Below are 115,343 nucleotides of genomic sequence, written 5' to 3' on the forward strand. Positions count from 1 at the left end.
TCCGCGGCTTTTGTGCGGTCAGCCATCTACGCGCCGCGCTGGATTGGCGAAACCGCCAACCGTGTTGGCCTGCCGCTCTGGGCATTGCCGCCACTGGGCGGTGTGCTGATCGGCGGGCTGGCCTTGATCGCGCCGGAAATCCTCGGCGTCGGATACGAGGCGACGTCCAACGCGGTTTCCGGCGGATATTCCATTGCCGTCCTGATCTTCCTGGTGGTCCTGAAACTTCTGGCCACAGCGATCACGCTGGGGTTCCGCTTCGGTGGCGGTGTATTCTCGCCGTCGCTCTATCTCGGGGCCATGCTGGGCGCGGCGTTTGGCGGATTGCTGGCGCTGACCGGCGCCGAGACGGCCGGCATGTCCTTTTATGCCGTCGTTGGCATGGGTGCGGTCGCCGGCGCCGCCCTCGGCGCGCCCTTGTCGACAACGCTGATCGTGTTCGAACTGACCGCCAGCTACGAAGCCTCGGTTGCGGTGCTGATCGCTGTCTCTCTGGCCACCGTCCTCAGCCAGTCGATTGCCGGCGGCAGCATCTTCCACAAACAGGTCCTGCGGCGCGGCTATGATCTGTCGCGCGGCCAGGCACGTGTGCTTTTGCAGACGATCCGCGTCCGCGAGATCATGAGCCCGATGCAGGAAGACGAAGCCGGAGCCGATGTCGACAAGGAAGCCCCCTGCCTCTTTGACGACGACTATCTGGGCAAGGCGATCGGATTTCTGTCAGCGGAAGCTCTGGATGGAACCGTGGTCCGGTCACGAACGGGGGATCAGCCGATTATCGGCTATATCACCCGCACCGAAGCGCACGCTGCCTATGCCAAGGCCCTCGCCGAGGCGCATGAGGAAGAGCACAGCTAGCGCGGCCGCGCCATATTGATTGCCTGGCTCATGGCCAGACCACCGATCAGGCCAACAAATCGTTCCTCGCTGATCAGTTCGACAAGGGCTGTTCTGGCCTTGCCTATGGCGTCGAAGCGGTCCCGTATTTGTCGACCACCGGGATCGAAGCCGTATTCTTCGCACCAGTCTTCATAACCCTCGCTGTTCTCATATTCCGCGAGGATCACCAGCGCCTGATGGAAAAGGTTTTCCGGCGTGGGATCATCCATAGGCCGCCCCCAGACCGGGATCAGCGCAATGGTCGCTGCGCGCGCGATGCGTGTTCCGTCCTGCGTTTGCCGGATATTCAATCCGCGCCGGGCGATGGTTTCGCGGATCAGTGGCTGCAGGCTCATGCTGACGCCGGTCTATTCTCCGACAGGCCGGCCATAGCGCTCCACAGCCATTTCACCGGCCCGGCGGCCGATCTCGTCAGCATGATCATTCGACGTACGATAGTGCACACCGCCATAGAGGCGCGACATCGACATGCGCTGCGAGAACTCCCAGAGATTGGTGATGGTCTGGACTTCGTCCGGATTCTCAAACGCATACACGTCGAGGGTCTCACCCGGCTCCAGTGTCACCAGCGCCGACAGCGTTGACGATACTGCTGAGCCATAAGAGCAGTGCGCGCAAGGGTATTCCGGGTGGCGCGGCGTTTCCAGCAAGGGCTCCCAACCGGCCTCGATTCCCGTGTCCTCGCGATCATCGAGATCGGCATTGCGGATCGCTGTGATCGGCCGCCAGAACTGGAAATGGTCTTTCGCCCAGCCGGTTGTCAGGCCGGCATCCGACGTCGCCATCGCAACCAGTGAATAGACGCGCACCGCTTCCAGCATCGACCAGTTGCGGCGCTCTGCCAGCTGCATGACCAGTGGCTCCCAGTCCTTGGCGATCCAGAAATTGGCCTCGTAGGCCTGCGCCTCGGTACGAAGCGTGCTGTTCTCACCGCCCAGTTCCCGGACCTCGTTGAAGTCTGCCGCCCATTGATCGCTGTCTAGAGCCGGCGGCCCCGGAGGTGCCAGGTCTTCCGGCGCATCATAAAGGAAGGGGCGGTGCCCCAGCCCATTGCGGAATGCCGGCGGCGTGGTGGGCACCCAGCGTCCGGCAATCGTGTAGGGCCGGTAGGGCATGACATCCCGGAAAGTTGCATTCGCGGCCTCGAACGCCAGTGCGGCGGCCTGCGCGCCGGTCGCTTCGGAGGCTACAACAGTGTCGGCGTCCAGACCTTCGGCAGCTGCCGCGATCGCGGCGTTGACGGCATCCATGTCGGCCGAAGGATAGGCCAGACCGATGAAGGCGGCGGCGGCATAGTGCCCGCTCATCTCGGCATCCGCGCCGGGCGCTGCGGCGAGGTCTTCGAAATAGGGCTGATAGCGGCCATCGACGGCGTTCATGGCCGAAAACATTGCGAGGTAGAGACCCGTCGAGCTGCGAAGATGGGCCGGTATGAAATCACCACCGGCTGCCCGGTTCGAACTCGATGCGGCAGAGCGCAACGAATCCCATTCGCCCACACTGCGCCAGTCGGATGCCGAAGCCGGTGTGCCGGCAAGAACCAAAAGCCCGATCAATGAAACGATCGGACGGATCCAAACAGAAGTCATGGAAATCTCCCCCGTATTCCCCAAAACGCTATTCTTTTTTCCCGGGTCCAACAAGCGGATTGGAGCCAGCCGCGGGAATAGGATGCCATCGCCGAAAGGGGCTTGCCGTCCCGGCCAGCCTGTCCTGCTCAATCCCTGCCGAGGCGGGACAATAACCAGATCGCTGCTTCTTCTGGCGCCATATTCGCTGGGATCGCCTCGGCAAGACCAGAACGAATTGCGTCGCCCGTGCCGTTGCGCATTGGCGTACCGCCACTATGCGCAAAAACGCGCTTGCCCTGGATCGGGGCGCGCCTGGCCATGTCAATCGTCGCGCTGGACGGGCTGCACTCGAAAATCACCAGCGCGGCACTCAGGCCCGTTACAACACGGTTGCGCTGCTGCAGCCGCTTGCGGAAGGCATCGCTGTTGACCGGCACCGGCTCGACCTGTTCGGACAGGAACAGGCCGCGTTGGCAAATCATCCGGTCCAGCATTCGTATTTCATGCGGCAGGCCGGCGCTGGCCATCTCGACCGGATTGGCGAGCGCGCAGAGCGACACACCACCCTCAACGTCAAATGCGCCGAGATGGGCGGCTAGATCAATGCCCGGCATACCACCGGCGCAAACAGCAGCACCGCGCTCTGCAAGGGCCCGCCCGAATTCCCAGGCGAAGCCGAAGCTGGCGGCGGTTGGAGATCGTGATCCGGCCAAGGCGATGACGGTTTCCGGCCAGGCCGGCAAGCCACCACTGGCATGAATGGGCCGGTCCAACAGGATCTGCCCCGGCTTGTAGTCTGACAATTCGAGCGAATACTTCTCCTGATGGAGATAATTCTCCATCCGGGCCTCCCAACCCGGAGCCACCAGTGTGGCCTGCACTACATCGACGTCAGCGAGGGAGAAAACCCGCACTTCTGCTACCGGTTCCGCCGGGCTGCTGTGGCAATACCAGCGCTGCTTCCTGCGGAAGCGGGCCACCGGCTCGCACGGGGCAATGACGCAGCCTTGATCAATTCCGACATCTCCTGCTTCCATGCCCTGCCGCCTCGTGTGGGCGGCGCGATTATTTACACTTTTAACGCGAGTTCAAGGAGATAGGCTCAACCAATAGGAGAAGTGTGGGTGCGGGCGAGGCATAGCAGCCAGTCTGAACAATGGCGGTGACACGGCTGGCCCTGCAGCACCGATGTGCCATATTTGTTCTCATTGTCCGAGTCGCCGTGTTAGACATTTTCCATGAGCTCAACCTCGCTTTCCCAGCAAGCCCGACCGCAGCCGCCACGGCGCGAGGCCGGCTATCTGGATGGTCTCAATCCGGAACAGCGCGAGGCCGTCGAGGCGATTGACGGCCCCGTGCTGGTGCTGGCCGGCGCGGGTACGGGCAAGACGCGGGTTCTGACGACGCGGCTGGCGCACATATTGGCGACCGGACATGCGCGGCCCTGGGAAATCCTGTCGGTGACCTTTACCAACAAAGCCGCGCGCGAGATGAAGGAGCGCGTCGGCAAGCTGATCGGCGAAGCGGTCGAGGGCCTGCCCTGGCTGGGCACCTTCCACTCCATCGCCGCACAGATATTGCGCCGGCATGCCGAGCTGGTGGAGCTGAAATCCTCCTTCACCATTCTCGACACGGACGACCAGCTGCGGCTTCTGAAACAGCTGATCCAGGCCGAGGGCATTGACGAGAAGCGCTGGACGCCACGTTATCTCGGCGCGCTGATCGATGGCTGGAAGAATCGCGGCCTGACGCCGGACAAGCTGCCCGAAGATGCGAAATACCAGTTCGCCGATGGCGCCGGGAAAAAGCTGTATGAGGCCTATCAGGCCCGCCTGCAGATCCTGAATGCCTGCGATTTCGGCGATCTTCTGCTGCACAATCTGACGATCTTCATGAACCATCCGGATGTGCTGAAGGAGTATCACCGGAAGTTCCGCTATCTTCTGGTGGACGAGTACCAGGACACCAATGTCTGCCAGTATCTCTGGCTGCGTCTTCTGGCGCAAGGCTCGCACAATCTGTGCTGTGTCGGCGATGATGATCAGTCCATCTATGGCTGGCGCGGCGCGGAGGTGGACAACATCCTGCGCTTCGAGACCGATTTCCCGGGCGCGAAAGTCGTCCGTCTGGAGCGCAATTACCGCTCGACCGGACATATCCTCGGCGCAGCTTCCGGCCTGATCACCGCCAACCGCTCGCGCCTCGGCAAGACGCTCTGGACCGATGATGCCGAGGGCGAAAAGGTCCAGGTGCGTGGCATCTGGGATGGCGAGGCCGAGGCCCGCTTCGTCGGCGACGAGATCGAGAGCTGGGTGAAGGGCGGGCGCAATCATTCCGACATTGCCGTTCTGGTGCGCGCCTCCTGGCAGATGCGGGCGTTTGAAGATCGGTTTTTGATGCTGGGCCTGCCCTACAAGGTGGTCGGCGGACCGCGCTTCTTCGAGCGCCAGGAAATCCGCGACGCGCATGCCTATTTCCGGCTGGTGCGCTCGATCGATGATGATCTCGCCTTCGAGCGGGTGGTGAATGTGCCCAAGCGCGGCATTGGCGCGACGAGTGTCCAGAAGCTGCAGCAGGTGGCACGGGCGAACGGCGTTTCCATGGCCGAGGCCGCGCAGCTGATGACCGAGACCGACGAGATCCGCGGGCCGGCCAAGACCGGGCTGAAGACCTTCCTGCGAGATATCGCCCGCTGGCACCAGATGGCGGACACGATGCGCCATGACGAGCTGGCCGAGATCATCCTCGATGAAAGCGGCTACACCGCCATGTGGCGCGAGGACAAATCCCCGCAGGCCGCCGGAAGGCTGGACAATCTCAAGGAACTGGTCCGCTCGATGGGCGAGTTCGACACGCTGGAAGCCTATCTCGAACACGTCTCGCTGGTGGCGGATATCGATACAGCCTCGGATGGTGACGAGGTCTCGCTGATGACGCTGCACGCCGCCAAGGGGCTGGAGTTTCCGCTGGTCTTCCTGCCCGGCTGGGAAGAGACGGTTTTCCCGTCCCAGCGCGCGCTGGATGAAGGCGGCACGGCCAGCCTCGAGGAGGAGCGGCGCCTCGCCTATGTCGGCCTGACGCGGGCGCGCGAGCGGGCGATCATTTCCTTTACCGCCAACCGGATGATTTTCGGGCGCTGGCAATCCGTCCTGCCCTCTCGCTTTGTCGACGAATTGCCCGCCGACCATGCCGAGGCGATCTCGGACACGGGCTATTATGATTCAGGGCCCGGCTTCGAAAGCGTCAAGGAAACGCCCGATCCGTTTGTCTCCAGCTACACTTCGCCCGGCTGGAAACGCTATCAGCAGGCCCATGGCGGGGGTCGCAAGGGCAGTCCGGCCGTCATCGAGGGCAAGGCGAATTTCGTCGAGACCAGCTCGGCCGGTTCCGGCAAGTGGAAGCCGGGCGATAGGTGTTTCCACGACAAGTTCGGCTATGGCACGATCAAGCGCGCCGATGGCGCCAAGCTGACCGTTTCCTTCGACAAGGCCGGCGAGAAAAAGGTCGTCGAAAGCTTTGTGAGGGCGGAGCCATGATCCTCTGGAAACTTGTCTTCTCCGGGCCGATGACGCCGCTGTATGACGCCGCCGAGCGGCTGGGCAATTCCGGCGATGATGCCCTTTCCGTGTCGGTATTCGAGAACGACGAGGACGAGACCGAAGGCTGGCTGGAAGCGCTCTATGCCGAACAACCGGACGAGGCGGAGGTACGCCGGATCTCCGGTCTGGGCGCGGATTATTCTGCTACCTGCGAGCCCCTGCCCGAGGAAGACTGGGTGACGCTGTCTCAGAAGGGCCTGCCACCGGTGATCGCCGGGCGCTTTGCCTTGCATGGCAGCCATGACGCAGCGCCGGAGGGCAAGATCGCGCTTCTGATTGAGGCCGGACCGGCCTTCGGCACCGGCCATCACGGCACGACGCGCGGCTGTTTGATCGCCTTCGACAAGCTGCTGGACGCGGGTTTTACGCCGGAAAGCGTGCTGGATGTCGGCACCGGCACGGGCGCGCTGGCGATTGCCGCGCGCAAGGCCCTGCCCGATGCGGATGTGCTGGCCAGCGATATCGATCCGGATGCGGTGGAAGAAAGTGTGCGGAATGCCGTGAAGAATGAGGCCGACGGCATCGACTTTTTCACCGCCGACGGGTTCGAACACATCAAGCTGACCGCGCGGACCTTTGACCTGGTGTTTGCCAACATTCTCGCCCGGCCGCTGATCGAGCTGGCGCCGCGCATTTCGATGGCCATGCATGAGGGCTCGGTGGCGATCCTCTCCGGCCTGATGGAGCATCAGGAAGACCAGGTCGCCGCGGCCTATCTGGCGCTGGGCCTCGTGGTCGAACGGCAAGATCCTCTGGACGGCTGGTCGACGCTGGTCGTGCGGAAGGTTTAGCCAAAAATTCTTCGTCATCCCGGACGAAACGCAGTGACGATCCGGGACCCATTCCGGAACATCAATTTCTCGGCATGGGTTCCGGGTTCAGGCTGACGCCTGACCCGGAATGACGAATTAGGAAATTACCGCTTGCGGCCCTTGATGCCCGACGAGTCGAGATAAGCATTCACGTCAGTGGTCGAAGCGCGGCGGCGGATGCCCGTGCGACTGCGGGTGCGGTCGAGATGATGGCTCATGGCGTCGGCGCCATTGAGTGCGAAAAGCCAGTTGGTGGAAGACATTTGAATTACTCCTGTGTTGGAGTCGCAAATGCGCCTGCGCGCGACCAATTTGAAGTGCGAAAAATTCAATCCAGTCATTCGCTTTTGCATAGCTGACAGGCGCATTGAAAGCCGCCCCGCCGCGGCGTAGTTTCCGCGCCATGACACATTACAGACCCCAATCTTTCGAGGTGAAGGGCGGCCCGCAATGGGGCCGGGACCACCTGCCGCTACTCCGTGCAAAACTGGCCGAGGCCGGGCTCGACGGTTTCCTCATCCCGCACGAGGACGAGTATAATAATGAATACCTGCCCGACCGGGCCGAGCGTCTGGCCTGGGCGACGGGCTTTACAGGTTCGGCCGGCGCCGCCGTGGTGTTTACCGACAAGGCCGCGGTCTTCGTCGATGGCCGCTATACCGTGCAATCGCGCGAGCAGGTGGATCAGAGCCTGTTCAGCCTGGAAGACCTGACCGGTGCCGGTGTTGCCGGCTGGCTGGCGAAGAATGCACCGTCGGGTGCGCGTATCGGCTATGACCCCAAGCTGCACAGCCCGGATGCGCTGGACCGGCTGAAAGCCGGTGCGCGCAAGGCCGGTGCCGAGCTGGTGCCGGTGTCCGTCAATCCGATTGACGCCGCCTGGGAGGGACAACCGGATGCGCCGATGGCGCCCATCGTGCCGCACCCGATCGAGTTCGCCGGTGAGGACCATGCGTCCAAACGCACACGCATCGGTCAGGCCATCGCCGAGGATGGCGCCGACGCCGCCGCGATCACAGCGCCGATGTCGATCGCCTGGCTGTTCAATATCCGCGGTGGCGATGTGATGCGCTCGCCGCTGCCGCTCGCCGCGGCCATCATCCGCAAGGACGGCACGGCCACACTGTTCGTCAATCCCGACAAGGTGACAGACGAGGTGCGCTCGCACCTGGGTAATGAGATTGCCCTGCGGCCGGAAAGCGAATTCGAGGCCGGGCTGAAAGAACTGGCCGGCTCGAAGGTGTCCGTCGACCCGTCCTCCGCCTCGGCCTGGGTCTTCGACACGCTGGACAGCGCCAAGGCCACAGTGGTGCGCCGCCGTGATCCGGTGGCCCTGCCCAAGGCAATGAAGAACGAGACCGAGCTGAAGGGCTCGGCCGCGGCGCATGTCCGCGATGGTGCGGCACTCGTGCGTTTCCTGCACTGGCTGGATACCGAGGCGCAGTCCGGCGAGGTCGACGAGATCACCGCCGCACAGAAACTCGCCAGCTTCCGTGGCCAGCTGGCCGAGCTGCGCGATCTGTCCTTTGACACGATTTCCGGCTTCGGCGCTAATGGCGCCCTGCCCCATTACCGCGTGTCGGAAGCCTCCAACCTGATGCTCAAACCCGGCTCGCTTTATCTGGTGGATAGCGGCGGCCAGTATCCGGACGGCACGACGGATGTGACCCGGACGGTGCCGATCGGTCAGCCAAGTGACGAGATGCGCCAGCGCTTCACCCTGGTCCTGAAGGGCCATATCGGCCTGGCGCTGGCCCGTTTCCCGAGAGGCACGACCGGCGGACAACTGGATATTCTGGCCCGCCTGCCGCTCTATATGGCCGGGCTAGATTACGGTCATGGCACCGGTCATGGCGTCGGCAGCTTTCTGGGCGTCCATGAAGGCCCGCAGCGCATCGCCAAGGCGGGCTCGGACGAGCCGCTGCAGCCGGGCATGATCTGCTCAAACGAGCCGGGCTTTTACAAGGAAGGCGAATACGGCATCCGCATCGAGAACCTCATCTATGTTACCGATCCGGCCCCGATCCCGGGTGGCGAGATCGACATGATGGGTTTCGAGAATCTGACCTGGGCGCCAATCCACAAGGGCCTGGTTGATGTCTCGCTTCTGACTGCGCAAGAGCTGGCCTGGCTGAATGATTATCATGCCGGTGTGCGCGAACACGTCCTGCCGCTGGTAGAGGGCACGCCCGCCGGTGACTGGCTGGCCAAAGCCTGCGAGCCGATTGCCGGCTGATGCGTTTCCTGGCCGTCATCGCAATCGCCCTCATGGCGGCCGGCTGCTTCTATTCGGAAGACGATCTGATCACCCGGCGTCTGGCCGGGGAACCGCTCGAAAGCGGCTATTTCCTGCATGCGCCGGTCGATCCGGAAACCGGCGAGGAATGGGGCGGCTCGACCTGGGAAGGCTATGTGCGGCGCGGGCGAGGCATGCGCTATTATTCCCGCGCCGACAATTTCCCGCACAATAATGCACGCTTCCGCTCGATGGGCGGGGATGTCTGGCTGGCGCAGATACCCGCGCGCGACGGGCCGGAAGCCTATTCCTTCGGCCTTTTATGGGTCTATGAGGGCGGCGTGATCGCCTATCACATTCCCGATTGCGTCGATCTGGAAGAAGCCGTGCGCGAGGAACTCGGTATCGAACCGGATGGCGAAGGCCTGTGCCGCGTCGATGATCTCGGCGTGCTGGAAAGCGCGATGAGCGCCTATCTCACGCAGTTTGCCGATGATATCCGGATCGACGGCATCTACCGGCGGGTGGGGGACTAACCCCCAATCAGTTCAAACCATTCATCCTCGGTGAGGGTCTGGATGCCCAGCTCGGTGGCTTTTTTCAGCTTCGAGCCCGCACCCGGACCGGCAACGAGGATATCCGTCTTGCCCGAGACCGAGCCTGACACTTTCGCGCCGAGGGATTGGGCGCGGGCCTTGGCCTCGTCGCGGGTCATGCGCTCCAGCGAACCGGTAAAAACGATGGTCTTGCCGGCGACCGGACTGTCGGAGGCGACTGCTTCTGCATCTTCAATCGTGATCTGGTCTTCCAGCCGCTGGAGGAGTTCGAGATTGTGGGGTTCGGCAAAATATCGCCCGATCGCATCGGTCGCCGTTTCGCCCACGCCATCAATGCCGAGTAGGCCCTCGCGGGCTTCCCCCGGTTCGGCCGCAGTCGTTGCCGCGGCCTTGAAAGCCTCCCAACTGGTATAGGCCCGCGCCAGCAGGCGGGCGGTGCCCTCACCGACATGACGGATGCCGAGTGCGTTGAGAAAGCGCGCCAGGCCGATGGTGCGGCGCTCCTCGATGGCGGCCAACAGATTGCGGACGGAGGTCTCGCCCCAGCCTTCACGTTCTTGCAGCGGCGGGGTCAGCTCGCCGGCCTCATTGCGCGCGGCGAGTGTGAAGATATCGGCCGGTTCGCGGATCTCGCCATCATCGAAGAAAGCCTCGATCTGCCTGGTGCCCAAGCCTTCAATGTCGAAGGCCTGACGCGAGACGAAATGCTTGAGGTGTTCCTTCTTCTGGAAGGGACAGGCGAGCTCGCCGGTGCAGCGGCGCACCGCGTCCATCTTGCCGGTGCGTTCATTGAATTCCCGCGCGGTGGGCGTTTCCAGCGGGCACGGGCAGACCGTCAGCGGGGTAAATTCCACCGCATCCGCCGGTCGCTTTTCTTTTAACACTTCAACGATCTGCGGAATGACATCGCCGGCGCGCTGGATCACAACCGTATCGCCAATGCGGATGTCCTTTCGGGCGATCTCGTCCTCATTGTGCAGGGTGGCATTGGAGACCACCACGCCGCCGACCGTGACCGGTTCCAGCTTGGCCACGGGGGTGAGCGCACCGGTGCGGCCGACCTGGATCTCGATATCGTTGAGGCGCGTTGTGGCCCGCTCGGCGGGGAATTTGTGCGCGATGGCCCAGCGCGGCGCGCGAGCGACCTGTCCCAGCCGCTCCTGATAATCCAGCCGATCGACCTTGTAGACGACGCCGTCAATGTCATAGCCGAGATCGGCGCGTTTCTTCTCGATCCCACGATAGGTTTCAAGAAGGCCTTCGACATCGGCCGAGCGGGTCATCTCCGGATTGACGGCAAATCCCAGCGCACCCAGACGCTGGACTGCTTCATACTGGGTTTCGGCCAGGGGTTGGCTCAGCTCGCCCCAGGCATAGGCAAAAAAGCGAAGATCTCGGGACGCCGTGACCGACGCATCGATCTGGCGCAGCGATCCGGCGGCGGCATTGCGGGGGTTCTTGTATTCGGGCTTGCCGATCTCGCGCTGGCGCTCGTTCAGCGCAGCAAAATCGGCATGGCTCATATAGACCTCGCCGCGCACCTCCAGCACATCGGGGACGTCGCCATTGAGCCGGTGGGGAACATCCTTCAGCGTCTTCAGATTGGCGGTGACATTCTCGCCCGTCTCGCCATCGCCGCGCGTGGCACCCAGCACCAGCTCGCCCTTTTCATAGCGGAGGCTGGCCGACAGTCCGTCAATCTTGGGCTCGGCGGTGAAATACACTTCATCGCCCTCGGCAAGCCCAAGGAAGCGGCGCACCCGCTGGATAAAATCGGCAACATCCTCGTCATTGAACGCATTGCCCAGCGACAGCATGGGCCGGGCATGACGGACCTCGCCGAACTTGCCGGACGGCGCGGCACCGACCTTGCGCGTCGGGCTGTCCTCGGTCTGCAGGTCGGGAAAGCGCGCCTCGATACCTTCCAGACGCTGACGCAGCGCGTCGTAGGCCGCATCGGAGATCTTCGGCGCATCGTCGTGATAGTAAGCCTTGTCGTGCTTGCGGATTTCACCGGCCAGCCGGTCATGCTCCGCCTTCGCCTCTTCCGGCGATAATTGCTCGACATCCTTCAATGCGCTCATTTGCGGCTCCGAAAAGAATCCGTTGGGTGAATTGTGGTGTGCCGCTAGGCTCGGGGCAAGTTGCTCATCATCGGGATGGAAGATCATGAAGACATGGATTGCATTGGCCGGCGCCACGCTGTTGACCGGAACGGCTCTGGGACAAACGGATGTTACGCAGGCCGCCCGCGAATTCCGCGAAGCCAACGAGGCCGCGATCCTGACCGAGACGCTGGACTTCCTGCGCCTGCCCAATGTCGCCGACAATCGCGAGGACATGCTGGCCAATGCCCGCCACATCATCGCACTGATGGAGGCGCGCGGCATTGAAGGCCGCATCCTGGAAGCTGGCGATGCCTCGCCGGCGGTCTATGGCGAGCTTACGGTGCCCGGTGCGACCCGGACACTGATGCTCTATACCCATTATGACGGCCAGCCGGTGGAACCAGAGAACTGGGCCAGCGATCCGTTCGATCCGGTCATCCGTGCCGGGCGGCTGGAAAACGGGGCGGAGATCATCGCGGACCCGCTGGCGGGTGAAATCGATCCGGACTGGCGTATCTATGGGCGCTCCTCCAGCGATGACAAATCCCCGCTGATTGCCATGTTCGCCGCGATCGATGCGCTGCGCGCCGCCGGGCAGGGCCCCAACGTCAATATCCGTTTCTTCCTGGAGGGCGAGGAAGAGGCCGGCTCCCCTCACCTGCGCGACTTGCTGGAAGCACATCGTGACCTCTTGCAGGCCGATCTCTGGCTTATTGCCGACGGCCCCATCGATACGCGCGGCGATCCCCGCGTATTGCTGGGGGTGCGCGGTGTCACCTCCATGCAGGTGACCATCCATGGCGCCGAGCGCGTCCTGCACAGTGGCCATTACGGCAATGTCGCTCCCAATCCGGCAGCCAGGCTGGCGCATCTGATTGCCTCCATGCGCGACGAGACCGGGCGTGTGCTGGTCGAGGGCTTCTATGATGACGTGCTGCCGATCTCGGAGACCGCGCGCGGGTATCTGGAAGCGGGAGCGTTCGATGAAGCCAGCCTTCTGGAAGAGCCCGGCATTGCCCGCACCGAATGGGGCCCGGGCGCGCTCTATGGTGAAGCCGTCATGGTGCCGGCGCTCAATATTCTCGGGCTGGATGCGGGCACGGTCGGACCGGGTACCCGCAACGCTATTCCGGACCGGGCCAGCGCGGCGATCGGCTTCCGCGTCGTGCCGGGCATGTCTCTGGAACGTCTGCGCGAACGCATGAATGCGCATATCGAGGCGCAAGGCTATGTCGTGCTGGATCGCGAGCCGACCGATGCCGAACGGCTGGAGCATACGCATATTGCCGAAGTTCACTGGGAGAGCGCTGGATATGAAGCCGCCAGCACCGAGGCCGGGCATCCGCTGATCGGTCACCTTGTCGAGCTTGTCGACGAGGCCAGCGAGCGCCCTGTCCGGGTGGTGCCGCTGCTGGGTGGCAGCCTGCCACTGGCGCCAATCTCTGATGTGACGAATACGCCGTTTGCCATTGTGCCGGTGGTCAATCCCGACAATTCCCAGCATGCGCCGAATGAAAATCTGCGCATCGGGCATCTCTGGGACGGGATCGAGCTATACGCCGCCATCCTCGCGGATGACTGGGAGACCGACTAGCCGGCCATCAGTTCGTCAGCCTGGGCACGGGCCGCATCGGTGACATTCTCGCCCGACAGCATGCGGGCGATCTCTTCGCGGCGTTCGGCGCCGGAGAGTGGACGCAGCGTGGTCCGCACGCGGCCCTCGCCATCCTCCGCCTTTTCGATCTTCCAGTGATGATCCGCCATAGCCGCGACTTGCGGCGAGTGGGTAACTACCAGTGTCTGTCCGGTTTCTGCCAGCCGTTTCAACCGCTTGCCGACCGCTGCAGCCACGGCACCACCCACGCCCTGGTCGACCTCGTCGAAGATCAGGGTCAAACCATCCTCGCCCGAGGACAAGCTAACCTTGATGGCCAGAGCGAAACGGGACAGCTCGCCGCCCGAGGCAATCTTGTCGAGCGGGCCAAAGGGCGTTCCCGGATTGGTCATCACTTCGAAGGCCACACGATCCCGGCCATTTGCTCCCGCGCGGTCCGGACCGCTTTCGATGGCGACGCGAAACTGCGCCTTTTCGAGCTTCAGCGGTGGCAGTTCAGCCATCACCGCCCTGGCCAGATCGCCAGCCGCCTTTTCCCGCGATTTCGTCAGCCTCACCGCAGCGGAGTCATATGCCGCCTCGGCGCCGGCAACGGCTTTTTCCGCCTCGCGCACACGATCATCCGCATGCTCGATCGCCTCCAGCTTGTCGGCCAGATTGCTTCTCAGTTCCGGCAAATCGTCGACCGTGACATCATGCTTTCGCGCTGCAGCCCGCAGACCAAACAGGCGCTCTTCCACCTCGTTCAACCGGCCCGGTTCAATCTCGAAGGTGGACGCCGCATCGGCCAGGGCCTCTTCCGCTTCGGTGAACTCGATCAGGGCCCGATCCAGCGCGCTGGTTGCCCGTTCCAGCGCAGTGCGAGCTGCACCGGCCGTACCCGCTTCACCTTCACCAAGTGAAGCGCGCACCTTTTCCATGCCGCGCAGGGCGGCATTCAACCGCGCCGACAGGCCGCCATCGGCATCCAGCGACTGACGTGCTTCCTCCAGCTCGGCCAGCGCCTGCTCGGCGTTCTGCAGGAATTTGCGCTCTTCGGCCAAGCCGGCTTCTTCGCCTTTTACGGGTTCAAGCGCATCCAGATCTTCCAGCGACTGGCGCAGATACGCCTCCTGCTCATTGGCGGAGGCCTGTGTTGCCCGTAGCGAGTCGAGACGGTCGCGAGCCGCGGCCAGCTGCTGCCAGGCGTCACCGACAGCCGCCCGCTCACTGTGATTCCCGGCAAAGGCGTCCAGCAGACCGCGATGCGTTTTCGGATCCAGCAGGCCGCGCCCGTCATGCTGACCATGCACCTCGACCAGGAGATCACCGATCTGGCGGACCAGACCGATACTGGCCGGCTGATCATTGATCCAGCCCTGGCTGCGGCCATCGGCGGTCACACGCCGGCGCAGAATCAGGGCTTCGCCCGGCTCGGCGGCAATTCCGGCTTCAGACAAAAGGCTGTGAAGGGAATGGTCGGGTGAAATGTCGAAGGTGGCGGCCGCCCGACCTTCATCGGAGAGATTGCCAACTTGCGCCCTGTCTGCGCGTTCGCCGGCCGCCAGACCAAGGGCTCCCAAGAGGATGGATTTACCGGCACCGGTTTCGCCGGTCAGCGCACAGAGGCCCGCCTCGAAACTCGCATCCAGCGCATCGATGAGAACAATGTTCCTGACCGAGAGGGCTGTCAGCATCCGGCTATCGCTCTAGCCGAACAGGCGGTCCATCAGACGCTGCCAATAGGTCGGATTATCGGGCTGGAGATCCGGGTTCGGGATGGCAATGCCTTCTTCCGTCAACAGGCGGTAAGTGTCTTCATACCATTCGCTGCCCGGGAAATTGTAGCCGAGTACCGACGCCACCTGCGTCGCTTCATTATCTACGCCGAGCGCGACATAGGATTCGACGATCCGGTGCAGCGCTTCAGGCACATGGGTCGTCGTCTCGTAATTTTCCAGCACATTCCGGAAACGGTTGATAGCTGCCAGATAGAAACCACGCCGCAGATACCAGCGGCCAATACTCATTTCCTTGCCGGCGAGATGGTCGCGCGTCATATCGATCTTCAGCCGGGCATCCTGTGCATAACGCGTGTTCGGATAGCGGCGGACGACCTGTTCCAGTGCATTGAGGGCATTCATCGTTGCCTGCTGATCGCGGCCGACATCAAGGATCTGCTCGAAATGGCTGATCGCCACGAGATAGTAGGCATAAGGCGCGCTTCGATTACCCGGGTGCAGAGCAATGAAACGCTCGGCATCAGAGATCGCTTCCTCGTAATTTCCGGCTTCGTAATTGGAATAAGCCGCCATCAGCATGGCGCGGCGGGCCCATTCCGAATACGGGTGCTGGCGTTCAACCTCGTCGAACTGATCGGCAGCGTTGCCATAGCTTCCGCGTTCCATCTGCTCGATAGCCGCTGCGTAGATCGTCTCGACCTCGCGCTCGACATAAACGGTTTCGGTTGAAATGCGGCGCGACTGACAACCCAGCAGCAGGGCTGCAGCCAGAAGCACAAAAATCACACGCGTCAGAAAATTCATGTCAGCTCCGCGCCAGGCCATCCGACCGGCTGGTAATTCAGATTCCGGGGGAGTTGTAACGCAAGCTGCTGGGTCTTGAAAGAACTGCTTCAGCCGTCAACTGAAGCTGCTTCGAGAGCCTCGTCGGCATCCGCGTAGGAAACCATCCTCCAGGCCGACGTGTCTGCCATCAACGCCCGTACCGCGGCGACATTCAACGCATGCCCGGGCTGGTGGGCGAAGTAGCGGCCGAAGATGGGCGCACCGGCCAGCGACAGATCGCCGAGCGCATCCAGGGCCTTGTGCCGGGCAAACTCGTCAGCAAAACGCAGGCCCTCCGGATTGGCGATACCACCATCGTCAATTACAACCGCATTATCCATCGATCCGCCAAGGGCCAGACCGGCAGCATGCATGGCCTCGACATCCTTGCGGAAGCCGAAGGTCCGGGCAGCCGCGACGTCCTCGGAGAAAATCTGGTCGGAAATGTCAAACGCATAGCGCTGGCGGCCGACAGTGGGATGCGGGAAGGAAATCTCGACATCAATGGCCGGCTTAATCGAGGGCAGGAAGGTCGCGGTCCGACCCTGCATTTCGATAGACACCGGTTTCAGGATACGCATGACGCGCAGCGGCGCAGCGCTTTCCTTCAGGCCGGCCTGACGGATCAGTTCCACGAAAGGCGCGGCAGAACCGTCCATCGCCGGTGTTTCCGGGCCATCAATCTCCACCACGGCATCATCGACACCCAGACCCGCAAGGGCCGACATCAGATGTTCGACGGTGGCGACGCTGGCGCCCGCCTCATTGGCGATCGTGGTGCCAAGACGAACCGTGGTGACGTTGGCGATACGGGCGGCAATCCGGTTGTCACCCGTCAGGTCGGTGCGCACGAAGTGAATGCCCGTGCCCGGTGAGGCCGGCTTGAGCACCATGCGAACGCGCTTTCCGGAATGCAGGCCAATGCCCGCGCAGACCGATACCGCTGCCAATGTTTTCCGGTTACTCACGCCCACACACCCTTAATCGCTTAACGAGCCCCAAATGGAGAATGCACAATTCGTGCAAACTCCTTCACGCTCTTCCTTAAAGCCTGTGTGCGCTGCCGCAATTAAAGCATTGTTGCGGATTGTTACGCAGTCGAAACAGATGAATCAGTTGGCCTGGCGACGCAGAAATGCCGGGATTTCGAGATCGGTGTCTTCACCGTCTCCTCCAAAGAGATCCCCGGTAGCAGGACGGGTTTCTCTAACCTCGTCTTCCATGCGATCTGTCCGGCGCGGCGCCGTCTTCGGGACAGGTGCCATCGGACGCTTGCGGCGGCCGAACAGGGAGAAGGACGGCTTGCGCTCTTCTTCCATTTCCTCGGCGGGCGCTTCGTCCTCAATCCGCGGAGCCGGCTCACGCTGGATACGATCTGCTTCGGCGGCAATCCGTTCCTGATCGCGAATGACCTGAGGCCGTTCATCTGCCTCCATATAAGGGTCATGCTCGATTTCCTCGGAGACCGGATCAGGCATGGAGTTAATCTCAGGCTCCAATTCGCGCTGTGCCTGAGGCGCCGGCTTGTATTCGGCTTTTTCCGGCTGCAGGCGCGCGACTAGTGGGCCATTGCGCGGTGCGGCGGCAGCGCCCGGGCGCTCACCCGCCCCTTCGCGCTTCCACGGCAGGATGCCGGCATGTGGGTCAACCGCAGGTGCGGCTGTACGTTGTTGGGCGCGGCGCGGGTCCATGGCCTGTTGGCGCTCGGCATCAATACCGGTCGCAACGACCGATACGCGCATCGTGCCGTCCAGCGCTTCATCAAAGGTCGAGCCGACAATGATATTCGCATCCGGGTCGACCTGGTTGCGGATCTCGTTGGCCGCTTCATCGACCTCGTAGAGGGTCATGTCATAGCCGCCGGTGATGTTGATCAGCACACCGGTTGCGCCATCCAGAGACACATCGTCCAGCAGCGGGTTGGCAATCGCCGCGTGCGCTGCTTCGGTCGCGCGTTTCTCGCCGGACGCCTCTCCGGTCCCCATCATGGCCTTGCCCATCTCGTTCATCACCGCACGGACGTCGGCAAAGTCGAGATTGATCAGGCCCGGCATGACCATCAGATCGGTAATGCCGCGAACGCCGGAGTGGAGAACATCATCCGCCATCTGGAAAGCTTCGGCGAACGTCGTCTTCTCGGTCGCGATCCGGAACAGATTCTGGTTGGGAATGACAATCAGCGTATCGACATGCTCCTGCAGTTGCTCGATGCCTGAGTCAGCGATGCGCATGCGGCGCGTGCCTTCAAAATGGAACGGCTTGGTGACCACGCCAACGGTCAGGATACCTTGCTCGCGCGCGGCCCGCGCGATCACGGGCGCTGCGCCGGTCCCGGTGCCTCCGCCCATGCCCGCCGTGATAAACACCATGTGGGCGCCGGCCAGGTGCTCCATGATTTCCGGAAGCGAATCCTCTGCAGACTGCGAACCGATTTCCGGCCGCGCACCCGCACCCAGTCCCTCGGTGATGGCAGCACCCATCTGGACCCGGCGCTCGGTCTTGGACCGGGTCAGCGCCTGGGCGTCAGTATTCGCGACCGCGAAGTCGACGCCTTCCAGCTGGGATTCGATCATGTTGTTGACGGCGTTGCCACCGGCACCACCCACGCCAAAAACAAGAATGCGTGGACGAAGTTCAGTCGTTTCGGGGACGGAAATATTCAGGGGCATGGCCGCTCCGTATACGAAGCCTAAAGGTTAATACTGGATTCGCGGACAATGTCCGCCCACAGCGCTTAATTGCGGGTTAAATCCACAGAATTCTTTGTGGAAAATGCCTAGAAACTTTCTGCCAGCCAGCGCCAGACGCTGGACGGCGCCGATGCCGAACGACGGCTCTTGCCCCGGACACGGCCTGCATTCAGCTTCGGCGGCCCATAGAAAGCCTCCGCGGCGCCTCGGGTTTCGCGCAGGATAATACCCGAGACAACAGAGAAGCCGGGACCGCTCACGGCATCCCCCATGCCCGATAGTCCGTGCGGAGCAGCCAGCCGCGCGGACCGTCCGAAAATCCTCGAGGCGAGCTCGCGGGCGCCAGGCAGCTGGGCGGCGGCGCCTGTCAGGACAACGCGGTGGTTCTGATCCAGCCGGCCATCAACATCCAGCTTGTCGCGAAGCAGTTCGAAGGTTTCTTCGAGCCTCGGCCGGATAATGGAATTGAGCATCGAGCGCGGCGCGGAATTCATACGGTCGCCCTCGCCTGTCACCGGCGGCACCTCGATCATCTGCCGATCATCGCTAGGGCTTTCCAGCGCGGAACCATAAAGGATCTTGATCCGCTCTGCCGAGGTCAAAGGTGTCTGAAGGCCTCGCGCCAGGTCACTGGTAACGTGCCGCCCGCCAACCGGCGCTGCGGTCAGGCGCGCCAGCGTGCCATGCGAGAAAACGGCCGCCGATGTGGTCTCGGCGCCCATGTCGATCAGTGTTGCGCCAAGTTCGATCTCGTCATCGGTCAGCGCAGCCAGTCCGGCAGCATAAGGCGACGCCACAACCGCGCGCAGATCGAGATGGCAGGCTTCAAGGCAGTTCAGCAGATTGCGCAATGGACCGACCGGTGAGGTCACGATGTGCATGTTGACGGCGAGATTGCGGCCATACATGCCACGCGGATCGCTGACTTCGTCGCGGCCATCAACGACCCAGGACACGACGATAGCGTGGAGGATCACTTCATCAGGCCGCTGGAATTCAGCGATGGCGGCATCCTGCAATCGGCGCATATCGCGCTCGGTGATCTCGCTGCGCGCAATGGGTGATTCCAGCGTGATGCCCTCACCCCGGGCCCGGGATGCCGTCAGGGCCACGCTGACCTGGCTGACGGCGACACCCGCCATCTTTTCGGCGCGCTGGACGGTTTCCCGGATATTCTTGCGGGCCAGCTCGAGGTCGGAAATCACCCCGCCTTTCATGCCGCGCGCCGACTGATGGCCGACACCGATAATACGCGGGCGCGGGCCCTCTGCAGTCTGCTCTGCCCTGGAGATGAAGCAGACCGTCTTGGAGGAGCCCAGATCAAGCGCGGCGCAAACGCCCGGGCGGTTGGGCGTCCCGCTTTGCACCTTGCTGTTACCGAACAGGTCGAACAAGCTCACGCGTCGCTCTCCCCACCGATACCCGCTTCGCGGGCGCGCTCCGGCAGAGCACGGACAATCATTTCGCCCGGCTGACGCAAATCAATACTTTCCGCATCCAGGCGCAGTACGCCGCGCTGCGAATGCATGGCCGAGAGCAGGGCCAGCGCCGCACCCACCTCGTCTTCCGGCAGTTTGATGTCGAGCCCGTTCGCGAGGCGCAGATTCCAGCGCCGGTCTCCGACCCGGACCATGGCGCTGACGCGGCTGGCAATCTCTTCATGGTGTTCCAGCATTTCGACCAGGGCTTCGGCTTCAGTATTGGCACCATAGCCGACGACAAGTGGCAAATCCGGCCAATCGCTTGCGCTGGCCTCGCCAAGCACCGACCCATCGCGATCGATCACATGGATCTCGCCCTCTACCTGCCAAAGCGCGAACTCAGATCGCGGCTGAATGACCACGCTGATCCGGTTCGGCCAGAGGCGGACGACGCTGGCTTCACGGACCCAGGCGAGCGCTTCGACATCGGCACGAGCAGCGTCGGGGTCAAACGCCAGCATGGGCTGGCCGCGATAGGCAGATATGGCAGCCGCAATCAGCGCGGTTTCGTCGGCCTCGACCCCGGTGATATCGATGGCGTCAATCGCCATGCCAAGGGAAGCCGTCTGTGTCTCGGCCACGCGGCGCAGCGAAGCACCGGCATCATCGAGACCACCGAAAATGAAGAGCCCGCCGACGATCAGGGCAGACAAGGCAAGGCCAAGGGTGGCGACCAGGCGTGCGGCATTGGCGGCGCTGTAACGGGCACCGCGCAACCGGGCTTCGACCCAGTTACGAAAACGCCGCGGCGCGGACGCTGCGGCGGTTTTCTTTCCGGGTGATTTGCGCCGCGTCGGCTTTCGCCGCGCAGGAGCGCGTTTCACCTTGGACATGACGCATCCTCCGCCATCCACTGAACGAGATCGTCAAATTCGATCCCGCTCCATGCTGCCTGCTCAGGCGCAAGGGATGTCGGAGTCATGCCCGGTTGGGTGTTAATTTCAAGTAACCATAGGCCGCCATTCGCTGATTCATCATAGCGGAAATCACTGCGCGTCAGGCCGCGGCAACCCATGGCTTCATGCGCGATGAGCGCCAGGCGTTTGGCCTCTTCCGCAACGTCATGAGGGATCTTTGCCGGAATCTCGTGGACCGATCCGCCCGCGGCGTATTTGGCTTCGTAATCATAGAAGCGGGTCTGCGGAATGATCTCGGTCACGGCCAGGGCCTTGTCGCCCATCACGGCAACTGTGAGCTCCCGGCCGGGAATGAATTTCTCGGCCAGCATTTCGTCACCCAGCGTCCAGTCATCCGCCGCCAGTTCCGCCGGCGGGCGGTTCGAGCCTTCGGGGATAATGAAGACGCCCACAGACGAGCCCTGAGCATTCGGCTTCAGGACATAGGGCGGTTCATACACGTGCTCGCGCGCCGCATCGAGGCGGTTGACCAGCTTGCCTTCCGGGCAGCGAACACCGAATAATTGCAGCACGGCCTTGGCGCGCTGCTTGTCCATGGCGAGCGCCGAGGCCAGCACGCCGGAATGGGTATAGGGCGCGCCATAATGCTCGAGGATGCCCTGGACCTTGCCGTCCTCGCCCCACTCACCGTGCAGCCCGTTGAAGACTACATCCGGCGCGGCTTCATCGAGCTGTTTCGCCAGTTCGCGGGTCGGGTCGATCTCGACCACGTCCCAGCCCTTCCGGCGCAACGCATCTGCGCAGGCCTTGCCGGAGACCAGCGAAACCGGGCGTTCGGCGGACATGCCGCCCAGAAGGACTGCGATACGCTTCGTCATGATGATGTCTCCACGCCGATACGGCGCACTTCCCAGTGCAAATCGATGCCGGTGGCGGCCTTGATGTCGGCGCGGGCGCCCTCGGCCACGGCTTCCAGATCCGCCGCGCTGGCCGTGCCGTCATTGATCAAAAAATTCGCGTGCTGCCTGGAAAAACAGGCGCCACCGATTTTCTTGCCGCGCCAGCCAGTCTGATCGATCAGTTTCCAGGCCTTGCGCTGGTCCGGGGTTCCAGGCGGATCGGGATTCTTGAAGGTCGAGCCGGATGTCTTTTCGCGGATCGGCTGGGTCTGTTCACGTCGTGCCGTGATCTGCGCCATGCGCGCTTCGATAGCGGCGGGATCGTCGGCTTTGCCCTCGAATGTCGCCTCGACGAAAATCCAGTCGTCCGGCGCTTCGGAATGGCGATAGGCATATCCCAGCTCTTCGGGCTGGATGATCAGGCGGCGTCCCATCCGGTCCAGCGCCACGGCCTCGACCAGCACGTCGCAGGTCTCGGTGCCGTAACAGCCGGCATTCATGCGGATCGCCCCGCCGATCGCGCCCGGCACGCCGGTGAAGAATTCCAGCCCCGCAATCCCGGCTTTCGCGGCGGCCTGCGCGACCTTCTTGTCCAGAGCAGCCGCCCCGGCTTTCAGGCGATTGCCGCCAATAGCCTCGACCTTGCCAAAGGGCGCGGTCACGCGGATCACGACGCCAGGCACACCGCCATCGCGGACCAGCGTATTCGAGCCTGCACCGAGGATGTGAACCGGAATATCGTCTGGCGTTTCAGCCAGGAAGTTGGCGAGGTCGGCCTCGTCGGCTGGCAGGAAGAGAACTTCTGCCGGGCCGCCCACCCGCAGCCAGGTCATGTCGGCCAGCGGCGCGTTTTCCAGATATTTGCCTCGGACGGGCGGGAGGCGGTCGGTGAGGCTCACCCCAACTTCTCCAGCTCGCCCGGCAAGGCATAAGCCCAGGCGGTGATATCGCCGGCACCGAGGCAGACAATGATGTCGCCCTCGCCGGCGCGTTCAGCCACGGCCGCCGCCACAGTGTCGCGGGTCGTCGTATGCGCATCGCGGTGACCGTGCGAACGCAAACCCTCGACCAGATGCCCGGCATTGGCGCCTTCGATCGGCGTTTCACCGGCTTCATAGACTGGCGCGATCAGTACGCTGTCGGCATCGTTGAAGCAGGTACAGAATTCCTCGAACAGATCGTGCAGGCGCGTGTAACGGTGCGGCTGGGCGACGGCGATGACCTTGCCGGTCGCCGCCTGACGGGCAGCCCTCAGGACGGCTGCAATCTCGACCGGGTGGTGGCCGTAATCATCAATGATCTCTGCCCCGTTCCAGCTGCCGGTATGGGTGAAGCGGCGCTTCACACCGCCAAAGCCTTTCAACGCCGACTTGGCCGCATCCTCGCCCGTGCCCAGTTCACGCGCGACCGCAATGGCTGACAGGGTATTGAGCACGTTGTGTTCGCCCATCATCGGCAGGAAAACACCGTCCCAGCGTTCGGAATGACCATTGTCGCGGAAGACGACGTCAAAGCGCGAGCCGGCCGGCGTCATTTCCAGGTTTTCGGCGCGGACATCAGCCTGCGGGTTGAAGCCATAGGTGATAACGCGCCGGTCCGTGACCTTGGCGGCCAGCGCCTGGACTTCCGGGTGGTCGGTGCACAACACGGCGAAGCCATAAAACGGCAGACCCTCTACGAACTGGCGGAAAGCAAAGCGCAGCGTGTCGAAATCGCCGTAATGCTCCATGTGTTCCGGGTCGATATTGGTAACGATACCGATGGTGGCGCGCAGTTTCAGGAAAGAGCCATCGCTTTCATCCGCTTCGACAGCCATCCAGTCGCCCTCACCCATCTTGGCGTTGGAGCCATAGGCGGAAATGATGCCGCCATTAATGACAGTCGGGTCCAGCCCGGCAGCATCCATCAGGGCGGAGACCAGCGAGGTGGTGGTGGTCTTGCCATGGGTGCCGGCAACGGCGACCGAGTATTTCAGGCGCATCAGCTCGGCCAGCATTTCCGCGCGGCGCACGACCGGAATTTTCTTCTCACGCGCGGCTTTCAGCTCGGGATTGTCCGGCTTGATCGCCGTCGAGACGACCAACGCCCCGGCGCCATTCACATTCCCGGCGGCATGGCCGATATGGACGGTCGCCCCCTTGTCGCGCAGCCGGGCGACATTCGGGTTCTCCTTGATGTCGGAGCCCTGCACCTCATAGCCGAGATTGATCATTACCTCGGCAATACCACTCATGCCGATGCCGCCAATGCCGACAAAATGGATGGGTCCGACGCGGATGGGCAGAACATTGGAAGGCATGTTGTGTGTCTTGTCCTCAGGCGAGTGCGATCAGGGCTTCGGCGAAGGCTTTTGCGGCGGCCGGCCGGCCCAGCGACCGGGATTTTGCCGCGCGTTCGGCCAGATCATCGGGATTGGCAAGGCGCACTTCAAGCAAGGCTGTCAGTGCTTCGGCATTGAACTGGCGTTCGGGAATGGAATCGGCAGCACCGGCCTCAACGAGGCCTTCCGCATTGGCGGTCTGGTGATCATCGGCGGCGATGGCCAGCGGCACAAAGATCGCCGGGCGTCCGACACAGGCGATCTCGGACACGCTGGACGCGCCCGCGCGGGCAATAACCAGATGACAGGCGGCCAGCCTGTCGGCCACATCGGTGAAGAAAGGCTCGCATACGGCGTCTATGCCGGCTTCGCTGTAAATGTCCCTGGCCATATCCAGGGATTCTTCGCGGGTCTGTTGGGCAACAAGAAGGCGGGAACGTAGCCATTCCGGGAGATCGGCCATGGCTTGTGGCACGGTTTCGGAAAGGATGCGCGCGCCCAGACTGCCGCCCAGAACGAAAACGCGGATCTTGTCATCCATGGACGGGAAAGGTTTTTCCCGCGCTTCGACCAGCGGCGTACGGACAGGATTGCCCAGCACTTTATGGACGGCGTTTACTGGCCGTCGATCCAGCCGATCAAACCCGGAAGCCACAAAGGCTGCATTCCCGGCAAAGACCCGGTTCACCCGGCCCAGCACCGCATTCTGCTCGTGGATGGCAAACGGCACATTCTTCTGTTTCGCTGCCAGCAAGGCCGGAAACGCCGGATAGCCGCCAAAACCGGCCACCATATCGGGCTTCCATTGCTTGATGATTTTGCGGCAGCTCATCAGGCCGGACAGCAATTGCATCCAGGCCGAGACCAGCTTGACCGGGTTTTTCGTGACCGGGCTGGCAGCCTTGATCGGATCAACAGACACGGCAGGGAAACCGTCCGTGTGTTTCATCCCGCGCGCGTCGGTAACGAGGCGGACCTCCCAGCCACGATCCACGAGTTCCTGCGCGGCAGCGCGTGCGGGGAACATATGGCCACCGGTTCCACCGGCAGCTATCAGGGCGCGTCTGGGCATTGTCATGCGCGCAGATACGCGCCGGGCCGCTTGCGGGTCAATGCCAGCATCAGCCCGGCACCCAGCGCCAGTGCCAGCATGGACGATCCGCCATAGGAGATGAATGGCAGGGTCATGCCCTTGGGCGGGATCAGGTCGAGATTGACGCCGATATTGATGACCGCCTGCAGACCGAATTGCAGGGCCAGTCCCGACACGGCCAGCTGCGCGAAATGATCGGTCAGACGCAGTGCGTTCATCCAGGCGCGCGCAACCAGAATGGCGAACAGGCCGATAATGGAAAGCGAGGCGATCAGCCCGAACTCCTCGGCGGCGACGGAGAAAATGAAATCGGTATGCGAGTCCGGCAAAAGGCGCTTGATCGTCCCCTCGCCCGGGCCGACCCCCATAATCCCGCCGCGGGAGATCGCCGCGATAGCGGTATCGGTCTGATAGGTCTCGCCAGCCCCGGGATTAAGGAAACGCTCCACGCGCGTCGCCACATAGGGCAGAAAGAGCCAGGCCGAAATGATGCCGGCCGTGGCCGTCGTGATCAGGCCCAGCATCCAGCGCAAATTGAGACCGGCAACGAAGAATATGCCGCCGAAGACAAGCGTGATCAGGATGGACTGGCCGAAATCCGGCTGCTGCATCAGCAGGACAACGCTGGTCAGGTAAAGACCGAAGGCAATCACGCGGCCCGGAATGGGGGCCCCGTTCCGGGCCTCGGCAAACAGCCAGGCGACCATTACGATCAGCGAGGGTTTGAGGAATTCGGACGGCTGGACCGAGAAGCCGGGGAAGCGCAGCCAGCGGGACGCGCCGCCGACTTCATGCCCCATGATAATTGTCACCCCGACCAGGAAGAGTGATCCCAGCAGGGTCAGCGCGCACAGCCGGCGGATATTCCGGTGATCCAGCGAAGAAACGAAGAGCAGAACACCCAGGCTCAAAAGCGCAAACACACTGTGCCGGTAGAGAAAATAGAAGGGATCGGAGATGTTTTCGCGGACCGTGGCGGCCGGGCTGGCGGCCAGCGAGAGGATCAGGCCGACGCTGATCAGCGCCAGTACGACGAATAGCAGGGTCCGGTCGATCGACTTCCACCAATCGCCAAAATGCCGTGCCTCTATGGCAATCATGCCTGCCCCTTACGCGTTCCCGATCCGGGATTTCACGAGCATGCGGAACACGTCTCCGCGATGCTCGAAATCCCTGAATTGATCAAAACTCGCGCAAGCAGGTGAAAGAAGAATGACCGGCGCTGAACGTCCGCCGGATCCGGCATCGCGCGCGGCGAGATCGAGTGCATTTTCCAGCGTGCCGGCCTCGACGCTGGCGACAGCGCTGGAGAGCGTTGCTGCAAACTCCCCTGCAGCCTCGCCGATCAGATAGGCCTTCTCGATGCGTGGAAAGAAAGGCGCCAGCGATCCGATCCCGCCCTCTTTCTTGCGGCCACCGGCGATCCAGTAAATGTGGTCAAAACTGGCCAGCGCCTTGGCCGTTGCCTCGGCATTGGTCGCTTTGGAATCATTGATGAAGCGAATGCCCTTGTGAGTGCCAACCAGTTCCAGGCGGTGCGCCAGGCCGGGGAAAGTTTCGATCGCGTCGGCGATCTCGTCAGACGGCACGCCCAGCCATCTGACGGCGGCGTAAGCAGCGGCAACATTCTGGGCGTTGTGGGCGCCGGGCAGCGTTACCAGACTGTCCAAATCCAGCACATCGCGGACCGGACCGGACACCGCATCGCGGAGCTTGCCGCCCAGCGCATAAACGCCGTGGCTGAGCGACCGGCCGGAGGAGATCGGGATCACGGTCTGAAGCCGGCCCGCCTTCAGCCGGTTCATGACCCCGGCAGAATGATCGTCATCAATGCCGATAATGGCGGCATCTTCGGCGGTCTGGTTATTGAAGATGCGGAATTTGGCTGCCTTGTAGCCGGCCATGTCGCCATGCCGGTCCAGATGATCCGGCGTGAGGTTAAGCCAGATGGCGACATTACAGCGAAGGCTGTGGACCAGATCGAGCTGGTAGGAGGACAATTCGATCACGAAGACGGTCGAGGCGCGCGGAGGCTCCAGCCCCAGGATGGCAACACCGATATTGCCGCCAACGCGGTAGTCCCGGCCGATCTTCTTCAGGATATGGCCGATCAGCGCCGTGGTAGTCGACTTGCCGTTCGTGCCGGTAATTCCGATGATTTTCGGACGCCTCTCTTCCGGCAGAGCTGCCATGGCCTGTGCGAACAGCTCCATGTCGCCGATCACCGGAACATCTTCTTCCGCGGCGCGTTTCACAAGCCGGTGCGGTTCGGGGTGGGTAAGCGGCACGCCGGGTGACAAAACCAGGGCCCGGATATCCGACCAGTCGGCACGGTCAAGATCCGTCAGGGTCAGCCCGTCGGCCTGGGCACGGGTGCGGGTTTCGGAATTGTCATCCCAGGCCAGCACTCTGGCGCCACCAGCCGCCAGCGCCGCACAAGTTGTCCGGCCGCTGCGTCCCAGACCGAAGACGGCAACGGCCTGATCTTCATATCCGGGAACCGGTATCATCAGGACCTAGCGAAGCTTGAGGGTAGCGAGGCCGATCATGGCGAGGATGACCGCTATGATCCAGAACCGGACGACGATGGTCGATTCCTGCCAGCCCAGTTTCTCGAAATGATGGTGTATCGGCGCCATCTTGAAGACACGCTTTCCGAACAGTTTGAACGAGGCAATCTGAACCATCACGGAGACCGCTTCGAGCACGAAGAGACCGCCAATGATCGCCAGGACGATCTCGTGCTTCACGGCGACAGCAATCGTACCCAGCGCACCGCCCAGAGACAGCGAACCGGTATCCCCCATGAACACCATGGCCGGAGGCGCATTATACCAGAGGAAACCCAGCGACGCGCCCAGCAGAGCGCCACAAAAGACGGCGAGCTCACCTGTGCCCGGCGTGAAATTCAGCTGGAGATAATCTGCGAAGACGTAATTGCCGACGAGATAGGCGATAAAGCCGAAGCTGGCGGCCGCGATCATCACCGGCACGATAGCCAGGCCATCCAGCCCGTCGGTCAGATTGACCGCGTTTGAGGACGCAGCGATCACAATCGTGCCAAAGGCAAGGAAGAGCGCAAAGCCCAACGGGATCAGCAAATCCTTGAAAAACGGCACGGCGACGGACGTCGCATAACCGTCGGGCAGGCCTTCATTCTGACCCAGCAAGTAGACCATCCACCATACGGCCAGTGCACCGATAATAAATTGCAGGAGAAGCTTGGCCTTGCCCGAAAGGCCGGCCGTGGATCGCTGTGTCACCTTGCGGTAATCGTCAATGAAGCCGATCCCGCCATAGCCGACCGTGACAAACAGAACGACCCAGAGATACTGGTTGGACAGATCACCCCACAAAAGCGTGCCGATCACAATGCCCAGAAGGATGAGGAAGCCGCCCATGGTCGGTGTGCCGGCTTTCTCGACAATGTGGCGTTCAGGCCCGTCCTCGCGGATCGGCTGGCCTTCACGCTGCTTCTTCTTCAGCCATCGGATGAAGGGGGCGCCACCGATCATCGCAATGATCAGCGCCGTCATCAGCGCTCCGCCCGTCCGGAAAGTAATATAGTTCAGCAGATTGAAGAGCGCGAAATCTTCAGCGTACGGCAGAAGCAGCCATTCCAGCATGTCGAATTATCCCTGTCCCCGAGCGCCCGGATCGTCTTCCATCAGCATTCGGGCGATTCTGTGAACGCCTGAAGCATTCGATCCCTTGATGAAAACCACATCACCCGGACCGATATAGCGAGCCAGGGACGGCATGAGGTCGTCAGCCGTATCTGCACAGCTGATCAGACGGTCTCCGGCAATTTGTTCTGCCAGTGGCGTCATGCCTTTTCCGGAAAGGAAAATCGCATCTGCACGGGCCTCTTCCAGAGGCCCTGCGAGTGAACGATGAAGGTCCGGTGAATCCGGGCCCAGTTCCAACATTTCGCCGAGAACAGCGATGCGGCGGCCACCGTCCGGCACGGTTGCGCCAAGAATGGAAAGGCCCGATGCCATGGAGGCCGGGTTGGCATTGTAGCTGTCATCGATCAGCGTGAAATAACCACCGTCGATGGCAATCCTGCGTGTTGCTCCGCGGCCGGATGCCGCCTCGATTCCGGCCAAAGCGTCGGCCACCGCTCCGGCATCGACACCGGCAGCAATGGCGGTTGCGAATATCGCGGCTGCATTCCACGCCCAGTGGGCGCCAGTCGCAGGGACACGGAAGTCCACCTCCTTGCCGAGCACACAGATCCGCCCTTTGCCTCCGGCCGGGCCGGTCTCGAAATCACAGATCCGGACAGCAGCATTCGTCTCGCGTCCGAATTCAAGCATGAAGGCCGCCTTGCTGACCTGAGCATGAGCCCGCAGGCGCGGCGCGAATTCATCATCGGACGGAAAAATTGCCACCCCGTCCGGATGCAAACCTTCGAAGATCTCGGCCTTGGCATCCGCGATGGCTTCCATGCTGCCAAGGTTTTCCAGATGAGCCGGCGCGATTTTCGTGATCAGCGCCACATGCGGCTGAACAAGGCCGGAAAGCGCACGGATTTCGCCAGCATGATTCATGCCCATCTCATAGACAGCGCGGTCGACATGGGCGGGCGTCAGGGACAGGGTGAGCGGCACACCCCAATGATTATTATAGGATTTCTGTGATGCATGGGCGCTTCCGACGCTTCTGAAGACACTGGCGAGTGCTTCCTTGACGCTGGTTTTGCCAACACTGCCGGTCACCGCCACGCGGATAGCATCTGACCGGTCGCGGGCATGGATTGCCAGGCTCCGCAGTCCTTCCAGCGTGTCACCAACCACCAGCTTGTTGCCGGGTCCGCAATCGGCGCGCGAGACCAGAGCGGCCGCTGCCCCCCTCGCCATCGCATCCGGCACGAAATCATGACCATCGCGCTGATCCTGCAGCGCCACGAACAAATCGCCCGGCCGGATGGAACGGGTATCGATGGATACGCCGGTCGCCGTCCAGCTGGCCTCGGGATCAAGTTTGCCGCCGGTCGCTGCTGCTGCATCACGGGCTGTCCAGAGAGGGTCAGCCATGAGCGCCTCCCAGCTCGGCGACGGCCTTCCGGGCTTCCTCGCGGTCATCAAAGGGGTGAACGACATTGCCGATCTTCTGGCCCGTCTCATGGCCCTTGCCAGCAATCAACAGCGTGTCACCCGCCTTCATTTGCGAAAGGGCATGGCGAATGGCCGTGGCGCGATCACCGATTTCCTCGGCGCCTATGGCGCCTTTCATCACTTCCGCACGAATGGCGGCCCCGTCTTCCGAGCGCGGGTTATCATCGGTCACAATGGCATGATCAGCCAGTTTCACGGCGATCTCGCCCATTGGCTTGCGCTTGGTCGGATCACGATCACCGCCACAGCCAAAGACGATGAAAATCCGGCCGCGCGTATGCGGACGCGCCGCGCGGATCAGCTTGTCCAGCCCGTCGGGCGTGTGCGCGTAATCGACCAGGATAGGCGAGCCATCCGGCGTTTTCGCTGCCATTTCCAATCGTCCTGGCACGCCTTTCAGCGCCGCCATGGCCTCTATTGCAGCGTCCTGGGCGACACCGGAATAAGCCGCCATGGCTGCAGCGCCTACGGCATTGGCGACCTGGAATTCTCCGACGAGCGGCAAGCGGATACGCTTGACCTTGCCATGGATCTCCAGCGTCACGTCCTGGCTGGCCGCTTTCGGTGTGATCTCCCGGATGCGCCAATCCCGGCCGCGCCAACCGACCTGGATCACGTCCAGCCCGTGAGCGGCACATTTGTCGGCCACGTCACCGCCCCAGTCGGAATCGACATTGATAATGGCGGGCGAACCGGCTTCGGCCAGCTGCAGGAAAAGCTTCATCTTGCTGGCAAAATAGTCTGCAAAATCGGGATGATAATCGAGGTGATCCTGGGTGAGGTTAGTGAAGGCAGTCAGCTTTACCTTTACCCCGTCCATGCGCTTCTGTTTCAGCCCGTGGCTGGATGCTTCCATCGCCAGATGGGTACAGCCATCACGCGCCAGCGCGTCCAGTGCCTTGTGCACAGCCGCGGCATCCGGCGTCGTATAACCGGTCTCGATCCAGCCTTCGCCGCGGGCCACGCCCAACGTGCCCAGGCTGGCACCGTCGATACCGGCGCCGCGCCAGATCTGGCGCAGGAAATCGACGGTCGAACTTTTACCATTGGTGCCGGTCACCGCCGCAATCATTTCCGGCTGACGCGGATAAAAGCGCGCAGCAACCGCCGCGAAGCGGGTGGCCGGATCCACATCGTGAACGGGAATGGCTCCCTCGACCGGGATGCCGGCTTCCGTCAGCACCGCGGCGGCCCCCGCCTTGATCGCCTGGGGAATGAATTGCTTGCCGTGCACCGTCAGACCGGGCAGCGCTGCAAACAGGAAGCCGGGCTCTACGGCCCGGCTGTCCAGCGTCAGTCCGGTGATCTCGATATCCGGCCCTTCAAGCTGATCAGGCGCTATGAGGTCTGAGAGTTTCACTCGTCCGGTCTCACCACAGGTTCGGGGTCAGGCGTCAGTGCCGCGCGCACGAGCGCCGAGCGCGCCAACGGATCATCCTCCTGTTCGACCCCCAGAATCGAGGCGATCCGCGATATGATTTCGCCTGCTGCGGGGGCTGCCGTCCACCCTCCTGTTGCATAGCCATAGGTCGAGGCGTTGCCTTGCGGTTCTTCAAGGATCACCAGAACCACGTATTGCGGATCATCATAGGGGAAGACAGCCGAGAAAGAGGAGATCAACCGGTCCTCGTCATAGCCTCCGCGGGTCGGTATTTCCGCCGTCCCGGTTTTGCCGGCGACGCGAAAGCCCGGCGCGTCGGCGCGTCCACCGGTGCCGTTTTCCACGACTTCGCGCATCAGATCGAGCACGCCCTGGGCTACCTCCGGGGAAATCACCTGTTCGCCTGCGACCGTTTCGCCGGGGCGCACCGGACGCAGGGTCGGGCGGACATAAACGCCATCATTGGCAATCGCCGCAAATGCCGAGGCCACCGCCAGCGGGCTAACCGCAATGCCATGACCGTAGGAGATAGTAGCCGTTTCGGTCGGGCCCCAATGGCGCGGCAAAAGCGGGCTCGCGCTCTCATCGAGTTCCACCGGCGCGCGCTCCAGCAAACGCAGGCGCTGCAGCAGATCGCGCTGCGCGTCCGCTCCGGCCTCCATGGCGATCAGCGAGGATCCGATATTCGAGGAATGGGTGAATATCTCGGCGAGGGTAAGCGCCCGGTTCTCGGCGTGAAAATCCTCGATCGTATAGCCACCGACATGCAGCGGGTTTGTCGCGTCAAATGTCTCGCCCGGCTCGGCAATGCCCTGCTCAAGTGCTAGCGCCACGGTGAAGGCCTTGAAGGTCGACCCCATCTCGTAGCGGGCCTGAAGCGCCCGGTTGAGCCGCTCTCCGGAGGCGGCTTCGCCTGCCCTGTTGGGATCGAAGTCGGGCAAGGAGACAAGGCTGAGGATTTCGCCGGTCTCGACATCAAGGACGATACCGGTTGCCGATTGCGCCTGGAACTCCGCCATATAGCGGCGCAGCACTTCATCGACATGGAATTGCACGCCCATGTCGATCGAAAGCGGCACCGGCCGGCCGCCGTCATTGGTCAGTGCAGAATTGAATGCCTGCTCGGCGCCAGCAAGGCCATCCATGTCACGGCTGGCATGGCCGATGGCATGCGCCGCCAGACGTCCGCGCGGATAAACGCGGCGCGGCTCGGTCCGGAATTCTAGCCCGGGCATGCCGAGTGCAAAAACCGCCTGCCGCTGGCGAGGGGTCAGATTGCGCTGCACCCAGACGAAACGCCGGCGAGACGAGAGATCGGCTGTCAATTCGTCGACATCCAGATCCGGCAATACGGTGACCAGGGCTTCAGCCGTCTCGCGCGCATCCCAAACGAGCTGCGGATCGGCAAAAAGCGACCAGGTTTCCAGCGTCGTAGCCAGCACCTGGCCATTGCGATCGACCAGATCGCCACGCCTGGCTTCGGCCTGGGCCGGAATAGTGGCCACAGCTTCGCTGCCCGTAAAGGCCAGTTCGATAGCGCGGAAGCCCAGCCCGCCAAAGGCTATCACCATGGTGAATCCGATGACAGCCAGCCGGCGGCGAGCATCCTCAATGATCGAGGCGTCTTCGTTTTCAACCCGCAGAACACGGGTCAGATTTTCCGGTGCCGCTTCTGGCAGCGGTCTGGAGTCAGCGTAGGCTTCAAGCGTCCGACGTATGGGGTTGGATTTTCGCCAGAAACGGATCATTGCGGCCCTCCGGCCACGACAACCGTTTCGTCTCCTTCCTCTTGCGACACGGCATAGGCGCGCCCGTGCGGTTCAATCAGCAAGGGGAGATCTGACATGGCCACCTCGCGGCGAGGGTCCAGCGGCTCGAAACCCAGATACTGGCGCGCCAGAGCCCGGAGCCGGTCCGGGTCTTCCAGGTGGGCAATGTCGACGCGTAACACGTTGATCTGGCGCCGCTCTTCGGCGAGGTCGGATTGCATTTCCGCCAGGCGTTCGCGGGCTTCCTGCGCCTCCGTTTTGGCAATGTAAAGGGCCACGGCGAGGACGGATGCCACGATAAAGGCGAGCACGTTCAGGGCGCGGATCATGAGGAAGCCTCCAGCCGGTCTAGTGACGGCGCATTGGGAAACAGGGAAATATCGCCGGGCCAGGCCGGAGCGTCGGTGCGGATGGCAGCCCGCAAACGTGCCGATCGGGCACGCGGATTAACGTTAACCTCTTCCCGGCTGGGCTCGATGGCCTTCCGGGTGAGAAGGCGAAGGGACGGTTCCGGCCCCTTCTCGACTTCCGGCATGTGCCGCGAGCCGCCGGCATTCATACCGGCGCGGGCGCGGAAGAAGGTCTTCACAATACGGTCTTCCAGCGAATGGAAAGTGACGATCACGACGCGGCCCAGCGGTGACAGTAATTCCTCTGCGGCGTGGAGCGCGCGAACCAGCTCGCCCATCTCGTCATTGACGAAGATCCGGAGCGCCTGGAACACCCGGGTCGCCGGATGAGTCTTGCCGGGCTTTCCGCCAATCGCGCGAGCGACGGTCTCGGCCAGCTGGTCGGTAGTCTCGAACGGAACTTCCGCACGCTGGCGGACAATGAAGGACGCGACGCGGCGGGATTTCTTTTCGTCGCCATAGATAAAGAAGATGTCGGCCAGCTCTTTTTCAGAAAGTTGTGCCACAGCGTCGGCCGCGCTCGGCCCCTTGCCGCTCATGCGCATATCCAGCGGACCGGGCCTGGAAAACGAAAAACCACGCTCGGCCTGGTCGAGCTGCATGGACGAGACGCCAAGGTCGAGGACGATGCCATCCACGGTCTCACCACCCGACTGGCGCACAACATCCTTCATGGCCGAAAAGGGCGCTTCGACGAGAACGAAGCGGCCGCCGGACGCCTGTTTCAGGTCTTCGCCAACCGGCCGGACATTCGGATCGCGGTCAATACCGAGGACCCGGCAATTGGCTGCCGACAGGATAGCTCGGCTATAACCGCCCGCGCCGAAAGTGCCATCTATATAGAGGGCGCCATCGCGCGGCTCGAGCGCATGAAGGACTTCATCGAGGAGCACCGGCACATGGCTCATGCTTCCCCCTCCTTTACACGGCGGGGACGGCGCAGTTTGAGCTTGTTTTCCTTGGCGAAGGCGCGAGCCGAACCGGCGCGCTTCTCATAACTTTCCGGATTCCAGATCTCGAAGCGGCGGCCCAGGCCAACAAAGGTTGCCTTGCCGTCCAGACCGGCATGAGCCGCCAGATCCTTCGGCAGCGTGATCCGGCCATTGGCGTCGAACGACAGCGTACGAGCGGCGCCAAAGATGGATTGTTCCAGCGCCTGGCGCGCATCGTCATAGGGATCCATGCCCTCGATCATGTCGAGGTAATCATCCATCAACGCCTGACCGCCACCTTCCAGCCAGGGGCCGTCAAAGCTGGGCCAGACATAGATACCGTCGAAGGGGCCACCCGACACGTTCGAACGGAATCCGGCCGGAACCGAAACACGGCCCTTGGCATCAATTCCGTTTGTGGCGGTCGAGACGAACACTGATTTCCCCTTCCGCATCCCTCTTGCGGTTAACAATGGGATAACATGGGAATTGATGGGAAACAATGGAGAAAGGGTCGAAAACGGCACTTTTTCAGCCTGCCGCGAAGTATTCGCAGACCTTGCTGCGGCGCACCAAAAGAACAGATTAAGAACATATCTGTGGATAGGTGTGGATAAGTAAGGGTCAGGCGGCCTGTAAGCCGGGTTCTGTGCCATTCTTTCCGCAACGGAAAGAACGCGGCGACCATTCCTCTGCGACCCGCCTTGCAGCGGGCCTGACGCGACCTACCCGGATGGCGCAGCAAGGCGTGCGTGTGGCGCGAAGCCACTCCCATCCCTATTCGGTCTTGCTCCAGGTGGGGCTTGCCGTGCCCCCTTCCTTGCGGTCGGGGCGGTGCGCTCTTACCGCACCGTTTCACCCTTACCGGCAAAAGCCGGCGGTCTGTTCTCTGTGGCGCTATCCCTGGGGTCACCCCCGCCGGGCGTTACCCGGCACCTTGCCTTTCCGGAGCCCGGACTTTCCTCCCTTGCACCCTTTCGGGCCACGCAAGAGCGGCCGCCCGGCCGCCTGACCGGCGCCTATGTCGTTGTTTTAGGGCGGAAGGTCAAGATTTCGGCGTAAGCGCCGCGACCGCCGAGATCAGGCTGGCCGTCTCGTCATCCAGAATGCCGTCCACTTTGGCAGGCCGGAAGCGGCGCTGGAAAGCCTCGATCACGGCAGGCTCGCCAGCCGAAAATCCATATCCGATTTGTGAAAGGCCCACCCGGATATCACCGGGTTCTACGGCCACTTTCGGAAAGATCGCACAGCCGGCTTCAGACAGCTGGTTCCAGGGAAATTTCTCGCCAGGATCCTGCTTTCGGCCGGGTGCAATATCGGAGTGCCCGACCACGCGGTGCGCCGGGATATTGTGACGAACCATCAATTGTTTCGTTAGCGAAATAATGACGTCGATCTGGGCTTGGGGATAATCCGGCAACCCGAAATCATGGCCACCATTGACGATCTCGATGCCGATGGAAACCGCGTTGATATCGGTCTCGCCGGCCCATTCCGACACGCCGGCATGCCAGGCACGCTTGCTCTCTTCGACCAGCTGGAAAATCCGGCCATCTTCCTCGATCATGTAATGGGCCGAGACCTTGGCTTCGGAATCGCACATGCGCTGGAGCGCGGCCTCACCGCTTTCCATGCCGGTATAGTGCAGGACAATCAGGCTGACCGGCTTGGCGCGTTCATTGAAATTCGGCGAAGGCGCATGGATGACAGTCAAAGCGATTCCTCGCGGACCAGCGGAGCCTTGGGCAGTTCCCTGTTAGGCCTGGACGCCACGATACCGGCGCCGGCCAGCGTCATCAATCCGCCGATCACCAGTGTCGGGCCGAAATGATCCCCGGTGATCAGCACGCCGGACGCCACACCGATCAGCGGCGCCATCAATGTCAGAGGCGCGACCAGCGTCGTCTCGTATTTCTGCAGCACATAATAGAAAACGCCGTGGCCATAGACATTGACCAGAACGACGGTGAACACCAGAGCCGCGAAGAACATCCACCCGCCTGCGATGACGCTTTGCGTCTGGCCGGTTTCCAGGAGCGCTGTACCCAGCAACAAGACCGGCGAGGACATCAGGCCGATCCACGCCTGTAGCTGCATGGGCTTCATGTCGATGCTACGGATCAGGATCATGGCCACGGAAGCAACAAAGGCCGCCGCCAACCCGTACAGCAGCCCTACAGACAGGGTCATTTCGGCCGGATTGGCGATCACGATCACCACCCCCAGCAGGGCCAGAACAGTGCCCGCCCCGCGCGCCCAGCCTATACGCTCCTTCAACCAGACCACGGACAGGATGGTCACTATCGGAACACCACTTTGCAGGACCAGCGCCATCGCGGACGGCGTCGCCGTTTGCAAGCCAATGAAAATGAAAACATATTGGGCTGCACCCATACCCAGGGCGACACCGGCCAGCCGGCCCCATTGTTTTGGCCATGGCCTCAGGAACGGTATGAGCAAAAGCGCCAGAAACGCGAACCTCAGAAAGGCGAACCCGATTGGCGGAACACCGTCAAAGCCCGGCACCCACCCCGGGGCTCCGGTCACCGCAAACTTCGCGACAACGAAATTCAGCCCCCAGAAGAGGCAGACAAGCATGAAGGCAAGGAAGTCGCGCGGTGACATGCAAGCGGCGTAAACCGCTCACGGGAAATCGCCAAGTGACAGACTGTTACGAAATCAGCGGCGCGGCTGGTCTTCGCCATCCACCGTCCAACCGGACGGCCCGCGATGGGCGACGAGCACGGTGATATCGTCCTGCGCGCTGCCCGTCTTGCGGCCACGAACCTTGCGCCAGAGCCACCAGGCACCACCGGCCAGCATCGCCGCGCCGATCACCACGAGGGCTGCAGCAGCAAAGATGGCCGCAAACATGAGGACCAGTCCGAAAAAAGCGACGGCGAGAACGGCCGCGATCAGCGCACGCAGCCAGTTGCCGGCCGTATGCGGGAAACGGAAAGTCTGGGTCTGGCTCATATCTGGCCCTTTCGGCACACACGAGGCGAATTAACGCTTCGGTTACAATTTTGGGGCCAGCGCGCCGTTCGTCAATGACCTGCCGGGATTAATTCAGAGGGATTGAGCGGCCCTCTCGTCCCGTATCTCCGCATAGGCAGCATTGATCACGGCCATTTTTTCAACGGCAAGCCGTTGTAATTCAACCGGAACACCGCGTGCAATCAGCGCATCGGGATGATTGCGGGCTGCCATTCTCCGATACGCCTGTCGCAATTCGTGATCGGTCACATCCGGATCAATTCCCAGAATGACGTAGGGATCATTGGCGTCCACCAGACCGTGCGACATCCGCATGCGTCGGAACTCCAGCGGAGAAAACCCGAAAATCTCGGCCACCGATTCGAGATAGGTGAACTCGTCGTCAGTAACCACACCGTCGGCCTTGGCGATGTGGAACAGACCGTCGAGCACATCTTCCAGCACCGCCGGATGCGCTCGGAAACGGCGCGCGAGGCGGCGGGCATAACCGTCGAAACCGAGCGTGGTCTCCTTGGCGAGATTGAAAGCCCGGGCGATCACATCCGCGCCTTCCGGTGGGGCCTTGAAGACCTGCTGGAATGCGGTGATCTCATCACGCGTCACAACGCCATCGGCCTTGGCCATCTTGGCGCCCAGGCCGATCAGCGCCATGGCGAAATCGGCATCATCGACACGGTGCCCGGGGCCGCACTCGGCGACCTCGCAGTCAAACGGATCCGGCTGTCCCGTTATGAAGTCTGTCAGCTTGCGCCAGAAGCCCATGAGTCTAGTCTCCGCGCTCCATGTAACGCTGCACTGCGGGGATTAGAAGGCGTGTCAGGCACCTGGGAGTTCTGGATCGACCGCGGCGGCACGTTCACGGACGTCATTGCGCGCCAACCTGACGGGGCTTTAAGGGCAATGAAATTGCTCTCGGAGAGTCCCGATTATCCAGATGCCGCATCGGAAGGGGTGAGACGAATGCTGGGCGTCGAACCTGGCGATCCTCTGCCGGCCGCCCGGATCAATGCCGTAAAAATGGGCACGACCGTGGCGACCAATGCCCTGCTGGAGCGCAAGGGCGAACGCACCTGTTTCGTCGTCAATGAAGGTCTCGAGGATTTGCTGATCATCGGTGATCAGACGAGGTCGGATATCTTCGCCATGGCGATTGATCGGCCTCTCCCGCTGCATGACACGGTCATAGGGATTTCCGGCCGGATTGGCCCCGGCGGGGAAGAACTGGATCCTCTGAACGAGGCTGCCATCACCGAGGCTCTGACGGCGGCGAAGGCGGCGGGGTGTTCTACCTGCGCCATCGCGCTTATGCATGCCTATGCTAGTCCCGTTCACGAGCAGACTGTTGCCCGCCTTGCTGAGAAGGCCGGATTCCGGACGGTAGTCTGTTCGAATGATGCCAGCCCGCTGATCAAGATCGTACCGCGCGCCTCGACCACCGTGCTGGATGCCTATCTGACGCCAGTACTGAAAGACTATGCCGGGCGCGTAGCCAATCGGCTGGACGGCGCGCCGCTCTATTTCATGCAATCCTCCGGCGGCCTCACCGCCGCTGACCAGTTCGCTGCCCGCCATGCCGTGCTTTCCGGGCCCGCTGGCGGTGTCGCCGGCATGGCGAAGACCGCCAAAGCGGCCGGCTATCCCCGTGTCATCGGTTTCGACATGGGCGGGACTTCAACGGATGTGTCGCGCTTTGACGGTGAGCAATACGCCAAGGTCGGCGAGGCTGTCATCGCCGGTCAGAAGTTGCGTGCGCCCATGCTGGCCGTTCACACCGTCGCAGCGGGCGGTGGATCCGTTCTGTTTTTTGATGGTGAGCGGGCGCGGGTCGGACCTGACAGTGCCGGCGCCATGCCCGGACCGGCAGGCTATGGCCGCAGCGGACCGGCAGCCGTGACCGATGCCAATATCGTCCTCGGCCGTATTCAGCCGGACTGGTTCCCGGACTCGTTTGGCGAGGATGGCCGCTCGAAACTCAACGCTGCGGCCAGCCGTGAAGCGCTCGGCACTCTGGCCCGGTCCATGGGATTGCCATCAGCGGAAGCGGCGGCAGAAGGCTTCCTGTCGGTCGCAGTCGAGAACATGGCGCAGGCCATCAAGCAGATCTCGATTGGTGAAGGCGTGGACCCTGCCCGCTATGCGCTGGCCTCCTTCGGCGGAGCGGGCGCACAGCATGCCTGCAAGGTGGCCGATGCGATCGGCATGAAAACCGTGCTGATCCACCCTTTTGCCGGACTTTTGTCTGCTCTGGGCATCGGGTTGGCGGATTTGCGCGTGACGCGGGAAGCAGCGGTGGAGACCAGTCTTTCCAGGGGTCTGGATCAGGTTTCGCCTCTATTCGAGAGCCTCTGTGCTGACGCAAAAGCGGACCTCGCGAGCCAGGGTGTTGCCAATGGCAAAATACGTGTCACCGAAGAGATCCGGCTGCGGGTTGCCGGGTCGGACACAGCTATCGCGCTTGCACGTCAGGAAATCAAGCGACTCCGCGAGGAATTTGATTCAAGACATGAACAGCTTTTCGGCTTTCGCCCGGATGCGGGCGCCGATCTGATCATTGAATCGATTTCGGTGGAGGCAGAAGCGACACCGGACGGCGCCGAACACTGGCACATCCCGACTCAGAACACGAAAAAAGGGCTGGACCCTGTTGATATGACTCGTGTTTTCGAAAACGGAAACTGGCACGATTGGCCGGTTTTTGAACTCGAAAAACTTGAATCAAGTCATAAGCTTAGCGGTCCGCTTCTGTTTGTCGAGCCCCATTCAACAGTTGTCGTTGAACGCGGCTGGAATGCCCGCCGCCTGGACGACGGCATGCTGGTTCTGGAACGTCAGGGAGAGGCCGCAAAAGAGAGCCTTTCAACCGATCTGGACCCGATCCGGCTGGAACTGTTCAACAAGCGGTTCATGTCGGTGGCCGAACAGATGGGAGTTGCGCTCGAACGCACCGCACACTCCGTGAACATGAAGGAGCGGCTGGACTTCTCATGCGCGGTCTTTGACGCGGACGGTGGTCTGGTGGCCAATGCTCCGCACATGCCGGTCCACCTCGGCTCTATGTCCGCCAGTGTCCGCTCCGCCGTCGCTGCCAATCCAGACCTAGGTCCGGGCGATGCGGTCGCAGTGAACGCCCCCTATGACGGCGGAACCCATCTGCCGGATATCACCGTGGTCGTTCCGGTCCACGATGCCTCCGGGGAGCATCTCTTCTATGTTGCGGCTCGCGGACATCATGCCGATGTTGGCGGCATCGCACCGGGCTCCATGCCGCCCTTCTCCACCTCGATCGAGGAGGAAGGCGTTTCCTTCAACAATGCACTGATCATGCGCGGCGGGCGCTTCCTGACCGAGACGGTGGAAGCCATCCTGGAATCCGGCCCCTACCCGGCGCGAAACCCGGCGCAGAACATTGCTGACCTCAAGGCCCAGCTGGCAGCCTGTGCCCGCGGCAGCGCCGAGTTGAAACGCATGGTCGATGATCACGGGCTGGACGTGGTGCGGGCCTATATGGGTCATGTGCAGGATAATGCCGAACGGGCGGTTCGGCGTGTCATCGATGCGCTGAAGGATGGTGAGGCCGGTATCCGAATGGATTGCGGTGCCGAGATCAGGGTGGCGGTTCGTGTCGATCGGGAAAACCGGTCGGCAATCGTCGATTTCACCGGCACCAGCGCGCAGCTGAACTCGAATTTCAATGCCCCGTCCAGCGTTGCGAGAGCAGCTGTCCTGTATGTCTTCCGCTGCCTGGTGGGCGACCAGATCCCGCTAAATGAAGGCTGCCTCAAACCGATTGAGCTAATCATCCCCGAAGGCTGCCTGCTCAACCCGAAACCGCCCGCTGCCGTTGTTGCCGGAAATGTCGAAACCAGCCAGATGGTGGTCGATGCCCTGTTTGCAGCAACAGGCCGTATGGCGGCTGCTCAGGGCACCATGAACAATCTGACCTTCGGCAATGCGCGCCATCAGTATTACGAAACGATCTGCGGCGGATCCGGCGCCGGATACGGGCCGGACGGACGGGCGTTTGCCGGCACCGATGCCATCCACACCCATATGACCAATTCCCGAATGACGGACCCGGAAGTGCTGGAGCGGCGCTATCCGGTCCGGCTTGTGGCACACCGGGTCCGGGAAGGGTCTGGAGGCGATGGAGCATTTTATGGCGGCGACGGTTCAATACGCCGCCTGCAGTTTCTTGAGCCCATGGACGTGGCGCTGTTGTCTTCGCACCGGAAAGAGCCGCCAAAGGGTCTGGCCGGCGGCGGTGATGGCAAGACCGGCGAGCAACGGGTTATCAGAGCGGACGGAACGGTCGAGCCGCTGGACGGGCTTTTTGCGATTTCAGTCGAGCCCGGCGATTGCGTCGAAATCCAAACACCGGGCGGCGGAGCCTATCTGGAGAGGGCAAAGTAGAGCTGCGGGCCGAACAGGCCTCTGAACACTTTGCCGGCAAGGGCGCTTGCACAACTGGTCAACCGTGTAGGCCGGGTTTCCGGTTAGGGCGTAATAACCCCATTTTCCATACCTAAATCCCTAAAATTAAACATGTTTAATTCAGCAATCTGCTGCCGGACTGCGCCCGTAAACCCTGCTGTCCGTCGCAGGAGTGCGGCGGAAGACGGGCGGCATCCTCCGTCCCGTCCCCCCAAACTCAGGAGCGCAACACATGCGTAAAATTCTCTTCTCTCTCGCCGCCACGGCTGCCCTTGCAGCACCGGCCCTGGCCCATGATGCCGATCTGGGCGCGATCAAGGTCAAGATGATGGACGGCCATGGTTCTCATGCCGCCATGCAGAGCGACATTGTCGATACGGCGATCAGTGCCGGCTCTTTCAATACGCTGGTTGCCGCGGTGCAGGCCGCCGGGTTGGTTGATGTTCTGCGAGGCGATGGGCCGTTCACAGTGTTCGCCCCGACCGATGAGGCCTTCGCGGCCCTCGGCGAGGATACGATTGCTTCGCTGCTGGAACCGGAAAACCGCGAACAGCTGGTCTCGATCCTGACCTATCACGTTGTTCCGGGTGAGTATTTCGCCGGCGACCTTCAGGGGCAGCGCCTGTCCGTTGCATCTGTCCAGGGAGACACGATCGACGTCGATGCCACCCACGGATCAGTGATGATCGACGGGGCGACTGTCATTAATGCAGACGTCGATGCATCCAATGGCGTCATTCACGTCATCAATGAAGTGATCATGCCCGGCACACACTAGAGGCAGATCATTGAAAACAGGAGCGCGGCCGCCCCTTCCCTGTCCCATAGGCCCGCTCTGAATTGCCGCCCGCGAACGCTGCCCCGTTTCGCGGGCGGTTTTCTTTTCTGCCTAGAGAATTTCATCCTCGTCAAAGAGCGGATGGCCTTCGAAGGCCTGTTCCAGCTCGGTATGACCATCCTCGGTGAGTGGCTTGAGAATTTCGGCGATGTGAAACAGCGCGTCGCCTTCATTGACGATGGGCAGCATGGTGCGGCCGATGATCAGCCCGGTCGCCGGTGACTTGACCTCGACTTCCTGCTGGCCCAGCGGATCGGACAGGGCGGCGATCACCTCATCTTCCTCGACCCAGGCGCCGATCGTCTTGTAGGCCCGCAGCACGCCGCCCATGGGCGCGCGCATCCACTCGCTCGACTGGCTGACATCGGGCTTGAGCGGCGTTCTGATGCGCCGGTCCTGATTCAGCATGCCCAGCTTGCGCAAAACCCGCAGAACGCCGGTGACACCAATCCGCAAAGCTGTTTCGTCAAAACGCAGCGCTTCACCGCACTCATAGACCAGCACATCCTTGCCCAGATCACGGGCCGCCTGCCGCAGGGATCCATCGCGCAGCTTGGAAACGATAATGACCGGAGGCGCAAAGGCCTGTGCCAGTTCCATCGCCTTCCTGGAGCCGCCATCAATGCGGATCTGGGGGAGATTGACGCGGTGTTCAGCCGCCGAGTGCAGATCGATGCCGACATCGCAGCGCGAGACGATCTCGGTCATGAAAATCTTGGCCAGGCGGGCTGCCAGCGAGCCCTTTGTTGCGCCCGGGAAAGACCGGTTAAGATCGCGGCGGTCTGGCAGATATCGCGAGTGATTGATAAAGCCGTAGGCATTGACGATCGGCACACAGATCAGCGTGCCTTTCAGGCCTTTCATCTGGGGCGCGCGGATCAGCCGCCGGACAATCTCGACGCCGATGATCTCGTCACCGTGAATGGCGCCGGAGACGAAGACCGTTGGTCCGTCCAGTTTTCCGTGCAGCACATGGGCCGCCATGGTCATGGGCGTGTGGTCGGAGAGAACCGAGACCGGAACATCAATGATCGCGCTTTTACCGGGCTGGATCGTATGCCCGGCCATCGCAAACGGTTTGCGTGTCACCCCTTGCCCTTTGTCCTGGTCTTGCCCGGTGTTGCTGTCTTCTCGATGAAATCGATGATTTTCCCGGCAACATCGAAGCCTGTTGCGCCCTCGATGCCTTCAAGGCCCGGGGAGGAATTCACCTCCATCACGACCGGGCCGTGATTGGATCGCAGCATGTCTACACCGCAGACATGCAGTCCCATGATCTTTGCAGCGCGCACGGCGGTAGCCCGCTCTTCCGGGGTAATTTTCACCTTCGAGGCGCCGCCACCCCGGTGAATATTGGAGCGGAACTCGCCTTCCGCGCCCTGACGCTTCATCGCGGCCACCACCTTGCCGCCGACAACGATCGTCCGGATATCGGCTCCACCGGCCTCCTTGATGAATTCCTGAACCAGAATATTCACCTTGGCACCGCGGAAGGCCTCGATGACAGATTTCGCCGAGCGCTTGGTATCGGCAAGAACCACACCGACACCCTGGGTGCCTTCCAGCAGTTTGATCACCACCGGTGCACCACCCACCATATCAAGGATTTCATCGATACGGCCGGTATCGTGCGCAAAGGCCGTGACCGGCAAACCAATGCCCGCGCGCGACAATAATTGTAGCGAACGCAACTTGTCGCGCGAACGGTTGATCGCCACCGACTCTGCCAGCGTCCAGGCACCGGTCATCTCGAACTGGCGGACGACTGCCGCGCCATAATTGGTGATGGAGGCGCCAATCCGCGGAATCACCGCGTCATAGTCCGGCAGCTTCTCGCCCTGATAATGCAAGGCCGGCCGGTGCGAGGTGATATTCATGTAGATGCGCAATGTATCCAGCACATCGACCTCATGGCCACGGGCCTCGGCGGCCTCGATCAACCGCTGGTGCGAATAGAGTTTCGGGTTCCGGCAAAGAAGGGCGAAGCGCATATTGTATCCAGAAGGGCAGCTAGTGATTCACGGCTCAGCGGGTCTAATCCCCGCATAAATAGGACGCTGCTGCGTCGATCAGGGTCCGTCCCCGCAGCGCGGTGCGGCCTAGTAGCATACGAAAGCCCATCTCGTCACGCCGCGAGAGTGTCAGATCTATCGGCCATGTCCGATTACCCAGTTTCAGCCGGGTGCGAATGACATAACGCCTGGTGATCTGCCCGTTAGAGGAGCGTATCAGGCGCTCGTCCAGAACCCTGGCCTCACAAGGAACCCTATGGGTATTGTTCTTTTGCTTGGGGTGAAGTTCGAACCTCACCCATTTTTCGCCATCCCGTTCGAAAGCCTCGATTTTCCAGGCATGGACAGCCGACGTCCGGGCACCGGTATCAATCTTGGCCTTGATGCGGGTGCCGTCAAAATCCGGCAATTCAACCCATTCGCGCCAGCCAATGGTGAACAGGGAACGGCGTTTGCGGCTCTCGCTCAATCGCCCAACCATCCCTGGAAGGTCACGTCATTGAAAATGACATCACCGATTTTCAGATCCCCTGTCAGAGCTTCACCTGCATTCTGAGGGTTAGCGGCCATCATTTCCGCGACATGCTCCGGATTCCATCTGCCTTCGAACCGGATCTCGCCAAGCAGCTCATGCTGCCCGATGAAGGAAAGGCCTGTATCCGTCACGCTATAGATTTCCGGCATGACGCTGTAGGTGACTTCGTAATAGGTATTGCCCAACTCGCCAATGCCGGTGGGGCTGGACACATCATCAAACGCAAGGCCGACCTGCGGGAAGTCCGTCCCGTCTTCCGCGCGCCAGACCGGCTCAACCCAGATATGGTCCAGCTCGATGGAGCCGATGGCAATTTCATCCTGGGGCAGGAAGTATCCGAACAATTCGCCGGTCACATCGAATGTCCGGCCTGTCAGACCGGCTGCAATACTGGCGTCCTCGATGCCGGTCTGTTGCGAGCCCGGTGCCGGAACCGGGTCTGTCTGCATTTCTCCGGCCTCACAGCCCATCAGTGCAATGAAGCTTGCAGACGAAATCAGGATCGATCTGGACATGGTGTTTCCCCCTGGATGGCAGAAGAATAGGCCTGCTCCGCGGCAGCGTCCATTACTGACGGAATGGAAAAACGGGGTTTTCAACGGCTTCCCTAGAAGCCGCCCCGCCGCTGCCCCATATCTGCCGCCAAAGGAGACATGCCATGACCACAATCAGACCGCTCGTGCATCTCGAACCGGGTATGGCCGCAACCGATGGCGCCGGTGTGAAGCTGAACCGCCTTCTGGGCACGCCGCGCCTGCCGCAGATCGACCCGTTCCTGATGCTGGACAATTTCCATACCGAGAATCCGGACGATTACATTGCCGGTTTTCCGCCGCATCCCCACCGGGGCTTCGAAACCGTGACCTACATGTTCGCCGGACGCCTACGTCACAAGGACAACAAGGGCCATGAGGGCGTGATCGAGCCTGGCGGCGTACAGTGGATGACGGCTGCCGGCGGCATCGTCCACTCGGAAATGCCGGAACAGGAAGACGGGCTGATGTCCGGTTTCCAGCTGTGGATCAATCTTCCGCGAGCCGAGAAGATGAAACCGGCCGGATATCAGGAATACACCGCCGATCAGATACCGTCAGACGTCCGTGATGGCGTGGTCGCAAAGATCGTCGCCGGCAAGACCTCAACGGGTGTCGAGGGCCCGGTGAAGAAGATCACCGTGCAGCCCTTCTTTGCCGAGATCCATCTCGAGCCGAATGCGGTTTTTGAAGAGCCGCTTCCGGCGCGGCACTCGACCATCGTGGCCGTGCATGACGGGTCCATCCTGCTGCCGCGCACCGGCAGCGAGGCGTCCATGGCCGTCAATCGCGGCGAGCTGGGAGTGCTCGGCGAAGGCGAGCTGACGCGGCTGGAAGCCGGTAATGACGGCGCCCGCCTGCTGTTGATCGCAGCCCGCCAGCTTCGTGAACCGGTCGCCCGTGGCGGCCCCTTCGTGATGAACACGGAAGGCGAGGTCCGCCAGGCGATGGTGGATTACCAGATGGGCCGTTTCTAGGCCGCGTTCTTTTCGGCCCCGGTTTTGGGCTCATAGCCCAGGATCGGGGCCAGCGCCTTTTCAGCCTGCTGCAGCGTCCAGCCCTTGCGCCTGGCATAATCGGCAACCTGGTCCTCGCCGATCCGGCCTACGACGAAATATTCGCTGTCGGGATGGCCGAGATAGAGGCCGGATACAGAGGCTGCGGGGGTCATGGCGAGTGTTTCCGTCAGCTCGACCCGGCAATTGCGGGGCGCATCCAACAGATCAAACAGGGTCTGCTTTTCTGTATGATCGGGCTGTGACGGATAGCCGGGCGCCGGGCGAATGCCGGCATAGGCTTCCCTGATCAATTGCTCATTGGTGAGCGCTTCATCGGCTGCATAGCCCCAGATTTCCCGGCGGACGCGTTGGTGCAGATACTCCGCCAAGGCCTCGGCGATCCGGTCGGCCAGGGCGGCAAACATGATCGCCGAATAATCGTCCTGCTCCGCTTTGAAAGCCTCGATCCGCTCGCCGGTTTCACCCGCCGTCACGCAGAACCCTCCGACCCAGTCCTCACCTTCATCCTTGAGGAAATCAGAGATCGAGAGATGCGGACGGTCATTCGTCTTGGCTGATTGCTGGCGCAGGCCGAAGAAAGTGGCCCGGCGCTCATGACGCGTTTCATCCGTCCAGACGGTAATATCATCGCCGGAGCGGTTGGCGGGCCACAGCCCAGCCACGCCGCGCGGCTCAAGCCAGTTTTCGCCAGCGATACGCTCCAGCATGGCCTGTCCATCCTTCAGGAGATTCCGGGCGGCCTCGCCACGGTTCGGATCGTCGAGAATTTGCGGATAAACACCCTTCAGATCCCAGCTCATGAAGAAGGGGGTCCAGTCAATATATGGAATGAGGTCAGCCACGCGGACATCATCGATGACCGTCACACCTGGCTGGCGCGGGGCGGGTACAGAAGCTTCACGCAGGGCCAGTGCCTTCTCGCGGGCCGCCTCGAGGCTCAGCCGGTCGCGGGCGCTGGCCGTACGGGCACGAACCTCGCGGATACGGGCCAGAGCCTGCCGATTGTCCGAGGCAAATACATCGCGGTCGCCCGACAGCAGTTTGGAGACCACGCCGACGGCGCGACTGGCATCGCTGACATGGACGACGGGGCCGCCGGAATAGGCGGGTTCGATCCTCAGTGCGGTATGCGCCGGGCTGGTCGTGGCGCCGCCAATGAGAAGCGGCAGGTCAAAGCCGAGCCGCTGCATCTCGCTGGCAACGTCGACCATTTCATCGAGTGACGGGGTAATCAGTCCGGACAGGCCGACAATGTCCGCGCCTTCGCGTTTCGCCGCTTCGAGAATATCCGAGCCCGGAACCATGACGCCGAGATCGATGATCTCATAGCCATTACATTGCAGGACAACGCCGACAATATTCTTGCCGATGTCGTGGACATCGCCTTTCACCGTGGCAAGAACAATCTTGCCGTTGGATTTGCCTTCAAGGCCGGAGCGGCGCTTTTCCTCTTCCAGATGCGGCAATAGCCAGGCCACGGCCTTCTTCATGACGCGGGCCGACTTGACCACTTGTGGCAGGAACATCTTGCCCTCGCCAAAGAGGTCGCCGACGACATTCATCCCGTCCATCAGCGGGCCCTCGATCACCTCCAGCGGCTTGTCAAAGGCCAGGCGGGCTTCTTCCGTATCCTCGTCGATGTGATCGGTGATGCCGTGAACCAGCGCATGTTCCAGGCGTTTTTCCACCGGCCAGCCACGCCATTCTGCGGTGGCTTTTTCCTCGCGCTCACCGCCATCACGGAAGCGTTCGGCGATCTCCAGCAGGCGATCGGCAGCGCCGGGCTTGCGGTTGAGGATGACATCCTCGACCGCCTCGCGCAGCTCTGGCTCGATATCATCATAGATGTCCAGCTGACCGGCATTGACGATGGCCATGTCCAGTCCGGCGCGGATGGCGTGATAGAGGAAAACCGAGTGCATTGCCCGGCGTACGGGCTCATTGCCCCGGAACGAAAAGGAAAGGTTCGACACGCCGCCAGAAACGTGCGCGTGCGGCAGTTCGGAACGGATCCGGCGTGTCGCCTCGATGAAGGCCACGGCGTAATCATCGTGCTCGGCGATACCCGTCGCGACGGCAAAGATATTGGGGTCAAAAATAATGTCTGACGGATCAATGCCGGCCTGTTCGGTCAGCAGGCGATAGGCGCGCTGGCAGATCGCGAACTTGCGGTCGGCAGTTTCGGCCTGACCGGTTTCGTCAAACGCCATGACAACGACGGCCGCGCCGTAGCGCCGGACCTTGCGGGCCTGCTCGAGAAACGCCGCCTCGCCCTCTTTCAAACTGATTGAGTTGACGATGGCCTTGCCCTGAACATTCTTCAGGCCTTCCTCGATCACCTCCCATTTGGAGCTGTCGATCATTACCGGGACGCGTGCAATGTCCGGCTCGCCCGCAATCAGGCGCAGGAAGGTCCGCATGGCCGCTTTCGAATCCAGCAGGCCCTCATCCATATTGATATCGATGATCTGGGCACCATTCTCGACCTGCTGGCGCGCAACCGACAAGGCCTCTGCATAATCGCCGTCGGTGATCAGTTTGCGGAAGCGCGCCGAACCGGTGACGTTGGTGCGTTCACCGATATTTACGAAAACGGCTCGGGATCGTTCTGTCATTCAGCGCCGCCGTATCAGTTGAATGTCGTCGGTCCGGGACCGCCGGGACCGCCGAAATTATTGTCGTTGAAATGGTTGCTGCGGCCCGCACCCGGTTTGCCGAACAGCGCAATCAGGAAAAAGCCGATGGCGATCAGACCGGCGATAATCTGGCTGACAATTCCGGCGCCCATCAATGTGCCAAGGACAATGCTGGAAATCACGTAAGCGAAGGCTGCGAACAACAAAGCGATAATCAGGCGGATGGCGAACTTCATGTGATGATCCTTTTGCTAGCAATTCATCATCCGGCCAGAGCGAATGGCTCGAGCCCGGACAAGCGCATGGCAGGATTGCTAACAGGAATCGCCCTCGGCGGCACATCTTTCACGGCCTGGACAATCAGGCGCGTATGCGCCGGCGTGGTGCCGCAGCAACCGCCGACAATGTTCAGAAGGCCATTCTCCGCCCATTCCCGTAACAGAGCCGACGTGGTTTCCGGCGGCTCGTCATACTGTCCCAGATCATTGGGCAAACCGGCATTCGGATAGGCGTGCACCAGCGTGTCCGACACGCGGGCGAGCGCCGCCGCATAGGTGCGCATCTGTTCGGCACCGAGCGAGCAGTTGAGCCCGACACTGAGCGGGTCGGCATGACGAATGGAGGCATAGAAGGCCTCGACTGTCTGGCCGGACAGATTGCGGCCGGAGCGGTCTACCACCGTCATGGACAATGACATCGGGATCGATGTCCCTGTTTCGGCCTCGAGATCGCGGACCGCTGCAATCGCGGCCTTGGCATTCAGCGTGTCGAACACGGTCTCGATCAGCAGATAATCCGCCCCGCCATCGACAAGGCCACGCGCCGTCTCCGTGTAAACCGCCACCATGGAATCGAAATCTGTCGCGCGGAATTCCGGGCGATTTACATCCGGCGAGATGGAGAGGGTGGCATTGGTCGGCCCGATCGCGCCAGCCACCCAGCGCAATTGATCGCCAACCGAGAATTCATCCGCCACCTTGCGCGCAATCGATGCCGCCGCCTTGTTAATGGCGTAACTCTGATCAGCCAGCCCGTACTCGCCCTGGCTGATCGCATTGGCGTTGAACGAATTGGTCGAGATGATCTCGGCGCCAGCCTCGGCATATTCGCGATGAATCGCTCCAATGACGTCCGGCCGGGTCAGGTTGAGAATATCGTTATTGCCCTTGAGGTCCTGATTGTGACCGGCAAACAGCTCGCCGCGAAAGTCGGCCTCTGTGAGCCCGCGGCGCTGGATTTCGGTACCCTTGGGACCATCCAGCACGACAATGCGTTCGCGGGCGGCCGCCTTCAGCGCGTCAATTCTCGAGCGTTCAGCCGCCATGTTCAGGCGGCTTTCTGCAAGGCCCGCACGCCCAGCAAACGCACCAGGCAAATCGCCAGATTGGCGCGGTTCAGCGTGTAGAAGTGGAAATGGTCTGCCCCGCCCTTTTCCAGCTTGCGGGCCAGCTTTGCGACGACATTGGCCGTGACCAGGTCACGTGTATCCGCATCATCGTCCAGACCTTCATAAAGCGGCGGCAGGCTATCGGGCACAGAAGCACCACACAGATCGGCCATGCGCTGCAAACCGTTGAAATTGGACTGCAGCATCAGCCCCGGAATGATCGGAACCGAAACCCCGGCGGCTACCGCCTTGTCACGGAAACGGAAGAAGATATCCGGGTCGAAGAAGAATTGCGTCACAGCGCGCGTGGCGCCAGCGTCGATCTTGGCTTTCAGAACGTCCAGGTCGTGATCAATTGACGGGCTGTCAGGATGGCGCTCCGGATAGCAGCCGACCGTGACCTCGCTAATGCCCTCCTCGCGGATGGCACGAACCAGCTCGGCCGTGCTTTCAAAACCACCGGGATGTGTGGAATAGGGCTGGCCGGCGCCTTCCGGCGAATCCCCGCGCAGAGCCACTATGTGGTCCACACCGGCCGATTTGTAATCGCGGATGATATTGCGGGTTTCCAGCCGCGTGGCGCCGACACAGGTCAGATGCGCGGCGGCATTCAGACGGGTTTCCGAGATAATGCGCTTGACGGTGTTTCGCGTGCGCTCTCGCGTGGAGCCACCGGCACCATAGGTCACAGAAACAAAATCCGGCTTGTAGGGTTCCAGCTTTGTCACCGTATCCCACAGCCGGTCAGCCATGGCATCAGTCTTGGGCGGGAAGAATTCGAACGAGACATTCGGCGCCGAATTCCGGCCAAAGGCGAAGGAGGATGGCTGATGAGTCATGCCGACTTCTCCCGGCTTCTAGCCCGTCCCGGCTCGGTGCGGACCGGCACACGGCGGGCGGCCCAGATCTTCACCGTCAGACGGTTTTCCGGCTCTTCCGGGTGCAGCGCGGCACGGCGGCGCAGCTCCAGACCGGCGCTTTCCACCCAGTCGGTGATTTCCTCATCGGAAAAGCCCAGGCGCCGGTGGGCATGGTCGGTTTTCAGGAATTCAAGCTGGTGCGGGGCAAAATCCGCGATCAGCAAAACACCGCCCGGTTTGAGCACACGCGCGCATTCGGCAATCGCTACTGCCGGATCATCGAGATAGTGCAGCACCTGGTGAACTGTCACCAGATCTGCCACCCCGTCGTCAAACGGCAGTGCGGAGACATCCGCTTTACGAACCGAAGCGCCGGAAAGCCCGGCGCGCTCCAGATTCAGGCGGGCCACATTCAGCATGGCATGATTGACGTCGACCCCGACGCCCTCACCCACCCGGTCTGCGAAGACCTCCAGGATCCGGCCGGTACCGACGCCCACATCGATCATCAGGTCAAAGGGGCCGCTGCCGGCAGCATCCTGCATGGCCGCTTCAACCTCGTGCTCGGAAAGATGCAGGGCGCGGATCTTGTCCCAGTCCTCGGCTGCGCGCTGGAAATAGGCTTCCGCGGCCGCGGCACGAGCCGATTTCACGCTCTCCAGACGATCGAGATCGCGCTTCAGGACCGGATCGTCCGGGGGAGACATCTCGCCAATGACATTGGCAAGACGATGACCCGGCCCTGAAGACACCAGGCGGTAAAAGACGAACGCCCCTTCCGGCTGGCGCTCGACGAGACCGGCATCGGTCAGCAGCTTGAGATGGCGGCTGACCCGCGGCTGGCTCTGTCCCAACACCTGAACAAGCTCTGATACCGTCAGCTCACCGCGCGCCAGAAGGCTAGCGATGCGGAGCCGTGTCGGCTCAGCCAGGGCTTTGAGATGGGCTACAAGATCGTCCATACCGGAACGCTACTCCAAAACATATAAAGATATGTTTATATCATTCTGCGGCGTTGACAACGCATTTGCAGCAAAAAGGCGGCCCGGAAGCCGCCCTTTAAGCACATAAAGATTGTAAGGTTGTTGACGTCGGACCGATTTACGGCACTTTTTCCGCCGCTTCCCGCAAACGCAGGTCAAAAGACTGCCGTTCCAGCGCCGCCTCCATCCGGACAATTGCGGCATCCATATCAACGCCGATTTCCTCGAAAATCTGACGGTAAGCAGTCTGTGCTGCCGCCAGGAAGGCCGCCGTCCGAACCGACTCCTCTTGGCCCCCCGCCGTCAATCGCAAGGGTTTGCGGCGGGCATCCCGGTCATCACTGATCCGCTCGACCAGGCCTTCCCGTTCCAGCAGGCGGACATTCTTGATGATGGCCGCATGGGTCACGCCGAGGTGGGTGGCTATTTCGGTAACGCTCAGCTCGGCTTTGCGGAGCACCAGCAAAGTGGAAATCGCCGGGACTGGTGACTTCAGGCCAAAGGCCTGCATCGAAGCGCCGCCCTGGCTAATAATTTTGTCGACCAGCATCGAGGCCCTGCGGGCAAAGAATGCTGGCGCATAGGTGTCAAAGAGGCTCTCTGATTCAGGCATGGTTGAACCGCCAATCCATTTATGTTACCGGTTACGTTACTGGTTACATAAAAAGGCTAACACAATGATACGGTCGATTACCAGCCTCGTGCTGACTTCCTCCCTGCTTTTCTCCGCCGCTGCCTGCGCGCAGCAGCCCGCCACAGAGACCTCTATCACCGCCCCGCAACTGGCGGCCGACATCACGGACTGGCGCGAATGGCTGTTTGCCACTCACCCGGACCCGTCTTTCTCGATGGATGTGGACGCCGTCAACGCGCGCTTCGATGCGATCTCCGCATCCCTTTCAGGCGATTATTCACCGCGTGAAGCCTGGTATGCGTTGTCGGTCATGAACCCGCTCTTCAATGACGGGCATGTCGCCATTCGTACACCCAATGCCGATTACGATGCCTATCTTGCATCCGGTGGCGCCGACTTTGTGCTGCCAGTTGACTGGACCGGCGGACGTCTGCTCGTTGGCGCTGCGATTGCTCCGGACAGCGCCTTTTCCGCGGGCGACGAAATCCTGACGATAAATGGTCTGGCCGCAGGCGATATTGCCGCGCGCATTTTCGCCCGCACGCATGGTGATAGCGATGGCTTGAGGCGCTACCTGCTGGAAACCCGCTTCTCGGCTTATCTCTGGGGCGTCACGGGTGGCGCCCGGGAATGGACGGTGACGGCCATGGATTCCGACGGGCATCAATATTCCCACCAGATCGAACCGGCGCGCGATCATGGCGAAAGCCATGCCGATAACTGGTCGCTGACCTTCGCGGACAGCGTCGCAATCCTCTCGGTCAATACGTTCGCGCCGGATCTGGAGGAGACTTTCAACGCCTTCCTGGAACCCGCCTTCGCAGAGATCGCTGAACGCGGCGCGAGCCATCTGATCATCGATATCAGCCGCAATGGCGGCGGTGCGCACATGCTGTCGGATGCCTTGTTTGCCTACATCACGACGCAGCGTTACACGCCGCTTTCAGCGGTCACCGCGCGGATCACGCCGGAAAACCAGGCCCGCATTCCGGGGTCGGAAATCGGGCAGGTCGTGTCCCTGCCGTTTGCGCAATGGGTTGAGCCGCCGGCCGAACTGGAAAACCGGTTCAATGGCGAGACCGTTATCCTGGTGGGGCCGGGCACATATTCGCAGGCCATCGTCATGGCGGCGACGGCGCAGGATTTCAATATCGCCCCAATTGCCGGACCGGGCACGGAAGGCCGCGCCAACTCCACCGGTCAGGTGCAGGTCCACACGCTTGAGCACTCGGGGCTCGAAGCCGCGGCGCCGATCTACATCTTCATCCGGCCGAATGGCGACACATCCGGCGCGCCTGTGCAGCCGGACATCCCCCTGACCGGTACGCGCGAGGAACAGATCGATGCGCTGATCGCGCGGATGACTAACGGCTGAAGCGCTTGAACTTCACCCGCTTGGGCGTGACGGCGTCCTCGCCCAGGCGGCGCTTCTTGTCCTCGATATAGTCTTCGAAATTGCCTTCAAACCATTCGACATGGCTGTCGCCTTCGAAAGCGAGGATGTGCGTGGCCAGACGGTCGAGGAAGAAACGGTCGTGCGAGATCACAACGGCGCAGCCGGGATAGTTTTCCAGCGCCTGCTCCAGAGCGGCCAGCGTTTCCACGTCGAGATCGTTGGTCGGTTCGTCGAGGAGCAGCAGATTGCCACCGGTCTGCAGCGTCTTGGCAAGGTGGACGCGGTTGCGTTCACCGCCTGACAGCAGGCCGACCTTTTTCTGCTGGTCGCCGCCCTTGAAGTTGAAGGCGCCGACATAGGCCCGGCTCGGCACTTCCTTGCCGCCGAGATTGATCATGTCATTCCCGCCGGAGATTTCCTCCCAGACCGTCTTGTTCGGGTCCAGCGCATCGCGTGACTGGTCGACATAGGACAGCTTCACAGTCTCGCCGAGACGGATTGCGCCTTCATCGGGCTGTTCCTGGCCAGTGATCATCTTGAACAGGGTGGACTTGCCCGCACCGTTCGGACCGATCACACCCACCACGCCACCCGGCGGCAGCTGGAAGGAAAGCCCGTCGATCAGAAGCTTGTCTTCGAAGCCCTTCTTGAGATTCTCCACCTCGACGACCACGCCGCCCAGGCGCGGGCCCGGCGGAATATTGATCTGGGCGGTATTGATCTCCTGACGATCGGCCGCATCGCGCAGCTCTTCATAGGACTTGATACGGGCTTTCGACTTGGCCTGACGGGCTTTGGGCGAGGAGCGGATCCATTCCAGTTCGCGGGCCAGCGCCTTTTGCTTGGAGCTTTCCTCGCGCTTTTCCTGGGCCAGGCGCTTTTGCTTCTGTTCCAGCCAGGACGAGTAATTGCCCTCGTACGGCACGCCGCGACCGCGATCGAGTTCCAGCGTCCAGGTTGTGATGGAGTCGAGGAAGTAACGGTCGTGGGTGACCACCAGAATGGCGCCCGGGAAATTCTCCAAATGGTGTTGCAGCCAGTCGACCGATTCAGCGTCGAGGTGGTTGGTCGGTTCGTCCAGCAACAGCATGTGCGGTTCGGACAGAAGCAAACGGCACAATGCCACGCGGCGGATTTCACCACCGGACAGCCGGGTCACATCCCAGTCGGCTGGCGGGCAGCGCAGCGCATCCATCGCCATCTCGATCTTCGAGTCGATATCCCAGGCGTCGGCAGCGTCGATTTTCTCTTGCAGCTCGGTCATCTCGGCCATCAGCTCGTCGGAATAATCTTCCGCCAGCTTCATCGAGACTGCATTGAAATCGTCGACCAGCTTTTTTTGCGCCGATCCTTCGATGACGTTTTCCCAGACCGTCTTGCTCTCATCGAGCTGCGGTTCCTGCGGCAGATAGCCGACGCGCACACCCTTTTCCGCCCAGGCCTCGCCGGTGAACTCGGTGTCGATGCCGGCCATGATTTTCAGCAGGGTCGACTTGCCGGCGCCGTTGACGCCGACAACACCGATCTTGGCATCGGGCAGGAAGTGCAGGGAAATATTCTCGAAAACCGGCTTGGACGCGCCCGGATAGGTCTTCGACAGGCGGTCCATATGATAGACGTATTGATAGGCGGCCATGGGGCGCTTTGTCCTCTTGTATCAGGGGAGTCGATAATTGGCCCTGGCTATAAAGGAGGGCGGGCGGCCGGGCAATCACTGTTGATGTGAAGCAATCAGTCAAAAACCGCCGTATCAACGCGGGCGGCTTCCAGCCGCTTCAGCTTGATGCGTCCCCGGACCATGCTGACGATGCCAACGAATTCCATGATAGCGAAAAAGATTGCAGCGACATTGGCTCCGCCCATGAAAACGCCTGCGATCCTCGACAGCATGTCGAACACACCGATCACGGCCAGAAGGACAACGACCCACCACCATTGATAGCGGTGCAATAGCAGCGCCAGAACCAGGCCGATGACCGCCAGGAAAATCGAAACGCCCACCATCGAATAGCGCTCCAGATCATCGACAAATCTGTCCAGCCCGAAGAGCTCTGCAAAACCGGCCATCGCAGCAATTGCGAGGATAACGCCCTGGATAATCAGCAATATCCCAACAACGACGCCGGTACGGGTCTTGGCGAGCGCCTGCTCATAGGTCGTGATCGGCTGGAAGGGCTGCCAGAAACTATGGCCCTCGACCTTGTTGCGTTTCGGCTTCGGGTTCTCGGAATCCGACATTCATGCCTCCTTCAGTTTTGCCGCCCGCTTTTTCCGGCGTTGCCAGCGTTTCACATGCGGCAGGAAGAACAACCAGATTCCCGTCAGCCACAAAACAAACAACAGGACACCTGCCGGCAGGAAGACGTAAAGCTTCACCCAGTCTGCAAAGAAGGAGCCGTCATGGATCTGCTCGAACAGGTCCGAGCGGCGGTATTCCAGCGACAGGACTTCCAGCGTGGTCAAATCAATCTGGGCCTCCCAGCGATTGGGCGCGATGAATTTGGCAATGCCGCGATCCGAGCGGATATCGATCCGGTCGAACTGGTCCCATCCGGTGATCTCCAGCTCGGGGATGGCAGCAGCGGATTCGTAGAGCTGAACCAGCGTCGTTGAAGGTGGTCCATCCACCGTTATCGCGCTGCGCTGCGTTGGCGGCTGGATCCAGTCGATGTCCTTTTTCAGCATCAGGAAAATGCCCGCCACGATCATGATGCCGAGCGGGATCATCAGGGCCAGAGAGCCCCAGTGATGAATGTCGCGGAAGAGCTTGTTCACGGTCATGGCGCGCATGGTGGCGAGCCCGTCTTGAAGGTCAAGCTTTCAGCACTCTGACGAATTTGTCATTCGTGGACGCGATGGCTTTTCTTTCGCCTCACGGGTGATAGGGTCCGCTCAAAGAATCCTTGGGAGGGATGAATGAGAGGGATTATCTGCGCCGTCATTCTGGCGGCTCTGCCGCAAGCAGCCTGCGCTCAATCGGAAGCTGACGATACCGAAAACGTTCTGTCCGAGAGCACCTTCACGGGGCTGGAATTCCGCAGTATCGGCCCGGCCTTCATGTCCGGCCGCATCGGCGATATCGAAATATTGCAGGATGACCCCTCGACCTGGATCGTCGGCGTCGGTTCCGGCGGCGTCTGGCGCACCGACAATGCCGGCACGACCTGGACACCGATCTTCGACGACCAGGACGTCTTTTCCATCGGCACCGTTACCGTCGATCCCTCCAACCCGCACACGATCTGGGTCGGCACCGGAGAAAATCATGGGGGCCGGCATGTCGGCTATGGCGACGGCATTTACCGCTCGCGAGACGGCGGTCAGACATGGCAGCATATGGGACTGGAGAATTCCGAACACATTTCGGAGATCCTGATTCACCCGGATGACCCTGACACGATCTGGGTTGCCTCCCAGGGACCGCTCTGGTCGCCGGGCGGCGAACGGGGACTCTACAAGTCCACGGATGGCGGCGAGACATGGGAGTTGGTCCTGTCTGCCGGAGAGTGGACCGGTGTGACCGATATTGTCATGGATCCGCGCAATCCGGACCGCCTTGTCGCGGCGACCTGGCAACGCCATCGCACCGTGGCCGCCCTGATGAATGGCGGCCCGGAAAGCGGCATTCACGTTTCCGATGACGGCGGGGAAACATGGCGCGAGGTGACGACCGGCCTTCCGACCGGAAATATGGGCAAGATCGGCCTCGCCATTTCACCGCAGAACCCGGACATCGTTTATGCGGCGATCGAACAGGACCGCCGGACCGGCGGAGTTTACCGCTCGACCAATCGCGGCGAGAGCTGGACGCGTATGTCGGATACCGTTTCAGGCGGCACCGGCCCTCACTATTACATGGAGCTGTATGCACACCCGCATCATTTCGATCGGATCATTCTGGTCAGCAACACCACCCAGATCTCTGATGATGGTGGCGCCACATTCCGCGACATCAACAATGAAAACAAGCACGTAGACGATCACGCAATCGCCTTCCACCCGACAGATCCGGACTACATGCTGGTGGGTTCAGACGGCGGCCTCTACGAGACGGTCGATGACGAGCAAACCTGGCGGTTCATCTCGAACCTGCCGATCACCCAGTTCTACGATATTGCTCTGGATGACGCAGAGCCCTTCTACAACGTCTATGGCGGCACGCAGGATAACAATACGCAGATGGGCCCGTCGCGGACGACGAGCCGTCACGGCATCCGGAATTCCGACTGGGTTGTGACGTTGTTCGGCGACGGCCACGAACCGGACGTGGAGCCCGGCAATCCCGATATTGCTTATTCGAGCTGGCAGCAGGGAAATCTGGTGCGTTTCGACCGGACGACCGACGAAATTGTCTATATCCGGCCGCAAACTGAGCCGGGCGAGCCCGCCGAACGCTATAACTGGGATGCTCCCCTTGTGGTTTCCAGCCATCAACCAACGCGGGTCTATCATGCCTCGCAGCGGGTCTGGCGCTCTGATGACCGCGGTGACACCTGGACGGCCCTGTCGGGCGATCTCACCCGCAATCAGGACCGGATGCTGCTGGAAATCATGGGCCGGCAATGGTCCTGGGATGCCCCGTGGGATCTCTATGCCATGTCGAACTACAACACGATCAGTGCCCTCGCTGAATCGCCGGTGGATGAGAATGTTCTCTACGCCGGGACCGATGATGGCCTGATCCAGATCACAACAGATGGAGGCGAGAACTGGCGGCGCAGTGAAACCGGCGACCTGCCAGGCGTGCCAGACCTGGCCTATGTCAATGATTTCGAGCCCTCCCGGTTTGAGGCGGGCACGGTCTATATGGCCCTCGACAATCACAAGTACGGGGATTTCACGCCCTATCTGCTGCGCTCGGACAATTATGGCCGCAGCTGGCGGATGATCACCAACGGTCTGCCGGATGATGAGCAGGTCTGGCGGATTGTTCAGGATCATGAAAACCCGGACCTGTTGTTCGCGGGTACCGAATTCGGCGTCTATTTCACCATTGATGGCGGCGATAACTGGGTACAGCTGAGCGCCGGAATACCGACGATTTCCGCCCGCGATCTTCTGATCCACGAACGTGAGGATGATCTGGTTGTCGGCACGTTCGGCCGTGGCATCTACGTTCTTGATGATATCTCCCCGCTGCGCGAGGTAACCGTCGAGATGCTGGAAGACGGGCAACACCTGTTCCCGGTACGGCGTGCCTGGTGGTATCAGCCGCTTCACGAGCTGAGCTTCGATACCGGCGCCTGGCAGGGGCATGGCTATTTCACCGCCGAGAACCCGCCTTATGGAGCCGTGTTCACCTACTATCTGAGTGAAACCCTTCAGACCTCGGAACAGGTACGGCAGGAAGCCGAACGTGAGCTGATCGAAAATGGTGAGAACACGCCCTTCCCGGGTTTTGACGTTATCGAATCTGAACGCCGGGAAGCCGAGCCGAGGATCTGGCTGATTATCCGCGACGACGCCGGCCAGGTTGTCCGCCGGATTTCGGGCCCGGTTACGCAGGGTTTCCATCGCGTTGCCTGGGATCTCACCTATCCGTCGCGCAGCCCGATTGCCGGTGCAGAAGTTTCGACGGATATCCCGTCGGGCTTCCTGGCCGGACCGGGCACCTACACTGTAACCATGATGCGCGAGAGCAATGGCGAACGGGCGATCATCGGAGAACCGCAGACTTTCGAGGTCGAGCGCCTCACGGAGGGAGCCCTTCCGGGAAGCCCTGATGATGAAGTCGTGGCGTTCTGGGAAAGACTGGCGTCCATGCAGCGCAGTGTACAAGCGGCCAGTTCCGCCATCACTGTCACGCAGTATCGCCTGAACCGTCTGCAGGCTGCGCTTTATCGGACGCGGACCGCGCCCGGCTCGCTTGACGATCAGTATGAAGCGCTACGCCAGCGGCTCTTCGAGATCGAGGAAGCGCTCAATGGCAATCAGTCGAGCAATGGCCAGTATGGCGCAGAGCCCGTCACCGTCGCCGGACGTCTTGGTTTTGCCCAGCTGGGCACGGCCAATTCCACATATGGGCCCAATCCGGCCCATCGCCGGCAGCTGGATATTGCCGAGGACGAGTTCGGGCCGATCCGCGATGAGCTGGACCAGTTGATAGAGACTGATATTCCAGCCTTCGAAGAGGCTCTGGCCGAGGCCGGTGCGCCCTGGACACCACAAACGGTCTTGCCACCGATGTAAGATCCGGCTGCGAGGGCTGTGGGGGCAATCGCAGGAGGTGTGAATGCAGGTACCGGTTCTGGCAGCGCTGATGGCGCTGACCGTCGGGACGGCGAGCGGAGCGCAGGTCACCGTCAATGACAGTGAAATCCTGCGCCCGCCGGTCGCGGCCAACGGCATTCAGTATGTGCTGAAGGTCCGCGTGCCGGAGGCTTGCCGTGAAGCCGCCTGCCCCATCGTCTATATGCTGGATGCTGAATATTCTTTCCCGCTGGCTTCGGTGATCTCCGAGCATTTGTCACAGCGTGGTCAATTGCCTGACCTGGTCCTGGTCGGGATCGGGTATGAGGACACGTCTCCTGTCGGCTACCGGATGAACCGGTCTCGCGATTATACGCCTGCTTTCGTGCCCGAAGGTGGCTATGGACCTCGCTTCCAGGCCAATTCCGGCGGTGCACCGGATTTTCTCGAAGCCATCGAGAATACAATTATTCCCTTTATCGAGGGTCAGATCGGAACCGACTCGGACGCGCGCGGGCTGGTCGGACATTCCTATGGCGGATTGTTTGCCAGCTGGGTGTTGCAGGAGCGGCCCGCCCTGTTTACCAACTACCTGATCGTTTCCCCCAGCCTCTGGTATGATGACCAGCGTTTCCTGACGTCCATGCAGGAGGCTCCGCCGGATAGCGATGCCGCCCAGAATGTCTACCTGGCAGTCGGAGAATACGAAGAACAGCCTGAAAATGGCCGATCAATGGTCACCGACCTTATCGCATTTGGGAACGCCATCGAGGCGTGGGACAATCCCAATGCCGATTACCTGGTCAGGGTTTTCGAGAATGAAACCCATGCCAGTATTTTTCCGACCGCGCTGTCCAGCGGGCTGCGCGCGCTCTACTGATCAAAACGGAAAACAAGAATGCCACAAGCTCTTCTCCTTGCAGCAAGCGCCCTGCTCATTCAGGACGCTGAACCGGCCGAGCTGACCCTTGAACGTCTGTATGCCAGCCCAAGCCTCAATGGTCCGGTCGCAACCGCCACACGGTTTTCACCTGATGGCGGATTGATCACCTTCCTGCAGGGCAAGGAAGAGGATGCGAACGTACGCGACCTCTGGGCGATCGATGTCGAGGGTGGCGATCCCTTCCTGCTGGTCGACAGCCGCGTGCTGGCCCCCGAAGAGCGGGAGCTGACCGAGGCGGAAATCCAGCTGCGGGAGCGTGCTCGTATCACTGGCTCCGGCATTGTGACCTATGATTGGGACGCGCGTGGCGATGCCCTGCTCTTTCCGCTCGATGGTGACGTTTTCTATTATGAGCTGGAAAGCGGCGACGCCCAGCGCCTGATGGAAACCGAAGCGGCCGAAACCGATGCCCGTATCTCGCCCGCTGGCCGGTATGTCGGATACGTGCGGGATCAAAACCTCTTCGTACACGACCTCCGGACCGGCGAAACGTCGGCTATCACCAGTGACGGCGGCGGAACGCTGACCTATGCCACGGCTGAATTCGTGGCACAGGAGGAAATGCGCCGGTCGACCGGCTACTGGTTTTCGCGCGATGATCGCTATGTGGCTTTCACCGAGGTGGACGAAAGTCCCATCCCCGTTAGCTACCGCGTAGACATATCAGGTGATGGGGCCAGCATTGTGGAGCAGCGCTACCCCTATGCCGGCGAGGCCAATGTCGGGATCCGCCTGTTCATTGAGGAGATCGAAACCGGCGAACGCGTCGAAGCAAATCTCGGTGAAAACGCGGATATCTACCTCGCACGCGCGAATTGGGGGCCGGACGGACGGCTGTACATCCAAAGACAGAACCGGGCCCAGACACAGCTTGATCTGATTGCCTTTGATCCGGAAACCGGCGAGGGCGACATCGTTCTCACAGAGACTGATCCGGCCTGGGTCAATCTTACAAATGACCTGGCCTTCCTGGAGGATGGCAGCTTTCTCTGGACATCCGAACGTACCGGCTTCCGGCATATCTATCATTATGCTGCCGATGGGACCGCGCTGGGTCAGCTGACCTCCGGAGACTGGCAGATCAACGCCATCGAGGGCGTGAACCGGGATGCCGGCCTTGTCTTTTTCTCAGGCTGGATGACGGATCCGCGTCAACGACACCTCTACTCCGTTTCCTATATCCAGCCGGACGCGGAACCGGTTCGGATTACCAGCGGGGACGGCTGGTGGTCGGGCATCTCCATGGGCGCAGGCGCGCAAACTTTTATCGCCAGCTATTCCGACCCCGATACACCCACGAATACGGCGCTATATGATGCGTCGGGCGAGCGGTTGCGCTGGATAGAGGAAAATGCGCTGGAAGCCGGACATCCCTACTTCCCCTATCTGGAAAACCATGCCGTTCCGGCGCAAGGCAGCATCCTCGCGGAAGATGGCACCGAACTGCTCTATGACATGTACCTGCCGCCGAACTTTGATCCCTCGCAGGCCTATCCGGTGATTATCAATGTCTATGGCGGCCCCGGCGTCGGACGCCGTACGCGGATGATCTGGAGTGGCGCGACAAACCAGTACATCGCCCAGCAGGGCTATATCTATTTCATGCTGGACAATCGCGGATCGCCGGATCGGGGTCATGCGTTCGAGACGGCCCTTCATCGCTCCATGGGCGGCGTCGAAGTGGCCGACCAGCTGGCGGGCCTGGCCTATCTTAGGAGCCTCGATTTCGTTGACCCTGACCGGATCGGCATCTGGGGCTGGTCATATGGGGGTTACATGACGCTGATGACCACACTTCAGGCGCCGGGCGAGTTCGCTGCGGGCGTTGCCGGAGCCCCGGTAACAGACTGGGCGCTCTATGACACGCATTATACCGAGCGCTATATGGGCACGCCGCAGAACAATCCTGACGGCTATGAGCAATCCTCTGTCTTCGCCCACCTGGACGGCTGGGAAACCCCGCTACTGATCATGCATGGCATGGCCGATGACAATGTTGTCTTCGAGAACACCACCCGGCTGATCAACGAGCTGCAGGGCAATGACCTGCCATTCGAGCTGATGACCTATCCGGGTCAGCGCCACGGTATTCGTGGCGAAATGCGCAGCCGGCACCGCTTACGGACGATGATGGAATTCTTTGACCGGCACTTGCAGCCCGCCGACTAGCATCAAAAGGGTACGAAGTCCGGCGCGGTCTCGTTCAGGCGTTTACGCCGCGCCTTCCAGTCCGGCATCAATTGTTCAACCACCGCCCAGTACCGCGGTGAGTGGTCCTGTACGACCAGATGCGCCGCCTCGTGGGCACAGACATAGTCGATAAGGGCGGGATCAGCACCGATCAGACGCCAGTTCAAACGGATCACGCCCTTTGAATCGCAACTGCCCCAGCGCCGTTTCTGGTCCCGGATCACAACTTTCGAAACCGGGCGGTTCAATTGCCCGGCATAATGCAGAACGCGGTCAGGAAATACGGTTTCGGCCTGTCGGCGATACCAGCGTTCGAGCGCTTTGCGGATCGTGCCGATCTTCATCTCACCGTCCAGATGCCGGTCAATCTCGATACGGATCCGCTCTGGCTCTAGATCGACCCGGCTGCGGGCCCGTGTCGGATGCGCGATCACATCCAGCCGCAAAGACTGACCCAGATAAGGGAAGAGCTCACCGGTTTCGAACTGCCGGACTTTCGGCTTTGACCGATCCGCCCATTTGTCGAGCACGCGGGCAATCCAGTCAGCCCGGTCCCGCAAGACGCTTTCGATCCGCTTCTGACCGGTCTTCGCTGGCACCCGGACCTGAAGGCCTCTTTCGTCAATCTGGAGAGCAATTGTCTTCCGCCGCGCAGACCGCACGATGCGATAGCTGATTTCGCGGCCGTGCAGGACGATCACGCCCGCGTCCACAGGGCTGGCTTTATCCGTGCGACCGAAGATCATCTCCGCAGACCTCTGCCGTACTGATGGCAGAGCCGGTTCAGTCTGTCAGAAGAATGGCGCAAATCGCCTCCAGCCCCTGTTGATCAACAGCATCGAACGCGTCCGGGCTCTCGCTATCGATATCCAGAACAGCGACCAGTCGACCGCTGGCATCCATGACCGGCACGACGATTTCGGAATTGGTGCGGCTATCGCACGCGATATGGCCCGGAAAGGCGTGAACGTCGGCAACCAGCTGGGTTTCAAGCGTTGCCGCAGCAGCGCCGCAAACGCCTTTGCCGAAGGGTATCCGCAGACACCCCATCGTGCCCTGATAAGGACCGACAACGAGCTCGTCGGGCTTGTTCGGGTCAACCTCATAGAAACCGGTCCAGAAAAATCTCGGTCCAAACGCCCCGGCGAGCAGACAGGACGCTGTCGCAAAACGCGCCGTGCGGCTGGTTTCACCGGCTACGACTGCCGCGATCTCCTTGCGGAGTTCTTCATAGCGGGCGCTTTTTTCTGAGCGGTCCATCGAAATGCCTTTTGTGAACATCGTTAATCGCGTGTATCGTGACTGTGGGGATGGAATTCAAGGGGTGTATCATGCGTTATCTGGGCGTAATCGCTGTTGGCGTCGGTGCGTTTGCGCTGGCCGCCTGTGAACCCATGTCCGGCCAACCTGTTCCGGTCTGGGCCAGAGGTCCCGTTATCGAGGCGCAAGGCAGAGCCTTTGTCGAGGTGCCTGCCAACCGGGCCCGATTCCAGGTCAGCTTCGAAGGCCGGGCGGAGACCAGCCCCGAGGCGTCTCAACAAGCCGTGACCCGCGCCAATCTGGCGGCCGAAGCCGTTCGGCTGGCGACCAGTGGCCAGGTGCGTATCACGTCCAACCTCGCAGTCCGGCCTTATTATGAGCAAGTCATCGAGCGTTATGGTGAAAATGGCGAGAGGCTGGTTGAAAACCGGCATCCGGATGCGCTGCTTGGTTATGTCGCCACTGTGCAAATGAATGTGATCGTGCTGGACCCGGAGCAGACCAGCCGCGCCCGAGGCGCCGCACTGGCGGCCGGCCCCGTCAATTCCGGTAGCGTGCTGTTTTTCCTGGAACCGACAGCCGAGGACCAGAGACTGGCTTTTGCCGCAGCGGTGAATGACGCTGCGGAACGCGCACAGATCGTGGCCGATGCGGCCGGCTCACGCCTTGGCGAGATTGTGACCCTTCAGGAAGGCCAGGGGCCGTGTCTGGGGTCGCCATCCACAGAAACAGGCTTTGACGATTATGCGCGTTATGCGGCTGCTCCCCCGCCGCCGCCCGCTCCACCACCACCTCCTCCTCCGCCACCACCGCCCGGTAGCGGTATGACGGCCGAGCAATTGCTGTCAGAGCTGGACCGCTATGCACTTGCCGCAGATCGTGAACCACAGCGAGTGACGGCGAATGTGTGTGCGGTGTTCAGTGTCGAGGAAGCGCCTAGGCGGCCTGACGCCAATTAGATCCGTAGGCGGCTTCACGCATCACATCGGCCAGCAGTTTGTAGGCCGAGACCCATGCGGCGCGAACCTCTGGCGTGAAGTCATCGCCGAGCCCTTTGGCGAGCGTCCGCAAAAGCGCATTGCCCACAAGCGTGTAGTGACGCGCTTTCACGCCGTAGCTCACATGCTTCCGGCCAAGGTCCTGTGCCGGGCCGACAACTTTATCCGGCGCGTGAAGGTTCTGGATAACAAAGGCGAGGGTCGCAAGAAGCTTCTTGCCCTGCTCGCGCATCGGGCCTTTGAACATGGGCCTCAGCGACGGATCGATCTCGAATAATTCCCTGTAGAAGATGACGGCCACCTGCTCGCCAAGACCTGCAGCCTTGCGGAAGCTTGATTGAACAAGCCTTACCACCGACGCTTCCATCGCTGTTTCATTCCCGACAATTTGCCGAAGGAAGACCGATTCCGGTTAACAAGGTCTTCGCCTCCAACTGCGTCCGGTTTCCATTGCGGGCTGGTGATTGCCACCAACAACGCTAGTTTTTTCGCGAAACCGGACCGGGAGGGCTCTGAGATGATCCGCTTTGACGGCCGTACGGCCATTATTACCGGCGCAGGCAACGGGCTGGGCAAAAGCCACGCCATGCTGCTGGCTGAGCGCGGCGCAAATATTGTGGTGAATGACCTTGGCGGTTCGGTCGACGGGTCGGGATCTTCGCTGTCCGCAGCCGAGACGGTGGTCAGGGAAATCACCGAAAAGGGCGGTAAGGCTATGGCGCATGGCGCCAATGTCACGAAGGCCGATGAGGTCGCCGATATGGTCGATCAGGCGATCAAAACCTTTGGCGCGGTCGACATACTCGTGAACAATGCCGGTATTTTGCGGGACAAATCCTTCGCCAAGATGGAACTCGCCGATTTCGAGCTGGTGCTCAACGTTCATCTGATGGGATCGGTTACCTGTACCAAGGCGGTCTGGGATCACATGAAGGAGCGCAATTACGGGCGCATCGCCATGACCAGCTCATCCTCCGGGATTTACGGCAATTTCGGTCAGTCGAATTATGGCGCCGCCAAGATGGGCCTCGTCGGCCTGATGAATGTCCTCAATATCGAGGGAAAGAAGAATGATATCCGCGTCAATACGCTTTCACCCACGGCTGCCACGCGCATGACGGAAGGCCTGCTTCCGCCCGCTGCGCTGGAACTGATGACGGTGGAAAGCGTGTCCGCAGGCCTTGCCTATCTGGTGAGTGAGGACGCCCCTGACCGGACCATTCTTTGCGCCGGTGCCGGTGGGTTTGCGGCCACGCGTATCTACGAAACGCCGGGCATTTATCTTCCGCCAGAACAGCAGACGCCCGAAGGGGTCGCCGAGAATTTCGAACGCATTCTCGATCCGACGGGCCAGGACATGTACACGGACGGTTCCAGCCAGACCATCAAGTTCATCTCGGCAGCCGCCAAGCATTTCGGCATCTCGCTCGGTTGATCATGGCGCACAGTTTCAACGAAGCTCTTGCGCTGGCGGTCGAGGAAAAGGCCGACATGCGCGCCCGTTTTTCGGGGCTCACACCGAAAGCCTATCAGAACATGATCGGTCCGTTTGGCGGCGTGAGCGCTGCCATGCTGGCGCAGGGTCTGAAGCAGTCCGCCCGGGATGATCTCGATCTGGTCTCGATCACCACCGATTTCATGACCGGCATGAAGGAAGGACCTTACAGCCTGTCCTCGATCTGCCACCGCGCCGGCCGTTCTACCCAGTTCTGGGCAGCGAATATCCAGCAGGAGGGCGCGTCCAGTCCGGCCCTGCGGGCCACGGCCATTTTTGGCGAACGCAGGGAAACCGTCGAATGGGTTGAAGGCGAAATGCCCGAAGCGCCAGCGCCGGAGGATTGCCAGGGCTTCAAACCGCCCCGCCCCTGGGCCGAACACATCTCTATCCGGCCCTGCCTGAACACCGACATCTTCAACGCGACCTCTACCCGCAATGCGTTATGGGTAAAGTTCACCGAGCCGAGACCGCTGGACGATATCGGACTGGTCTGCCTCGCCGACACGCCAACGCCCCGCGTTTTCTTCGTGGTTCATGATTTTACCGTTCTCTCGACCATATCGATGACGGTCTATCTGCACGCCTCGAAGGACGATCTGGCGGAAGCCGGGTCTGACTGGGTGATGCTGGACGCGAATGCCGGGCGCGGCGGTGGCGGTTTCTATGACCAGCATGCGCGCATCTGGTCGCGCTCGGGGAAATTGCTGGCCACCACCCAGCAAATGGTCTGGTACAAGGCCCCGCCAACGGCAAGTTGACGTCAACGTCAGACTGGACAATCCCACAGTTTCGATCAGCATGCCCGGCAAAGACAATCCGGGGAGTTCACCATGCGCGAAGCAGTCATCGTTTCCACCGCCCGTACGCCGATTGGCAAGGCCTATCGCGGCGCGTTCAACAATACCCAGGCCCAGGCCCTGGGCGGTCATGCCATCAAGCATGCTGTTGAGCGCTCGGGTATTGATCCGGCGGAAATCGACGATGTGGTCATGGGCGCGGCCATGCAGCAGGGTTCGACCTTCCAGAACACGGCTCGCCAGTGCCTGATCCGTGCCGGCCTTCCAACCAGCGTCGCCGGGCAGACGATGGACCGCCAATGCGCTTCGGGCATGATGGCCATCGCCACGGCCGCCAAGCAGATCATTTCCGATGGCATGCAGATCACGGTCGGCGGTGGCCTGGAATCGATCTCGCTGGTCCAGAACGAGCACATGAATCTGCACCGGGCCTTTGATCCCTGGATCAATGAGCACATGCCCTCGCTCTACATGTCCATGCTGGAAACCGCAGAGATCGTGGCTGACCGCTACAATGTCTCACGGGATGTACAGGATGAATACGCCCTGCAAAGCCAGCAGCGGACTGCCGCCGCACAGGAAGCCGGCAAGTTCGACGACGAGATCGTGCCCATGGCAACCCAGATGGGCGTATTCAACAAGGAAACCAAGGAAATCACCATCCAGGACGTGACCCTGGACAAGGATGAAGGCAACCGTCCGTCTACCACGCTGGAAGGTCTGCAATCCCTTCAGCCAGTGCAGGCCAACGGCCAGGTCGTCAAGGAAGGCAAATACATTACCGCCGGCAATGCGTCCCAGCTGTCGGATGGGGCTTCTGCTTCCGTCCTAATGGAAGCCAGGGAAGCGGAAAAGCGCGGCCTTCAGCCGCTGGGCATTTATCGCGGCATTGCCGTTGCCGGTCTGGATCCGGATGAAATGGGCATCGGTCCGATCCATGCAGTTCCGAAACTGCTCAAGGCCAACGGGCTCAAAATGGACGATATCGGCCTTTGGGAACTGAATGAGGCGTTTGCTGTTCAGGTCCTCTATTGCCGCGACAAGCTGGGCATTCCGAACGAGAACCTCAACGTCAATGGTGGCGCGATCTCGATCGGCCACCCCTATGGCATGTCGGGCGCCCGCATGGTCGGACACGCCCTGATCGAGGGTAAGCGCCGCGGCGCCAAATATGTCGTCTGCACGATGTGCGTTGGCGGCGGCATGGGTGCGGCCGGCCTGTTTGAAGTGGCTTAGGGAGAGCCCGCGACATGCGTGAACGCCTGCCTGCCCCGACCCGCGACGAGATCACCGAAGCCGGCCTCAAACTGATGGCGGAGAACCCTTTCTTCGCCGTTGGCGAAGCCGAAATCCGTGGTGCCACCTACCGCGTCTTCCAGAATGCGCCGAACAATACGGATGGCCTTCTTTTCATGTGCGACATGCACGGGGACGCCACCGCTGTGGTCTCCGGCGATGTACGCTGGTCATTTGCCGATCTGGCCCGGGAATCGCGCGCCATCGCGTCCGGTCTGGTGAAGCTGGGCGTGAAGAAAGGCGATCTCGTTGCGACCGCCACGCGCAACACACCGGAATGGATGGCGACCTATCTCGGCGCAACCCAGATCGGCGCCGTCGTGGTTCCGCTTAACGGCTGGTGGACACCGCATGAAATGGCTTTCGCTTTGAATGATTGCAAAGCGAAATACATCCTAGTTGATGCGGAACAGGCACCGAAATTCCTGCCTCTGAAGGACGAGCTGGGCCTGACGCTGATTTCCGGCACGGGAGAGTTCGAGGGACAGGACCATAGCTGGGCCTCGGTCCGTGACAGCGGTGCCGGCATTGCGCCGCCAACCGAAGTTGTCGGTCCGGAAGACCTGATGACGATCATGTACACGTCCGGTTCCACCGGTGATCCGAAAGGTGTGATGTTGACCCACCGGGCAACCTGGTCTTGCCTTCTGTCTTTCGGCTTCGTGATGTCGGCCGCGAAGGAAACCGCCAAGGGCGCTGCCATGGCGGAAGCGGCGGGCGAACTGGGCATCCTTGTATCCGTGCCGCTCTTCCATGTGACGGGCACCCACCCCGTCTTCATGATGTCGCTGATCATCGGCCGGAAAATGGTGCTGATGCGGTCCTGGAAACCGGCCGAGGCCGTGCGATTGATTCAGGAAGAGAAAATCACCAATTTCGTGGGCGTTCCGACCATGTCGCACGAGTTGATGCTGGCTGCGCAGGAAATGGGTGTAACCCTGGACACGCTGACCGATCTTTCGGCTGGCGGCGCCAAGCGTCCTGCGGCGCACGTCAAACGGCTCGCAGACAGTTTCAGGGGCGCCTATTCCTCAACCGGTTATGGCCTTTCCGAGACCGCCGCCCTTGGCACCTATAATGGCCTTAACGACTATCAGACAAAGCCCGGATCCTGCGGCCGTGCCGTGCCGCCGGTCACCGATGTCCGCATTGTCTCCCCGGACGGCAAGGACATGCCGCCGAATGAACCGGGAGAGGTCTGGATCAAGACACCCGGCGTGTTCGCCGGGTATCTGAACCTGCCAGAGGAAACCGCCAAGGCGATGGCTCCGGATGGCTGGTTCCGCACCGGCGATGTCGGCACCATGGATGAAGACGGCTTTGTTACCATTGTCGACCGGATCAAGGACATGATTGTCCGCGGCGGCGAGAATGTTGCCTGCCTCGAAGTCGAGGCGGCGCTGGTGAAGCATCCGCGTATTCTTGAAGCCGCCGTGTTTGCCGTGCCGGATGCGAGGCTGGGTGAAGCGGTCGGCGCGGCGATCTACACCAAGCCCGGCATTGATATCACGCTGGATGAGCTTAATGATTTCCTGGAAGGCGATCTCGCGACCTTCAAACGGCCCGAACATCTCTGGCATTTCAACGAGCCCCTGCCCCGCGTCGGCACCGAAAAGGTGGACAAGCCCGGCTTGCGCAAGCAGCTGCTCGGGTCTAACGCCTAGGGAATGAAACTTACCCTTGATGCCCGCTTCGCCTTTGTCGCGCTTCTTGTGCTGGCGCTGGCATGGGCGCTGCGGGCGGCCGGTGACGTTCTTCTGCCCTTCCTGCTGGCCGGGTTTTTGGCGGTCATTCTTGAACCGCTGACCCGGCGCATGTGCAAGATGGGAGCGCCTCGATTTGTGGCGGCGCTGATCTCCACGCTGATTGCTGTTCTGATTATCGCCGGCCCGATCGTTGCCATCATGCCGATCGTGATCATCGAGGGACGGGACCTGATCGCCCGCCTGCCCGCGCTGATCGACAATTTACTGGCCGGGGCACACACGCTGGCCGGCGGCATGGGTCTCGAACTGCCCGAGATCTCCCTGCAAACCTTCACCGGTGACACCAATCCCGTTCAGGCCATTGGCAGCCGTGTCGCGCGATCCGTGTCCGGTGCCATCTCCGGCGTATTGCTGACGTTTCTGACGCCCGTTGCGTTGTTCTTTTTCCTGAAGGACTGGCCCGGCATTTCCAAAACGCTCGGTGATCTGCCACCGCGCCGTTATTCCGACGAGCTGCGCCGGTTTGGCCGTGAGACCAATATCCAGCTGTCGCGCTATGTTCGCGGTCAGAGCCTGGTGATTATCGTCCAGGCCATCTATCACGCCGCCGCTCTGGCGGCGGTCGGCCTCAACTATTCAGTGGCCATCGGGATTCTGACGGGGTTATCGGCGATCATTCCGGTGGTCGGCAATCTGGTTATGTTCTCGCTCGCCATGCTGGTCGCGATCAGCCAGTACGACAGTATCTGGCCGATCCTGGCTGTCGTCGCCGTTTATGGCACAGCGCAAATCCTCGAGACTGTCTGGCTGGCGCCCAAACTGGTCGGCGGGCAGCTGAAGCTGCATCCGCTCTGGATCATGGCGGGCTTGCTGATCGGCGGCGCACTGTTCGGTTTCCTGGGGGCCCTACTCGCGCTTCCCATGGTCGCTGTAGGCAGCGTGGTTGCGAAACACGGCCTCGAAATCTGGCGCAATAGCGAATTCTACAAACAACCCGATCCGTCGAAGACAGCCAAATGATATCCGGGCTGATGATATTCGGTGGCCTGGCGCTGCTGGCCTTTGGCGGTGACGGGCTGGTGCGAGGCTCGGTCGGCATCGCCAACCGGCTGAAACTCTCACCCATGTTCGTGGGCCTGGTACTTGTCGGCTTCGGCACCTCGGCGCCGGAACTGGCGACCAGTGTACAGGCCCAGCTTTCCGGATCTCCGGATGTCGCCGTCGGCAATGTGGTGGGATCCAATACCGCCAATATTCTTCTGATCCTGGGGATCGGCGCCCTGATCCGGCCCATACTGGCCGTCCGTGAGGCGCTGCTGCGCGACGGGCTGGCATTGTCGCTGGTGACCGTAGCGGCGATCACCTTCCTGTTTCACTCTCCCTTGCCTGCGATCTGGGGCGCAGCGCTGATTGGCTTGCTGCTGGGCTATATCGGGCTCAGCTATGTTCTCGACCGGCGGCGCGGCGACCGGGCGGGAGCCCTGCATGAAGCCGAGGCGGCCAGCGCATCAGCACCCGAAAATATCGGACTGGCCATCCTGTTCTTTGCCGGTGGCCTTGTCGGCGTCCTGGTTGGCGCGCGTTTGCTCGTTACGGGAGCCATCGACATCGCCGGAGCCATGGGTGTTCCGGAGGCCATTATCGGACTGACGCTTGTCGCCATTGGCACCTCCCTGCCGGAACTGGCCGCCACGATCGCTGCGGCCCTGCGCCGTCAGGGAGATGTGGCCTTCGGCAATGTCATCGGCTCGAACATCTTTAATGCGGCCGGCATTCTCGGCGCTGCTGCCCTGGTTCGTCCGCTGGAAATCCCGGGGCGCATCCTCGGCGAGGATATCTGGATCATGCTGGCCGCCACGGCCATCCTGATCCTCTTTGCCTTCACCGGTCAGCGCGTGGACCGGCGCGAGGGCGCTCTGCTTCTGGCGCTCTATGCCGGCTATATCATCTGGCTATCGGCGTCGGCATGACGGGAGGAAGGTAATGGTCAGGCTGGTCCTATCGATTGTCGGCGGCTCTGTTCTGCTGGCACTGGTCATCATCGGTTTCATGGCCTGGACGCCAACGCCGCCGCGCCTTGATGAAGACGCGATCCGCACCGCCAGCGCCCGATACTCTGCCCGCATTATCCGAGACGATTATGGTGTCCCCCACATTTATGGTGAGACCGATTCCGATGTCGCCTTCGGACTGGCCTGGGCCCATGCCGAAGATGACTGGGAAACCATTGAACCCACGCTTCTGGCCGCCCGTGGGGTACTGGCACGCTATGACGGGCAGGATGCCGCGCCGACCGATTACATCGTGCAGCTGCTGCGGATCCAGGAAACGGTGGCGGCGCGCTATGAAAGCGATCTGGCCGAAGACACGCGTGCACTGCTGGAAGGCTATGCCGACGGGATGAATGCATGGGGGCTGGAAAATCCGGACAGGGTGCGGCCCGGTGTCTTACCAATCACCGGCCAGGATGTGGTCGCCGGTTTCGTCCTGCGCACGCCCTTCATGTACGGGCTGGACGAGGATCTGGGGGAATTGTTCGCCGAGGAGCGCCAGCGGACCATCTCCATCGGCGAGACGGAAACCGCCTGGCACTCGATTGATGGCCCCAATCCGGAGCTGGGATCAAATGCGATCGCTGTGGCGCCCTCTCGCAGCGCAGACGGGCATACACGGCTCATCGTCAATTCCCACCAGCCCTTCACCGGCCCGGTGGCCTGGTATGAAATACGCGTTCACAGCGAAGAAGGCTGGGATGCCGCCGGTGGCACCTTCCCCGGCGCGCCGCTGGTCTTGCATGGGCATAACCGCAATTTGGGCTGGGCCCATACCGTCAACAATCCCGACCTGGCCGATATCTATGTGCTGGAGATAAATCCGGACAATGACAATCAATACCGGCTGGACGGGGAATGGGTGGATTTCGAGACCGGCACTGCCGCGCTGCGGGTTCACCTGTTCGGACCGTTCTCATGGGTCTTCAATCGGGAGCTGGTCTGGTCTGCGCATGGTCCGGTCGTGCGGCGCCCGCATGGCACCTACGCGATCCGCTGGTCGGGTTTCGATGAAGTTCGCGGCGTTGAGCAATGGTATCGGATGAACCGGGCGGAGGATTTCGAGGCCTGGATGGACGCCATGAACATGCAGGCGATCACCAGCCTCAATACCATCTATGCCGATCGAGACGGTCATATCGCCTATCTCTACAATGCACGCATGCCGGTTCGTGCCGAGGGCTATGACTGGCGCCAATATCTGCCGGGTGACCGCTCCGAGCTGATCTGGTCCGAATACGAGCCGCTTGCCAATCTGCCGGTCGTGATCGACCCGCCCAGCGGTTATGTCGCCAATGCCAACAACACGCCCTTCCGCGCGACCTCGCCGGCAGATGACCTGAATAGCGCGGACTTTCCGTCCCGTTTCGGTATCGAGTGGGAAATGACCAACAGGGCCCAGCGCCTGCTTCCCCTACTGGAGGCCGACACCTCCATCACCGACGAGGAACTTCTCGAATACAAGTTTGATCTGGATTACGCAGCGGATTCTCCCGTGGCCCGACTGGTCGCAGAGCTGGTGGCCATGGATCTTGATGACGAGCCCTTGCTAATCGAGGCGCAGCGTGTCCTTGGCGAATGGGATTTTTCGACCAATGTCGATAACCGGTCGGCCGCGCTCGGTGTTCTGATCGCCATCAAATGCATCCAGAACCGGCATGATACCCATCCCTGGACCTGCGAGCCTGTCGAGGCGCTCCGCCGGTCTGCGCTGGACCTGATGGATCATTACGGACGCCTCGACCCGTCCTGGGGCGATGTGAACCGGCATGTGCGCGGCGCATTCGACAGCCCGGTCGATGGCGGACCCGACATCCTTCGCGCCATCTATTGCGGGTGTGACGAGCTGGACGAGGATGGCCATTTCATCGGCATGGCCGGCGATACCTACATCATGGCGGTGGAGTGGGACGAGACCGGCGCCGTTTACAGCCGGGCCATCCACCAGTTCGGTTCGGCTACGCTGGATGAGCGCTCGCCGCATTATGCCGACCAGGCGGGTGAATTCGTGGCCATGGAATTGCGGGAAATCCCGCTGGAAATGGACGCGCTGATGGCCGTCCAGGAGTCGGACATCACCATTCCCTGACGCCGCTGCGGATGTCCGATTAGTTCAATATTCCCGGGCACGCCGCCGCTAGATTCCTCTCATTGACCAAAGCAGAGCCGGTGTTACGGCTGGGCCGGCACGGCCGCTCACGATCTGTTGAGTTGTGTTGGCCGGCAATATCGCCAGTTTGGCCGGCGGGCTCTGTTCGAACAGATTTGAGGTAGGTTTCATGGACCGCCAGCGAGCAGCCCTGCGCCATGCGCTTTTGTCTTTTCTTGCCATTTTGGCCTTTGCGGGCCCGCCCTCGGCGATGGCCCAGTCCGCCGGGACTTGCGGCGGGCTGCCCTTCCGGCAGGAGCTGGATTTCTGGGTCGGCAGCTGGAATGTCTATTCAGACAGCGGTGCCTTCCTGGGACGGCAGGAGGTGAGCGAATGGGAGCAGGGTTGTTTCCTTGAAGCCGTCTGGACCGGCGTGGGCGGCGACACTGCCCAATCCATGAACACCTATGATCCAAACCTTTCAGGCTGGCGGCAGCTGTATATCAGCCCGACCGAGATCGCCGATCTGCGCGGATCTTTTTCAAACGGAACGATGACGCTCGCGGGAAATCTGTTCGTCCAGGACAGCCAGACCATAAGGCAACGCCGCTTGCGGATATCACAGGGTCAGAATGGCTCGATCGATTATGTGCTCGAGGAGCGCGATACGGCCACCGATCCCTGGACCGTTGTGCGGCAAATGAATGGTATCGCCGCAGCCAGCGATCCGCAGGCTCCGGCCGTGCCGGATGTGTCGGATTATCAGCCGGGTCAGGCGATATGCTGGAACTATCCCGAGCGCGATGATTTTGCCTTCTCGGCCGGCGACTGGAGTGTGGGAAATGCCAGCAACCGGCTTTCGGTACACCAGTCCGGCTGCCTGATCCGGGAACGCTGGTATGCGAATGCTTCGGATACCGGCGTCTCATACAATTTCTTCGATCCGTTCGTGAATGAATGGCGTCAGGTCTGGGTCAGCCCGACCCTGTTCATCGATATTACGGGTGGCGCCGTATCGGACGGCGGGCCCGTGCAACTGCTTGGCACAATCCATTATACGCGCACCGGATCGGTGCAGAATTATCGGGGCACCTGGACCGCGGTCAGCGAAACCGCAATGACGCAATTGCTGGAACAGCAGACCAATGGCGTCTGGAGCAATTGGTTCTACGGCAATTACATCCGCCGGAACACGACGGCGACGGCTTCAATCGGGTTCAGCGGGCTGGGTGCTGGCTCTGTGTCGAGCTCGCCATCAGGCATCAGCTGCTCCAATGCCGGCGGCGCCTGTTCATCCGGATTCCGCCTGGACCAGCCGGTCACCTTTGCAGGCACGGCCGGCTCAGGATCCACTTTCGCGGGCTGGAGCGACGGCCCGTGCTTTGGTCAGACAGGCGATTGTGTCTGGAATGTCGGCGAGGCCCGCGAGCTGGAAGCACGGTTCACGCTGGATTCCGTCCCAGACGGGCTGATCGTAGCAGCGGTATTGCCAGGCGCCCGATCCGGTTATGTCGGCGGACCCGACGTTACCGTTTTCACCTCGGTTGTGAGCCGGTACAGCACGCCGGCCCAGTCCTGCACCATTACCGCGCCGGAAGGCGCACCAGCCACATTGGGCTATCGGCGCGTTGACGCCACGAACTCGCCAATCGGCCCGGCAAACCCCGTTTTTGATCTGACGGCAGGCGGATCCGCAGCCTTTGTTCTGGCGCTGACGCCAACAGAAGCGACGCCAGCCCAGGGCATGAATTTCGCCCCGGTGATCACATGTGAAAATGCTGCTCTGACACCCTTGCCTGGCGTGAACACCTTCGCCCTGTCGATCGATACCGTGCCCGTGCCGGACATTCTTTCCATCGCTGTAACACCCAGTGCCGACGGGGTGATCCGGATTCCATCCAGCGGCGGTGCCAGCTTCATGAGCGCGGCGGCCCTGAATATCGGTGTGGGCGATGGATCTGCGGCAGACGGCGAAGCAACCATTACGGTTACTGCCGATGATGGTGGCGCCGGACTGCCGGTTTCCCTGTTCCTGTGCGAGACCGACGCCAGCAGCAACTGCCTGGCCCCTCCTGCATCCTCTGTCACGACGGTCTTCGGAACCGGCGCACACTTCTTCGCTGTCTTCGCCCGCGCCCAGGCCGGTTCCGGCATCGCCTTCGATCCGGCCAATGCGCGCGTTTATCTGCGCTTTACCGATGCGAACGGGGTCGTCCGGAGTGTTACCAGTGCAGCGATTACGGCGCCGGACTAGTTACTCCCCGAAACTGCCCATCGGACCGGGGAAGACGACCGGGCTCTCCGAACCGTCATGGGCAACTGACGCGACACCGAAGTAGAAATTGTCGATGACAACGTTTTCCAGCGTGTACTCGGTGACGTTGCCCACGAAGCGGGAATACTGCCATTGCGGCTGGTCGGTATAGCGCCAGTAAACGCGATAACCAGCGAGATTGCCGGCCAGATCCGGGTCGGGCGCCGACCAGCTGATCGTCGTATCCGGCGATACCGCACCTTCGGTCTCGACATTGGCCGGGAAAGGCGGCGCGCCAGCCATCAGCGCCAGAGCGGCGGCGTTCAGCGAAGTCAGCTTGGCAGCATAATCGAAGTCCACGAAATCAATCGTGTCGCCGTAATGCCGGCCATCTTCATTGCGCAAATCCTGATGCTGGCGGTCATAATGCTCATGCACCTCCATGATGCGCACGCCGGGAATGCCAACCTCATTGAACGGCCGGTGGTGTCCGCCACGCCGGAAGCGGTCGAGCCGGTAAACCAGCATTGTATCCAGATTGGGGATGTACTGATCCGCGGTCCGGTCGATGAAGCGGGCCAGATTGCGTGACGGGCTATCAACCTCACCGCCGCGGAAACGGCGCATGATGGCTTCTTCCGGCGTTTCCAGCGCACGGGTGCCTTCCGAGAATATCCGCGCCGTGGAATTATCGATGACCCCGTCAATCCCCGCGATATTGCCGATCATGTCATTGTTGAGCACCGCCTTGATCCGCCAGCCCTGCTCCAGCGCATGGGCGGCCACGATCTGGCCACCAAACAGGCCCTGCTCCTCACCGGACAGCGCTGCATAGATGATCGAGCCGGCAAACTCCCGCTGCGACAGAACGCGCGCCGCCTCGATCACGCCGGCAACGCCCGAAGCGTTATCGTTTGCTCCCGGGCTATCGGACGTGCCGTCCAGAGGATCGGTTACACGGCTGTCGATGTCGCCCGCCATCATCACATAACGGTCGGGGTCGAGCGTGCCGCGCTGGATTGCCAGAACGGAAACCACTTCGGTCGGTTCGGGAATACGGGTCTGACCGGAGATGGTGTCAGAGATATAGATGACTTCCAGGCAGCCGCCACAATCGGCCGAAATGCGCTCGAACTCGTCGAATATCCAGCGCCGGGCAGCGCCGATCCCACGGGTATCACTTTCGGTTTCCGACAGGGTGTGGCGGGTCCCGAAATCCACCAGGGTGCGAATGTCGGATTCAATACGATCCGCGGATACGTCCGCGACGATATCGTGAATGGCCAGAACCTCGGACGGCGGAGCGGTTTGTGCCATTGCCAGCGAGGGCAGAGCCAGACTCATGGCGGCGGGGATCAGGAAACGCATGGCAAATTCTCTTCGGCTGTTTGACGTAACTTTAGCCCGGTTGGCGGGCGTGGCGAGTCCGCTGTCATTTTCGTATGAGCCGGTTTGCTGTTAGGGTTCGCCCCAGACGCGAATTCGGGGAGAACACGTCATGAAGACATTCTGCGGACTTCTTCTTGCGACGGTTCTGGTGGCTTCCGCTCCAATGGCAGCCGCCCAGACGTCGCAAGCTTTCACCAATCTGCGCGAACAGGAACAGCTGTCACCACAGCTGAGACGCGATACGGCCGCCCTTTCGGCGCAACGCGGTGTCGGCAATGTCCGGGTCGCACAGGTCTCTGCTGCCGCTATCCGGGATGTACCGATCGGAGAAGAGCTCGAAATACGCGTGGCACCCGAGCTGTCACTCTCGGCGCGGGCGCTTGAGCTGGAGGCCGGCAGTGGAAGCCGTTCGATCTGGCGAGGTGAAATTGCCGGAACGCAAGGCGTACCGCCGGGCCTGGCGACATTCGTGATCAACGGTGACTCCGTCACAGGCTCTGTACGCACTCCCGACGGCCGGCTCTACCGGGTCCGCCCGCTGGGTAATGGTGAAACCGCCATTATCGAACTGGATTACGCGACGCTTCCGCGGGATCACCCGCCGATTGAAGACGGCGATAATGACGATGACGGCAGTGAGGGCGGCAGTGACGGTGGCGGCGGTGCACTAGAGCCCAACCGCCCGCAGATACAGCCCGGCCAACTCCGGCCATTGCGTCAACCTGCGCTGCGCAATCCCGAACAAATTCAGCGGCCACGCAATCCGCAGATCCAGCGCCAGATCGATCCCGAGCGCTTGCAGCTGGGTCAGCCTGCCCTGACCCGCCTGGAACTGCGCTATCGTGACTGGGCCAACATTATCGAGCAGATACAGGTTCCGACGATTGATGTCCTGGTTGCCTATACAGACGACGCGGAAGCGGCTGCCGGCGACATCGATGGCCTTATTGATCTCGCCATTGCCGAGACCAATGATTCCTTCCGGAATTCGGGAATCTGGGCTCGCGTGCGCCTCGTGGGCACGCTGAATGTCACCTATAACGAGCGCAATCGCGACTATTACACGATGCGGCGGCACCTCATAAATCGTGGCGATATCTATATGGCGCGCGTTCATACACGCCGGAACCGCACGAATGCCGATGTCGTCGCGCTGATCGTCGACCAGGATGATTATTGCGGCCTGGCCGGGGATATCGGCGCTGCCGAGGAAGATGCTTTCGTGCTGGTCCATTGGGACTGTGCGACCGGCTATTATAGCTTCGGTCATGAGATCGGGCATTTGCTGGGAGCCCGGCACGATCCCGACACGGACGACACGAATACGCCCTATGCCTTTGGCCATGGCTACCGGTATGAGCGTAATTCCGGCGGATGGCGGACGATCATGTCCTATAATTGTGCCAGCAATCGCTGCCCGTCGCGTCTGCAGTACTGGTCATCACCGATTACCCAGTACAATTCGATCACGATGGGCAATTCAGATCAGGACAATCATCGCGTCTGGAATCTGCGTGCCGACGATGTCGCGGCTTTCCGGTAGCCCGGTACAAGCTCCCCGCCCCTCGCACCCAGACTGACATCTTGTCCTGGCGGCAAACTTGAAAACCCATTCAGGCACGATTCCGGCCTGATAGTCCTGCTATTCATTTCGGCAGCGACTCGCCTTGCGGCACCCGCGATGCCGATGCGTGACGCCCTGCAGCAACAGTTTCTCAATAGCTGCGATTGATAATGCGAATTGTTCTTGATTGCATCGGCCGCCTTGTTACAGATGCAAATCATTATCAATTACGTATCGGGGTTGCGTCTCATGTTTTCGAAGTCTGTTCTTGCCGCGTCCACTTGCCTGCTCGCCGGTCTGTCCGCGCCAGTTTTCGCACAAGACGAGCAGGATACGGTAAGGGTTGTCGGCCGTTATCTGTCGCTGGACCAGATCAATGCCGTGCGGACCCCGACCCCGATCGTTGATGTGCCGCAAAGCCTGTCGCTGGTCTCGGAAGAGCAGATCGAAAACCAGGCCTTCACCAATATTGGCGATGTGCTGCGTTTCACGCCGGGCCTGTCGGTCAGCCAGGGCGAAGGCCACCGGGATGCCATCATCATTCGCGGCAACCAGACGACGGCAGACTTCTTTCTCAACGGCGTGCGTGATGACGTCCAGTATTTCCGCCCGCTCTACAATATCGAGCAGGTCGAGATCCTGCGTGGATCCAACGCGCTTTTGTTTGGCCGAGGCGGCGGTGGTGGTGTCATCAACCGTGTCGCCAAGGAGCCGGAGATCGGCGAACGCTTCTCCAGCGTCTCCGCCGGCGTGGATACATTTGGCGCCTATCTGATCAGCGCCGACACCAATATCGATATCGACGACCGCTCGGCCTTCCGCCTGAATGCGTTCGTTGAGGGGCTGAACAATCACCGCGATTTCTATGACGGCACCCGCTACGGGGTGAACCCGACCTTCGCGGTAGCACTGGACGGTCAGACGACGCTGAATTTGTCCTATGAATACCTGAACGATGACCGGGTCGTGGACCGGGGTGTTCCGTCTGTCACTGTAGCCAATGGACCGGATGTTCCGCTGGAAGGCTTCAGCGATACTTTCTTCGGCTCGCCGGACCAGAATTTCACGACGCTGGAGGCCCACATTTTCCGGGCGCGTCTCGACCGGACCTTCTCGACCAATTTGCGGGGTAATGTCACACTTCAGTACGCTGACTACGACAAGCTCTACCAGAATCTCTACGCCGCCGGCTTCGACCAGACGGTGACCCCGAACACCGTCACACTGGACGGTTATCGCGATCCGACCGCCCGTCAGAACCTGATCATCCAGGGCAATCTGATCGGTGAATACGAGATGGGTCCGTTCGGGCACACCTTCCTGATGGGCGTGGAATACGGTTCTCAGGACACAGCAAACATGCGCCTCGACAACTTCTTCCCGTCCACCAATGATGACCAGGCGGCCATCCCGTTCACCGATCCGCTGAACATTCCGGCCTTTGGCTTCACGACGCCGGCGCGGGATCGGGAGTCCGACGTTTCGTTCACCTCGCTCTATCTTCAGGACCAGATAGACATCACTGACACATTCAAGCTGATTGTCGGTGTCCGGTTTGACCGGTTCGATGTGTCGGTGCTGGACCGTGCAGCGGTTTCTCCCACCGATAATGGCCGGCGCGGGCGGGTCGATGAGGAATTCTCGCCGCGTTTCGGCTTCATCTACAAGCCGGCCGACAATGTCTCCTTCTATGCCAGCTATTCGGAGACCTTCCTGCCAAGCTCGGGCGACCAGTTCCTGACCCTGTCAACGACAACCGAGGACATCCGCCCGCAATCCTTCGAGAACCGCGAGATCGGTTTCAAGTGGGACATTACGCGGATGCTCAGCCTGACCGCGGCGCTATTCCGTCTGGAACGCGGCTTCTTCACCACGGTTGATCCCGACGATGCCTCCATCGTGACGACTGTGCCGGGTTCGACCATTGACGGCTTCGAAATCCAGCTGGTCGGCGACCTGACCGATGACTGGTTTGTCTCTGCCGGGTTCAGCCAGCTGGATGGTGAAGTGAATGGCGGCGGTAATGCCGGCAACCGCCCGCGCCAGACCCCGGAAACCATGATCTCGTTCTGGACCCAGTACCAGCTGACGGACCGTCTCTCGATCGGGGGCGGCGCCACGCATCAGGGCGAATTCTTCGTGCTGGAAGACAATTCGGTCCTCGTGCCGAGTTATACCCGGGTGGATGCGGCGGTTTTCTACGATCTCAGCGACGATACGCGCGTTCAGCTGAACATCGAGAATTTGCTGGACGAGGACTATTTCCCGGACGCGCACTCGAACGACAATATCTCGACCGGCGAACCGCTGAATGCGCGGCTGACGGTGCGGCATAGGTTCTGATCGCTTGAACGACCCTCACCTGGTTTTCTGACGAGAAACATTGGGGCCTCCCGGCAAAGTGAATTGCTTTTCGTGCGGTTTACAGGTCGGTTGTCCGAAGATCAGACCGCCGGAGACCGCATTTGCAACCGCATGGCGTCGTTACACCCGAGCCGCCCTATATTGCGGTCATCTTTACTTTCCGGCTGGATCGTAAGAATCTCGCCGAGTACGAGGCGCTCCTGAAAGAGATAAACGCCATCTCGGCAGACCAGGACGGTTTTCTGGGCGAGGAGGGACTGCGCCTCGAAGATGGCCGTGGCCTGACGATTTCCTACTGGCGCAATATGGAGGCAGTGGCGAGCTGGCAACGGCACGCCGCGCACATCCTGGCCAAGAAGGCCGGCCGGGAAAAATTCTATCTGTCCTACAGCTTGCGGATTTCCGAGGTGACGCGGGAAAGCGTATTCGAACGCTGAATGACGCCTGCCGGAGCCTCACAGCCCCGCCGCTCTGGCGCGGCGCAATACGATCTGATGATCGGCATGCTCGGCCGGATCCGCGCTGCGATGGATGCTCTCTACAAGGAAATCGGTTGCGACCTGGCGGACATGGCCGTCAAAGCGGACAGGGCCCTGAAAGATCGTCCGCTAATCGAGCGGATCCGAGATTAAAACCAGGCCTGATGACGAACGGCGTCACGCCGCTTCTGCGCAACCGAACGCCGGATCGAAGAAGGGCGCCATGATGCTGTCGCACCTGTCCTGTCCCGGTAATTGGCCATCCAGATAAATCAGAGCGGTATATCCCAGGCCGGCCGTGACATAGCTCAGGAACAGGACCAGCAAGCCAAACCTCAATCGCGTGCTTGATGCGAGGAGTGCCAGCCCCAGGATTGTCACAAAAACGGATGGCACGGCCCACCAGGGCAAACCCAGATCCAGACTGACACGAGCCTCGTCATTATGGTTGCCAGTCACAACGCTCATCGTCATGGCCATCAGGCGCTGATAGAAAGCGATAAAGACAAGGTCATAGCCAAAGGCGATCTTGCGGCTGACCGCCAGCCAGGCCCCCAACAGCCCCATCGTCAATGTGAAGAGCGGGCCACTGATGGAGATGACCGAGGTCTGCCAAGTGAAATCAGGCGGCAATCGCATGCCGACCCGGCCGAGCCCGAAGGCAAATGTGTCCACGCCCAGCGCCAATGCCGTCAGAAGGTGCGTCAGTTCATGCAGCACCATTGTCAGGAACAACACGGCGAACATCACCGCGTAAAAACTCACGCCAGGCTTTTTTGGCATATCGGCCATTCAGATTCCCCCGAAACCGGTCCCGTCCCGGACCGATAATATAGGTCTGCGGTTGATTGCCCAGAACCAAATTCCATGAAGTCGATTTGTCCGTGAACCCAGGATTCACCCAAATAGCCAATAAATACAGCAATTAACGTCTTCAGATCGTGTATTTACCGCCCCTGCATGAGCGCGGCGAGGCTGCTGGCGTCCAGCGAGGCCGCATCTGCTTCTATTTGCGGCACGTAGGTTCCACCCGGTGGACGCAGCCGACCCCGGTAAACCTTCAAAGAGATGGACAATCGCCCCGCGCGGCTTGGTAGTGCAACCCGCCGATTGTCAATATACTGGGTATCGGAGCCCGTTTCTTCACCAATATGGACAACACCCGGCAGCGACATGAGCTGGTCCATAAAGTTAAGACAGGAGCTCGCACAAGCGCCGTCGGTTATGACGAACACATCGGCCGAGACAGGGCTTTGAAGGGTGCGAGTTACCTGACGGGTGTTGAAGTTCTGATACACATAATCGTCGCCAGCCAATGCTGCGGCGTGGATTCTATCCGCAATTCCGGTCCAAGCTTCTGCGGTCCGTTGCCGCCCATTCTCAGCGTGTCTTTGAGCAATGGCATAGACATGTGCGGCATTGTCTTCGGTTGCACGCCAATCCACTCCCTCCGCTGAAGCAGGGACCCAGTCCAGAAAAACTTCCGCCGTCCACAATGCTCTCGTTATCCGGGTCGCAAATGAGCTGTCACCTCCGCGGTTACCACGAAGATCAAACACAATTGTATCCAGCTCCCGCAGGGTTTCGGCCTGAGCCTCAATGTTCTCGGTGACTGAAGCTATCTGAGAATTCCGTGCATTGAAGCTTAGGATGGTGATCCATGCCGAGTTATCCGTAATTTCGATACCTTCGCGACCAGCCTCTTGCGTTCGGCTGGTCACATATCTCGAAAAGGCACCAAAGGCGTCAGTGACTGTTTGTACATACAGATGGCCATCGGCAAAGGTATCCGTGTAGGCGTCCAGCGCCGCTCGGTGATCAAAGGCTGTCCTTGCGGCTTCGGCCAGCGGCATCGCGCGAGCAAGCGCTTCGTCCATCTGCGCCAGGAATTCCGGATTTTCAGGGTCAACCGGTCCCGGGTGATGTGCAAGGATCGTATCATGGACAAACTGGACATCCTGAACCGCGCGCGTCTGCCAGTCGCCAAACTGCAACCAACTAAAAATGACAACCGCAGCCACCAGCAAAAGAGAGACCAACCCCAGCCCGACCCGGCCCATTAACACCATGATTTTCATTAGAATCCCCCAATCTTTACAAATTCTGGAAGGGGAATGTCGGGATGTCAAACTTGCAAATCCAGCCAGGCATTCCTCGCCGCCGGCAATTGCCGAGCTTACAAATGGAGTGGTGGGCCCGGAGGGACTCGAACCCCCAACCTAGCGGTTATGAGCCGCCAGCTCTAACCAGTTGAGCTACAGGCCCCCAACAGGCAGGCGATGAGACATACTGCCCTGCGCGGCGCTCGCCAAGCGGGGATGACCGCTGGATGAATACCACCGCCCTAATGATGCCAAAGGCGCGGGCCAGAAAGTCTGCTACAATCTCGCCTTCCCAAGGAGTTCAACATGATCCGCGCCCTTCTTCTTGCCACCGCCCTCACCTTTCCGGCTGCAACAGCCATGGCCCAGGACGACGAGCCCGGCCGCCTGTCGCTGAGCGCGACGGGAGAGGTTCAGGCCGTTCCCGATATGGCAACAGTGCGTTCCGGTGTGGTGACGGAAGCCCGCACCGCCTCAGAAGCCCTGAACGCCAATTCCCGGCGGATGAACGGCGTGTTTGCGGCCCTCGCCCGCGCCGGCATTGCACGGGAGGACATCCAGACCTCGAACCTGCAGATCAATCCGGTCTGGTCGAACTATTCGGCAGGCGAAGAACGCCGCATTACCGGCTATCGCGCCACGAATACGGTAACGGCCCGCGTCGATGAGCTGGACGAGCTGGGTCAGACCATCGACGCGCTCGTCTCTTCCGGTGCCAACAATATCGAAGGCGTCACCTTCGGACTGGAGGATGATGCTGCGGCCCGCCGGGAAGCACGCCTGCGCGCTGTCGCCGAGTTGCGCGAAACGGCGGAGCTGTATGCCGGTGCACTGAATGTGGAATTGGGGCGTTTGCTGGAATTCTCGGAATCGGGTGGTTATTCGCCGCAACCGACAGCCATGTTTGCCCGGGCCGAGAGCTTTGATGCCGCCACTCCGGTCGCAGCGGGTCAGCTGACCATATCGGTCACCATTACCGGCGTCTACGCAATCGAGGACTAGGCAGCGTCGCGACGGGCGCGGAAGGTTTCCGCCTCGGCCAGGATCCAGTTGCGGGCATCCTCAGGATTGGGGAAGGCCCGCACAGACAGATTCTGTGCTGCCAGCAGGCGGGTCATGAACATGACGTGGGCCAGCTGTCGCTCATTATAGACATAGGCGAACGGCAATCCCCGCGGCAGACCGGTGCCGAAAGTCTCGGCGATCGCCTTGTACTCGCCCATGGAATGACCGAGCACACAATCGGTATAATCAATGATGACGCCGTTCAAAGGGGCGGTCTCGAAGCGCCTGACGAGCGTTTTTGCATTGTCATGACTGATCGAAAACGAGTTCGGGCCATGCAGCACAGCCTGGAAAATTCCAAGCGGGTCAATAATCGACTTGTCGACAGTAAACGCCAATTGCGTCTCCAGCTTCGCTGATCCGGAGCGGATAAGGGTTCGCGAACTCCGAAGCCTTAAGCGGCCTTTGGATTCTCGATCGGCGTGTTGGTGTCATCCAGTACGACGACATCGGGAATGTGGCGCTCGGCCTCCGCGGCCTCCATTTCGGCATAGGCCACAACGATGATGCGGTCCCCGACCTGCGCCAGGCGGGCGGCTGCACCATTAATGCCGAATTTCCGAGAACCGCGTGGTGCCGGAATGGTGTAGGTCGTAAAGCGTGAGCCATTATTGATATTCAGCACATCCACCTGCTCGTAGGGCAGAATGTTGGAGGCTTCCAGCAGGTCCAGATCGATCGAGATCGAACCTTCATAATGAAGATCGGCCTCGGTCACGACGGCGCGGTGGAGCTTGGCTTTCATCATTTTCAGACGCATGGCTTTTCCCTAGGGTCAGCATTGTTGCGGCGCATATAGCCGAATTGCGCGTGCGGATATAGTGCCGGTGTCGGCTGGTTCAAAGGATGACGACGAATGACAAGACTAGCCGCACTTCAGCACGCCATGTCGCCGGATATTGCGGTCAATCTGGCAACCGCCGAGCGCATGCTGGCCACTGCATCCCAACAGGGCGCAAAGCTGGCCGTCTTTCCAGAAGTCCAGCTTTCCCCCTTCTTTCCGGTCCGGGCGGGCGGCGATGCCAGCCGCTATGCCATGCAGAAAGACGATCCGGCCATCACTGCGCTGGGCGAGATGGCGCGAAAGCACCGGATCGTTACCGTCGCCAATATCTACTTCCAGGGTCGGGACGGTGAGCGCTTTGATGCCTCACCTGTCTTCGATGCCGATGGCACTTTGCTGGGTATTTCGAAAATGGTGCACATCGCCCATTTCGAGAAATTCTGGGAAAAGGATTACTACGCTTCCGGCTCGGGCTTTGATGTCTATGACACGGCGGCCGGCAAGCTGGGTATCGTGATCTGCTATGACCGGCATTTCCCGGAAAGCTATCGCGCCTGCGCGCTGCAGGGGGCAGAGATCATCGCCACGCCGACCTGCAATCTGGCCGGAGAACCGCTGGACCTCTTCGCCTGGGAAATGCGGGTTCTGGCGATGCAAAACTCGGTCTATTCCATCCTCGCCAATCGCTGCGGCGTCGAGGATGACACCGGCTATGGCGGACATTCGGTGATCGCCGGCCCGGACGGCTCGCTTCTGGCAGAGGCCGGGGATGGCGAGACCGTTCTGTTTGCCGATTATGATCTGTCGGAACGAGCAGAGATCGCCCGGCAACGCCGCTGGTTAGCCGAACTGAAGCCGTGGTTGAGGCCGGAGACGCGCGGCTGACGGGCCCAGAACGCATTTCAGCCGCAACGGGTCATCCGAATGTGACTGTCTGCAAATCCGTTACGGCAATACACGTCTTCGCGCGGCTAAAGGCTGGATCAAATATTGATCAGAATACTGTGAGGTGACTGGCGCTTTCGATGCATCATGCCAACCAATTAGGCCTCAGAACACGGAGGCATACATGACCGAAGCAATTTCATCAGCCAAGCTCAGCGGACTCACCCGGCATTCACACTGGTTGTTGCGTGCCGCTTTCGCCGGCGTCTTTCTGTTTCACGGTACCGACAAGCTCATGAATCTCGAGGCAAGTGCTTCGATGATGGGATTGCCAATCGCTGTTTGGGCCCTCGTTGCACTGGCTGAAACAGCTGCAGGCGCTGGCATTATTGCGGGAGCTCTGATTGCTGGCCGCACCGGAGATTTGATCACGCGCGCCTCAGGCTTCGCGATACTGCCCGTCATGCTTGGCGCCATTGTAATGGTTCATATGGGACGGTGGAGTTTCGTACCAACGGAATCGCACCCGATGGGCGGTATGGAGTTTCAGGTCTTCCTGTTGGTGACAGGGCTTATCTTTTTGTTGCGAGGCAACGAAATCTGAATTCCAGCACCTGGATATCGCAGCAACCCTTTCGAAAATCGGAGATATTGATGCAGACCCTTTTAGCGATCGCCGCGTCAATGGCCATACAGGCAGCGCCGCCGGATATGTCCTTTGAACCCGATGGGGCCCACCCATTCGGGCGGCCCAACCCCAACGCATCTGAAGCGCTTGATGATTTCGCATTCATGATCGGCTCTTTCGAGTGCCCGACAATGCTGACCATCCCGGGGCAAGAACCGGTCGAATTCATGACCGCGGTTCGCGGCCAATACTACCTCAACGGCTATGGCGTCATAAACCATACCTATGGGCCGAATGGCACAGGTGTGATGACGTATTTATGGAATGCGGCTGCTGGACTCTGGGTCATTGATTACACAGCCGCGCCCAACTTCTCGCGTTCAACCTGGTTTTCGGTTGATACAGGCGTTGCTGGTGAGCTGGCTTCTCAGACCGACAACGCCCAGACCGGCCGTCAATTGAGATCGGTTTTCTTCGATCAAGGGATTGACGGTTTCAGTTGGCGGCTGGAGGCACACTCGAATGGCCAAGTTTCCGTCTTGCAGACCTCAGAATGCCAACGGATTGCTTGATAAAGATGTCAGCCTAGCCCTCGCGCCATTTCTCCATTGATGAAGAGATCGCGAAGGTCTCCCGGTATTTCGGGCTGTCGGACGGGCGCGGCGGCCGATCGCGCGTCAGCTCCATAATCTCTGCCAGCTTGTTGTGGGCAGCACCGGCCTGGCCAGCGCCGATATAGGCATGAAGCTCGACCAGCGCATTGGACAAGGGATCATCGGCGCGGATCACGAAATAGGGCTCGTCGTCCGCAAGGTCCGGATAACAGTCGAATTTGGACGGGTTGGATTTGGATCCCAACGTGCGATCGGTGGACATGGCATCAGCCTTTCATGATTGGCACGAATCGTATTGCGCCAAGTCTAGCGCGCTCTGCCGGATTGATCAGCCTATAGCGGCCGGGTCCAGCAGTGGACCGCGCGCCATGGAAGTCTGGAAGAGCATTCGCATCAGGCCAGGCGCGTCAATCGTTGTTGTATTGGCGAGATGATCGATAATGTCCTGCGGGACAGATCCTTCAGGCGCTAACGGGTTCTGAGCTGCGATCGAGGCTTCAAACAGGGCGATATCGCCGTCCCGATCTCCTGTCAGATCCGCGATCCGGTGAAGAATGACGGCAGAACAGGCTGGCGAACTGCCGGCATCACGCAGCGTGGCCACAGATAGTCCATCGAGGACCTCCGCTTTCTGACGGGCGACACCGTTGAAAATTCCAAACATCATGGTCACCGAATCTTCGTCGGCTGCGATCGAGAAAAGCTGGTGCTGCAACAGCATCGCCCGTCCATGATAACGCACACCTTCAATGCCCGACGAAAATTCGATGAGGCCCGTATCATCCGACCGTATCATGGTGATGTCGTGCAGGCACCGGCCCGGCAGATCACTTGATGAGCGTGTCGATCGCCATATCCCGTCATAAGCACTGGCGCGGCGCTTGGCCCCGCGCGTGGCCTCTTCGATCAGCACGTCGGGAATCCATCCGGCCATGGAATTGGGCATGCCATTGCCCGTGGTCACACCCAGTCGTTCCGAGAATGAAGGCAGATCGCGTTCCCATTCCAGCATGGTGAATCCGTCCACGCGCTCTGCGATGAACTGCGTCAGCAAGGACAGATTATGCTCCGAGGGAATAACTGCGCCGGACGCCCAGCGACCAACCAGCGACTTGTCAACATTCAGCCCCGCCGCCAACCCCGCCCTGCTAAGTGACAGAGTTTTCAGCAGAATTTGTAGCTTTTCGGCGAAGGATGTCGGCCTCATGGCGAGAATGTGTCACGGGTTGCACGTATATGCAACCGGGTTGCAAACCGGTGCAACCCCGCATGCGCGTTGTTGTTCGACGCTGCACCTCCACGCATGCCGGGAACGTCGGCAAAAGCCTCCTCGTAATCACCGGCGCTTGTTGAGGGACAGCGCGGTCCATCAACAGGAGAGTAAAATGAAACTGAAACAGATCATGCTTGGAGGGCTGGGGCTCTCTGTCCTCGCTTCGCCCGTCTTCGCCGATGGCACGGATTTCCCGTTCGCCGTCCATGACATTATTATTTCCAACCACACCCAGATGGTGAACATCACCGTGGCCAATGTCTCGAACTCGACCGATCCGGCCGATCGCGAGCTGCGCATGGTGTCTGCTGATCCGGTGGTCAGCATCAATGGTCAGGTCTGGTGCAACACCTATCAGTTCGCCGAAACAGCGGCCCTTCGCGCTGATATCCGGCTTGGCGCTGTCAACATTGTGTCTGCCCCGGGCGGCGGCACCCAGCCCTTCATGATGAGTGCGAATCCGATGGCGACCGAGGCTTTCAGCGGCACGCATAATCTTGAAAACTATGCCTTCCAGCAGTCTATCGATCTGCCCGATAGTTATGATGCGGACGCGCTCGTAAATATGGATTATTTCAATCCGGTCAGCATCGTCGAAGCACGGCTGGCCAACTTCCTCGAAAACAATGCCGGCACCGAAGCCGACTTCCTTCGTCAGGACGATGTGTTCGAAGCGGAGTTCGATGTCAGCATTGTGGGCTGGTGTTCGTATGAAAGCGATATTCTCGACAATGACTATGCTGGCGCCCGCTGGGTAACGATCGACGCCCATATCTTCTACCAGGGCGATGATGACATTCAGGACGTCGTGCAAACGGTCAGCAGTGTTGGCTCGGTCACGGCCCCCGTGCCCAGCCGGGCCCGTGGGGTGGCGACGACGCGTGGCAGCTCCGCTACGCCGCCTGCCCGTAATACACGCCCGGCCCGTGCGCGCGTCGACACTGTCAATGATGATCGCGCCAGTGATGACGACAATGAAGCCGCCTTGCTTCTACCCGCTGTCCAGCGGGTTCGCGAAGCCGCGCGCCATTCGCGCTCCGGCAATGAGAAAGCCACAGGCCTGGACAAGCAGCAGGTGGGCCGCGGCCGTGCCCGGAGCCGCGCCACGGTGACGTCAAGCGGCGCTGCGGCGAGCGCACCCGGAAATGATGGCCTCGATACCGATAGCGATGGTGTACGGACCTCGGTTCAGCATCCCTACCGCCTTGACGTGAATAATGGTGAGGAACCGCAAGCCGGGCTGCTACTGCCAGCCGTGCAGGCCGCGCGCGCCAGTGCCGGCAATGGCCAGGCTAATGAGTCAGCCGCCGGCGTGGAGCCGGATGTGATCGGCACGGGCGCCAGCGCTCCCCAGCCGACACCGCGAGATCCACTTCTCGTGATCAATGAGGCAACGGCGGATCCCGAACCGCAGGCCACACCGGTCGATGCGCTGATGATCATCAACCGCAATGCGGACGATGGTGTTGAGCCGGACGAGATTGACTGAGCACCTGACGACGGATCCCACCCATATCCACGTCGTCAACACGGGCGGGCGGTTCGCATCCAGCGGACCGCCCCTCACTCCCCAACCGAGACAAAGCGGCGGTTCTGTGAGTAACCGCTCGATGGAGACATGACATGAAACGCAATATCCTTGCCCCCGCCCTGGTCGCCCTGACCGCCCTTGCCAGTTTTTCTGTGGCCGCCGACGCCCAGCAACGGGCGACCCGCGCCAACACCCAGATGCGGGGCGTCCAGGCCAATTATGAAGCCAACACGCCTTACGAGTTTGCCACCTGCCCGATTCACCGGATCTGGATGACTTCGAGCGGGATTGTCTTTGCCTGCGATGGCAATGCCATGGTGTTCGACGGTGGCAGCCAGCCCGGCGGCATTTCAGCTGCCATGACATTGCTGGTCAGTCTGCAGGAAAACGACCGCAACGCCTATGTGCGCTACCAGGTCGATGCCGATAATCCGGCCTGCTCTGAAATGGATTACACCCATTACCAGGGCATGTTTGGCGACGGGACCTGCACGCGCGTTGTATCCTTCGGGATCGGCTAGACACTTCCTGCCAGACGTGAGAAGGGCGGCTCGGTCGAGCCGCCCTTTTTCTATTCCGCCAGGTGTCGGAATTCCGCGGTCTGATAGTCGATGGCAAAGCCGGGTAACCGGCCGAGAACATCCATTCCCAGGATCACACCCGGCTCGTCCACCATCCGGAATGTGGAGAATGTCGGGCTATCTGTGAACTCAAGCGGTGCCTCATCGATGACCACGCTGCCGAGCGCTATCCCGCCCGTAAATCCGGTATAGCGCAGCGACGTCTGCTGCGTGACACCGGCACGGATTTCGTTTGCGGCCAGATCGGACGCGTCCAGTCCGAGCGCCGCCATCATTTCCATGTTGGCGAAGCTGGTGGACGCACCGGTATCGATCAGGGCACGAACCTCGACGCCATTGATCCGGATATTGGCGACGGCAAAACCGCCATACATCAGCTCGACGGGTATAGCTTCACCGAGACCGTTTGCGGACACATCACCAAAGGCGACCTCTCTGGCCTCGAAATCCATAATCAGGCGCTGACCGGCGAAGAATTCCTGACCGAGAATTCCGTCATGGCCGATATCGCTTTCATCGTGTGCCGCGGCGGCCGACATGTAGAGGCCGTTTTCAACTCGCCGGCCAGCGATCTCGACCGAAGTGATCGGGTACATGTCGAGATAGGTCACACCGGCTGAACCATGGGCCTGGGCGCGATTGTTGGGATCGGCCACCAGCTCCAGCTCATCGACGATCTGCGGGCTGATCGCGGTGCGCTGCGCCGCCGTGTCGATGGCAAACAGGTATTCATGCTGATCATTCAGCACCACACGCGCCGACGGGCGGCCACCTGAATCGAAAACGATGTCGCTGGAATGGGCCGTGTCAGTGGCATTCGCACAGGCCGAGGACAGGCCTGCAATGACGGCTATCGTAAGGAATAGGGAGGATCTGGGCATGTTTGGCTCCTTCGTTGATCGGAGCCTGTCTAAACTTGCTGCATCAGAGCGTATTGGAAATTTGTGATCCGCCGTACTGGCTGCGCAGTGCACCCGGTGTGACGCCCCATTTCTGGCGAACCGCGCTGGTCATGTGGGCCTGATCATAAAAGCCCTCATCAACCGCAATCCCGGCCAAATCCTCGCTCGTTGCCACAAGGCGCTTGTGCACGCGTTCGAGGACCGCGATCTGGCGGGCCTGTTTGGGCGAACAACCGAACCAATCGGTGAAACTGCGGGCGAAATGTTCCCGTGACGCCCGGAAAGACGCCGCAATGGTCTCGATCGGCAAAGCGGTGCCCAGCACATCATTGCGTGCTTCAACCAGCCAGGACGGCGGCTCCGTTGCGTCGGGGCGGACAATCGCCTGACAGGCTCGCGCGACGCACTCGAACAAGGCCAATTCATCAGACCCGCCAGAAGGCAAAACGTGATCGCCAATGAAGTGATTGCGGCGAGCCAGCTGCCGCGACAGCCGGCGGCCCAGGCGAACGTCGCGCACATGGATATTACGGCAGGCGGTTATCGACCGTGATTGAAGTTCGTGCATGGCACCGGCGGGGGACAGGCGCCAGCTGCCGGCGCCCAGACGAATTCCGTTTCCGCTATCGGCCTGTTCGATCTCACCGGAGCGGACTTCCAGAAGGTGCCAGCGGTCATGGCCATGGCCTTGCCAGGCCTCATCGGCCGACATGGTAAAATGCGCCTCGGTGAAGGCGGAGATAGGCGCTCTGACCACTTCCATGAAGTCTCTCTAGGCCTGTGCCAACAGGAAAGCCAGCATCCAGCGGTCGAGTTTCCTAAATTTAATAATGGCTTGGCGCGGGGTTCAGCTGGAAAGATGCAGAATTATTTGGCGCTCGTGCGGCCGGTCCCGGTGCTCGAACAGGTAAAGCCCCTGCCAGGTACCCAGCGCCAGCCGGCCATCCGTCACAGGGATGGAGAGCGAGGTCGCAGTCAGCGCCGCCTTGATATGGGCTGGCATGTCGTCGGGACCTTCCGTGGTGTGGCGGAGCCAGACCATGGACGGATCATCGCTGTACGGGACAAGGCGGCGGAAAAACTCGTCCATGTCGCGGCGCACATCCGGATCAGCATTTTCCTGGATCAGCAGGGAACAGGAAGTGTGCCGGACGAAGCAGGTAAGCAGACCCTCCCCGTCCGCCTCGCCCGCCACAAACCGGGCGGCCTCGGACGTGAAGTCATAGAGGCCGGGACCGACTGTATCAACGTGCAGAATAATCTGAGGCATTCACCAACCGACGCCAATGCCGTTTTTCTAGTTTGCGAAAATTTCCAACATCGCGAATTGAAATCAAATATTTCAGCAAGTGTAGTAATTCGCGGTCGTCTTGATCGCCTTCAAACTCGCTTGGATAAATAACGTTACCGTAGTTCTGCACCGCTTTGCGGGGCGTATCATCAACAATAAGAACCCTCTCCAAAGGCCACCCAAGCCGTCCTACCTTTTTGAGGGGTTTTACGAATTCAGTATGATCTGGATCATATGTATTCAACCTACCTTCGGCATCGGGAAATACAGTTCTTACTGCCCGACTGCGGCCCCAAACGAATTGAAGTGAATGGGACTCATCAAAAATGTTTGCGACAACATCCGATACATACTCGTCGGATGCAGAGGACCAAACGGCTACCTTGAAGTGCTCAGATACACCTGCCAGAAACTCTGACAGAAATGGCCTTTTGTAAACGTAGTACTCACCAACCATGAAGTGAGATTCGTAGGACAGCCGTTCGCTCGACGCATGAACCAACGTCTCGTCGAGGTCCAAAATTAGGAGCGCTTGCTCAGTCATTGAGTCACGTCCCGGCGATGTAACGCAACCAACCAATTAATGAAGACTATTTCAATACTCTAGTTATCCAGGAAGCTCCGCAGCTTGCGCGACCGGCTCGGGTGTTTGAGCTTGCGCAGCGCCTTGGCCTCGATCTGGCGGATCCGTTCCCGGGTCACAGAGAATTGCTGGCCGACTTCCTCCAGCGTGTGGTCCGTATTCATGCCAATGCCGAAGCGCATGCGCAGGACGCGTTCTTCCCGCGGGGTCAACGAGGCGAGCACGCGGGTCGTGGTCTCGCGCAGGTTTGCGTGAATGGCCGCGTCGATCGGCAGAACCGCATTCTTGTCCTCGATGAAATCGCCGAGGTGAGAGTCTTCCTCGTCGCCGATCGGGGTTTCCAGAGAGATCGGTTCCTTGGCGATCTTCATCACCTTGCGAACCTTCTCCAGCGGCATGCCGAGCTTCTCCGCCAGCTCTTCAGGTGTCGGCTCGCGGCCGAATTCGTGCAGGAATTGACGCGAGGTGCGAACGATCTTGTTGATCGTCTCGATCATGTGGACCGGAATCCGGATGGTCCGGGCCTGGTCGGCGATCGAGCGGGTAATGGCCTGGCGGATCCACCAGGTCGCATAGGTCGAGAATTTGTAGCCGCGGCGATATTCGAATTTATCGACCGCCTTCATCAGGCCGATATTGCCTTCCTGGATCAGATCAAGGAATTGCAGTCCGCGATTGGTATATTTCTTCGCAATCGAAATAACCAGGCGCAGATTGGCCTCGACCATCTCTTTTTTGGCGATGCGCGCCTCGCGCTCACCCTTCTGGACGGCCTTCACAATGCGGCGGAAGTCATCCACCGGTACGCCGGAGCGTTGGGCGATGTCTGAAATGTCCTCGCGGATGCGGTCAACATCGGCAGCCTCGCGCTCCACAAACCTCGTCCAGGCCTTTGATTTCTTTTTGAAATCATCAAGCCAGCTCGGGTTTGTTTCGTTTCCGAAATATGCTTCCATGAACTCCAGGCGCGGCACGCCATGGGCGTCTGCCATGCGCAGCAGCTTGCCTTCCAGAGCCATCAATTCCTTATTGATCGCATAGAGCTGTTCGACCAGCGCCTCGATCCGGGCATTGTTGAGGTGCAGGCTGTTCAGCTCGGTGACAATACGCGCTTGCAGCTCTTCATACTTCTCGCGGCTCTGCTTGGTGAGGTCCTTGCCCTCGATGCGGGCGTTGACCAGCTTGTCCTGCAGCTTGCGGAAGGCCGTGAAGTCGGACGCGATAGCGTCCAGGGTTTCCATGACCTCATCGCGCAGCTCGGCCTCCATGGCCGACAGGGAGAGGTTGGCGCCCTCATCCTCGTCTTCGTCATCATCGTCGCCGTCGCCTTCACCCTCGGTCTGGTCGTCCTTGGTTTCGTCGTCCTTTTTCTTCTTTTCCTCATAGCCCTCCGGCATTTTCGGCTTGGGCTTGTCTTCCGGCTTGCCGCCCGGCTGCTGATCAGGGCGCCCGGTTTCCGAATAATCCGGTTGCGGATTCTTGCCGCCATAAGTGGCGTCGAGATCGATCACGTCGCGCAACAGAACACGGCCTTCAGCCACTTCCTCGCGCCAGACCATAATAGCCTCGAATGTCAGCGGGCTTTCGCACAAGCCACGGATCATTGCATTGCGGCCGGCCTCGATCCGCTTGGCGATGGCGATCTCGCCTTCGCGCGACAGCAGTTCGACCGTGCCCATCTCCCGCAGATACATGCGGACCGGATCATCGGTGCGATCAGCAGAGGATGGCGTGTTCTGGCCTGTGACGGCAGTCGAACCACTTTTGGCCGAGACCGCCTTGCCACCGCTCTCGCCATCGCCGTCATCATCGTCATCGCTGTCGTCGTCAGAGGCTTTGGACTTGTCGCCGTCCTCGTCGTCATCGGGCGTATCCTCGCTCTCGATAACGTTGACGCCGACTTCAGACAGCTGGGCGAGCACATCCTCGATCTGCTCGGAGGTAAACTCCTCCTCGGGCAGAACCTTGATGATCTCGTCATGCGTGACATAGCCGCGCTTCTTTGCGGCCTTGATCATTGCCTTTACGGACTGATCCGTCAGATCGAGCAGCGGACCGTCCTGTTGACTTTCACCGGAGGTGTTTGCCGCTGCTGCTTTTGTCTTTGTCGCCATTCCAAAAATTTCCTGTCCGGCGGAGATCCCGCCGTTCGCTAACCCTGACCTTCATCCGGCGCGTCCGCCGGTTGCCGTTTCGCCCGGCCGCGGCGATGTTCCTCCATCAAGCCGCGAAGCGTTTCGGCATCATCATTCTCAATTTCCTCGGCGAGCCGAGACCGCATTTCCTGCCGCTTCTTATGGAACCCCGAATGTTCCATATAATCGCTCGCGAGGCGTGTCCAAGCCTCTTCGCGCTGAATGGCAGTTGCCGTGTCACCCCCCAAGCCCGCACGCATGGGCGCGCGCTCCAGATCCAGACGCCTCAGTTGAGCATCAAAACCCTTGTTTATCAAAGTATTGCGCAATCCGCCATCCTGCGTGGCCTCATCATAGGACACTGTGTCCAGAATGGCATCCCTCAAACTGGTCAATTGTCCGCAATCGAGGCCCGCCAGCATTTCGGCCTGGTTCTCCGCGATTTCGGGAAATTCGATCGCAGCCAGGATCAGATGCCTCAGCCGCGTCGGGATCGGGCCGGTCTCAACCAGCCGCTTGGTTTCCGATCGCGCACCCGGCGTCACGCCGCGACGCCGATAGCCGCGCGATCCACGCGCCGGCGAGCCGAACGCCTTTTCCATGCGCTGGTCAAACTCGCGCTGATATTCCTCGCGAACGGCCGGATTTTCGATCCGGTACAGCAAGGCGCGCAGACGCTTGCGGAATCCGGCCCGGCGATCGGGATCGTCGAGCGGTTCTTTCTCGAACTCCATATCCCAGAGGATGGAGGCCAGCGGCCGGGTCCGGTTCACGGCCTCCTTCAGTGCACTGGCGCCCTCGTCGCGCAGCACGTCATCCGGGTCCTTGCCATCTGGCAGGAACACAAAGCGCAATGTCCTGCCCGGCTCCAGCAGCGGCAAAGCCCGTTCAGCGGCCCGATTGGCCGCCATTTGACCTGCGCTGTCACCATCAAAGCAAAGCACGGGCTCGCCGCCCGCGCGCCATAACAGGTTCAGCTGATCCTCGCCCAGCGCCGTGCCAAGCGGCGCCACCGCATGCCCCAACCCGGCCCGGTCAAAGGCAATGGCGTCGAAATAGCCCTCGGCCACGATCAGGCCTCGCGCACCCGATTTGGGATCAGAGGCCGCCCGGCGGGCTTGTGGATAGCGATAGAGGTTATGCCCCTTGTGGAAGATCGGCGTCTCGGGCGAATTGAGGTATTTCGCCCTTGCATTGGCCGACATGGCCCGCCCACCAAAGGCCACCAGCCGGTTTCGCGGATCGCGGATGGCAAACATGATGCGGCCCCTGAACCGGTCATAGGGCGTGCCGCCATCGTCCGGTGCAATCAGCAAACCACAGTCGATCAGCTCACCGGGCCTGGCACCGGCAGCGATCAGCTCGTCCTTCAGCGCATTGCGGCTGTCAGGCGCAAAACCGATCTCGTAGCGCTCCCACTCCGCTGGTCCATAGCCCCGGCCTTCAAGATATTTGCGTGCATCGGCGCCCGCGCCCGAGCGTAGTTGAGCAGAGTAGAAACGCTGGGCGACTTCCATCCACTCGACCAGGGATTTGGAGGCCTCGGCCTTTCGGGCGGCTTCGGGATCCGCCTTCGGCAGGGGCAGTCCCGCCAGCGAAGCCAGCTGCTCGGCGGCTTCCATGAAGGACAGGCCCTCCATCTTCATCAGCCAGTCAAACGCATCGCCATGCTCGCCGGAGGCAAAGCAATGGTAGAAGCGCTTCTCGTCATTGACGAAGAAGGATGGCGTCTTTTCCTTCTTGAAGGGCGACAAGCCAGCGAACTCACGACCCTGGCGTTTCAGGCTGACCTTTTTGCCCACCAGATCCGACAGCCGGATCCGGGCACGTATCTCGTCCTTGAAATCGTCGGTCAGACGCATGTGCACTCCAGCCACCGGAACCCGACAGCCTAATCAAAGCAATCGGGTTTGGCGACGGGTCAGGCGGCGTTCGTCAACAGGGATTTGATCGTGGCACCAGCGCGCGAGAAATCCATGCGGCCGGTATAACGCTCTTTCAGCGTGCCCATGCACTTGCCCATATCCTTGAGCCCGGTCGCGCCCAGTTCCTCGACGACGCCGCGCGCAGCTTCCTCGATCTCGCCCTCATCCATCGGCTTGGGCAGGTATTCGCGAACAATTTCCGCTTCCGCCCGTTCTTTTTCAGCCAGGTCCAGACGACCGGCATTTTCGAAGGTTTCAGCGCTTTCGTCGCGTTGCTTGGCGAGCTTTTGCAAGATCGTCATGATCTCGTGCTCCTCGCAGCCCTGGCAGCGGTCTTCCGCGCGCGCAGCGATATCGCGATCCTTGATAGCGGTGGAAACGAGGCGCAGCGTCGAGAGACGAACCGCATCCTTTTCCTTCATCGCCGTTTTGAGATCCGACAGAATTCTTTCCCGTATGGACATGTGCCCTAAACCCTTGGTGCTCAGAATGATTCTGTAAGCAGCTGAATTTGTGTTGTTTTCTTGCTCAAGCTGTTTCTTGACGCAATTCGGCGCGTCTCCTAGCTTCGCGCGCCAACCCGATATAGAAGATAGCGATCACCGCCCTCTATTTGCAAGGAGCGCGCTCGTATGACGACGACGCAAAAAAATCAAGCCCTGACACCAAAGAGTTACGCGCGACTGGTGCTGGCTGACGGAACGGTATTTGCCGGTCAGGGACTGGGGGCGAAGGGCGAATCGCTCGGTGAGCTTTGCTTCAACACGGCAATGACCGGACAGCAGGAGATCCTCGCCGACCCGTCTTATGCCGGTCAGATCGTCTGCTTTACCTTTCCGCATGTCGGCAATGTCGGCACCAATGAGGAAGACGAGGAAGCCATCAGCGCCCCTGCGCGTGCCGCCGCCACCGGAATGGTGATGCGAGCCGATATGACAGCGCCTGCCAATTACCGCTCCACAGCCGCCTTCGATACCTGGATGGCGCAGCGCGGGATTATCGGCATCTCCGGCGTCGATACCCGCGCCATAACCCGGCGCATACGGGAAAACGGAATGCCAATGGCGGTTATCGCACACTCGGACAAGGACGAGTTTGATATCGAAGCGCTGATTGCGCGTGCGCGGGAGGCCAACTCCATGGAAGGCCAGGAACTGGCCGAAGCGGTCATGTCCACTTCGGGTTCTGACTGGAAGGAAGGTGACTGGATCTGGAATGAAGGCCATGAGACCGGCCCGGCGGACGGTCCACTGGTCGTGGTTCTCGATTATGGTGTGAAAGCCAACATTCTGCGCCGGCTGGTTTCAGCCGGAGCCCGGGTGAAAGTCGCTCCTGGCAAATCTTCCGCGACCGACATCCTGTCCATGAAGCCGGACGGCGTGGTCGTATCCAACGGCCCCGGTGATCCCGCCGCCACCGGTCAATACGCGCTGGATACCATTCGCGGTGTTATCGATGCCGGCGTTCCGACGCTGGGCATCTGTCTGGGTCACCAGATGCTGGCACTGGCGCTGGGCGGCAAGACGCTGAAGATGGCGCAAGGCCATCATGGCGCCAATCACCCGGTCAAGAACCATGAGACCGGACAGGTCGAGATTGTCTCTATGAATCACGGTTTCGCCGTTGATGCCTCCAGCCTGCCCGCCGATGCGGTCGAAACCCATGTCTCTCTGTTCGACGGATCGAATTGCGGTTTCCGCCTGACCAACCGGCCTGTCATGTCCGTCCAGCATCACCCGGAAGCCAGCCCGGGACCGCAGGACAGTTTTGCGGTGTTCGACCGGTTTGTGGCTTCGCTCAGCAAAGAGACAGCCTGATGACAGAGGCGCGGACCTGCCCATCCTGTGGAGGCCGGTTCAAAACCGCTTATGAGCCGTTCGATATCCCGTTGGGACAAAAGGCCGGTATCGAAGCGTGTGATCAATGCGGGCTGGCTCAGCGCGTGCCCGGAGTCGCTTTCGATTTCACTGATATCGGTGCCGAGCACTACATGAATGACTGGCAGGCTCTGGAATTGTCCGGCCTGTCTTTCAAATACGACCGGATGGTCGACCAGGCGCGAGATCTGGCGCCTTGGGTCATGAAGAATGGACCCTGGCCACGCCATTTGCTCGATGTCGGTAGCGGCCCCGGCTATTTCCTGTTTCATGCCCGCGCGCATGGCTGGAAAGTTTCTGGCGTCGACCCCTGGAAGGTGATCGCCAACTGGGGCAGCAAGCATCTGGACCTGCCGATCGAAGCGTCCCGTATCGAAGACAGCCAGCAAGCTGCGAAGTCTGTCGAAGTTGTCACGGCGATGGATGTGATCAGCTTTACCGACGACCCTGTCGGTTTCCTGAAGGCCTGCCGGGAAAAACTGAAACCCGGCGGCATGCTGATGATCTCGACGCCAAACTTTGACAGCGGCGCACGCAAGGCGCAGGGGCCGGACTGGCCCGGCCTGTCAGCCAATGCACGGCGCTGGTTCTTTACGCCGGATAGCCTCGAACGCGCCGCCCGTGCCGCCGGCTTCGGTGCCTGCCGTGTGCAATTGGCCGGCGGCGCCGACGGTGATGAGGAATTGCTGTTCTATGCCCAGAGTCCGTTCAAGGCCTCGGTCGGGTGGGCCGACATCGCCGAGGAAGCCCCTTCCGACAACATGCTGCCGCCGCTGGATCGAAAACAGGTGGATGAAAACCTCCTCTCGGACGAACAGCGGCACTGGCGCGAGCACGGCTTCCTGATCCTCAGAAATTTTATCCCGCACGATGTCATCGATGCCTATTGCCGGGTGCGGGAGAAGGTCCCGGCGCCGGGCGGATGGGATGATGAAACGCCGTATATGGGTGTGGAGGAAATCCGCGACCTCTGCCTTTACCGGCCGCTCGTCGACAAGCTGACCAGTCTGATCGGCGAGGAAATGGTGATGAATCTGAACCTCACTGGCTGGAAGACCACCCAGCGCGACTGGCACCAGGACGACTATCTGAACCCCGATGAGGTTCGCGGGCGTTATGTCGCCTGCTGGTTTGCGCTGGATACCATTACGCCGGATTCCGGCCCCTTCCAGTTCGTGCCCGGCACCCACCAATGGCCGCACATCAAGAAGAGCAAAATCCTCAACTTCGTACCGGAAGAGGTTCGCCAGACGCGCGCATGGCCAATCCACTCGGAGCGGGTCCTGACACCCTTCTTCGAAGAAATGATCGAACGCGAGAACCTCTCCAAAGTCGATTTCACGGCCGAGAAGGGCGATGTGCTGATCTGGCATGCCCGCCTCCTTCACCGCGGCACGGTTGCGAAAAATCCCGACCGGCTGCGCAAGGCCATCATCACGCATTACACGGCGCTGGATGCCATGAAGCATTATGGCGCGGTCGAGCGCTGGGATACGGGCGGGCTCTATTTTGTCGAGCCGACGAAACGCGCTCCCGATCCGAGCCGGGTTGTGGAACCGGTATGATTTCATGGAGGGCCGAAGCATGCTGCTGACCCGGAGAATGGCCCTTCTCGCTGGTCTCGCAACAACCGGCCTTGCCGCCTGCTCCGGACGCCGCGCAGCTCCCTCAGGCCTGTTGCGCGTGGCCATCGCCAACCAACCGGACTCGCTTGACCCTGCTATCGGCCAGTTCGCCGCGTCAGCGCTGCTCTACAAACAGCTCTTCATGCCTCTGGCGGATTATGGCAACGATCTTCGTCTGGCCCCCGGTCTGGCAGAGCGGTGGGAGACTCCCGACAATGGCAGGACCTGGCGGTTTTTCCTGCGAGACGATTTGCGCTGGTCGGACGGGCGCATGCTGACGGCTGACGACGTCGTCTGGTCCGTTCAGCGTTTTCTCGATCCTGCGACCGCCGGTGGCGAGCTGGGCGACTTCTTCGCGGTTGAAAACGCGCTTTCCGTGCTGGCGGGGGACGCCCCCGTCAGCGCACTGGGCATCAACGCGCCATCGGCCAATATCGTCGAGTTCCGGTTGAACCAGCGACTGGGCCTGTTCCCGCTATTGATGCGGGAATTCTATCCTTTCCCGCGGCATATCATCGAGACACATGGCAATGACTGGGTGCGGCCCGAGCATTTCGTCGGATCTGGCCCGTTCACACTGGCGGGACGGGGCGCTCTGTCTTTCGATCTGGTCCGCAATGATTATGCAATCCGGCCAGCCTCCGTGCCCGCTGTCAGGGTCGATGTTGTAGACGAGCCCTCGACAAGGGTGCGCATGTTCCGCGCCGGCGAATTCGACCTCGTTGAGCAGCCGCCGGCCATGCAGATTGCATCCTTGCGCGAGCGGCTGGGCGCCCAAATCCAGAGCTTTCCGGCGCCGAAGTTCACTTATCTCAAGATCAATCTCAGGCGGCCGCCCCTCGATCAGGTGGCGTTGCGGCGGGCCATGTCCGTGGCGATCGACCGGCGTTTCCTGGCCGAGCAGATCCTCGGCGGGACGGCAATCCCGACGGAGTCCGTGATGCGCCGGGGGATCATCAGTAATGCCGGCGTCGATCTCGCCCGGACCTATCTGGAACAGGCCGGCCTGACCGGCGCGAACCAGCCCCGGATTGTTCTCCGAACGACATCAGGAGAACGGGAAAGGCTGGCCATCGCCATCGCGGACGACTGGAACCGCGCAGGAATCGAGACCGAATTGCTGGCGACAGCCCCTGTCGACCTCTATTCGGCTGTGGACGGTGGTGATTTCGATACAGCCCTGTCGCATTTCGACCGTGGCCTGAAGACCGACCCCAACTTCCTGATGGAACCTTTCACCCAGGGCGGGTTCGCGGACGATTCAGGATGGTTTGATCGGCCTTCCAGTGAAACCGAGCGGTACAATCTGGCCATTGACGGTGCGCGCAGCGAGGTTGCTGAGGATGTCCGGACCCGCCTTTATGCCAATGCCGAGGCCATTCTGCTGACCCGGCAGATCATCATTCCGCTGTTGCACGAACAGGCCCACTGGCTGATTTCCGAGCGCGTTTCCGGGCTGACAAACGGCGTTCAGCCACAGCTTTGGCGTGGGTTGAATGTCGGCGGTGCATAACCTCTCGCCAAGCGGACGAATCCGGTCTAAGACCGCCTCCTAGCACGACAACCAGACGCTCTTGCCGCCGCTGCAGCCCAGCGGCGAAATTTGCGCGCACATTCTGATGGGGCCGGAATGCCAAAGCGGACAGATATCAAAAGCATCCTGATCATTGGCGCCGGACCGATCATTATCGGCCAGGCTTGTGAGTTCGACTATTCAGGCGTCCAGGCCGTCAAAGCGCTGAAAGAAGAGGGTTTCCGGGTGATTCTGGTGAACTCCAACCCGGCTACGATCATGACGGACCCGGAACTGGCGGATGCGACCTATATCGAGCCGATCACGCCGGAAATGGTCGAAAAAGTCATTGCCCTGGAAAAACCGGATGCCTTGCTGCCGACCATGGGTGGACAGACGGCGCTGAACTGTGCGCTCGAACTCGACCGGCGCGGTATTCTCGAAGCGCACGGTGTGGAGATGATCGGCGCGAAGGCCGATGTCATCGACAAGGCCGAGGATCGCGAACGCTTCCGCGAAGCGATGGACAAGATCGGGCTGGAAAACCCCCGCGCCCTGGTCGTGTCCTCTCCGAAAATCAAGGACGAGAATGGCCGCATCATTGGCTATGATCGTGCCTCCGGCGCGCTCAAGGCCATGGAAGCGATCAACGAGATCGGCCTGCCTGCCATTATCCGCCCCGCCTTTACGCTGGGCGGGACCGGCGGCGGCGTGGCCTATAATCTCGATGAATATGAAACGATCGTCCGGGCGGGTATCGATGCCTCGCCCACCGGTCAGGTGCTGATCGATGAAAGCTTGCTGGGCTGGAAGGAATACGAGATGGAGGTTGTTCGCGACAAGGCGGACAATTGCATCATCATCTGCTCGATCGAGAATGTGGATCCGATGGGCGTCCACACCGGCGACAGTGTTACCGTCGCGCCGGCCCTGACACTCACCGACAAGGAATACCAGCGCATGCGGTCGGCCTCGATTGCCGTGCTGCGCGAAATCGGCGTGGAGACGGGTGGATCGAACGTCCAGTTCGCCATCAATCCCGAGGACGGGCGCATGGTCGTGATCGAGATGAATCCGCGCGTGTCGCGGTCGTCGGCTCTGGCGTCCAAGGCCACCGGTTTCCCGATCGCCCGCGTCGCGGCCAAGCTGGCCGTCGGCTATACGCTCGACGAGATCGGCAATGACATCACCGGCGGTGCAATTCCGGCCAGCTTCGAACCGACCATTGATTATGTCGTCACCAAGATCCCGCGCTTTGCCTTCGAGAAGTATCCGGGTGCCGAGAACATTCTGACGACTTCGATGAAGTCCGTCGGCGAAGCCATGTCGATGGGCCGCACCTTCAAGGAATCCGTCCAGAAGGCCCTGCGTTCGCTGGAAACCGGCCTGACGGGTTTTGACGAGATCGCCATCGAAGGCCTGGCCGAGGCGCCGGATGCCTATGCGCGCCGTGAAGCCATCTTTGCCGCCCTCTCCCGCCCGACGCCGGACCGGCTGCGCATCATCGCACAGGCTTTCCGCGAGCGCCTGACGGTCGAAGAGGTAAACGAGGCCTGTGATTTCGAGCCCTGGTTCCTGCGCCAGATCAGCGAGACTGTCGCTACCGAGGACCGGGTGCGGGCCAAGGGCCTGCCGGAGACGGCTGAGGGCTTTCGCGCCCTGAAAGCCGACGGTTTTTCGGATGCCCGTCTCGCCCACCTGTCCGGCAAGACCGAAGACGAGGTTCGCAAGCAGCGCCGGGCTCTGGGTGTGCGGCCGGTCTACAAGCGCGTCGACACGTGTGCGGCCGAGTTCGAGGCCGTCACGCCCTACATGTATTCAACCTATGAAACCGGCCCGGTCGGCGAACCGGCGGATGACGAAGCCCAGCCGAGCGACCGCAAGAAGGCGATCATTCTGGGCGGTGGCCCGAACCGGATCGGCCAGGGTATCGAGTTTGATTATTGTTGCTGTCATGCCGCCTTCGCCTTCAATGAAAGCGGCATTGAATCCATCATGGTCAACTGCAATCCGGAGACGGTTTCGACTGACTATGACACGGCGGACCGGTTGTATTTCGAACCGCTGACTCTGGAAGACGTGCTGGAGCTGATCGAGACCGAACAGCAATCCGGCGAATTGCTGGGCGTCGTAGTCCAGTATGGCGGGCAGACGCCCTTGAAGCTGGCCAATGCGCTGGAAGCTGCCGGCGTTCCGATCCTAGGCACGCCGCCGGATGCCATCGACCTGGCGGAGGACCGCGAGCGCTTCAAAGCCCTTCTCGACAAGCTGGATCTGAAACAGCCGCCAAACGAAATTGCGCGCTCGGAAGAAGAAGCCATGGCTGCTCTGGACCGGTTGGGTTTCCCGCTGGTGCTGCGCCCGTCCTATGTACTGGGCGGACGCGCGATGGAAATCGTGCGCGACCGTGAAGGCATGGAGCGCTATCTGCGCGAGGCTGTGGTGGTCTCGGGCGATACGCCGCTGCTGGTCGATCGCTATCTGGACAATGCCGAGGAAGTCGATGTCGACGTTATCTGCGATGGCGAGGACGTCTTCGTGGCCGGTGTGATGGAACATATCGAAGAAGCCGGCGTGCACTCTGGCGACTCGGCCTGTTCGCTGCCGCCCTTCTCACTGTCCGGCGAGATGGTCGCCGAACTGGAAGCCGAAGCTGTTGCGCTGGCCAAGGCCATTGGCGTCAAGGGTCTGATGAATGTCCAGTTCGCGGTGAAGGACGGCACCATCTATGTGCTTGAGGTCAACCCGCGGGCTTCCCGTACCGTTCCTTTCGTGGCCAAGGCGATCGGTGTTCCGGTTGCCAAGATTGCCGCAAAAGTCATGGCCGGGGAAAAACTGGCCAGCTTCAATCTCGAAAAGCCGGCTCCGAAACATGTGGCGGTGAAGGAAGCCGTCATGCCGTTTGCCCGCTTCCCGGGCGTCGATCCGGTTCTGGGGCCGGAAATGCGCTCGACCGGCGAAGTGATGGGGATCGACACCTCGTTTGAGTCCGCCTTTGCCAAGTCGCAGCTGGCTGCCGGTGTGAACCTGCCACGCAAGGGCGCGATCTTCATTTCGCTCAAGGAAACCGACAAGCCGCTAATGGTCGAGGCTGCCAAGGCTTTTGCCAATCTGGGCTTTGAAATCCTCGCCACCAAAGGCACTGCCAAAGCCTTCGAGGCGGCCGGTATCGCGGTACGAACGGTCAACAAAGTCTATGAAGGCCGCCCGCACATTGTCGATGACATCAAGAACGGCAAGGTTCAGATGATCGTCAACACGACGGAAGGCCGGCTATCCCACAAGGACAGCTATTCCATCCGCCGGACGGCGCTTGAGATGAAGATCCCCTGTTACACCACAGCGTCCGCCGCAGTGGCGGCCGCAAGGTCGCTCGAGAAGATTGATGATGGCGCGCTTGAACCGCGGGCCTTGCAATCCTACTCTAGCTGACCAATCTGTTGCAGGACTGACTGCGAAGTATCCGAAAATGACAAAAATTCCGATGACCGCCGAGGGCTATCAGGCTCTCGACGAAGAAATGAAAAACCTCAAATCCGTTGAGCGCCCGGCCGTTATCCAGGCGATCTCGGAGGCGCGCGAGCATGGCGATTTGTCCGAAAACGCGGAATATCATGCTGCCAAGGAACGCCAGGGCTGGATCGAGGGCCGGCTGGCGGAAATCGAGGACAAGCTGGCGCGCGCCCAGGTGATCGACGTTTCCAAGCTGGATGGCGATACCGTCAAGTTCGGCGCGACCGTTACCGTTGTGGATGAGGATACCGATACGGAGTCGGTCTACAAGATCGTCGGCGAGGACGAGGCTGACGTAAAAGCCGGCAAGATTTCCATTACCTCTCCGATTGCCCGCGCCATGATCAACAAGGAGATCGGTGACGTGATAGAGGTGAATGCGCCCGGCGGGCTGAAATCATACGAGATTCTGAACGTCGAGTGGATCTGATCGCTCCTTGATCCAGACACAAAAAAGCCGGCCAGATGGCCGGCTTTTTCTTTATCGGCTGATGCCTAGAAGCGAACGTTTGCCGTTCGCACAATCGCCATATTGGTCGAACCGTCATCATCCCATTCGACGCCGTCTTCTGTTGACTGACCGATGACGTCATTGAACGCGACGCTCTGACCACGGGCGACCGTCACGTCCTCCATCCGATAGAAGATCGTAGACCAGCCCGTACCGTGATCAATCACGGCGTACCGGCCGTATTCGTCTTCGCTAGTATCAATTCCCACATGCGTGACCCGGCCATCAGCAGGCGCACGAACGATATCATCGTCATGATCCTCGAACCGCAGCCGGCTTTGCTCGCCACTTTCCTCATCCATGATGTCGATCAGCGCCGTATCATTGTCTTCCTCACTCACCGAAAACCGGATGGGGCGGTTCTCGTCATCGCGGAAGCGCAACAGAACCTCTTCATCATCGCCGTTGCTGACGCTGAGATGCGGGAGATCTTCGCCTTCATATTGCAGCGTTATTTCTTCGGAGCCCCCGGCTGGCGATTGCACATTCAGATTCGCTTGCCGGCCGTCTTCATCGACAAAGTCAATGGATACGAAATCCCCTTCGTCGTCCTCGCGCAGACTGATCCGGATCGGATTTCCGTTATTGTCTTCGCCACTGATGTTGAGCGATGTCGAAACGCCGGAGGCATAGGCGCCGATGGCTGCCCAGTTAGCGGGATTCTGGAGGATGGATTCCTCAGAAATATCGCCAATCGATTCAAGTTCTTCCAATCGCTTCAGCGATTCCAGTGGCGAGGATTCGATAACGGACCGCAGCGTGTTGACTTCGCTCGACTGCACGATGGCTGCAGATGCCAGTGTCGTAACCGGGACCGAACCGGCCGGATTGGCAACCGAAGCTGTTGCAATCGCCTGGGCGGCGCAGGCCGGCGCGACAAGCGCGGTAAATCCCGCCACCACGCCGATTTTGACCAGAAGGGCCTGCCGGTTTTCCTGATGTCCGGACAGAATTGCTTTGATACGCATAACTTTACTCCTCTTGTGATGCGTTCCGAAGGCCATGACCTTCGAATTGACAAGCGGCTCTGCCCTCGCCGCCTCGACCAACGCGCCTGCATAGGCACGCCGACGTTCTTTCCCGAGAACGTCGAGTGTTTCCGCATCGCATGCCATTTCACGGACATGAGCGAGACGGCGTTCAACCCAGCCCAGCATCGGGTTGAACCAGAAAACAACGGAGAAAATTTCGCCGATGATGCGATCCCATTCGTCGCCGCGGCGGACATGGATCAGCTCATGGACCAGCGCCAGTTCGGCCGTCTTCCGGGCCGATTGCTGCGCCAGCCTTTTCGGCAGGAATACTCTTGGCAAAAGCCCGATCACGAAGGGTGATATCGGTGCATCCACGACACGCAGACCGATCCGACGCCGTGAAAGCTGTAATGAACAGCGCCACCGCTCGAAAAGATCCTGCAATTCGCCGTCGGCGGACTGGCTGTTCGCCATAAGCACTGATAACGCCAATCGCCGGATCGCAAAGCGGCCGAGCGCAAAAAGAGCGCCTGCCAAGTAAATCAGAGTGCCAAGTTTTGCCCAGGGAATATTCATGGGCTCTGACGCTGCTGTGCCGGCCTCGCTGCGCGGCTCTCCCGTTTCAACCGCGACAGGCTGACCAGCGGTGGTGCTCCGGACGATTTCGATAAGAGGGTCAAGCGCGGCCAGGCTGACCGCCTGCTCACTGCCGGCCGTGTCATTTTCTATCAGGCGATCGCTGAAATTCAGGGCCAGAACAGCGACCATGAATGGCAGGATCGCCAGGACTCTCACGGTCCGCCAGATCAGGACGCGGTCATGCGGATCGGAAAAATGCTCGTCAGCAAAAGACGATATCGCCGCACCGGCCAGGCTGAACAGCAGGCTGACAATCGCTGCCAGTGTCATTGCCGGGATCAAATCGCCCATCACGACTCGTCCTCCTCGAGAAGACGTGTCAGTTCAGCCAGCTCCTCTTCATTCAACAACTCACTATCGGCGAAGGCGGACGCGGGCATTGACCCGCCCATATCGAGCACCTTCATCGAGAAATTGCGGATGATGCCGCCAAGCAGGCTGACCTTCTCTTCAGCCGCCTGAAAAACGGCAAGGCCATGCGAGTCGCGCCGCCGGACCAGACCTTTCTCGACCATCCGGTTGAGATGCGTCCGGGTCGTCGAATAGGACCAGTCACGTTTTTCGGAAACGCGCTGGTGCAGTTCGCGCGCGGACAACGGGCTTTCCTCCCAGAGGACTTTGAGAATATCCAGTTCAGCACCAGTCGGTTCGGTCATGATGTTATCTCGCATTGTTGTTACATTTGTAACATCAACATTATTCTTGTCAAACACTTTGCCAATGAATGCGGCAAACGCTATCGGTGACTATCCAGTTTCAGGAAGCTCATGTCAGAACAAGCTGTCGAAATCTGGGCGGTCGCTGATACCCGCCGTGGCGTCGAGAACCAGGCCATCGGCCTGGCCGAGGCGCTGTCCCGTGTTCTCGGCGGAAAGGTCCATCGCGCAGTGATCCGCGATGACGGCTATGTAACGCTGCCGGATGCTGACAATCCGGCCATCTGGATCGGGTGCGGCCGGCCCGCCATCGCTGTCGCGCGGCAGCATCGCAAGAGCTATCCCGACGCCCGCTTTGTGTATGTTCAGGATCCGCGCGGTCACTACGGACAATTCGATGCGATTGTCGCCCCTCAGCATGACCGGCTTTCGAAACCCAATTCGCTTTCAATGATCGGCTCGCCCAACCGGCTCACACCTGAGCGGTTAGCAGCTGAGAAGGCCCGATTTGACGACCGCATCGCGCAGCTACCCGGCCCGCGCGCGGCGGTGTTGATCGGTGGCCCCAACAAGCGGCTGAAGATGAGCCCGGCTGTGACGGCCGCGATTGCACAGAGATGCCAATGGGTGTTGGAACAGGGACATTCGCTGATGGTGTCGACCTCCCGGCGAACACCGCTTCCGCTTCGCCAATTATTGGCCGGACTTGAGGAAAATGAGCGCTGCTGGGTTTATGATGGCGAGGGCGAAAATCCGTATTTCAGCTTCCTCGCGGCGGCTGACCGGATATTCGTGACGGAGGACTCGACCAATATGCTGACGGAGGCAGCGTTCACGGGAAAACCTGTCTACAGCCTTCCGCTTGATGGCAATCCCGGGAAGTTCCGGCTTTTGCACGCAGCACTTGAGGCCAAGGGCATTTTGCGGCCATTCCTTGGACGATTGGACGATTGGACCTATGTGCCGCTGGACGAGACCACTCGTATCGCCACCCTCCTGGCGCGTCAGTTTTCACGCATTGAATGAGGTTTAAGATGATCCGCTTCGTACTCGGTTTTTTCCTGATGCTCACCGCCTGTGCGGCGGCCGACGACATGCCAGAGCGTGTCACCGCGATCCATAATGATGTCTGGCTGGCGGGTCAGCCGAGCCCGGAGCAATTGCAAAGCTGGGCGGATCAAGGCCGGACCGTGATCATCAATATCCGTCCTGATGACGAAATGGCGCAGCTACCCTTCGACGAAAGCCAGCTGGCGCTGGAAGCGGGCATGACCTACGCGCAGTTCGGTGTCGGCGGCTCGGCAGGGTTTAACCCGTCCATGACATCTGCCCTCACCTTCCAGCTTAACCTGCACGAAGGCGAGAATATTGTTCTGCACTGCGTTTCCGGCACGCGGGCAGCGCATATCTATACAGCGCATCTGATCGAAACCGGCCAGGTCACCCCGGCTGAAGCCAATTCTCTCGGACTGGCCCCACGCGGAGAGCTCAATCCGATTGTCATGCGACAGCTTTCTCCACGCTTTGCTGCGGCTTTTCCTGAATAGGCTTGTAGGCAAAGCCCCGATCACTAACTAAGCCGGACAATCCAGTCTGAATACGAGAGTCGTCCATGTCTGATACCCGTCACAGCAAAGTCGTCATTATTGGTTCGGGAGCCGCCGGATACACGGCGGCCATTTATGCGGCCCGGGCCATGCTGGAGCCGCTGCTGATTGCCGGGCTCCAACCGGGTGGCCAGCTGACGATTACCACGGACGTAGAGAATTATCCGGGCTTTGCCGACGTCATCCAGGGCCCCTGGTTGATGGAGCAGATGCGCGCGCAGGCAGAGCATGTCGGGACGGACATCGTGTCCGACATCATTGTCGAGGCCGATCTCTCCCAGCGCCCCTTCGTGCTGAAAGGTGATGGCGGCACGGTCTATACAGCCGACAGCGTCATCATTGCCACCGGTGCCAGTGCGAAATGGCTGGGGCTTGAATCCGAAGAGAAATTCCAGGGCTTCGGTGTATCGGCCTGCGCCACATGTGACGGGTTTTTCTACCGCGAAAAGGAAGTTTTCGTGATCGGCGGAGGCAACACTGCCGTCGAGGAAGCGCTGTTCCTGACCAATTTTGCCAGCAAGGTAACGCTTGTGCATCGCCGTGATGAATTACGTGCAGAAAAGGTGATGCAGGACCGCTTGTTCAAGCACCCCAAGATCGAAGTGATCTGGGATACAACGCTCGAGGAAATTACCGGTGACACCAACCCGCCAGGCGTCACGGGTGTGCGCCTGAAAAACGTCAAGACCGGCGAGATCGAGGATCGAGCTGCGGACGGTGTTTTCATCGCCATCGGCCATGCGCCGGCGACCGAATTGTTTACCGACCAGCTTGAAACAAAGGCCGGTGGCTATCTGGTTACCACGCCCGACTCCACGGCAACGTCCATCCCCGGCGTGTTTGCGGCTGGCGATGTAACAGACGACGTTTTCCGTCAGGCGGTCACGGCCGCTGGAATGGGGTGTATGGCCGCCTTGGAAGCCGAACGTTTCCTGGCAGCCAACGAATAGGCTGGTCGTTATCTGAATTCGAATTAATTTGGTTGCAACAGCGCCTTATAACGCGCTGACATAGCAAGTTGGCCGGATCATTTATGGGGACCGGAATGATTAAGCTTATACAGGTTTTCGGGTTGGCCTCGGCACTCGCCCTGGCCGGGCAGGCTGTCGCCCAGACCGAAGCTGACAACCGTTTCGAGCGGTTCGCGCCGTCAACGACGGACTATGGCCGGTCGCATGTCGACTATTCGACGTGGACGATGATGTTATCGGAAATCGTTCTGAATGTCGGGTATTCCGACCGCCGGTCGCCGCGGCGCGATGTCGGTGCCACCGGAACGCGTGTTTTTACGGGCAATACCAGCCGTTTCCGGTTCGAAGCCAACCGGGTGATCTATCACCTGGTCGAGGACTTCCATCTCGATGCCATCACGCAATACCGGCAAGAGCTGGAGCAGGTTCCGGAGCAACTCAATTTTGCGCGCCTGTCACCGGACGAGCAGCTGGCCTACTGGTTGAATCTCTACACGGTCGCCACCATCGAACAGGTTGGCCTCGTCTATCCACAAAACGATATGGAGCGCACACGCGCCGCCAATAGCGAGCTGCATTATCTGGATGCGCCCGTGGTGACCGTCATGGGTCAGCCGCTGAGCCTGAACGATATCCAGTACAATATCGTGTATCGTTTTTGGGATGATCCACGCGTCATATATGGCTTTTTCAACGGGACGATCGGCGCGCCCCGCGTCATGCGTGAGGCCTATGATGCCAGCCGCGTCTGGAGCCAGCTTGAGTCCAATGGACGCGAGTTTGTGAACTCTCTTCGCGGGGTCGACAATTCGCCCCGCAGCCTGATCATTTCGCGTCATTATGAACGGGCGCGCGACACTTTCTTCCCGAACTGGCCCGAGGATGTCCGCGATCACCTTTCCGCCTTCGCGGGCGAGGATGTAATGGAGTTGAT

101 protein-coding genes, 1 tRNA gene and 1 other RNA gene (2 of these 103 only partly in view) are annotated in these 115,343 nt (G+C 60.7%); 41 read left to right on the forward strand and 62 right to left on the reverse strand.

The window, feature by feature from the left end:
- Nucleotides 1-858 carry the 3' portion of a chloride channel protein gene (locus V0U79_RS07975; RefSeq protein ID WP_330198964.1) on the forward strand. Its footprint begins 684 nt before the window's first position, so the window shows 858 of its 1,542 coding nt (coding positions 685-1,542); the start codon falls outside the window, past its left edge; the stop codon is at nt 856-858.
- On the opposite strand, the gene V0U79_RS07980 is transcribed toward V0U79_RS07975, so the two are convergent.
- The 3 genes from V0U79_RS07980 to V0U79_RS07990 all read right to left on the reverse strand — a co-directional run bounded on the left by V0U79_RS07980 (nt 855) and on the right by V0U79_RS07990 (nt 3,508).
- The gene (locus tag V0U79_RS07980) at nt 855-1,235 is read right to left on the reverse strand and encodes a hypothetical protein (protein ID WP_330198965.1); all 381 of its coding nucleotides are present in this window, start codon (nt 1,233-1,235) and stop codon (nt 855-857) included. The two genes, V0U79_RS07975 and V0U79_RS07980, sit on opposite strands and share 4 nt — an antisense overlap.
- 12 nt (nt 1,236-1,247) lie before the next feature.
- Complete coding sequence (locus V0U79_RS07985; protein ID WP_330198966.1) at nt 1,248-2,489, reverse strand: vanadium-dependent haloperoxidase; 1,242 nt, start codon at nt 2,487-2,489, stop codon at nt 1,248-1,250.
- 128 nt (nt 2,490-2,617) lie between these two features.
- Nucleotides 2,618-3,508: a DNA-processing protein DprA gene (locus V0U79_RS07990; RefSeq protein ID WP_330198967.1), complete on the reverse strand. Its 891-nt coding sequence runs from the start codon at nt 3,506-3,508 to the stop codon at nt 2,618-2,620.
- Nucleotides 3,509-3,709: 201 nt separating this feature from the next.
- Between V0U79_RS07990 and V0U79_RS07995 the strand changes: the two genes are divergently transcribed.
- Together V0U79_RS07995 and V0U79_RS08000 are read left to right on the forward strand one after the other, a co-directional pair.
- Nucleotides 3,710-6,007 (forward strand): ATP-dependent helicase, encoded by a 2,298-nt coding sequence (locus V0U79_RS07995; protein WP_330198968.1) that lies wholly within the window; start codon nt 3,710-3,712, stop codon nt 6,005-6,007.
- Nucleotides 6,004-6,861, forward strand: coding sequence for a 50S ribosomal protein L11 methyltransferase (locus V0U79_RS08000; protein ID WP_330198969.1), 858 nt, complete (start codon nt 6,004-6,006; stop codon nt 6,859-6,861). Before V0U79_RS07995 ends, V0U79_RS08000 begins: the two co-directional genes overlap by 4 nt.
- Nucleotides 6,862-6,986: 125 nt before the next feature.
- Here V0U79_RS08000 and V0U79_RS08005 read toward each other — a convergent pair whose 3' ends face one another.
- Complete coding sequence (locus V0U79_RS08005; protein ID WP_330198970.1) at nt 6,987-7,145, reverse strand: hypothetical protein; 159 nt, start codon at nt 7,143-7,145, stop codon at nt 6,987-6,989.
- A gap of 140 nt (nt 7,146-7,285) precedes the next feature.
- On the opposite strand from V0U79_RS08005, the gene V0U79_RS08010 reads away from it, so the two are divergent.
- Nucleotides 7,286-9,118, forward strand: a complete 1,833-nt coding sequence (locus tag V0U79_RS08010; RefSeq protein WP_330198971.1) for an aminopeptidase P family protein — start codon at nt 7,286-7,288, stop codon at nt 9,116-9,118.
- Nucleotides 9,118-9,654, forward strand: a complete 537-nt coding sequence (locus tag V0U79_RS08015; RefSeq protein ID WP_330198972.1) for a hypothetical protein — start codon at nt 9,118-9,120, stop codon at nt 9,652-9,654. The genes V0U79_RS08010 and V0U79_RS08015 overlap by 1 nt, the downstream gene beginning before the upstream one ends.
- On the opposite strand, the gene ligA is transcribed toward V0U79_RS08015, so the two are convergent.
- Nucleotides 9,651-11,759 carry an NAD-dependent DNA ligase LigA gene (gene ligA / locus V0U79_RS08020; protein WP_330198973.1) on the reverse strand — a complete coding sequence of 703 codons (2,109 nt, stop codon included), beginning with the start codon at nt 11,757-11,759 and terminating at the stop codon, nt 9,651-9,653. The two genes, V0U79_RS08015 and ligA, sit on opposite strands and share 4 nt — an antisense overlap.
- A gap of 85 nt (nt 11,760-11,844) precedes the next feature.
- Between ligA and V0U79_RS08025 the strand changes: the two genes are divergently transcribed.
- A complete protein-coding gene (locus tag V0U79_RS08025; protein WP_330198974.1) occupies nt 11,845-13,377 on the forward strand; it encodes a M20/M25/M40 family metallo-hydrolase in 1,533 nt (510 codons plus the stop codon).
- Here V0U79_RS08025 and recN read toward each other — a convergent pair.
- The 24 genes from recN to V0U79_RS08145 form a co-directional block, all read right to left on the reverse strand.
- Nucleotides 13,374-15,074 (reverse strand): DNA repair protein RecN, encoded by a 1,701-nt coding sequence (recN, locus tag V0U79_RS08030; protein ID WP_330198975.1) that lies wholly within the window; start codon nt 15,072-15,074, stop codon nt 13,374-13,376. The two genes, V0U79_RS08025 and recN, sit on opposite strands and share 4 nt — an antisense overlap.
- 12 nt (nt 15,075-15,086) lie before the next feature.
- Nucleotides 15,087-15,923, reverse strand: a complete 837-nt coding sequence (locus V0U79_RS08035) for an outer membrane protein assembly factor BamD (RefSeq protein WP_330198976.1) — start codon at nt 15,921-15,923, stop codon at nt 15,087-15,089.
- Between the two features lie 89 nt (nt 15,924-16,012).
- Nucleotides 16,013-16,912: a UDP-3-O-acyl-N-acetylglucosamine deacetylase gene (gene lpxC / locus V0U79_RS08040; protein ID WP_330198977.1), complete on the reverse strand. Its 900-nt coding sequence runs from the start codon at nt 16,910-16,912 to the stop codon at nt 16,013-16,015.
- 144 nt (nt 16,913-17,056) lie between these two features.
- Nucleotides 17,057-18,613, reverse strand: a complete 1,557-nt coding sequence (gene ftsZ, locus V0U79_RS08045; protein WP_330198978.1) for a cell division protein FtsZ — start codon at nt 18,611-18,613, stop codon at nt 17,057-17,059.
- A gap of 107 nt (nt 18,614-18,720) precedes the next feature.
- Entirely contained in the window at nt 18,721-20,034 is a 1,314-nt protein-coding gene (gene ftsA, locus V0U79_RS08050; protein WP_330198979.1) for a cell division protein FtsA, read from the reverse strand.
- Complete coding sequence (locus V0U79_RS08055; protein WP_330198980.1) at nt 20,031-20,948, reverse strand: cell division protein FtsQ/DivIB; 918 nt, start codon at nt 20,946-20,948, stop codon at nt 20,031-20,033. The genes ftsA and V0U79_RS08055 overlap by 4 nt, the downstream gene beginning before the upstream one ends.
- Complete coding sequence (locus tag V0U79_RS08060; protein ID WP_330198981.1) at nt 20,936-21,850, reverse strand: D-alanine--D-alanine ligase; 915 nt, start codon at nt 21,848-21,850, stop codon at nt 20,936-20,938. Before V0U79_RS08060 ends, V0U79_RS08055 begins: the two co-directional genes overlap by 13 nt.
- Nucleotides 21,847-22,770, reverse strand: a complete 924-nt coding sequence (gene murB, locus V0U79_RS08065; protein WP_330198982.1) for a UDP-N-acetylmuramate dehydrogenase — start codon at nt 22,768-22,770, stop codon at nt 21,847-21,849. The genes V0U79_RS08060 and murB overlap by 4 nt, the downstream gene beginning before the upstream one ends.
- A complete protein-coding gene (gene murC / locus V0U79_RS08070; protein ID WP_330198983.1) occupies nt 22,767-24,170 on the reverse strand; it encodes a UDP-N-acetylmuramate--L-alanine ligase in 1,404 nt (467 codons plus the stop codon). The genes murB and murC overlap by 4 nt, the downstream gene beginning before the upstream one ends.
- A 16-nt stretch (nt 24,171-24,186) precedes the next feature.
- Nucleotides 24,187-25,263, reverse strand: coding sequence for an undecaprenyldiphospho-muramoylpentapeptide beta-N-acetylglucosaminyltransferase (murG, locus tag V0U79_RS08075; protein WP_330198984.1), 1,077 nt, complete (start codon nt 25,261-25,263; stop codon nt 24,187-24,189).
- A gap of 2 nt (nt 25,264-25,265) precedes the next feature.
- Entirely contained in the window at nt 25,266-26,384 is a 1,119-nt protein-coding gene (ftsW, locus tag V0U79_RS08080; RefSeq protein ID WP_330198985.1) for a putative lipid II flippase FtsW, read from the reverse strand.
- Nucleotides 26,385-26,393: 9 nt separating this feature from the next.
- The gene (gene murD / locus V0U79_RS08085) at nt 26,394-27,794 is read right to left on the reverse strand and encodes a UDP-N-acetylmuramoyl-L-alanine--D-glutamate ligase (protein WP_330198986.1); all 1,401 of its coding nucleotides are present in this window, start codon (nt 27,792-27,794) and stop codon (nt 26,394-26,396) included.
- Nucleotides 27,795-27,800: 6 nt separating this feature from the next.
- The gene (mraY, locus tag V0U79_RS08090) at nt 27,801-28,910 is read right to left on the reverse strand and encodes a phospho-N-acetylmuramoyl-pentapeptide-transferase (RefSeq protein WP_330198987.1); all 1,110 of its coding nucleotides are present in this window, start codon (nt 28,908-28,910) and stop codon (nt 27,801-27,803) included.
- Nucleotides 28,911-28,916: 6 nt separating this feature from the next.
- Nucleotides 28,917-30,323: a UDP-N-acetylmuramoyl-tripeptide--D-alanyl-D-alanine ligase gene (locus V0U79_RS08095; RefSeq protein WP_330198988.1), complete on the reverse strand. Its 1,407-nt coding sequence runs from the start codon at nt 30,321-30,323 to the stop codon at nt 28,917-28,919.
- Entirely contained in the window at nt 30,316-31,764 is a 1,449-nt protein-coding gene (locus tag V0U79_RS08100; RefSeq protein ID WP_330198989.1) for a UDP-N-acetylmuramoyl-L-alanyl-D-glutamate--2,6-diaminopimelate ligase, read from the reverse strand. Before V0U79_RS08100 ends, V0U79_RS08095 begins: the two co-directional genes overlap by 8 nt.
- Nucleotides 31,761-33,533 carry a peptidoglycan D,D-transpeptidase FtsI family protein gene (locus V0U79_RS08105; protein ID WP_330198990.1) on the reverse strand — a complete coding sequence of 591 codons (1,773 nt, stop codon included), beginning with the start codon at nt 33,531-33,533 and terminating at the stop codon, nt 31,761-31,763. The genes V0U79_RS08100 and V0U79_RS08105 overlap by 4 nt, the downstream gene beginning before the upstream one ends.
- The gene (gene ftsL / locus V0U79_RS08110) at nt 33,530-33,883 is read right to left on the reverse strand and encodes a cell division protein FtsL (protein WP_330198991.1); all 354 of its coding nucleotides are present in this window, start codon (nt 33,881-33,883) and stop codon (nt 33,530-33,532) included. The genes V0U79_RS08105 and ftsL overlap by 4 nt, the downstream gene beginning before the upstream one ends.
- Nucleotides 33,880-34,872: a 16S rRNA (cytosine(1402)-N(4))-methyltransferase RsmH gene (gene rsmH, locus V0U79_RS08115; RefSeq protein WP_330198992.1), complete on the reverse strand. Its 993-nt coding sequence runs from the start codon at nt 34,870-34,872 to the stop codon at nt 33,880-33,882. Before rsmH ends, ftsL begins: the two co-directional genes overlap by 4 nt.
- Nucleotides 34,869-35,333 carry a division/cell wall cluster transcriptional repressor MraZ gene (locus tag V0U79_RS08120; RefSeq protein ID WP_330198993.1) on the reverse strand — a complete coding sequence of 155 codons (465 nt, stop codon included), beginning with the start codon at nt 35,331-35,333 and terminating at the stop codon, nt 34,869-34,871. The genes rsmH and V0U79_RS08120 overlap by 4 nt, the downstream gene beginning before the upstream one ends.
- Before the next feature lie 183 nt (nt 35,334-35,516).
- Nucleotides 35,517-35,908: RNase P RNA component class A (gene rnpB, locus V0U79_RS08125), an RNA gene on the reverse strand.
- 33 nt (nt 35,909-35,941) lie between these two features.
- Nucleotides 35,942-36,610 carry an N-acetylmuramoyl-L-alanine amidase gene (locus tag V0U79_RS08130; RefSeq protein WP_330198994.1) on the reverse strand — a complete coding sequence of 223 codons (669 nt, stop codon included), beginning with the start codon at nt 36,608-36,610 and terminating at the stop codon, nt 35,942-35,944.
- Nucleotides 36,607-37,521 (reverse strand): DMT family transporter, encoded by a 915-nt coding sequence (locus V0U79_RS08135; protein ID WP_330198995.1) that lies wholly within the window; start codon nt 37,519-37,521, stop codon nt 36,607-36,609. Before V0U79_RS08135 ends, V0U79_RS08130 begins: the two co-directional genes overlap by 4 nt.
- 54 nt (nt 37,522-37,575) lie before the next feature.
- Nucleotides 37,576-37,872: a hypothetical protein gene (locus V0U79_RS08140; protein ID WP_330198996.1), complete on the reverse strand. Its 297-nt coding sequence runs from the start codon at nt 37,870-37,872 to the stop codon at nt 37,576-37,578.
- A 93-nt stretch (nt 37,873-37,965) separates the two neighbouring features.
- Entirely contained in the window at nt 37,966-38,655 is a 690-nt protein-coding gene (locus V0U79_RS08145; protein ID WP_330198997.1) for a TerB family tellurite resistance protein, read from the reverse strand.
- A 51-nt stretch (nt 38,656-38,706) separates the two neighbouring features.
- On the opposite strand from V0U79_RS08145, the gene V0U79_RS08150 reads away from it, so the two are divergent.
- Both V0U79_RS08150 and V0U79_RS08155 read left to right on the forward strand, forming a co-directional pair.
- Complete coding sequence (locus V0U79_RS08150) at nt 38,707-42,303, forward strand: hydantoinase B/oxoprolinase family protein (RefSeq protein ID WP_330198998.1); 3,597 nt, start codon at nt 38,707-38,709, stop codon at nt 42,301-42,303.
- Between the two features lie 253 nt (nt 42,304-42,556).
- Complete coding sequence (locus V0U79_RS08155; RefSeq protein ID WP_330198999.1) at nt 42,557-43,102, forward strand: fasciclin domain-containing protein; 546 nt, start codon at nt 42,557-42,559, stop codon at nt 43,100-43,102.
- Nucleotides 43,103-43,213: 111 nt separating this feature from the next.
- Here V0U79_RS08155 and V0U79_RS08160 read toward each other — a convergent pair whose 3' ends face one another.
- Genes V0U79_RS08160 through V0U79_RS08175 form a run of 4 tightly spaced genes read right to left on the reverse strand, consistent with a single transcriptional unit; the run spans nt 43,214 to nt 46,224 of the window.
- A complete protein-coding gene (locus V0U79_RS08160; protein ID WP_330199000.1) occupies nt 43,214-44,251 on the reverse strand; it encodes a succinylglutamate desuccinylase/aspartoacylase family protein in 1,038 nt (345 codons plus the stop codon).
- Nucleotides 44,248-45,153: a 30S ribosomal protein S6--L-glutamate ligase gene (rimK, locus tag V0U79_RS08165; protein ID WP_330199001.1), complete on the reverse strand. Its 906-nt coding sequence runs from the start codon at nt 45,151-45,153 to the stop codon at nt 44,248-44,250. The genes V0U79_RS08160 and rimK overlap by 4 nt, the downstream gene beginning before the upstream one ends.
- A 43-nt stretch (nt 45,154-45,196) precedes the next feature.
- Nucleotides 45,197-45,643 carry an ATP-dependent zinc protease family protein gene (locus V0U79_RS08170; protein ID WP_330199002.1) on the reverse strand — a complete coding sequence of 149 codons (447 nt, stop codon included), beginning with the start codon at nt 45,641-45,643 and terminating at the stop codon, nt 45,197-45,199.
- The gene (locus V0U79_RS08175) at nt 45,640-46,224 is read right to left on the reverse strand and encodes a hypothetical protein (RefSeq protein WP_330199003.1); all 585 of its coding nucleotides are present in this window, start codon (nt 46,222-46,224) and stop codon (nt 45,640-45,642) included. Before V0U79_RS08175 ends, V0U79_RS08170 begins: the two co-directional genes overlap by 4 nt.
- Nucleotides 46,225-46,367: 143 nt before the next feature.
- Here V0U79_RS08175 and V0U79_RS08180 point away from each other — a divergent pair, with 143 nt between their 5' ends.
- On the forward strand, nt 46,368-47,219 hold the full coding sequence (locus tag V0U79_RS08180) for a pirin family protein (protein ID WP_330199004.1): 852 nt from the start codon (nt 46,368-46,370) through the stop codon (nt 47,217-47,219).
- On the opposite strand, the gene metH is transcribed toward V0U79_RS08180, so the two are convergent.
- From metH to V0U79_RS08210, 6 genes are all read right to left on the reverse strand, one after another.
- Nucleotides 47,216-49,876, reverse strand: coding sequence for a methionine synthase (metH, locus tag V0U79_RS08185; protein WP_330199005.1), 2,661 nt, complete (start codon nt 49,874-49,876; stop codon nt 47,216-47,218). The two genes, V0U79_RS08180 and metH, sit on opposite strands and share 4 nt — an antisense overlap.
- A 14-nt stretch (nt 49,877-49,890) precedes the next feature.
- Nucleotides 49,891-50,133 carry a hypothetical protein gene (locus V0U79_RS08190; protein ID WP_330199006.1) on the reverse strand — a complete coding sequence of 81 codons (243 nt, stop codon included), beginning with the start codon at nt 50,131-50,133 and terminating at the stop codon, nt 49,891-49,893.
- A 26-nt stretch (nt 50,134-50,159) separates the two neighbouring features.
- Complete coding sequence (locus V0U79_RS08195; RefSeq protein WP_330199007.1) at nt 50,160-51,221, reverse strand: homocysteine S-methyltransferase family protein; 1,062 nt, start codon at nt 51,219-51,221, stop codon at nt 50,160-50,162.
- Between the two features lie 2 nt (nt 51,222-51,223).
- Complete coding sequence (metF, locus tag V0U79_RS08200; protein ID WP_330199008.1) at nt 51,224-52,123, reverse strand: methylenetetrahydrofolate reductase [NAD(P)H]; 900 nt, start codon at nt 52,121-52,123, stop codon at nt 51,224-51,226.
- Nucleotides 52,120-53,106, reverse strand: a complete 987-nt coding sequence (locus tag V0U79_RS08205; protein ID WP_330199009.1) for an ArsR/SmtB family transcription factor — start codon at nt 53,104-53,106, stop codon at nt 52,120-52,122. Before V0U79_RS08205 ends, metF begins: the two co-directional genes overlap by 4 nt.
- Before the next feature lie 139 nt (nt 53,107-53,245).
- Nucleotides 53,246-53,740, reverse strand: coding sequence for a MarR family winged helix-turn-helix transcriptional regulator (locus V0U79_RS08210; RefSeq protein WP_330199010.1), 495 nt, complete (start codon nt 53,738-53,740; stop codon nt 53,246-53,248).
- 64 nt (nt 53,741-53,804) lie between these two features.
- Here V0U79_RS08210 and V0U79_RS08215 point away from each other — a divergent pair, with 64 nt between their 5' ends.
- Nucleotides 53,805-55,136, forward strand: a complete 1,332-nt coding sequence (locus tag V0U79_RS08215; protein WP_330199011.1) for a S41 family peptidase — start codon at nt 53,805-53,807, stop codon at nt 55,134-55,136.
- On the opposite strand, the gene ettA is transcribed toward V0U79_RS08215, so the two are convergent.
- From ettA to V0U79_RS08230, 3 genes are all read right to left on the reverse strand, one after another.
- A complete protein-coding gene (gene ettA, locus V0U79_RS08220) occupies nt 55,126-56,793 on the reverse strand; it encodes an energy-dependent translational throttle protein EttA (protein WP_330199012.1) in 1,668 nt (555 codons plus the stop codon). The two genes, V0U79_RS08215 and ettA, sit on opposite strands and share 11 nt — an antisense overlap.
- 95 nt (nt 56,794-56,888) lie before the next feature.
- Nucleotides 56,889-57,395 carry a hypothetical protein gene (locus V0U79_RS08225; protein ID WP_330199013.1) on the reverse strand — a complete coding sequence of 169 codons (507 nt, stop codon included), beginning with the start codon at nt 57,393-57,395 and terminating at the stop codon, nt 56,889-56,891.
- Nucleotides 57,396-57,947 (reverse strand): PepSY domain-containing protein, encoded by a 552-nt coding sequence (locus V0U79_RS08230; RefSeq protein WP_330199014.1) that lies wholly within the window; start codon nt 57,945-57,947, stop codon nt 57,396-57,398.
- A gap of 126 nt (nt 57,948-58,073) precedes the next feature.
- Here V0U79_RS08230 and V0U79_RS08235 point away from each other — a divergent pair, with 126 nt between their 5' ends.
- Genes V0U79_RS08235 through V0U79_RS08245 form a run of 3 tightly spaced genes read left to right on the forward strand, consistent with a single transcriptional unit; the run spans nt 58,074 to nt 64,458 of the window.
- Nucleotides 58,074-61,346: a VPS10 domain-containing protein gene (locus V0U79_RS08235; protein ID WP_330199015.1), complete on the forward strand. Its 3,273-nt coding sequence runs from the start codon at nt 58,074-58,076 to the stop codon at nt 61,344-61,346.
- A gap of 43 nt (nt 61,347-61,389) precedes the next feature.
- Nucleotides 61,390-62,226, forward strand: coding sequence for an alpha/beta hydrolase (locus V0U79_RS08240; RefSeq protein WP_330199016.1), 837 nt, complete (start codon nt 61,390-61,392; stop codon nt 62,224-62,226).
- Between the two features lie 18 nt (nt 62,227-62,244).
- Nucleotides 62,245-64,458 (forward strand): S9 family peptidase, encoded by a 2,214-nt coding sequence (locus V0U79_RS08245; protein WP_330199017.1) that lies wholly within the window; start codon nt 62,245-62,247, stop codon nt 64,456-64,458.
- Nucleotides 64,459-64,460: 2 nt separating this feature from the next.
- Here V0U79_RS08245 and V0U79_RS08250 read toward each other — a convergent pair whose 3' ends face one another.
- Both V0U79_RS08250 and msrC read right to left on the reverse strand, forming a co-directional pair.
- Nucleotides 64,461-65,225: a M48 family metallopeptidase gene (locus V0U79_RS08250; protein ID WP_330199018.1), complete on the reverse strand. Its 765-nt coding sequence runs from the start codon at nt 65,223-65,225 to the stop codon at nt 64,461-64,463.
- 37 nt (nt 65,226-65,262) lie between these two features.
- The gene (msrC, locus tag V0U79_RS08255) at nt 65,263-65,739 is read right to left on the reverse strand and encodes a free L-methionine (R)-S-oxide reductase MsrC (protein WP_330199019.1); all 477 of its coding nucleotides are present in this window, start codon (nt 65,737-65,739) and stop codon (nt 65,263-65,265) included.
- 71 nt (nt 65,740-65,810) lie between these two features.
- On the opposite strand from msrC, the gene V0U79_RS08260 reads away from it, so the two are divergent.
- On the forward strand, nt 65,811-66,698 hold the full coding sequence (locus V0U79_RS08260) for an SIMPL domain-containing protein (protein WP_330199020.1): 888 nt from the start codon (nt 65,811-65,813) through the stop codon (nt 66,696-66,698).
- Here the strand turns inward: V0U79_RS08260 and V0U79_RS08265 are convergent.
- On the reverse strand, nt 66,676-67,104 hold the full coding sequence (locus V0U79_RS08265; protein WP_330199021.1) for a globin family protein: 429 nt from the start codon (nt 67,102-67,104) through the stop codon (nt 66,676-66,678). The two genes, V0U79_RS08260 and V0U79_RS08265, sit on opposite strands and share 23 nt — an antisense overlap.
- A 150-nt stretch (nt 67,105-67,254) precedes the next feature.
- On the opposite strand from V0U79_RS08265, the gene V0U79_RS08270 reads away from it, so the two are divergent.
- From V0U79_RS08270 to V0U79_RS08305, 8 genes are all read left to right on the forward strand, one after another.
- A complete protein-coding gene (locus V0U79_RS08270) occupies nt 67,255-68,172 on the forward strand; it encodes an SDR family NAD(P)-dependent oxidoreductase (RefSeq protein WP_330199022.1) in 918 nt (305 codons plus the stop codon).
- Between the two features lie 2 nt (nt 68,173-68,174).
- On the forward strand, nt 68,175-68,993 hold the full coding sequence (locus V0U79_RS08275; protein WP_330199023.1) for an acyl-CoA thioesterase: 819 nt from the start codon (nt 68,175-68,177) through the stop codon (nt 68,991-68,993).
- A 72-nt stretch (nt 68,994-69,065) separates the two neighbouring features.
- Nucleotides 69,066-70,268: an acetyl-CoA C-acyltransferase gene (locus V0U79_RS08280; RefSeq protein ID WP_330199024.1), complete on the forward strand. Its 1,203-nt coding sequence runs from the start codon at nt 69,066-69,068 to the stop codon at nt 70,266-70,268.
- Nucleotides 70,269-70,282: 14 nt separating this feature from the next.
- Nucleotides 70,283-71,992, forward strand: a complete 1,710-nt coding sequence (locus V0U79_RS08285) for a class I adenylate-forming enzyme family protein (protein WP_330199025.1) — start codon at nt 70,283-70,285, stop codon at nt 71,990-71,992.
- Between the two features lie 3 nt (nt 71,993-71,995).
- Complete coding sequence (locus V0U79_RS08290; RefSeq protein WP_330199026.1) at nt 71,996-73,054, forward strand: AI-2E family transporter; 1,059 nt, start codon at nt 71,996-71,998, stop codon at nt 73,052-73,054.
- Nucleotides 73,051-74,004, forward strand: a complete 954-nt coding sequence (locus V0U79_RS08295) for a calcium/sodium antiporter (RefSeq protein ID WP_330199027.1) — start codon at nt 73,051-73,053, stop codon at nt 74,002-74,004. Before V0U79_RS08290 ends, V0U79_RS08295 begins: the two co-directional genes overlap by 4 nt.
- 13 nt (nt 74,005-74,017) lie before the next feature.
- Entirely contained in the window at nt 74,018-76,174 is a 2,157-nt protein-coding gene (locus V0U79_RS08300; RefSeq protein ID WP_330199028.1) for an acylase, read from the forward strand.
- A 190-nt stretch (nt 76,175-76,364) separates the two neighbouring features.
- Nucleotides 76,365-78,428, forward strand: a complete 2,064-nt coding sequence (locus V0U79_RS08305; protein WP_330199029.1) for a hypothetical protein — start codon at nt 76,365-76,367, stop codon at nt 78,426-78,428.
- Here V0U79_RS08305 and V0U79_RS08310 read toward each other — a convergent pair whose 3' ends face one another.
- Nucleotides 78,429-79,796, reverse strand: coding sequence for a M28 family metallopeptidase (locus V0U79_RS08310; RefSeq protein WP_330199030.1), 1,368 nt, complete (start codon nt 79,794-79,796; stop codon nt 78,429-78,431).
- A 130-nt stretch (nt 79,797-79,926) separates the two neighbouring features.
- On the opposite strand from V0U79_RS08310, the gene V0U79_RS08315 reads away from it, so the two are divergent.
- From V0U79_RS08315 to V0U79_RS08330, 4 genes are all read left to right on the forward strand, one after another.
- Nucleotides 79,927-81,360, forward strand: a complete 1,434-nt coding sequence (locus V0U79_RS08315) for a M12 family metallo-peptidase (protein WP_330199031.1) — start codon at nt 79,927-79,929, stop codon at nt 81,358-81,360.
- A 270-nt stretch (nt 81,361-81,630) separates the two neighbouring features.
- A complete protein-coding gene (locus V0U79_RS08320) occupies nt 81,631-83,724 on the forward strand; it encodes a TonB-dependent receptor (RefSeq protein WP_330199032.1) in 2,094 nt (697 codons plus the stop codon).
- A gap of 122 nt (nt 83,725-83,846) precedes the next feature.
- Nucleotides 83,847-84,182: an antibiotic biosynthesis monooxygenase family protein gene (locus V0U79_RS08325; RefSeq protein WP_330199033.1), complete on the forward strand. Its 336-nt coding sequence runs from the start codon at nt 83,847-83,849 to the stop codon at nt 84,180-84,182.
- On the forward strand, nt 84,183-84,377 hold the full coding sequence (locus V0U79_RS08330) for a hypothetical protein (protein ID WP_330199034.1): 195 nt from the start codon (nt 84,183-84,185) through the stop codon (nt 84,375-84,377).
- A 24-nt stretch (nt 84,378-84,401) separates the two neighbouring features.
- On the opposite strand, the gene V0U79_RS08335 is transcribed toward V0U79_RS08330, so the two are convergent.
- The 3 genes from V0U79_RS08335 to V0U79_RS08345 form a co-directional block, all read right to left on the reverse strand.
- Complete coding sequence (locus tag V0U79_RS08335) at nt 84,402-85,016, reverse strand: hypothetical protein (protein ID WP_330199035.1); 615 nt, start codon at nt 85,014-85,016, stop codon at nt 84,402-84,404.
- 155 nt (nt 85,017-85,171) lie between these two features.
- Complete coding sequence (locus V0U79_RS08340) at nt 85,172-86,302, reverse strand: S41 family peptidase (protein WP_330199036.1); 1,131 nt, start codon at nt 86,300-86,302, stop codon at nt 85,172-85,174.
- Nucleotides 86,303-86,412: 110 nt separating this feature from the next.
- Nucleotides 86,413-86,489 (reverse strand) — tRNA-Ile (locus V0U79_RS08345).
- A gap of 143 nt (nt 86,490-86,632) precedes the next feature.
- On the opposite strand from V0U79_RS08345, the gene V0U79_RS08350 reads away from it, so the two are divergent.
- Nucleotides 86,633-87,328 carry an SIMPL domain-containing protein gene (locus V0U79_RS08350; RefSeq protein ID WP_330199037.1) on the forward strand — a complete coding sequence of 232 codons (696 nt, stop codon included), beginning with the start codon at nt 86,633-86,635 and terminating at the stop codon, nt 87,326-87,328.
- On the opposite strand, the gene V0U79_RS08355 is transcribed toward V0U79_RS08350, so the two are convergent.
- Both V0U79_RS08355 and panD read right to left on the reverse strand, forming a co-directional pair.
- Nucleotides 87,325-87,729 carry a hypothetical protein gene (locus V0U79_RS08355; protein ID WP_330199038.1) on the reverse strand — a complete coding sequence of 135 codons (405 nt, stop codon included), beginning with the start codon at nt 87,727-87,729 and terminating at the stop codon, nt 87,325-87,327. The two genes, V0U79_RS08350 and V0U79_RS08355, sit on opposite strands and share 4 nt — an antisense overlap.
- A 56-nt stretch (nt 87,730-87,785) precedes the next feature.
- On the reverse strand, nt 87,786-88,151 hold the full coding sequence (panD, locus tag V0U79_RS08360) for an aspartate 1-decarboxylase (RefSeq protein ID WP_330199039.1): 366 nt from the start codon (nt 88,149-88,151) through the stop codon (nt 87,786-87,788).
- A gap of 96 nt (nt 88,152-88,247) precedes the next feature.
- Between panD and V0U79_RS08365 the strand changes: the two genes are divergently transcribed.
- From V0U79_RS08365 to V0U79_RS08375, 3 genes are all read left to right on the forward strand, one after another.
- The gene (locus tag V0U79_RS08365) at nt 88,248-89,060 is read left to right on the forward strand and encodes a carbon-nitrogen hydrolase family protein (RefSeq protein WP_330199040.1); all 813 of its coding nucleotides are present in this window, start codon (nt 88,248-88,250) and stop codon (nt 89,058-89,060) included.
- Nucleotides 89,061-89,244: 184 nt separating this feature from the next.
- The gene (locus V0U79_RS08370) at nt 89,245-89,664 is read left to right on the forward strand and encodes a DoxX family protein (RefSeq protein ID WP_330199041.1); all 420 of its coding nucleotides are present in this window, start codon (nt 89,245-89,247) and stop codon (nt 89,662-89,664) included.
- Nucleotides 89,665-89,714: 50 nt separating this feature from the next.
- Entirely contained in the window at nt 89,715-90,260 is a 546-nt protein-coding gene (locus tag V0U79_RS08375) for a hypothetical protein (RefSeq protein WP_330199042.1), read from the forward strand.
- Between the two features lie 13 nt (nt 90,261-90,273).
- On the opposite strand, the gene V0U79_RS08380 is transcribed toward V0U79_RS08375, so the two are convergent.
- Together V0U79_RS08380 and V0U79_RS08385 are read right to left on the reverse strand one after the other, a co-directional pair.
- A complete protein-coding gene (locus V0U79_RS08380) occupies nt 90,274-90,564 on the reverse strand; it encodes an aspartate decarboxylase (RefSeq protein WP_330199043.1) in 291 nt (96 codons plus the stop codon).
- A 66-nt stretch (nt 90,565-90,630) separates the two neighbouring features.
- Nucleotides 90,631-91,356, reverse strand: a complete 726-nt coding sequence (locus V0U79_RS08385) for a hypothetical protein (protein WP_330199044.1) — start codon at nt 91,354-91,356, stop codon at nt 90,631-90,633.
- Between the two features lie 331 nt (nt 91,357-91,687).
- Between V0U79_RS08385 and V0U79_RS08390 the strand changes: the two genes are divergently transcribed.
- Nucleotides 91,688-93,064, forward strand: a complete 1,377-nt coding sequence (locus V0U79_RS08390) for a hypothetical protein (protein WP_330199045.1) — start codon at nt 91,688-91,690, stop codon at nt 93,062-93,064.
- A 134-nt stretch (nt 93,065-93,198) separates the two neighbouring features.
- Nucleotides 93,199-93,627: a hypothetical protein gene (locus V0U79_RS08395; protein WP_330199046.1), complete on the forward strand. Its 429-nt coding sequence runs from the start codon at nt 93,199-93,201 to the stop codon at nt 93,625-93,627.
- A gap of 50 nt (nt 93,628-93,677) precedes the next feature.
- On the opposite strand, the gene V0U79_RS08400 is transcribed toward V0U79_RS08395, so the two are convergent.
- The 7 genes from V0U79_RS08400 to V0U79_RS08430 all read right to left on the reverse strand — a co-directional run bounded on the left by V0U79_RS08400 (nt 93,678) and on the right by V0U79_RS08430 (nt 100,987).
- Nucleotides 93,678-94,568, reverse strand: coding sequence for an aspartyl protease family protein (locus V0U79_RS08400; protein ID WP_330199047.1), 891 nt, complete (start codon nt 94,566-94,568; stop codon nt 93,678-93,680).
- Between the two features lie 43 nt (nt 94,569-94,611).
- Nucleotides 94,612-95,352, reverse strand: a complete 741-nt coding sequence (locus V0U79_RS08405; RefSeq protein WP_330199048.1) for a helix-turn-helix domain-containing protein — start codon at nt 95,350-95,352, stop codon at nt 94,612-94,614.
- An 84-nt stretch (nt 95,353-95,436) separates the two neighbouring features.
- Nucleotides 95,437-95,859: a secondary thiamine-phosphate synthase enzyme YjbQ gene (locus tag V0U79_RS08410; RefSeq protein ID WP_330199049.1), complete on the reverse strand. Its 423-nt coding sequence runs from the start codon at nt 95,857-95,859 to the stop codon at nt 95,437-95,439.
- Nucleotides 95,834-96,424, reverse strand: a complete 591-nt coding sequence (locus V0U79_RS08415; protein ID WP_330199050.1) for an NIF family HAD-type phosphatase — start codon at nt 96,422-96,424, stop codon at nt 95,834-95,836. The genes V0U79_RS08410 and V0U79_RS08415 overlap by 26 nt, the downstream gene beginning before the upstream one ends.
- A 59-nt stretch (nt 96,425-96,483) precedes the next feature.
- Nucleotides 96,484-98,577 (reverse strand): RNA polymerase sigma factor RpoD, encoded by a 2,094-nt coding sequence (rpoD, locus tag V0U79_RS08420; RefSeq protein WP_330199051.1) that lies wholly within the window; start codon nt 98,575-98,577, stop codon nt 96,484-96,486.
- Nucleotides 98,578-98,615: 38 nt separating this feature from the next.
- The gene (gene dnaG, locus V0U79_RS08425; protein ID WP_330199052.1) at nt 98,616-100,460 is read right to left on the reverse strand and encodes a DNA primase; all 1,845 of its coding nucleotides are present in this window, start codon (nt 100,458-100,460) and stop codon (nt 98,616-98,618) included.
- 59 nt (nt 100,461-100,519) lie between these two features.
- Nucleotides 100,520-100,987: a GatB/YqeY domain-containing protein gene (locus V0U79_RS08430; RefSeq protein WP_330199053.1), complete on the reverse strand. Its 468-nt coding sequence runs from the start codon at nt 100,985-100,987 to the stop codon at nt 100,520-100,522.
- A gap of 168 nt (nt 100,988-101,155) precedes the next feature.
- On the opposite strand from V0U79_RS08430, the gene carA reads away from it, so the two are divergent.
- The 5 genes from carA to greA all read left to right on the forward strand — a co-directional run bounded on the left by carA (nt 101,156) and on the right by greA (nt 109,481).
- Nucleotides 101,156-102,340: a glutamine-hydrolyzing carbamoyl-phosphate synthase small subunit gene (carA, locus tag V0U79_RS08435; RefSeq protein ID WP_330199054.1), complete on the forward strand. Its 1,185-nt coding sequence runs from the start codon at nt 101,156-101,158 to the stop codon at nt 102,338-102,340.
- Nucleotides 102,340-103,965: a methyltransferase domain-containing protein gene (locus V0U79_RS08440; RefSeq protein WP_330199055.1), complete on the forward strand. Its 1,626-nt coding sequence runs from the start codon at nt 102,340-102,342 to the stop codon at nt 103,963-103,965. The genes carA and V0U79_RS08440 overlap by 1 nt, the downstream gene beginning before the upstream one ends.
- A gap of 37 nt (nt 103,966-104,002) precedes the next feature.
- Entirely contained in the window at nt 104,003-105,538 is a 1,536-nt protein-coding gene (locus V0U79_RS08445; protein WP_330199056.1) for a peptide ABC transporter substrate-binding protein, read from the forward strand.
- 117 nt (nt 105,539-105,655) lie between these two features.
- A complete protein-coding gene (carB, locus tag V0U79_RS08450; protein ID WP_330199057.1) occupies nt 105,656-108,970 on the forward strand; it encodes a carbamoyl-phosphate synthase large subunit in 3,315 nt (1,104 codons plus the stop codon).
- A gap of 37 nt (nt 108,971-109,007) precedes the next feature.
- The gene (greA, locus tag V0U79_RS08455; protein ID WP_330199058.1) at nt 109,008-109,481 is read left to right on the forward strand and encodes a transcription elongation factor GreA; all 474 of its coding nucleotides are present in this window, start codon (nt 109,008-109,010) and stop codon (nt 109,479-109,481) included.
- A gap of 65 nt (nt 109,482-109,546) precedes the next feature.
- On the opposite strand, the gene V0U79_RS08460 is transcribed toward greA, so the two are convergent.
- Together V0U79_RS08460 and V0U79_RS08465 are read right to left on the reverse strand one after the other, a co-directional pair.
- Entirely contained in the window at nt 109,547-111,466 is a 1,920-nt protein-coding gene (locus V0U79_RS08460; protein WP_330199059.1) for a M56 family metallopeptidase, read from the reverse strand.
- On the reverse strand, nt 111,466-111,831 hold the full coding sequence (locus V0U79_RS08465; RefSeq protein WP_330199060.1) for a BlaI/MecI/CopY family transcriptional regulator: 366 nt from the start codon (nt 111,829-111,831) through the stop codon (nt 111,466-111,468). The genes V0U79_RS08460 and V0U79_RS08465 overlap by 1 nt, the downstream gene beginning before the upstream one ends.
- Nucleotides 111,832-111,942: 111 nt before the next feature.
- Here V0U79_RS08465 and V0U79_RS08470 point away from each other — a divergent pair, with 111 nt between their 5' ends.
- The 4 genes from V0U79_RS08470 to V0U79_RS08485 form a co-directional block, all read left to right on the forward strand.
- The gene (locus V0U79_RS08470; RefSeq protein ID WP_330199061.1) at nt 111,943-112,857 is read left to right on the forward strand and encodes a mitochondrial fission ELM1 family protein; all 915 of its coding nucleotides are present in this window, start codon (nt 111,943-111,945) and stop codon (nt 112,855-112,857) included.
- A gap of 8 nt (nt 112,858-112,865) precedes the next feature.
- On the forward strand, nt 112,866-113,378 hold the full coding sequence (locus V0U79_RS08475) for a protein tyrosine phosphatase family protein (protein WP_330199062.1): 513 nt from the start codon (nt 112,866-112,868) through the stop codon (nt 113,376-113,378).
- 65 nt (nt 113,379-113,443) lie between these two features.
- Nucleotides 113,444-114,388, forward strand: coding sequence for a thioredoxin-disulfide reductase (gene trxB / locus V0U79_RS08480; protein WP_330199063.1), 945 nt, complete (start codon nt 113,444-113,446; stop codon nt 114,386-114,388).
- 95 nt (nt 114,389-114,483) lie between these two features.
- Nucleotides 114,484-115,343: the 5' portion of a DUF547 domain-containing protein gene (locus tag V0U79_RS08485; protein ID WP_330199064.1), read on the forward strand. It continues 337 nt past the right edge of the window; only the first 860 of its 1,197 coding nucleotides appear in the window; the start codon lies at nt 114,484-114,486; the stop codon falls past the right edge of the window.

This window comes from Hyphobacterium lacteum (genome assembly GCF_036330345.1).
GTDB lineage: Bacteria > Pseudomonadota > Alphaproteobacteria > Caulobacterales > Maricaulaceae > Hyphobacterium > Hyphobacterium lacteum.

Excerpts from the sequence above, each read along its gene's own strand:
- V0U79_RS07980 (WP_330198965.1), bottom strand. The coding sequence starts at position 1,235 with ATGAGCCTGCAGCCACTGATCCGCGAAACCATCGCCCGGCGCGGATTG.
- V0U79_RS07985 (WP_330198966.1), bottom strand. The coding sequence starts at position 2,489 with ATGACTTCTGTTTGGATCCGTCCGATCGTTTCATTGATCGGGCTTTTG.
- V0U79_RS07990 (WP_330198967.1), bottom strand. The coding sequence starts at position 3,508 with ATGGAAGCAGGAGATGTCGGAATTGATCAAGGCTGCGTCATTGCCCCG.
- V0U79_RS07995 (WP_330198968.1), top strand. The coding sequence starts at position 3,710 with ATGAGCTCAACCTCGCTTTCCCAGCAAGCCCGACCGCAGCCGCCACGG.
- V0U79_RS08000 (WP_330198969.1), top strand. The coding sequence starts at position 6,004 with ATGATCCTCTGGAAACTTGTCTTCTCCGGGCCGATGACGCCGCTGTAT.
- V0U79_RS08005 (WP_330198970.1), bottom strand. The coding sequence starts at position 7,145 with ATGTCTTCCACCAACTGGCTTTTCGCACTCAATGGCGCCGACGCCATG.
- V0U79_RS08010 (WP_330198971.1), top strand. The coding sequence starts at position 7,286 with ATGACACATTACAGACCCCAATCTTTCGAGGTGAAGGGCGGCCCGCAA.
- V0U79_RS08015 (WP_330198972.1), top strand. The coding sequence starts at position 9,118 with ATGCGTTTCCTGGCCGTCATCGCAATCGCCCTCATGGCGGCCGGCTGC.
- ligA (WP_330198973.1), bottom strand. The coding sequence starts at position 11,759 with ATGAGCGCATTGAAGGATGTCGAGCAATTATCGCCGGAAGAGGCGAAG.
- V0U79_RS08025 (WP_330198974.1), top strand. The coding sequence starts at position 11,845 with ATGAAGACATGGATTGCATTGGCCGGCGCCACGCTGTTGACCGGAACG.
- recN (WP_330198975.1), bottom strand. The coding sequence starts at position 15,074 with ATGCTGACAGCCCTCTCGGTCAGGAACATTGTTCTCATCGATGCGCTG.
- V0U79_RS08035 (WP_330198976.1), bottom strand. The coding sequence starts at position 15,923 with ATGAATTTTCTGACGCGTGTGATTTTTGTGCTTCTGGCTGCAGCCCTG.
- ftsZ (WP_330198978.1), bottom strand. The coding sequence starts at position 18,613 with ATGCCCCTGAATATTTCCGTCCCCGAAACGACTGAACTTCGTCCACGC.
- V0U79_RS08055 (WP_330198980.1), bottom strand. The coding sequence starts at position 20,948 with ATGTCCAAGGTGAAACGCGCTCCTGCGCGGCGAAAGCCGACGCGGCGC.
- V0U79_RS08060 (WP_330198981.1), bottom strand. The coding sequence starts at position 21,850 with ATGACGAAGCGTATCGCAGTCCTTCTGGGCGGCATGTCCGCCGAACGC.
- murC (WP_330198983.1), bottom strand. The coding sequence starts at position 24,170 with ATGCCTTCCAATGTTCTGCCCATCCGCGTCGGACCCATCCATTTTGTC.
- murG (WP_330198984.1), bottom strand. The coding sequence starts at position 25,263 with ATGCCCAGACGCGCCCTGATAGCTGCCGGTGGAACCGGTGGCCATATG.
- ftsW (WP_330198985.1), bottom strand. The coding sequence starts at position 26,384 with ATGATTGCCATAGAGGCACGGCATTTTGGCGATTGGTGGAAGTCGATC.
- murD (WP_330198986.1), bottom strand. The coding sequence starts at position 27,794 with ATGATACCGGTTCCCGGATATGAAGATCAGGCCGTTGCCGTCTTCGGT.
- mraY (WP_330198987.1), bottom strand. The coding sequence starts at position 28,910 with ATGCTGGAATGGCTGCTTCTGCCGTACGCTGAAGATTTCGCGCTCTTC.
- V0U79_RS08095 (WP_330198988.1), bottom strand. The coding sequence starts at position 30,323 with ATGGCTGACCCTCTCTGGACAGCCCGTGATGCAGCAGCAGCGACCGGC.
- V0U79_RS08105 (WP_330198990.1), bottom strand. The coding sequence starts at position 33,533 with ATGATCCGTTTCTGGCGAAAATCCAACCCCATACGTCGGACGCTTGAA.
- ftsL (WP_330198991.1), bottom strand. The coding sequence starts at position 33,883 with ATGATCCGCGCCCTGAACGTGCTCGCCTTTATCGTGGCATCCGTCCTC.
- rsmH (WP_330198992.1), bottom strand. The coding sequence starts at position 34,872 with ATGAGCCATGTGCCGGTGCTCCTCGATGAAGTCCTTCATGCGCTCGAG.
- V0U79_RS08135 (WP_330198995.1), bottom strand. The coding sequence starts at position 37,521 with ATGTCACCGCGCGACTTCCTTGCCTTCATGCTTGTCTGCCTCTTCTGG.
- V0U79_RS08140 (WP_330198996.1), bottom strand. The coding sequence starts at position 37,872 with ATGAGCCAGACCCAGACTTTCCGTTTCCCGCATACGGCCGGCAACTGG.
- V0U79_RS08145 (WP_330198997.1), bottom strand. The coding sequence starts at position 38,655 with ATGGGCTTCTGGCGCAAGCTGACAGACTTCATAACGGGACAGCCGGAT.
- V0U79_RS08155 (WP_330198999.1), top strand. The coding sequence starts at position 42,557 with ATGCGTAAAATTCTCTTCTCTCTCGCCGCCACGGCTGCCCTTGCAGCA.
- rimK (WP_330199001.1), bottom strand. The coding sequence starts at position 45,153 with ATGCGCTTCGCCCTTCTTTGCCGGAACCCGAAACTCTATTCGCACCAG.
- V0U79_RS08175 (WP_330199003.1), bottom strand. The coding sequence starts at position 46,224 with ATGTCCAGATCGATCCTGATTTCGTCTGCAAGCTTCATTGCACTGATG.
- V0U79_RS08180 (WP_330199004.1), top strand. The coding sequence starts at position 46,368 with ATGACCACAATCAGACCGCTCGTGCATCTCGAACCGGGTATGGCCGCA.
- metH (WP_330199005.1), bottom strand. The coding sequence starts at position 49,876 with ATGACAGAACGATCCCGAGCCGTTTTCGTAAATATCGGTGAACGCACC.
- V0U79_RS08190 (WP_330199006.1), bottom strand. The coding sequence starts at position 50,133 with ATGAAGTTCGCCATCCGCCTGATTATCGCTTTGTTGTTCGCAGCCTTC.
- V0U79_RS08195 (WP_330199007.1), bottom strand. The coding sequence starts at position 51,221 with ATGGCGGCTGAACGCTCGAGAATTGACGCGCTGAAGGCGGCCGCCCGC.
- metF (WP_330199008.1), bottom strand. The coding sequence starts at position 52,123 with ATGACTCATCAGCCATCCTCCTTCGCCTTTGGCCGGAATTCGGCGCCG.
- V0U79_RS08205 (WP_330199009.1), bottom strand. The coding sequence starts at position 53,106 with ATGGACGATCTTGTAGCCCATCTCAAAGCCCTGGCTGAGCCGACACGG.
- V0U79_RS08210 (WP_330199010.1), bottom strand. The coding sequence starts at position 53,740 with ATGCCTGAATCAGAGAGCCTCTTTGACACCTATGCGCCAGCATTCTTT.
- V0U79_RS08215 (WP_330199011.1), top strand. The coding sequence starts at position 53,805 with ATGATACGGTCGATTACCAGCCTCGTGCTGACTTCCTCCCTGCTTTTC.
- ettA (WP_330199012.1), bottom strand. The coding sequence starts at position 56,793 with ATGGCCGCCTATCAATACGTCTATCATATGGACCGCCTGTCGAAGACC.
- V0U79_RS08225 (WP_330199013.1), bottom strand. The coding sequence starts at position 57,395 with ATGTCGGATTCCGAGAACCCGAAGCCGAAACGCAACAAGGTCGAGGGC.
- V0U79_RS08230 (WP_330199014.1), bottom strand. The coding sequence starts at position 57,947 with ATGCGCGCCATGACCGTGAACAAGCTCTTCCGCGACATTCATCACTGG.
- V0U79_RS08235 (WP_330199015.1), top strand. The coding sequence starts at position 58,074 with ATGAGAGGGATTATCTGCGCCGTCATTCTGGCGGCTCTGCCGCAAGCA.
- V0U79_RS08240 (WP_330199016.1), top strand. The coding sequence starts at position 61,390 with ATGCAGGTACCGGTTCTGGCAGCGCTGATGGCGCTGACCGTCGGGACG.
- V0U79_RS08245 (WP_330199017.1), top strand. The coding sequence starts at position 62,245 with ATGCCACAAGCTCTTCTCCTTGCAGCAAGCGCCCTGCTCATTCAGGAC.
- V0U79_RS08250 (WP_330199018.1), bottom strand. The coding sequence starts at position 65,225 with ATGATCTTCGGTCGCACGGATAAAGCCAGCCCTGTGGACGCGGGCGTG.
- msrC (WP_330199019.1), bottom strand. The coding sequence starts at position 65,739 with ATGGACCGCTCAGAAAAAAGCGCCCGCTATGAAGAACTCCGCAAGGAG.
- V0U79_RS08260 (WP_330199020.1), top strand. The coding sequence starts at position 65,811 with ATGCGTTATCTGGGCGTAATCGCTGTTGGCGTCGGTGCGTTTGCGCTG.
- V0U79_RS08265 (WP_330199021.1), bottom strand. The coding sequence starts at position 67,104 with ATGGAAGCGTCGGTGGTAAGGCTTGTTCAATCAAGCTTCCGCAAGGCT.
- V0U79_RS08270 (WP_330199022.1), top strand. The coding sequence starts at position 67,255 with ATGATCCGCTTTGACGGCCGTACGGCCATTATTACCGGCGCAGGCAAC.
- V0U79_RS08275 (WP_330199023.1), top strand. The coding sequence starts at position 68,175 with ATGGCGCACAGTTTCAACGAAGCTCTTGCGCTGGCGGTCGAGGAAAAG.
- V0U79_RS08280 (WP_330199024.1), top strand. The coding sequence starts at position 69,066 with ATGCGCGAAGCAGTCATCGTTTCCACCGCCCGTACGCCGATTGGCAAG.
- V0U79_RS08285 (WP_330199025.1), top strand. The coding sequence starts at position 70,283 with ATGCGTGAACGCCTGCCTGCCCCGACCCGCGACGAGATCACCGAAGCC.
- V0U79_RS08290 (WP_330199026.1), top strand. The coding sequence starts at position 71,996 with ATGAAACTTACCCTTGATGCCCGCTTCGCCTTTGTCGCGCTTCTTGTG.
- V0U79_RS08295 (WP_330199027.1), top strand. The coding sequence starts at position 73,051 with ATGATATCCGGGCTGATGATATTCGGTGGCCTGGCGCTGCTGGCCTTT.
- V0U79_RS08300 (WP_330199028.1), top strand. The coding sequence starts at position 74,018 with ATGGTCAGGCTGGTCCTATCGATTGTCGGCGGCTCTGTTCTGCTGGCA.
- V0U79_RS08305 (WP_330199029.1), top strand. The coding sequence starts at position 76,365 with ATGGACCGCCAGCGAGCAGCCCTGCGCCATGCGCTTTTGTCTTTTCTT.
- V0U79_RS08310 (WP_330199030.1), bottom strand. The coding sequence starts at position 79,796 with ATGCGTTTCCTGATCCCCGCCGCCATGAGTCTGGCTCTGCCCTCGCTG.
- V0U79_RS08315 (WP_330199031.1), top strand. The coding sequence starts at position 79,927 with ATGAAGACATTCTGCGGACTTCTTCTTGCGACGGTTCTGGTGGCTTCC.
- V0U79_RS08320 (WP_330199032.1), top strand. The coding sequence starts at position 81,631 with ATGTTTTCGAAGTCTGTTCTTGCCGCGTCCACTTGCCTGCTCGCCGGT.
- V0U79_RS08330 (WP_330199034.1), top strand. The coding sequence starts at position 84,183 with ATGACGCCTGCCGGAGCCTCACAGCCCCGCCGCTCTGGCGCGGCGCAA.
- V0U79_RS08335 (WP_330199035.1), bottom strand. The coding sequence starts at position 85,016 with ATGGCCGATATGCCAAAAAAGCCTGGCGTGAGTTTTTACGCGGTGATG.
- V0U79_RS08340 (WP_330199036.1), bottom strand. The coding sequence starts at position 86,302 with ATGAAAATCATGGTGTTAATGGGCCGGGTCGGGCTGGGGTTGGTCTCT.
- V0U79_RS08350 (WP_330199037.1), top strand. The coding sequence starts at position 86,633 with ATGATCCGCGCCCTTCTTCTTGCCACCGCCCTCACCTTTCCGGCTGCA.
- panD (WP_330199039.1), bottom strand. The coding sequence starts at position 88,151 with ATGCGTCTGAAAATGATGAAAGCCAAGCTCCACCGCGCCGTCGTGACC.
- V0U79_RS08365 (WP_330199040.1), top strand. The coding sequence starts at position 88,248 with ATGACAAGACTAGCCGCACTTCAGCACGCCATGTCGCCGGATATTGCG.
- V0U79_RS08370 (WP_330199041.1), top strand. The coding sequence starts at position 89,245 with ATGACCGAAGCAATTTCATCAGCCAAGCTCAGCGGACTCACCCGGCAT.
- V0U79_RS08375 (WP_330199042.1), top strand. The coding sequence starts at position 89,715 with ATGCAGACCCTTTTAGCGATCGCCGCGTCAATGGCCATACAGGCAGCG.
- V0U79_RS08380 (WP_330199043.1), bottom strand. The coding sequence starts at position 90,564 with ATGTCCACCGATCGCACGTTGGGATCCAAATCCAACCCGTCCAAATTC.
- V0U79_RS08390 (WP_330199045.1), top strand. The coding sequence starts at position 91,688 with ATGAAACTGAAACAGATCATGCTTGGAGGGCTGGGGCTCTCTGTCCTC.
- V0U79_RS08395 (WP_330199046.1), top strand. The coding sequence starts at position 93,199 with ATGAAACGCAATATCCTTGCCCCCGCCCTGGTCGCCCTGACCGCCCTT.
- V0U79_RS08400 (WP_330199047.1), bottom strand. The coding sequence starts at position 94,568 with ATGCCCAGATCCTCCCTATTCCTTACGATAGCCGTCATTGCAGGCCTG.
- V0U79_RS08405 (WP_330199048.1), bottom strand. The coding sequence starts at position 95,352 with ATGGAAGTGGTCAGAGCGCCTATCTCCGCCTTCACCGAGGCGCATTTT.
- V0U79_RS08410 (WP_330199049.1), bottom strand. The coding sequence starts at position 95,859 with ATGCCTCAGATTATTCTGCACGTTGATACAGTCGGTCCCGGCCTCTAT.
- V0U79_RS08415 (WP_330199050.1), bottom strand. The coding sequence starts at position 96,424 with ATGACTGAGCAAGCGCTCCTAATTTTGGACCTCGACGAGACGTTGGTT.
- rpoD (WP_330199051.1), bottom strand. The coding sequence starts at position 98,577 with ATGGCGACAAAGACAAAAGCAGCAGCGGCAAACACCTCCGGTGAAAGT.
- dnaG (WP_330199052.1), bottom strand. The coding sequence starts at position 100,460 with ATGCGTCTGACCGACGATTTCAAGGACGAGATACGTGCCCGGATCCGG.
- V0U79_RS08430 (WP_330199053.1), bottom strand. The coding sequence starts at position 100,987 with ATGTCCATACGGGAAAGAATTCTGTCGGATCTCAAAACGGCGATGAAG.
- carA (WP_330199054.1), top strand. The coding sequence starts at position 101,156 with ATGACGACGACGCAAAAAAATCAAGCCCTGACACCAAAGAGTTACGCG.
- V0U79_RS08440 (WP_330199055.1), top strand. The coding sequence starts at position 102,340 with ATGACAGAGGCGCGGACCTGCCCATCCTGTGGAGGCCGGTTCAAAACC.
- V0U79_RS08445 (WP_330199056.1), top strand. The coding sequence starts at position 104,003 with ATGGCCCTTCTCGCTGGTCTCGCAACAACCGGCCTTGCCGCCTGCTCC.
- carB (WP_330199057.1), top strand. The coding sequence starts at position 105,656 with ATGCCAAAGCGGACAGATATCAAAAGCATCCTGATCATTGGCGCCGGA.
- greA (WP_330199058.1), top strand. The coding sequence starts at position 109,008 with ATGACAAAAATTCCGATGACCGCCGAGGGCTATCAGGCTCTCGACGAA.
- V0U79_RS08460 (WP_330199059.1), bottom strand. The coding sequence starts at position 111,466 with ATGGGCGATTTGATCCCGGCAATGACACTGGCAGCGATTGTCAGCCTG.
- V0U79_RS08465 (WP_330199060.1), bottom strand. The coding sequence starts at position 111,831 with ATGACCGAACCGACTGGTGCTGAACTGGATATTCTCAAAGTCCTCTGG.
- V0U79_RS08470 (WP_330199061.1), top strand. The coding sequence starts at position 111,943 with ATGTCAGAACAAGCTGTCGAAATCTGGGCGGTCGCTGATACCCGCCGT.
- V0U79_RS08475 (WP_330199062.1), top strand. The coding sequence starts at position 112,866 with ATGATCCGCTTCGTACTCGGTTTTTTCCTGATGCTCACCGCCTGTGCG.
- trxB (WP_330199063.1), top strand. The coding sequence starts at position 113,444 with ATGTCTGATACCCGTCACAGCAAAGTCGTCATTATTGGTTCGGGAGCC.